The 114836-nt window shown below is 69.0% G+C and carries 104 protein-coding genes and 1 pseudogene (1 of these 105 running past the window's edge); 40 read left to right on the forward strand and 65 right to left on the reverse strand.

The window, feature by feature from the left end; genetic code table 11:
* Window positions 1-144: 144 nt before the first annotated feature.
* On the reverse strand, window positions 145-537 hold the full coding sequence (locus tag ACFVXC_RS32015) for a winged helix-turn-helix transcriptional regulator (RefSeq protein ID WP_389912372.1): 393 nt from the start codon (window positions 535-537) through the stop codon (window positions 145-147).
* A 91-nt stretch (window positions 538-628) separates the two neighbouring features.
* Between ACFVXC_RS32015 and ACFVXC_RS32020 the strand changes: the two genes are divergently transcribed.
* Together ACFVXC_RS32020 and rarD are read left to right on the forward strand one after the other, a co-directional pair.
* Entirely contained in the window at window positions 629-1489 is an 861-nt protein-coding gene (locus tag ACFVXC_RS32020) for an NAD(P)H-binding protein (protein WP_389912375.1), read from the forward strand.
* A gap of 195 nt (window positions 1490-1684) precedes the next feature.
* Window positions 1685-2695 carry an EamA family transporter RarD gene (gene rarD, locus ACFVXC_RS32025; protein WP_389912378.1) on the forward strand — a complete coding sequence of 337 codons (1011 nt, stop codon included), beginning with the start codon at window positions 1685-1687 and terminating at the stop codon, window positions 2693-2695.
* A gap of 124 nt (window positions 2696-2819) precedes the next feature.
* Here rarD and ACFVXC_RS32030 read toward each other — a convergent pair whose 3' ends face one another.
* Entirely contained in the window at window positions 2820-3734 is a 915-nt protein-coding gene (locus ACFVXC_RS32030; RefSeq protein WP_389912381.1) for an NAD(P)H-binding protein, read from the reverse strand.
* Between the two features lie 101 nt (window positions 3735-3835).
* On the opposite strand from ACFVXC_RS32030, the gene ACFVXC_RS32035 reads away from it, so the two are divergent.
* From ACFVXC_RS32035 to ACFVXC_RS32045, 3 genes are all read left to right on the forward strand, one after another.
* Window positions 3836-4714 (forward strand): AraC family transcriptional regulator, encoded by an 879-nt coding sequence (locus ACFVXC_RS32035; RefSeq protein WP_389912383.1) that lies wholly within the window; start codon window positions 3836-3838, stop codon window positions 4712-4714.
* A gap of 284 nt (window positions 4715-4998) precedes the next feature.
* Entirely contained in the window at window positions 4999-5940 is a 942-nt protein-coding gene (locus tag ACFVXC_RS32040) for a M28 family metallopeptidase (RefSeq protein WP_389912385.1), read from the forward strand.
* 145 nt (window positions 5941-6085) lie between these two features.
* The gene (locus tag ACFVXC_RS32045; protein WP_389912388.1) at window positions 6086-6667 is read left to right on the forward strand and encodes a flavodoxin family protein; all 582 of its coding nucleotides are present in this window, start codon (window positions 6086-6088) and stop codon (window positions 6665-6667) included.
* 151 nt (window positions 6668-6818) lie between these two features.
* On the opposite strand, the gene ACFVXC_RS32050 is transcribed toward ACFVXC_RS32045, so the two are convergent.
* The 5 genes from ACFVXC_RS32050 to ACFVXC_RS32070 all read right to left on the reverse strand — a co-directional run bounded on the left by ACFVXC_RS32050 (window position 6819) and on the right by ACFVXC_RS32070 (window position 12719).
* Window positions 6819-7655: an ABC transporter permease gene (locus ACFVXC_RS32050; RefSeq protein WP_389912804.1), complete on the reverse strand. Its 837-nt coding sequence runs from the start codon at window positions 7653-7655 to the stop codon at window positions 6819-6821.
* Between the two features lie 127 nt (window positions 7656-7782).
* Window positions 7783-8781, reverse strand: coding sequence for an ABC transporter ATP-binding protein (locus ACFVXC_RS32055; protein WP_389912391.1), 999 nt, complete (start codon window positions 8779-8781; stop codon window positions 7783-7785).
* A 90-nt stretch (window positions 8782-8871) separates the two neighbouring features.
* Window positions 8872-10191 carry an outer membrane lipoprotein carrier protein LolA gene (locus tag ACFVXC_RS32060; RefSeq protein ID WP_389912394.1) on the reverse strand — a complete coding sequence of 440 codons (1320 nt, stop codon included), beginning with the start codon at window positions 10189-10191 and terminating at the stop codon, window positions 8872-8874.
* 280 nt (window positions 10192-10471) lie between these two features.
* Window positions 10472-11488, reverse strand: coding sequence for a CHRD domain-containing protein (locus tag ACFVXC_RS32065; RefSeq protein ID WP_389912397.1), 1017 nt, complete (start codon window positions 11486-11488; stop codon window positions 10472-10474).
* 220 nt (window positions 11489-11708) lie between these two features.
* The gene (locus ACFVXC_RS32070) at window positions 11709-12719 is read right to left on the reverse strand and encodes a polyprenyl synthetase family protein (RefSeq protein WP_389912400.1); all 1011 of its coding nucleotides are present in this window, start codon (window positions 12717-12719) and stop codon (window positions 11709-11711) included.
* Window positions 12720-13125: 406 nt separating this feature from the next.
* On the opposite strand from ACFVXC_RS32070, the gene ACFVXC_RS32075 reads away from it, so the two are divergent.
* Window positions 13126-14649 (forward strand): peptide MFS transporter, encoded by a 1524-nt coding sequence (locus tag ACFVXC_RS32075; RefSeq protein ID WP_389912402.1) that lies wholly within the window; start codon window positions 13126-13128, stop codon window positions 14647-14649.
* A 19-nt stretch (window positions 14650-14668) separates the two neighbouring features.
* The gene (locus tag ACFVXC_RS32080; protein ID WP_389912405.1) at window positions 14669-16657 is read left to right on the forward strand and encodes a CocE/NonD family hydrolase; all 1989 of its coding nucleotides are present in this window, start codon (window positions 14669-14671) and stop codon (window positions 16655-16657) included.
* Between the two features lie 16 nt (window positions 16658-16673).
* Here the strand turns inward: ACFVXC_RS32080 and ACFVXC_RS32085 are convergent, their stop codons facing one another.
* The 3 genes from ACFVXC_RS32085 to ACFVXC_RS32095 form a co-directional block, all read right to left on the reverse strand.
* Window positions 16674-17549, reverse strand: a complete 876-nt coding sequence (locus ACFVXC_RS32085) for an HAD family hydrolase (protein WP_389912408.1) — start codon at window positions 17547-17549, stop codon at window positions 16674-16676.
* A gap of 332 nt (window positions 17550-17881) precedes the next feature.
* Window positions 17882-19084, reverse strand: a complete 1203-nt coding sequence (locus tag ACFVXC_RS32090) for an FAD-dependent oxidoreductase (protein WP_389912411.1) — start codon at window positions 19082-19084, stop codon at window positions 17882-17884.
* A gap of 177 nt (window positions 19085-19261) precedes the next feature.
* Window positions 19262-20518 carry an ATP-grasp domain-containing protein gene (locus tag ACFVXC_RS32095; protein WP_389912414.1) on the reverse strand — a complete coding sequence of 419 codons (1257 nt, stop codon included), beginning with the start codon at window positions 20516-20518 and terminating at the stop codon, window positions 19262-19264.
* A 193-nt stretch (window positions 20519-20711) separates the two neighbouring features.
* Here ACFVXC_RS32095 and fahA point away from each other — a divergent pair, with 193 nt between their 5' ends.
* Window positions 20712-22055, forward strand: coding sequence for a fumarylacetoacetase (fahA, locus tag ACFVXC_RS32100; RefSeq protein ID WP_389912417.1), 1344 nt, complete (start codon window positions 20712-20714; stop codon window positions 22053-22055).
* 139 nt (window positions 22056-22194) lie between these two features.
* Here fahA and recQ read toward each other — a convergent pair whose 3' ends face one another.
* The 15 genes from recQ to ACFVXC_RS32175 form a co-directional block, all read right to left on the reverse strand.
* A complete protein-coding gene (gene recQ, locus ACFVXC_RS32105; RefSeq protein ID WP_389912420.1) occupies window positions 22195-24204 on the reverse strand; it encodes a DNA helicase RecQ in 2010 nt (669 codons plus the stop codon).
* Window positions 24205-24374: 170 nt separating this feature from the next.
* A complete protein-coding gene (gene nuoN, locus ACFVXC_RS32110) occupies window positions 24375-26039 on the reverse strand; it encodes an NADH-quinone oxidoreductase subunit NuoN (protein ID WP_389912423.1) in 1665 nt (554 codons plus the stop codon).
* Entirely contained in the window at window positions 26036-27607 is a 1572-nt protein-coding gene (locus tag ACFVXC_RS32115; RefSeq protein WP_389912426.1) for an NADH-quinone oxidoreductase subunit M, read from the reverse strand. Before ACFVXC_RS32115 ends, nuoN begins: the two co-directional genes overlap by 4 nt.
* A 5-nt stretch (window positions 27608-27612) precedes the next feature.
* On the reverse strand, window positions 27613-29508 hold the full coding sequence (gene nuoL, locus ACFVXC_RS32120) for an NADH-quinone oxidoreductase subunit L (protein ID WP_389912429.1): 1896 nt from the start codon (window positions 29506-29508) through the stop codon (window positions 27613-27615).
* Window positions 29509-29522: 14 nt separating this feature from the next.
* Window positions 29523-29822 (reverse strand): NADH-quinone oxidoreductase subunit NuoK, encoded by a 300-nt coding sequence (nuoK, locus tag ACFVXC_RS32125; protein ID WP_249588397.1) that lies wholly within the window; start codon window positions 29820-29822, stop codon window positions 29523-29525.
* Window positions 29819-30634 (reverse strand): NADH-quinone oxidoreductase subunit J, encoded by an 816-nt coding sequence (locus ACFVXC_RS32130; protein ID WP_389912432.1) that lies wholly within the window; start codon window positions 30632-30634, stop codon window positions 29819-29821. Before ACFVXC_RS32130 ends, nuoK begins: the two co-directional genes overlap by 4 nt.
* Window positions 30631-31302 carry an NADH-quinone oxidoreductase subunit NuoI gene (gene nuoI, locus ACFVXC_RS32135; RefSeq protein WP_389912434.1) on the reverse strand — a complete coding sequence of 224 codons (672 nt, stop codon included), beginning with the start codon at window positions 31300-31302 and terminating at the stop codon, window positions 30631-30633. Before nuoI ends, ACFVXC_RS32130 begins: the two co-directional genes overlap by 4 nt.
* Window positions 31295-32677: an NADH-quinone oxidoreductase subunit NuoH gene (gene nuoH / locus ACFVXC_RS32140; protein ID WP_389912437.1), complete on the reverse strand. Its 1383-nt coding sequence runs from the start codon at window positions 32675-32677 to the stop codon at window positions 31295-31297. The genes nuoI and nuoH overlap by 8 nt, the downstream gene beginning before the upstream one ends.
* Complete coding sequence (locus tag ACFVXC_RS32145) at window positions 32677-35190, reverse strand: NADH-quinone oxidoreductase subunit G (RefSeq protein WP_389912440.1); 2514 nt, start codon at window positions 35188-35190, stop codon at window positions 32677-32679. The genes nuoH and ACFVXC_RS32145 overlap by 1 nt, the downstream gene beginning before the upstream one ends.
* Window positions 35187-36548, reverse strand: a complete 1362-nt coding sequence (gene nuoF, locus ACFVXC_RS32150; RefSeq protein WP_389912443.1) for an NADH-quinone oxidoreductase subunit NuoF — start codon at window positions 36546-36548, stop codon at window positions 35187-35189. Before nuoF ends, ACFVXC_RS32145 begins: the two co-directional genes overlap by 4 nt.
* Window positions 36548-37354, reverse strand: coding sequence for an NADH-quinone oxidoreductase subunit NuoE (nuoE, locus tag ACFVXC_RS32155; RefSeq protein WP_389912807.1), 807 nt, complete (start codon window positions 37352-37354; stop codon window positions 36548-36550). Before nuoE ends, nuoF begins: the two co-directional genes overlap by 1 nt.
* Before the next feature lie 41 nt (window positions 37355-37395).
* Entirely contained in the window at window positions 37396-38718 is a 1323-nt protein-coding gene (locus tag ACFVXC_RS32160) for an NADH-quinone oxidoreductase subunit D (protein ID WP_389912446.1), read from the reverse strand.
* Entirely contained in the window at window positions 38718-39440 is a 723-nt protein-coding gene (locus ACFVXC_RS32165) for an NADH-quinone oxidoreductase subunit C (RefSeq protein ID WP_389912449.1), read from the reverse strand. The genes ACFVXC_RS32160 and ACFVXC_RS32165 overlap by 1 nt, the downstream gene beginning before the upstream one ends.
* A complete protein-coding gene (locus ACFVXC_RS32170; RefSeq protein ID WP_005313804.1) occupies window positions 39437-39991 on the reverse strand; it encodes an NADH-quinone oxidoreductase subunit B family protein in 555 nt (184 codons plus the stop codon). The genes ACFVXC_RS32165 and ACFVXC_RS32170 overlap by 4 nt, the downstream gene beginning before the upstream one ends.
* Window positions 39992-40011: 20 nt before the next feature.
* On the reverse strand, window positions 40012-40371 hold the full coding sequence (locus ACFVXC_RS32175) for an NADH-quinone oxidoreductase subunit A (RefSeq protein WP_003992243.1): 360 nt from the start codon (window positions 40369-40371) through the stop codon (window positions 40012-40014).
* Window positions 40372-41590: 1219 nt separating this feature from the next.
* Between ACFVXC_RS32175 and ACFVXC_RS32180 the strand changes: the two genes are divergently transcribed.
* Complete coding sequence (locus ACFVXC_RS32180) at window positions 41591-42403, forward strand: C40 family peptidase (protein ID WP_389912452.1); 813 nt, start codon at window positions 41591-41593, stop codon at window positions 42401-42403.
* 84 nt (window positions 42404-42487) lie between these two features.
* Here the strand turns inward: ACFVXC_RS32180 and ACFVXC_RS32185 are convergent, their stop codons facing one another.
* A complete protein-coding gene (locus tag ACFVXC_RS32185) occupies window positions 42488-42814 on the reverse strand; it encodes a putative quinol monooxygenase (RefSeq protein ID WP_383273545.1) in 327 nt (108 codons plus the stop codon).
* 113 nt (window positions 42815-42927) lie between these two features.
* Window positions 42928-44217, reverse strand: coding sequence for a geranylgeranyl reductase family protein (locus ACFVXC_RS32190; RefSeq protein ID WP_389912455.1), 1290 nt, complete (start codon window positions 44215-44217; stop codon window positions 42928-42930).
* 97 nt (window positions 44218-44314) lie between these two features.
* Between ACFVXC_RS32190 and ACFVXC_RS32195 the strand changes: the two genes are divergently transcribed.
* Window positions 44315-44863: a GNAT family N-acetyltransferase gene (locus tag ACFVXC_RS32195; protein WP_389912458.1), complete on the forward strand. Its 549-nt coding sequence runs from the start codon at window positions 44315-44317 to the stop codon at window positions 44861-44863.
* Window positions 44864-44975: 112 nt separating this feature from the next.
* Window positions 44976-45332, forward strand: a complete 357-nt coding sequence (locus ACFVXC_RS32200; protein WP_389912460.1) for a PASTA domain-containing protein — start codon at window positions 44976-44978, stop codon at window positions 45330-45332.
* Window positions 45333-45344: 12 nt separating this feature from the next.
* On the opposite strand, the gene ACFVXC_RS32205 is transcribed toward ACFVXC_RS32200, so the two are convergent.
* Together ACFVXC_RS32205 and ACFVXC_RS32210 are read right to left on the reverse strand one after the other, a co-directional pair.
* Window positions 45345-47945, reverse strand: a complete 2601-nt coding sequence (locus ACFVXC_RS32205; protein ID WP_389912463.1) for a zinc ribbon domain-containing protein — start codon at window positions 47943-47945, stop codon at window positions 45345-45347.
* A 214-nt stretch (window positions 47946-48159) separates the two neighbouring features.
* A complete protein-coding gene (locus tag ACFVXC_RS32210) occupies window positions 48160-48852 on the reverse strand; it encodes a demethylmenaquinone methyltransferase (RefSeq protein ID WP_389912466.1) in 693 nt (230 codons plus the stop codon).
* Between the two features lie 293 nt (window positions 48853-49145).
* On the opposite strand from ACFVXC_RS32210, the gene ACFVXC_RS32215 reads away from it, so the two are divergent.
* The gene (locus tag ACFVXC_RS32215) at window positions 49146-50222 is read left to right on the forward strand and encodes a chitinase (RefSeq protein ID WP_389912469.1); all 1077 of its coding nucleotides are present in this window, start codon (window positions 49146-49148) and stop codon (window positions 50220-50222) included.
* A gap of 72 nt (window positions 50223-50294) precedes the next feature.
* Here ACFVXC_RS32215 and ACFVXC_RS32220 read toward each other — a convergent pair whose 3' ends face one another.
* From ACFVXC_RS32220 to ACFVXC_RS32235, 4 genes are all read right to left on the reverse strand, one after another.
* Entirely contained in the window at window positions 50295-50930 is a 636-nt protein-coding gene (locus ACFVXC_RS32220; RefSeq protein WP_389912472.1) for a hypothetical protein, read from the reverse strand.
* Between the two features lie 15 nt (window positions 50931-50945).
* The gene (gene mqnC, locus ACFVXC_RS32225; RefSeq protein WP_389912475.1) at window positions 50946-52145 is read right to left on the reverse strand and encodes a cyclic dehypoxanthinyl futalosine synthase; all 1200 of its coding nucleotides are present in this window, start codon (window positions 52143-52145) and stop codon (window positions 50946-50948) included.
* A gap of 71 nt (window positions 52146-52216) precedes the next feature.
* Window positions 52217-52942, reverse strand: a complete 726-nt coding sequence (locus ACFVXC_RS32230; RefSeq protein WP_389912478.1) for a prepilin peptidase — start codon at window positions 52940-52942, stop codon at window positions 52217-52219.
* A 98-nt stretch (window positions 52943-53040) separates the two neighbouring features.
* A complete protein-coding gene (locus ACFVXC_RS32235; RefSeq protein WP_389912481.1) occupies window positions 53041-56040 on the reverse strand; it encodes a BTAD domain-containing putative transcriptional regulator in 3000 nt (999 codons plus the stop codon).
* Between the two features lie 545 nt (window positions 56041-56585).
* Here ACFVXC_RS32235 and ACFVXC_RS32240 point away from each other — a divergent pair.
* The 8 genes from ACFVXC_RS32240 (at window position 56586) to ACFVXC_RS32275 (ending at window position 63854) form a co-directional block, all read left to right on the forward strand.
* Window positions 56586-57224 carry a hypothetical protein gene (locus tag ACFVXC_RS32240; protein WP_389912484.1) on the forward strand — a complete coding sequence of 213 codons (639 nt, stop codon included), beginning with the start codon at window positions 56586-56588 and terminating at the stop codon, window positions 57222-57224.
* Window positions 57221-58273, forward strand: a complete 1053-nt coding sequence (locus ACFVXC_RS32245) for a hypothetical protein (protein WP_389912487.1) — start codon at window positions 57221-57223, stop codon at window positions 58271-58273. Before ACFVXC_RS32240 ends, ACFVXC_RS32245 begins: the two co-directional genes overlap by 4 nt.
* A 15-nt stretch (window positions 58274-58288) precedes the next feature.
* On the forward strand, window positions 58289-58876 hold the full coding sequence (locus ACFVXC_RS32250) for a barstar family protein (RefSeq protein ID WP_389912490.1): 588 nt from the start codon (window positions 58289-58291) through the stop codon (window positions 58874-58876).
* A gap of 69 nt (window positions 58877-58945) precedes the next feature.
* Window positions 58946-60520: a putative T7SS-secreted protein gene (locus tag ACFVXC_RS32255; RefSeq protein ID WP_389912493.1), complete on the forward strand. Its 1575-nt coding sequence runs from the start codon at window positions 58946-58948 to the stop codon at window positions 60518-60520.
* A gap of 45 nt (window positions 60521-60565) precedes the next feature.
* Window positions 60566-60961 (forward strand): hypothetical protein, encoded by a 396-nt coding sequence (locus tag ACFVXC_RS32260; protein ID WP_389912496.1) that lies wholly within the window; start codon window positions 60566-60568, stop codon window positions 60959-60961.
* Between the two features lie 70 nt (window positions 60962-61031).
* Entirely contained in the window at window positions 61032-61667 is a 636-nt protein-coding gene (locus ACFVXC_RS32265) for a hypothetical protein (RefSeq protein ID WP_389912499.1), read from the forward strand.
* Window positions 61668-61709: 42 nt separating this feature from the next.
* Window positions 61710-62054 (forward strand): hypothetical protein, encoded by a 345-nt coding sequence (locus tag ACFVXC_RS32270; protein WP_389912502.1) that lies wholly within the window; start codon window positions 61710-61712, stop codon window positions 62052-62054.
* Between the two features lie 222 nt (window positions 62055-62276).
* Window positions 62277-63854, forward strand: a complete 1578-nt coding sequence (locus ACFVXC_RS32275; protein WP_389912505.1) for a PstS family phosphate ABC transporter substrate-binding protein — start codon at window positions 62277-62279, stop codon at window positions 63852-63854.
* A gap of 172 nt (window positions 63855-64026) precedes the next feature.
* On the opposite strand, the pseudogene ACFVXC_RS32280 reads toward ACFVXC_RS32275, so the two are convergent.
* Together ACFVXC_RS32280 and ACFVXC_RS32285 are read right to left on the reverse strand one after the other, a co-directional pair.
* A pseudogene (locus ACFVXC_RS32280) lies at window positions 64027-64452 on the reverse strand (DUF1062 domain-containing protein); the annotation flags it as partial.
* 265 nt (window positions 64453-64717) lie between these two features.
* Entirely contained in the window at window positions 64718-65173 is a 456-nt protein-coding gene (locus tag ACFVXC_RS32285) for a MarR family winged helix-turn-helix transcriptional regulator (protein WP_389912508.1), read from the reverse strand.
* A gap of 57 nt (window positions 65174-65230) precedes the next feature.
* Between ACFVXC_RS32285 and ACFVXC_RS32290 the strand changes: the two genes are divergently transcribed.
* Window positions 65231-65596 carry a VOC family protein gene (locus ACFVXC_RS32290; protein WP_389912510.1) on the forward strand — a complete coding sequence of 122 codons (366 nt, stop codon included), beginning with the start codon at window positions 65231-65233 and terminating at the stop codon, window positions 65594-65596.
* A complete protein-coding gene (locus ACFVXC_RS32295) occupies window positions 65593-66495 on the forward strand; it encodes a DNA-3-methyladenine glycosylase family protein (protein WP_389912513.1) in 903 nt (300 codons plus the stop codon). Before ACFVXC_RS32290 ends, ACFVXC_RS32295 begins: the two co-directional genes overlap by 4 nt.
* Window positions 66496-66718: 223 nt before the next feature.
* Here the strand turns inward: ACFVXC_RS32295 and ACFVXC_RS32300 are convergent, their stop codons facing one another.
* The 10 genes from ACFVXC_RS32300 to ACFVXC_RS32345 all read right to left on the reverse strand — a co-directional run bounded on the left by ACFVXC_RS32300 (window position 66719) and on the right by ACFVXC_RS32345 (window position 74089).
* Window positions 66719-66964, reverse strand: a complete 246-nt coding sequence (locus ACFVXC_RS32300; protein ID WP_389912517.1) for a hypothetical protein — start codon at window positions 66962-66964, stop codon at window positions 66719-66721.
* Between the two features lie 352 nt (window positions 66965-67316).
* Window positions 67317-67775: a pilus assembly protein TadG-related protein gene (locus tag ACFVXC_RS32305; protein WP_389912809.1), complete on the reverse strand. Its 459-nt coding sequence runs from the start codon at window positions 67773-67775 to the stop codon at window positions 67317-67319.
* Between the two features lie 2 nt (window positions 67776-67777).
* Window positions 67778-68206, reverse strand: coding sequence for a TadE/TadG family type IV pilus assembly protein (locus tag ACFVXC_RS32310; protein WP_389912812.1), 429 nt, complete (start codon window positions 68204-68206; stop codon window positions 67778-67780).
* Window positions 68207-68325: 119 nt separating this feature from the next.
* Complete coding sequence (locus tag ACFVXC_RS32315) at window positions 68326-68709, reverse strand: TadE family protein (protein WP_389912520.1); 384 nt, start codon at window positions 68707-68709, stop codon at window positions 68326-68328.
* Between the two features lie 103 nt (window positions 68710-68812).
* Complete coding sequence (locus tag ACFVXC_RS32320; protein WP_389912523.1) at window positions 68813-69064, reverse strand: hypothetical protein; 252 nt, start codon at window positions 69062-69064, stop codon at window positions 68813-68815.
* A gap of 80 nt (window positions 69065-69144) precedes the next feature.
* Window positions 69145-70080 carry a type II secretion system F family protein gene (locus ACFVXC_RS32325; protein WP_389912526.1) on the reverse strand — a complete coding sequence of 312 codons (936 nt, stop codon included), beginning with the start codon at window positions 70078-70080 and terminating at the stop codon, window positions 69145-69147.
* On the reverse strand, window positions 70077-71162 hold the full coding sequence (locus ACFVXC_RS32330) for a type II secretion system F family protein (RefSeq protein WP_389912528.1): 1086 nt from the start codon (window positions 71160-71162) through the stop codon (window positions 70077-70079). The genes ACFVXC_RS32325 and ACFVXC_RS32330 overlap by 4 nt, the downstream gene beginning before the upstream one ends.
* 7 nt (window positions 71163-71169) lie before the next feature.
* Window positions 71170-72480, reverse strand: a complete 1311-nt coding sequence (locus ACFVXC_RS32335) for a CpaF family protein (RefSeq protein ID WP_389912531.1) — start codon at window positions 72478-72480, stop codon at window positions 71170-71172.
* Complete coding sequence (locus ACFVXC_RS32340) at window positions 72477-73343, reverse strand: hypothetical protein (RefSeq protein WP_389912534.1); 867 nt, start codon at window positions 73341-73343, stop codon at window positions 72477-72479. The genes ACFVXC_RS32335 and ACFVXC_RS32340 overlap by 4 nt, the downstream gene beginning before the upstream one ends.
* Before the next feature lie 17 nt (window positions 73344-73360).
* A complete protein-coding gene (locus tag ACFVXC_RS32345) occupies window positions 73361-74089 on the reverse strand; it encodes an RcpC/CpaB family pilus assembly protein (protein WP_389912537.1) in 729 nt (242 codons plus the stop codon).
* A gap of 1023 nt (window positions 74090-75112) precedes the next feature.
* On the opposite strand from ACFVXC_RS32345, the gene ACFVXC_RS32350 reads away from it, so the two are divergent.
* Window positions 75113-75916: a S1 family peptidase gene (locus tag ACFVXC_RS32350; RefSeq protein ID WP_389912539.1), complete on the forward strand. Its 804-nt coding sequence runs from the start codon at window positions 75113-75115 to the stop codon at window positions 75914-75916.
* A gap of 65 nt (window positions 75917-75981) precedes the next feature.
* Here the strand turns inward: ACFVXC_RS32350 and ACFVXC_RS32355 are convergent, their stop codons facing one another.
* The 3 genes from ACFVXC_RS32355 to ACFVXC_RS32365 all read right to left on the reverse strand — a co-directional run bounded on the left by ACFVXC_RS32355 (window position 75982) and on the right by ACFVXC_RS32365 (window position 77724).
* On the reverse strand, window positions 75982-76317 hold the full coding sequence (locus ACFVXC_RS32355; RefSeq protein WP_389912542.1) for a DUF6193 family natural product biosynthesis protein: 336 nt from the start codon (window positions 76315-76317) through the stop codon (window positions 75982-75984).
* 271 nt (window positions 76318-76588) lie between these two features.
* Window positions 76589-76729, reverse strand: a complete 141-nt coding sequence (locus ACFVXC_RS32360) for a hypothetical protein (protein ID WP_389912545.1) — start codon at window positions 76727-76729, stop codon at window positions 76589-76591.
* Between the two features lie 353 nt (window positions 76730-77082).
* Window positions 77083-77724 (reverse strand): hypothetical protein, encoded by a 642-nt coding sequence (locus ACFVXC_RS32365; protein WP_389912548.1) that lies wholly within the window; start codon window positions 77722-77724, stop codon window positions 77083-77085.
* A 422-nt stretch (window positions 77725-78146) separates the two neighbouring features.
* On the opposite strand from ACFVXC_RS32365, the gene ACFVXC_RS32370 reads away from it, so the two are divergent.
* Both ACFVXC_RS32370 and ACFVXC_RS32375 read left to right on the forward strand, forming a co-directional pair.
* Entirely contained in the window at window positions 78147-78833 is a 687-nt protein-coding gene (locus ACFVXC_RS32370; RefSeq protein WP_389912552.1) for a hypothetical protein, read from the forward strand.
* Window positions 78834-78862: 29 nt separating this feature from the next.
* Window positions 78863-79870 carry a hypothetical protein gene (locus tag ACFVXC_RS32375; protein WP_389912555.1) on the forward strand — a complete coding sequence of 336 codons (1008 nt, stop codon included), beginning with the start codon at window positions 78863-78865 and terminating at the stop codon, window positions 79868-79870.
* Here the strand turns inward: ACFVXC_RS32375 and ACFVXC_RS32380 are convergent.
* A complete protein-coding gene (locus ACFVXC_RS32380) occupies window positions 79860-80027 on the reverse strand; it encodes a hypothetical protein (RefSeq protein ID WP_389912558.1) in 168 nt (55 codons plus the stop codon). The genes ACFVXC_RS32375 and ACFVXC_RS32380 overlap by 11 nt on opposite strands.
* Before the next feature lie 340 nt (window positions 80028-80367).
* Complete coding sequence (locus ACFVXC_RS32385; RefSeq protein ID WP_389912561.1) at window positions 80368-80694, reverse strand: hypothetical protein; 327 nt, start codon at window positions 80692-80694, stop codon at window positions 80368-80370.
* A 328-nt stretch (window positions 80695-81022) separates the two neighbouring features.
* Here ACFVXC_RS32385 and ACFVXC_RS32390 point away from each other — a divergent pair, with 328 nt between their 5' ends.
* The 10 genes from ACFVXC_RS32390 to ACFVXC_RS32435 all read left to right on the forward strand — a co-directional run bounded on the left by ACFVXC_RS32390 (window position 81023) and on the right by ACFVXC_RS32435 (window position 91126).
* Window positions 81023-81337 (forward strand): hypothetical protein, encoded by a 315-nt coding sequence (locus ACFVXC_RS32390; RefSeq protein WP_389912563.1) that lies wholly within the window; start codon window positions 81023-81025, stop codon window positions 81335-81337.
* Window position 81338: 1 nt separating this feature from the next.
* Complete coding sequence (locus ACFVXC_RS32395) at window positions 81339-82601, forward strand: enoyl-CoA hydratase/isomerase family protein (protein ID WP_389912566.1); 1263 nt, start codon at window positions 81339-81341, stop codon at window positions 82599-82601.
* A 41-nt stretch (window positions 82602-82642) separates the two neighbouring features.
* Window positions 82643-83533 carry a hypothetical protein gene (locus ACFVXC_RS32400; RefSeq protein WP_389912569.1) on the forward strand — a complete coding sequence of 297 codons (891 nt, stop codon included), beginning with the start codon at window positions 82643-82645 and terminating at the stop codon, window positions 83531-83533.
* A 12-nt stretch (window positions 83534-83545) separates the two neighbouring features.
* Window positions 83546-84238, forward strand: coding sequence for a hypothetical protein (locus tag ACFVXC_RS32405; RefSeq protein WP_389912572.1), 693 nt, complete (start codon window positions 83546-83548; stop codon window positions 84236-84238).
* 6 nt (window positions 84239-84244) lie between these two features.
* Window positions 84245-84682, forward strand: a complete 438-nt coding sequence (locus ACFVXC_RS32410) for a hypothetical protein (RefSeq protein ID WP_389912575.1) — start codon at window positions 84245-84247, stop codon at window positions 84680-84682.
* Window positions 84679-85614 carry a hypothetical protein gene (locus tag ACFVXC_RS32415; protein ID WP_389912578.1) on the forward strand — a complete coding sequence of 312 codons (936 nt, stop codon included), beginning with the start codon at window positions 84679-84681 and terminating at the stop codon, window positions 85612-85614. Before ACFVXC_RS32410 ends, ACFVXC_RS32415 begins: the two co-directional genes overlap by 4 nt.
* A gap of 94 nt (window positions 85615-85708) precedes the next feature.
* Window positions 85709-87901, forward strand: a complete 2193-nt coding sequence (locus tag ACFVXC_RS32420) for a hypothetical protein (protein ID WP_389912581.1) — start codon at window positions 85709-85711, stop codon at window positions 87899-87901.
* Window positions 87891-89231: a hypothetical protein gene (locus tag ACFVXC_RS32425; protein WP_389912584.1), complete on the forward strand. Its 1341-nt coding sequence runs from the start codon at window positions 87891-87893 to the stop codon at window positions 89229-89231. Before ACFVXC_RS32420 ends, ACFVXC_RS32425 begins: the two co-directional genes overlap by 11 nt.
* 207 nt (window positions 89232-89438) lie before the next feature.
* The gene (locus ACFVXC_RS32430; protein WP_389912587.1) at window positions 89439-90098 is read left to right on the forward strand and encodes a hypothetical protein; all 660 of its coding nucleotides are present in this window, start codon (window positions 89439-89441) and stop codon (window positions 90096-90098) included.
* The gene (locus ACFVXC_RS32435; RefSeq protein WP_389912590.1) at window positions 90086-91126 is read left to right on the forward strand and encodes a hypothetical protein; all 1041 of its coding nucleotides are present in this window, start codon (window positions 90086-90088) and stop codon (window positions 91124-91126) included. The genes ACFVXC_RS32430 and ACFVXC_RS32435 overlap by 13 nt, the downstream gene beginning before the upstream one ends.
* Before the next feature lie 58 nt (window positions 91127-91184).
* Here the strand turns inward: ACFVXC_RS32435 and ACFVXC_RS32440 are convergent, their stop codons facing one another.
* The 5 genes from ACFVXC_RS32440 to ACFVXC_RS32460 all read right to left on the reverse strand — a co-directional run bounded on the left by ACFVXC_RS32440 (window position 91185) and on the right by ACFVXC_RS32460 (window position 94719).
* Entirely contained in the window at window positions 91185-91835 is a 651-nt protein-coding gene (locus ACFVXC_RS32440) for a hypothetical protein (protein ID WP_389912592.1), read from the reverse strand.
* Between the two features lie 8 nt (window positions 91836-91843).
* Entirely contained in the window at window positions 91844-92506 is a 663-nt protein-coding gene (locus tag ACFVXC_RS32445; protein ID WP_389912595.1) for a hypothetical protein, read from the reverse strand.
* A gap of 12 nt (window positions 92507-92518) precedes the next feature.
* The gene (locus ACFVXC_RS32450; protein ID WP_389912597.1) at window positions 92519-93913 is read right to left on the reverse strand and encodes a hypothetical protein; all 1395 of its coding nucleotides are present in this window, start codon (window positions 93911-93913) and stop codon (window positions 92519-92521) included.
* 72 nt (window positions 93914-93985) lie between these two features.
* Complete coding sequence (locus tag ACFVXC_RS32455) at window positions 93986-94261, reverse strand: hypothetical protein (RefSeq protein WP_389912600.1); 276 nt, start codon at window positions 94259-94261, stop codon at window positions 93986-93988.
* 152 nt (window positions 94262-94413) lie between these two features.
* Window positions 94414-94719, reverse strand: coding sequence for a WXG100 family type VII secretion target (locus ACFVXC_RS32460; protein ID WP_361836889.1), 306 nt, complete (start codon window positions 94717-94719; stop codon window positions 94414-94416).
* A 309-nt stretch (window positions 94720-95028) separates the two neighbouring features.
* Between ACFVXC_RS32460 and ACFVXC_RS32465 the strand changes: the two genes are divergently transcribed.
* Window positions 95029-99741, forward strand: a complete 4713-nt coding sequence (locus ACFVXC_RS32465; protein WP_389912603.1) for an FtsK/SpoIIIE domain-containing protein — start codon at window positions 95029-95031, stop codon at window positions 99739-99741.
* A gap of 103 nt (window positions 99742-99844) precedes the next feature.
* Here ACFVXC_RS32465 and ACFVXC_RS32470 read toward each other — a convergent pair whose 3' ends face one another.
* Entirely contained in the window at window positions 99845-101485 is a 1641-nt protein-coding gene (locus tag ACFVXC_RS32470; protein WP_389912606.1) for a serine/threonine-protein kinase, read from the reverse strand.
* Window positions 101486-101591: 106 nt separating this feature from the next.
* Window positions 101592-102476 (reverse strand): menaquinone biosynthetic enzyme MqnA/MqnD family protein, encoded by an 885-nt coding sequence (locus ACFVXC_RS32475; RefSeq protein ID WP_389912814.1) that lies wholly within the window; start codon window positions 102474-102476, stop codon window positions 101592-101594.
* 336 nt (window positions 102477-102812) lie between these two features.
* Here ACFVXC_RS32475 and ACFVXC_RS32480 point away from each other — a divergent pair, with 336 nt between their 5' ends.
* Window positions 102813-103016 (forward strand): cold-shock protein, encoded by a 204-nt coding sequence (locus tag ACFVXC_RS32480; RefSeq protein ID WP_018528239.1) that lies wholly within the window; start codon window positions 102813-102815, stop codon window positions 103014-103016.
* A gap of 139 nt (window positions 103017-103155) precedes the next feature.
* On the opposite strand, the gene ACFVXC_RS32485 is transcribed toward ACFVXC_RS32480, so the two are convergent.
* From ACFVXC_RS32485 to ACFVXC_RS32510, 6 genes are read right to left on the reverse strand one after another with little or no spacing between them, the layout of a single operon-like run.
* On the reverse strand, window positions 103156-103971 hold the full coding sequence (locus ACFVXC_RS32485; protein ID WP_389912609.1) for an ABC transporter ATP-binding protein: 816 nt from the start codon (window positions 103969-103971) through the stop codon (window positions 103156-103158).
* Window positions 103971-104942, reverse strand: a complete 972-nt coding sequence (locus ACFVXC_RS32490; RefSeq protein WP_389912612.1) for an ABC transporter ATP-binding protein — start codon at window positions 104940-104942, stop codon at window positions 103971-103973. Before ACFVXC_RS32490 ends, ACFVXC_RS32485 begins: the two co-directional genes overlap by 1 nt.
* 3 nt (window positions 104943-104945) lie before the next feature.
* Window positions 104946-105821 (reverse strand): ABC transporter permease, encoded by an 876-nt coding sequence (locus tag ACFVXC_RS32495; protein WP_389912615.1) that lies wholly within the window; start codon window positions 105819-105821, stop codon window positions 104946-104948.
* Complete coding sequence (locus tag ACFVXC_RS32500) at window positions 105821-106768, reverse strand: ABC transporter permease (RefSeq protein ID WP_389912618.1); 948 nt, start codon at window positions 106766-106768, stop codon at window positions 105821-105823. Before ACFVXC_RS32500 ends, ACFVXC_RS32495 begins: the two co-directional genes overlap by 1 nt.
* Before the next feature lie 12 nt (window positions 106769-106780).
* Window positions 106781-108448 (reverse strand): ABC transporter substrate-binding protein, encoded by a 1668-nt coding sequence (locus ACFVXC_RS32505; RefSeq protein ID WP_389912816.1) that lies wholly within the window; start codon window positions 108446-108448, stop codon window positions 106781-106783.
* Window positions 108449-108468: 20 nt separating this feature from the next.
* A complete protein-coding gene (locus tag ACFVXC_RS32510) occupies window positions 108469-109656 on the reverse strand; it encodes a C45 family autoproteolytic acyltransferase/hydolase (RefSeq protein WP_389912621.1) in 1188 nt (395 codons plus the stop codon).
* Window positions 109657-109777: 121 nt separating this feature from the next.
* Between ACFVXC_RS32510 and ACFVXC_RS32515 the strand changes: the two genes are divergently transcribed.
* Entirely contained in the window at window positions 109778-110695 is a 918-nt protein-coding gene (locus ACFVXC_RS32515) for a MurR/RpiR family transcriptional regulator (RefSeq protein ID WP_389912624.1), read from the forward strand.
* A gap of 183 nt (window positions 110696-110878) precedes the next feature.
* Here ACFVXC_RS32515 and ACFVXC_RS32520 read toward each other — a convergent pair whose 3' ends face one another.
* The gene (locus ACFVXC_RS32520; RefSeq protein WP_389912818.1) at window positions 110879-111394 is read right to left on the reverse strand and encodes a helix-turn-helix domain-containing protein; all 516 of its coding nucleotides are present in this window, start codon (window positions 111392-111394) and stop codon (window positions 110879-110881) included.
* Window positions 111395-111908: 514 nt separating this feature from the next.
* On the opposite strand from ACFVXC_RS32520, the gene ACFVXC_RS32525 reads away from it, so the two are divergent.
* Window positions 111909-112712, forward strand: a complete 804-nt coding sequence (locus tag ACFVXC_RS32525) for an AzlC family ABC transporter permease (protein ID WP_389912627.1) — start codon at window positions 111909-111911, stop codon at window positions 112710-112712.
* Complete coding sequence (locus ACFVXC_RS32530) at window positions 112709-113023, forward strand: AzlD domain-containing protein (protein WP_389912629.1); 315 nt, start codon at window positions 112709-112711, stop codon at window positions 113021-113023. Before ACFVXC_RS32525 ends, ACFVXC_RS32530 begins: the two co-directional genes overlap by 4 nt.
* Here ACFVXC_RS32530 and ACFVXC_RS32535 read toward each other — a convergent pair.
* Window positions 112989-114836 carry the 3' portion of an AMP-dependent synthetase/ligase gene (locus tag ACFVXC_RS32535; protein WP_389912632.1) on the reverse strand. The gene runs 111 nt beyond the window's last position, so the window shows 1848 of its 1959 coding nt (coding positions 112-1959); the start codon falls outside the window, past its right edge; the stop codon is at window positions 112989-112991. The genes ACFVXC_RS32530 and ACFVXC_RS32535 overlap by 35 nt on opposite strands.

Consider the following 114836-nt stretch of genomic DNA (forward strand, 5'->3'; position numbering starts at 1 on the left):
GACACCCTCATGTCCGACCAACTCGACACCGCCATCGAACAGAACGGCAAAGGCGACCTCGCCGCACTCCTCGCCGGAGGCGACACCTGGACCGTCGCCGGCTGACGGCGGCCGGCACTGCCCTCTGAGCCCGGTTCTGACTTTTCAGGACCGGGCTTCGTCATACGCCTGCCTGGCTTCGTCGTACGTCTGCCGCGCTTCCTGTACGTCCGACAGGCGCCGCTCGGTCCACTCGGCGAGCGCCCGCACCTGCTCACCGACCTCGCGCCCGAGGTCGGTGAGTGAGTAGTCGACGCGCGGCGGAATGACCGGCTTGGCGTCGCGGTGCACGAGGCCGTCGCGCTCCAGGGTCTGCAGCGTCTGCGTCAGCATCTTCTCGCTGACCCGGCCGAGGGCCCGGCGCAGCTCACTGAAGCGGTACGAGCGCTCGTCCAGGGCGATCAGGACGAGCACCCCCCAGCGGCTCGTCACATGTTCCAGGACGAGGCGCTGGGGGCACATCCCGTCTTCGCCGAGGTTCCAGGTACTTACTGCCATGCCAGTACCTTACTTCAAAGTGGGTACTTTCCAAAAGTTAGCGCCCGACGTAGGCTCTTCCTCAGAACCACACCAAAGGGAGATTCCAGACATGAGCATCGTCGTCACCGGAGCCACCGGACACCTCGGCCGTCTCGTCATCGACGGGCTGCTCGACGCGCAGGTGCCCGCCGGGCAGATCGCCGCCGTAGTCCGCAACAAGGAGAAGGCCGCCGACCTCGCCGCGCGCGGTGTCGAACTGCGGATCGCGGACTACAGCGCGCCCGAGACCCTCACCGGCGTCTTCGCCGCAGGCGACAGGGTCCTGCTGATCTCCGGCAGCGAGGTCGGGCAGCGCGTGCCGCAGCACGCGGCGGTGATCGACGCCGCCCGCGCGGCGGGCGTGGCGCTGCTCGCGTACACCGGCGTCCTCGGCGGACCCGACGCCGACTTCGACCTCGCGGATGAGCACAAGGAGACCGAGCGGCTCGTCCTCGACTCCGGTCTGCCGCACACGTTCCTGCGCAACGGCTGGTACCACGAGAACTACACGGCCAACCTCGCCCCCGTCCTGGAGCACGGCGCGGTCGTCGCCTCCGCGGGCGAGGGCAGGATCGCCTCCGCCTCGCGCGCCGACTACGCGGCCGCCGCCGTCGCCGTACTCACCGGCGAGGGCCACGAGGGCAAGGCCTATGAGCTGAGCGGCGATGTCGCGTGGAGCGTCGCCGAGTACGCCGCCGAGGTCTCCCGGCAGACCGGCAAGGACATCTCGTACGCGAACGTCCCCGCCGAGCAGAACCTCGCGATCCTGACCGGCGCCGGGCTTCCCGAGCAGTTCGCCGCGATCCTCGTCGACGTGGACTCGGCGATCGAGCGAGGCCTCCTCGCCGGTACGAGCGGCGAGTTGGCCCGTCTCATCGGGCGGCCGACGACGCCTCTCGCGGACGCGATCACGGTGGCGCTCAAGAGCTGAGAGCAATGCCCCTCAAGGGCTGAGAGCGGTGGCCCTCAGGGGATGAGACCGGTGGCGCTCAGGGGCTGAGGGGGGAGCAGATCCGGGGCGAGTCGGACGTCATGAGCGTTTTCGTGAGACGGGCATGACACGGGAGTGTCTGTGCGGCTACCTTCTTGGAGGCAGCGTGGGGCTGTCACGCACCAAGGAGGGGCCGTGGACGCCGCCGCAGCTGAGCAGTCGAAGAGCGAGCAGCGCACAGGACTGCTGAACGGCATCGCGGCCTACGGGATGTGGGGCCTCGTGCCCCTGTTCTGGCCCCTGCTCAAGCCGGCCGGGGCGGGCGAGATCCTCGCGCACCGGATGGCGTGGTCCCTGGTCGTGGTCGGCATCGCCCTGCTTGCCGTGCGGCGCTGGGCCTGGGCGGGCGAACTGATCCGCCAGCCGCGCAAGCTTGGCCTGGTGACGATCGCCGCGGCGGTCATCACGATCAACTGGGGCGTCTACATCTGGGCCGTCAACTCCGGCCACGTCGTGGAGGCCTCCCTCGGCTACTTCATCAACCCCCTGGTCACCATCGCGATGGGCGTCCTGCTCCTCGGCGAACGCCTGCGCCCCGTGCAGTGGACGGCCGTCGCCGTCGGCCTCGCGGCAGTCCTCGTACTCGCCTTCGGGTACGGGCAGCCGCCGTGGATCTCGCTCTGCCTCGCCTTCTCCTTCGCCACGTACGGCCTGACGAAGAAGAAGGTCGGCCTCAGCGGTCTGGAGTCCCTCGCCGCCGAGACCGCGATCCAGTTCCTGCCCGCCGTCGGGTTCCTGGTGTGGCTCGGCGTGCGGGGCGACGCCACGTTCGGCACGGAGGGATTCGGGCACGGGACGCTGCTCGCCGCGACCGGTCTGGTCACCGCCATTCCTCTGGTCTGCTTCGGCGCCGCCGCGATCCGGGTGCCGCTCGCGACGCTTGGGATGCTGCAGTACCTCGCTCCCGTCTTCCAGTTCCTGCTCGGCATCCTGTACTTCCATGAGGCGATGCCGCCCGAGCGGTGGGCCGGGTTCGGGCTTGTGTGGCTGGCGCTGACGTTGCTGACCTGGGATGCGGTGCGCTCCGCGCGGGCCAATGCGGTGCGGTTGGCTGCCGCTAGGGCATCCGTGGCCGGGGTCCCCGTCGCCGGGCGGGAGACTGAACCGATGACTCCCGCTGCCGGGCGGGAGGAGTCCGGGGTCTGACGCCGCGGCCACCGCCTGCCCCCCTGGCACCGCCTGCCCCCCCCTGCCACCGCCTGCCACCGCGGGTGTGCCGTGGCTGTGCCGTGGCTGTGCGCGCCGTTCCCCGCGCCCCTTTGGGGCACTCTCAGCCCCAGGCCCCTGCCTCCGATGCGGCCTTCGCGTAGACGCTGAAATCCTTGGGTTCTCGGCCCAGTACGTCTCGTACGCCGCTCACCGGCGCCGCGTTGTAGCCGTCCGCCAGCCAGGCGAGTACGTCAGCGAGGGCTCGGGCCGGTTCGGCGGGGACGTCTGCCGCGGTCAGTTCCGCCACGTACTCGTCCGACGTGATGTGCTCGAACCGCATCGGGTGCCCCGACGCCTGCGACAGCTCCGCGACCGCTTCGGCGAAGCTCAGCGCGCGCGGCCCGGAGAGTTCGTAGACCCGGCCCGTGTGCCCCTCCTCGGTGAGCAGCGCGGCGGCCACGTCCGCGATGTCGTCCACGTCGATGAACGGCTCCGGCACATCGCCGACGGGGAGTGCGAGGCGGCCCGCCACGAGGGGTGCGTGGAAGATGTCCTCGTCGAAGTTCTGGGTGAAGTTGTTCGGGCGGATCACCGTCCAGTCCACGCCCGCCTCGCGCACCACGCGCTCGGCCTCCGCCATGGACGGCTCGAAGGAGTCGCCGTACACCTCGACGCCCCGCCCCGACAGGACGACGAAGCGGCGTACGCCCGCCGCCACTGCCTGGTCGACGAAGTCGGCGATCGGCTCGGGCTCGGGCGGGCCGACCAGGTAGAGGGCGGACACGCCCTCAAGGACCGGGGCCCAGGTGGAGCGGTCGGTCCAGTCGAAGCGGGTCTCACCGGAGCGGGACGCCGCGCGCACGGCCCGGCCCGCCTCCCGCAGCCGGGAGACCACGCGGCGGCCTGTCTTGCCGGTGGCGCCGAGGACGAGGATGAGGGCGCCGGATGCCGGAGGGTTCTTCGCGTGGCTCTTCGCGTTGCTCTTCGTGTTGTTCTTCGCGTTGTTCTCCGTGTTGCTCTTCGCGTTGTCGGTCATGGGTATAGCCAACTGCCTTGCCGGGCCTTGTCACATGGGCGCCCGTCTCGCCCGCATGGGAGTACGTCCACGCGAGCGGGGCCGCCGTCTACGGTGGGGGCATGGACGCTCTGGGGGATCTGCTGCGAGGGGTACGCGCTGACGGCGCGCTGTTCGGCCGCACGGTGCTGACAGGCCCCTGGGAGGAGAGCCGCAGCGAGGGGGCGGCGCTGACGCTTGTCTCGGTGGTGCGCGGCACGGCGCGGATCACCGCCGCGTCGGGGGAACCGCGCACTCTGGGGGAAGGGGCCGCGGCCGTGGTGTGCACTCCGGCCCCGTTCACGCTCTCCGCCCCGGGCGCGGGCGTGGCCCCCGAGGAGTGTGAACTGGTCACCGGCGCCTACCAGTTGGACAGTGCGGTGGGCAGGCGCCTGGTCAGCATGCTGCCGCCGCTCCTCGTGGTGCCGTCCGGCGACGACTGCACGCCCATCCTGGAGCTGATCGCCGCGGAGGTGGCCGCCGACCGGCCGGGACGCCAGTTCGTGATGGACCGGATGCTCGACTGGCTGCTGGCCTGCACCCTGCGCGAGTGGTTCGACCTGCCGGACGCCTGCCCGCCCGCCTGGTACAGCGCGCTCGGCGACGAGGTGATCGGCCCCGCCCTGCACGCCATGCACGACGAGCCCTCGCGGCCCTGGACGGTGGCCTCGCTCGCCGCACGCGCCCAGGTCTCGCGCGCCGCGTTCGCCCGCAACTTCGCCGAACAGGTCGGCAGGCCCCCGATGGCGTACCTCACCGAGTGGCGGATGACGCTCGCCGCCGAGCTGCTCGCCGAGCCGGGCGCGACGGTGGCGTCCGTGGCCGGGAAGGTCGGGTACGCGGACGGGTTCGGATTCAGCGATGCCTTCAAGCGGATCCGGGGCATCGCGCCGAGCGGCTACCGCGCCTCGCTGACCGCCCGGCGGCCGGACTCCGGCTCGCCGCTCAGGGCCGTGGGCTGACCGGCGCCCGCCCGCCCTTCCGACACCCGCCCGTCCGACGCCCGCTCCCCTGCCGCCCGCTCCCCTGCCGCTCGCCCTCCTGCCGCCCGCTCCCCCGCCGCGCACGACGATCCGACCGCCCTGCGGAACACGGCGACCGATATGCGCTCTTGACGCGCGGTCAACCTCACCCGCACCATCAGGCACGCCAATTCTGTTCGACGTTCGCGGAATTGGCGTACCCCCACGGGCCCCCACGGCCCTCCACAGAACAATCCAACAGAACAGAACACGGAGCCCCCCACATGAAGCTCTCCGTTCCCGGACGCACCACGGCAGCCGCCGTCATAGCCGTCGCCGGACTCCTCACCACCAGCGCGATATCCTCCGCGGCCCCCGCCCCGAAGGCGGCCGCCCCCGACATATCCGTGGCCAACGTCCAGGCCCACCTCTCACAGCTGCAGTCCATAGCCTCGGCCAACGGCGGCAACCGCGCCCACGGCAGCGCGGGCTACAAGGCCTCCATCGACTATGTGAAGGGCAAGCTGGACGAGGCCGGATTCACCACCTCGCTCCAGGAGTTCACCTCCAACGGCAAGACCGGCTACAACCTGATCGCCGACTGGCCCGGCGGCGACGCCGACCAGGTCGTCATGGCGGGCTCGCACCTCGACAGCGTGGACTCGGGCCCCGGCATCAACGACAACGGCTCCGGTTCGGCCGCGATACTGGAGACCGCGCTCACCGTGGCGCACGAGAAGTACAAGCCCACCAAGCACCTGCGGTTCGCCTGGTGGGGCGCCGAGGAGCTGGGGCTCGTCGGCTCCTCGCACTACGTCGACAAACTGCCCGCCGACGAGCGCTCGAAGATCAAGGACTACCTGAACTTCGACATGATCGGCTCCCCGAACCCGGGTTACTTCGTCTACGACGACGATCCCACCATCGAGAAGACCTTCAAGGACTACTACGGCGGCCTCGACCTCGCCACGGAGCCCGACGAGGAGGGCGACGGCCGTTCGGACCACGCCCCGTTCAAGGACGCGGGCGTCCCGGTCGGCGGGCTGTTCAGCGGCGCCGACTACGAGAAGACCGCCGAGCAGGCCCAGAACTGGGGCGGCACGGCCGGTGAGCCGTTCGACAAGTGCTACCACTCCGCGTGCGACACGGAGTCGAACATCGACGGGAAGGCCCTCGACCAGAACAGCGACGCCATCGCGTACGCCGTGTGGGGGCTCGCCTCCTAACCCGCCTGATCCGTTTGTCCCGTGGGCCCCACGCCCCCGGGCAGCCACCCTGGGCGAGCCACCCTGGACGTAATTACCTGCGCGTGCATATAGTGCACGCGCAGGTAATCGGCAGTCGCCTCACTTCCAGTTCCAGGGGGACCTCATGACTCGCAAGTTCCTTTTCGTACTCGGCAGCTCGCGCCCTGACGGCAACACGGAGACCCTGGCCCGCCGGGCCGCCGAGCAGCTCCCTTCGGACGTCGAGCAGCGCTGGCTGAACCTCGCCGACCATCCGCTGCCGGACTTCGAGGACCTCCGTCACGACAGCGACCACGTCCGCCCGTCCGGCAACAACATCGCGACGCTGCTCGACGCGACCGTCGAGGCGACCGACATCGTCATAGCGTCGCCCCTGTACTGGTACTCGGTCTCGGCCACCACCAAGCGCTACCTCGACTACTGGTCGGGCTGGCTGCGCACCCCCGGCGTCGACTTCAAGGCCACGATGGCCGGTCGCACCCTGTGGGGCGTGACGGCGCTGGCCGACGACCAGCCGGTCGTCGCCGATCCACTCGTCGGCACCCTGCGCAACTCCGCCGCGTATCTCGGGATGCGCTTCGGCGGCGTACTGCTCGGCAACGGCAGCAAGCCCGGCGACGTGCTGAAGGACGAGCGGGCGCTCACCGAGGCCAAGTCGTTCTTCGCGCAGGAGCCCGCACCGGCCCGCTTCCCGTTCGAAGTCTGACGCGGAGGAGCCGATGCGGATGAGCCGATGGGGATGAGGCCGATGCGGATGAGCCGATGCGGATGAGGCCGATGCGGATGAGGCCGATGAGGCCGATGAGGCCGATGAGGAGAGCGCTGACGCCGCCTACGCCGTGATGCGCTGACGCCGCCTACGCCGTGATGTCCTTCGCCCCGAACCGCGCCCACGCCGCCGAGCCGAACAGGGCCGCGTACAGGCCCTGCAGGCCGAGGTTCTTGACCAGCTCGTCCCAGTAGACGGGCTCGCGCATCAGGTCCGCGAAGGACAGCCAGTAGTGCGAGAAGAAGTACGGCTGGATGGCGTGCAGTTGGGGGATCTGGTCGAGGATCTGGACCGTGATGAGCAGGCCGACGGTCGTCGCCATCGCCGCGATGCCGCTGCTGGTCAGCGTCGACACGAAGAGGCCGAGCGCCGCCACACCGATCAGTGACGCGGCGACCACGAGGGCGATGAGCAGCGCGCGCAGCAATCCTTCGCCGTAGCTGATCGGGACGCCGGAGATCGTGGTGACCTCGCCGACCGGGAAGAGCAGCGCCCCGACGGCGAGCGCGGAGAGGGCCACTACGAGCGTCGCGACCAGGCAGAACGTCATCGTCGTTGCGTACTTGGCAAGCAGCAGACGCGTACGTCCCGCCGGGGCGACAAGGAGATAGCGCAGCGTCCCGGCGCTGGACTCGCCCGCGATGGAGTCGCCCGCGACGACGCCGACCGCCATGGGCAGGAAGAAGGGGAGCGTCGCGGCGAGCGCGGTGAAGACGAGGAACAGGCCATTGTTCGTGATCTGCGCGATGAACGCGGGGCCCCCGGCCTCGCCGCCCCCGCCGACCGTCGAGCCGTCGCTCGTCTCGATCTTGACGGCGATGCCCACGAGGATCGGCACGGCGGCGAGCACGCCGAGCAGGGCCAGGGTGCGCCAGCGGCGGAAGGTGATGCCCAGCTCGCTGCGGAAGAGCCCGAGGCTCCAGATCCGCCGGACCTCGCGCACGTCACCGCTCTCACGTACGCCGCGTTCATCGTGTTCGGCACGTATGCCATGTTCCGCGTGTTCGCCATGTTCAGCGCGTACGCCATGTCCAGCACGTACGCCGACGGCCTCATCCCGCGACATCGAAGCCCTCCCCCGTCAGTGCCACGAACGCGTCCTCCAGCGAGGCCCGTTCGACGCCGAAGCCCCGTACCCGTACGCCCGCACCGACCAGAGCGGCGTTCAGCTCCGCGAGGTCCGTGCCTGTGCCGGTGCCTGTGCCGGTGCCGGTGTCCGCGTCAGCGCCAGTGCCCGGCGGATCGCCCGTCACGCGGTCCTCCGCCACGACGAGGTCCGTCACGCCGAGCTCCTTCAGGACGCGTACGGCGTCACCCGTGTCCGGGGTCGTCACGACGAGGCGGCCCCGCGCGCCGGCGGCGAGCTCGGCCACCGGCCCCTGGATGAGCAGACGGCCCTGGGCCATCACCCCGGCGTGCGAGCAGACCTGCTCGATCTCGTCCAGGAGGTGTGAGGAGAGGAAGACAGTCGTGCCCTCGGACGCCAACTCCCTGACCAGCGCCCGGATCTCGCGCATGCCCTGCGGATCGAGGCCGTTGGTCGGCTCGTCGAGCACGAGAAGCCTGCGCGGCTGGAGCAGCGCCGCCGCGAGGCCGAGGCGCTGCTTCATGCCCAGGGAGTACGCCTTCGCCTTCTTGCCCGCGGCTGCCGTCAAGCCGACCCGGTCCAGGGCCGCTTCGGCACGGACACGGCGGGTGCGCGGGTCGGCGGTCGGATCCGCGGCGTCGTACCGAAGGAGGTTGTCGCGGCCGGAGAGGAAGCCGTAGAGGGCCGGGCCCTCGATGAGCGCGCCCACATGCGGGAGCACGGTGCGCGTGTCGCGCGGCATCGGGCGGCCGAGGAGCTTGGCCCGGCCGGAAGTCGGCTCGATCAGGCCCATCAGCATCCGAATGGTGGTCGTCTTGCCCGAGCCGTTCGGCCCGAGGAAACCGAACACGCTTCCGGCGGGGACGGTGAGGCTCAGAGCGTCCACGGCCAACTGCTTGCCGTAGCGCTTGGTGAGCGCGTCGGTCTCGATCACGCTCTCCGTCGCCACGCTGGTGCCCGGCACTCAGCCCTCCCCGCTCGAAATCGTGACGGCGGGTCCCAGGTGCCTGCCCGGCACCTGGAACCCGTCGCTCATTCGCCTTGCCGCAGCACGCTACTTCGCCGCGTTCGCCGCCTTGACCAGGGCGTCCTTGGTGACCGCGCCCGCGTAGACCTTGCCGTCCTCGGTGATGAGGGCGTTGATCAGGCGCGTCTTGAAGACCGTGCCCGAGCCGAACTCGCCCGTCACCTTGTCGCCGAGCGAGTCGAGGAGCCGCTGCGCGTCCGGCGACGCGGCGCCGGATCCGCCCGTCGGGAGACCCTGGCCGCCCGGCAGCTTCAGCTCGGCGATGGAGTTCCAGCCCTTGCCGATGACATTCAGACCGTTCAGGTCCTTCTTGCCCTCGAACTCCTTGCCTTCGAACTCCTTGCCCTTGAACTCCTTGCCCTCGAAACTGTGCTTCTTGGCCTCGGACCTGGCCTTGGCGTCGTCGCCCTCCGTGACCTTCGCGCCCTTGGGCGGCGTGAAGTCGAAGGTCGACGCGGCCGGCTTGCCGAAGTCGACCTTCGTGAAGCCCGCGTCGACGACCGCGCTGCCGCCGCTCGCCGGAGTGAGCGTGAACTTCAGCGGCGTACCCGTCTTCGAGTCCACCGCGACCGTGATCTGGCCGACCGTCGAGCCGGACTGCTTGGGCTTGATGACCAGGCGGTAGGCGTCACGGCCCGCGACCTGCGCGGTGCCGTCCACCTTCACCGACGTCGTGCCGTCGACCGCCTTCAGGGCTTCCTGGGCCAGTTCCTTGGGGGTGGAAGGGACGCCCTTGGGGATGTCCTTGGGGATGTCCTTGGGGATGTCCCTACGGCTGTCCTTCTTGCCGGAGTCCCCGGCCGCCTTGCCCGCCGACTCGGAGTGGTACGCCTCGTTCGACTTGCTGTCGTAGGCCCACACGTCGTCGCCGTTGTGGATCAGGCTGTACTCGGCTGCGTCGTCCAGGACGGACAGCTTCTGCTTGTCGGGGCCGTCGGCGGCGACGCGCAGCGTGTGCGTGCCGGACGCCAGCTCCATCAGCTTGGACTGCGGGTCGGCGGCCGAACCCCCGCCGTCCGCGCCCTTGCCGCCCCCGCCGCCCCCGCCGCCCGGGGCGAAGCCGCCGGCCATGTCGCCGCCGAAGGACGGAAGGCCGAGGTCGGTGCTGATCTTCACGTTGCCCGAGAGCTGCTGCGTGTCCGACGCGGCGATCTTCTCGATCAGTTGCTGTGCGGTGACATCGGGCAGGTCGGGGTCGCCCGACGTGGCGAGCGCCGGGACGAGACCGATGGTCGCCGCCGCCACCCCCGCCACCGCGACGGGGACCACGTAACGCGCCGCTTTTCTGCGGCCTACGCGCAGTTCCCCGGTCTCACTGGTGTTCTGCTCCGGTTCGTACGGTGCCATTGTGTGCCCTACCTCCGTGGTCGGCGGCGGCCTTCCCAGTACGTGCGTGCGTCCACCCCGCGCCGCCATTCTCACCCGAATAGGTCAGGAGTGGTTGTTCTTGCTGGACCTTGCTGGTGTCTATACGACCAAATCGGCCAGCGAGAAGCGTCAGACCCCGGGAGCAACTCCACGTACTGCTGTGGGATGACACGGAGCGGTGGCGCCTCCCCCATCCCGTAGGGGAGACACCACCGAGACACCACCGGGGGCGCCACCGAGCCACCACCGACCAGGCGGGTCAGCGCTGCACGAACACGTAGTCAGCCTTGTACGGCACCTTCGCGATGGCGCCCGGCCTGCACTCACCCACCGGTGCGACCCCGCCCACCGTGTTCAGACGCAGGATCTCCGCGGTGCCGGCCAGCAGCCCGTGCCGCTTACCGGTCCGCGTCGCCGCCAGGTCGAGTTCGGGGATGTTCTTGTCGCCGTTCGGGGTCTTGGAGATCAGCTTGCCGGTGACCTGGCTGCGGTCGGGGGCCGTCCAGCGCGGGGTGCCGGAGTTGGGGGCGACGAAGTCGTGCGCGATGCCGCCGCCGAGCCGGGCGCGCACGTCACGCTGCGCGAGGGCGAACTTCCCTGAGCCGTCCTCGGCCTTCCTGCACTCGTAGATCTGCTTGCCCTGGATCACCGAGGCCTGGAAGTTGGCCGCCGCGTTGCGGAAGTCGAAGTTCGTGGTCACCGTGTGGAGCTGGCCGCGGACCGCGCCGCCCGGGAACTCGGCGGTGTGCAGGTTGGCGTAGAAGCTGCCGGGGTCCGCCTTCAACTGCTTGAGCAGCGCCGCGTCGTCGACCCTGACCGTCCCGGAGACGCGGTTGCCCTCGCTCTTACCCTCGCCCTCGCCCTTGCTCTTGCCCTTGTCGAGCAGCTTGGTGAACTCGATCTTGATGCCGCCGTTGGTGCCCTTGGCGCCCTGGTGGAGGTGGAGGGCGGTCGGCCTGCCGGTGCCGCGCCACTTGACGCTGACCGACACCTTGTCGCCCTTGACCTTGACGAACTCGAGCGCCCTGCCGTCCTTGTCGCCCACCGCGGGACCGCCCTGCACCGGCACCTCGTCCGCGCCGTTCATGCTCGCCACGAAGACGGACCCACCGCCGCCGGCGCCGCCGCTGCCGGCGGCACTGCCGCTGTGCGCGACGGCGGGCGGCGCCACGACCGCCATGCCCGCCACACCCACCGCTGCGGCGACGGCCGCACCGACGGCCAGCAGAGCCCGCCGACGGTTCGCAAAAGTCCCGGAGGTCGCAAAATTCTCCATGCCCATGATCTGAATTCCCCCCTGCCTGAGCCGGCGCCCCACAGCGCCGACTTCCGGGCATAGGTACGGAATAGATCTGAACCTGGACTCAATCCAAATGGGACAGAATGTGTGACGTAAGTCACACACGGCAGGACCTCGGACCAGCCCGATCAGCCAGCCCAATCAACCCGCCAGCCCGATCAGCCAGCCCAATCAACCCGCCCGAACGGCCGTCCGATCAACCCGCCCGGTGCACCACAAGATCGCAGAGCTCGACGAGCGACGTCTTCGCGTCGCAGTCCCGCAGCGGCGCGAGCGTCGCCCGTGCCTCCTCCGCGAACCGCACTGTGTCCTTGCGCGCCTGCTCCAGGGCCGGGTGGGCCCGCAGTCGAGTCAACGCCTCGGCGTGCCGCGCGTCGTCCGTCAGGTCCGAGTCGAGGAGCTCGCTCAGGGCGATGTCATCGGCGAGCCCGAGCTTCTCCACCCGCTCGCGCAGGCGCAGGACCGGAAGGGTGGGGATGCCTTCACGGAGGTCAGTGCCGGGCGTCTTGCCGGACTCGTGCGAGTCGGACGCGATGTCCAGTACGTCGTCGGCGAGCTGGAAGGCGACGCCGAGCCGCTCGCCGTACTGGGTCAGGACGTCCACGACGGTCTCGTCGGCGCCCGACATCATGGCGCCGAAACGGCACGCCACGGCGACGAGCGAACCGGTCTTGCCGCCGAGCACGTCGAAGTAGTGGTCGATCGGGTCGCGGCCCTCGGTCGGTCCCGCCGTCTCCAGGATCTGGCCGGTGACCAGGCGTTCGAAGGCCTCCGCCTGGATGCGGACGGCGTCAGGACCGAGGTCGGCCAGGATGTACGAGGCGCGGGCGAACAGGAAGTCACCGGTGAGCACGGCGACGGAGTTGCCCCAGCGCTGATTGGCGCTCTCGACTCCGCGGCGCACGTCCGCCTCGTCCATCACGTCGTCGTGGTAGAGCGTCGCGAGGTGCGTGAGCTCGACGACGACGGCGGAGGGCACGACACCCTGCGCGTACGGATCGCCGAACTGCGAGGAGAGCATCACGAGGAGCGGCCTGAACCGCTTGCCGCCCGCGCGCACCAGATGCTGCGCGGCCTCCGTGATGAAGGGGACCCCGCTTTTGGTGGCGTCGAGCAGACCTTCCTCGACGGCCGCCAATCCGGCCTGGACATCGGCTTCGAGAGCCTGGTCCCGCACGCTGAGGCCGAAGGGCCCGACGACGGTCACGAGGGGTTCTCCTGTCTGCTGACGATCACAAGTCGGTCACTCGGTCGATCATCACTCGGTCGATCTTTGCGCGATGACGGGGTCGATGACACGGTTTGTCGATGTGTCGCTGCCATCACACAAGTCAGCGTATCCGGTCCCCTTTCGATCACAGTGGGCACCCGCCTGTGCAATGCCGCCCAGGCGACGTGCGATCACCACCGGTATGTTCTTGATCAGCTGATACGACACAGAAGACCGCATCACCCCGCAATCCCCGTTATCCGCGTGATCCCAGGGATCCCCCCGATCTCCGTGATCCCCGCAATCCCCGCAATCCCCCCGATCTCCACGATCTCCACGATCTCCACGATCCCCGCAATCCCCGAAAGCCCCATGAACAACGGAACGACCGGGAGCAGAACCTTTGTCCCGCACTGAGGCCGACGCCGAACCGCCCGCGGAGCCGCCGACGAACCCGACGGAGCCACCGCCCGCCGACGACCACGCCTTCTTCGGGCAGCCGCGCGGGCTGCTCACCCTGTCGGGTCTCGAGGTCTGGGAGCGCTTCTCGTTCCTCGGCATGCAGGCCATCCTCGTCCTGTACTTCGCGGACTCCGTCGCGCACGACGGCATGGGCATGGATTCCGGGACAGCCGCCTCGGTTTCGGCGGCGTACGGAACGCTCGTCTATCTGGTGTCGGTGGCGGGCGGCTGGCTCGCCGACCGGATCCTCGGCTCGTACCGCGCGGTCCTGTGGGGCGGCATCCTCATCGCCTGCGGCCACTACTCGATGGCGATCCCGACGGCGACGATGACCTGGGTGGGCCTCGGCCTGATCAGCGCGGGCACCGGCCTCCTGAAGCCGAACGTCGCCTCGATGGTCGGCAAGCTCTACCGCACCGACGACCAGCGGCGCGACGCGGGCTTCGCGCTGTACTACATGGGCATCAACATCGGTGCCTTCGCGGGCCCGCTGATCACCGGCTGGCTCGGCGACCACAAGGGCTGGCACTGGGGCTTCTCGGCGGCCGCGATCGGCATGACCTTCGGGCTCGTCCAGTACGTCCTGGGCCGCCGCCACCTCGCGGGACGCAAGGCATCGGCCGAATTCGCGCTGCCCAGGGAGGCGATGCGCCGCGCGGTCGTCCTGATCGTCGTGGGCGCCGTCGTGTTCGCCGCCCTCGCGGCTCTCCTTGCCGCCGTCGGCTGGCTGACGATGGACCGCTTCGTCGACGTGCTCACCGTCATCTCGGTGATCGCGCCGGCCGTCTACTTCACGGTCATGTTCCGCAGCCCGCGCGTGAGCGCCGAGGAACGCGGCCGTCTGAGGCCATACGTGGTCCTCTTCGTCGCCTCGGTCGTCTTCAACTTCATCCTCTTCCAGGCCTACTCGACGATGATCCTGCTGGCATCGACGAACGCCGAGACGTCGATCCTCGGCTTCACCTTCCCCGCCAGCTGGTACGCCTCCGCCCTCGGCGCCTTCGAGGTCGCGCTCGCCCCCGTCGTCGCCGCGGTCTGGGCCCGGATGGGCCCCCGCCAGCCGCACGCCTCCAACAAGATCGCGTTCGGCGTGATCCTGGGCGGCCTGTCGTTCATCCTGATGGTCCTGCCGACCTCGGGGCACGGCGACGGCTCGTACAAGATGGCGGTCTGGTGGATCGTCGGCTCCTACCTGCTGCTCGGCCTCGGCGACATCCTCGTGGAGACGTCCGGCATGTCGGCCACGACGAAGCTCGCCCCGCAGGCCTTCGCCAGCCAGACCATGGCCCTCTGGTTCCTCTCGCTCGCCCTCGCCAACGGCATTCAGGCACAGGTCGTGAAGGTGTACGGAGAGGTCTCCAACCCGGCGTACTTCGGCGTCAACGGCGCGATCGCGGTCGCCGCCGGCGCCGCCGTCGTCCTGCTCGCCCCGTGGCTCCGCCGCACCATGCACCCCGTCCACTGAGGACACTGAGGTTCCCCCCATGCAGATTCGCCAGTCCTTCCCGTACGAGACCACCCGCGAGGACGTCCAGATCCCCCTCCCGGACGGCACCAGGCTGTACGCGCGCATCTGGCGCCCGGTGACGGACGAACCCGTCCCCGCACTCCTGGAGTACCTCCCCTACCGCCTGAGCGACTGGACGGCGCCACGCGACTTCCAGCGCCATCCCTGGTACGCGGGCCACGGATACGCCTCCGTGCGCGTGGACGTGCGGGGCCACGGCAACTCGGAGGGCATGCCGGGCGACGAGTACTCACCGGTCGAGCTGGCCGACGGGGTCGAGGTCGTCAACTGGCTCGCCGAGCAGCCCTGGTGCTCCGGCAAGGTCGGCATGTTCGGCATCTCCTGGGGCGGCTTCAACTCCCTCCAGATCGCGGCCCTCGCGCCCGAGCCGCTCAAGGCGGTCATCACGGTCTGCTCCGCGGACGACCGTTATGACAACGACGTGCACTACATGGGTGGTTCCGTCCTCGCGGTGGATATGCACGCGTGGGCGGCGACGATGCTCGCCTTCGTCTCCCGTCCCCCGGACCCGCTGTTCGTCGGCGACCGCTGGCGGGACATGTGGCGCAGCCGCCTCGAAGCGGTCGACCCCTTCATCCACACCTGGCTCGACCACCAGACCCGTGACGCCTACTGGCGGCACGGCAGCGTCTGCGAGGACTACTCGGCGATCGACGCGGCGGTGCTCGCGGTGGGCGGCTTCCACGACCCCTACCGGGACACGGTCCTGCGTCTGGTCGAGCACCTGCCGGGCGACGTCCGGGGATTGATCGGCCCGTGGTCGCACCAGTACCCGGACCGGGGCCTGCCGCCGGGCCCGGCGATCGGCTTCCTCCAGGAAACTTTGCGCTGGTGGGACCAGCACCTCAAGGGCATCGACACGGGTGTCATGGCCGAGCCGAAACTCCGCTCCTGGATCAGCGATTCCCACCCCCCGGCGACCGTGTACGCGCAGCTGCCGGGCGGCTGGGTGGGCGACCCCTCCTGGCCGTCCCCGAACGTCACACCGACCCCCTACGCCCTCCAGGGCCAGCCCCTGGTGGTCGACTCCCCCCAGCACACGGGGCTGGACGCGGGCCGCTACTTCCCCTTCGGCAACGACGCGGACCTGCCGCCGGACCAGCGGGACGAGGACGCGAAATCGGCGTGCTTCGAGTTCGAGGTCCCCTCGGCCGTACGCATCCTGGGCCGCCCCAGGGTGACGCTGCGCCTGACGATGGACGTCCCGGCGGGGCAGGCGATCGCGCGGGTGTGTGACGTGGCCCCGGACGGCTCGTCGACCCTGGTCACGCGAGGTGTCCTGAACCTCTCGTCGCGCAACGGCAGGGACCGGGTGGACCCGTGGCCGGTCGGCGGGACGGAGGACGTGACGTTCGAACTGAACGCCATCGGCCACACCTTCCCGCCGGGCCACCGCATCCGGCTCGCGGTGTCGTCCGCGTACTGGCCGTGGATCTGGCCGCAGGCGGACTCGGCGGGCTTCACCCTCGACCCGGCGGGCAGCGCACTGGAACTCCCGGTGCGCGAAGGCGACTTGGACCCGTCGATCACATTCCCTCCGCCCGAGCAGTCGGAGCCGCTGGAAGTGGTGTACCCGGCGACGCTCGACGAGCCGCGCCCCGAGCGCCTGGTCGTACGCGATGTGGCGAAGGGCGAATGGCGCCTGGAGGTGGACCCGCGCTATGGCGGTACACGCGTCTACCCCGACGGCCTCGAATTCACCGAGGACGCCGTGGAGACGTACACGATCAACGAGTCCGATCCCCTCAGCGCCCGCACCCGGTCCGACTGGACGATCCGCCTGCACCGCCCCGAGCTGGCATGGGACGTGTCGATCAACTCCCGCTCGGAGATCACCTGTGACGCGACGGACTTCATCACGTCGAACGAGGTGGTGTGCAGGGACGGGGCCGAGGTGGTGTTCCACAGGACGTGGGAGAAGCGGATCCCGAGGACGGCGGGGTAGACGGCGGGGCAGAGCTCTACTCCGCCACGGATTCCACCCCGGATTCCGTCACGGACTCCGGGGTGGAATCCGTGGCGGACTCCGTGGCGGCGAGCAACCGCTCAAGCACGACGGCCACCCCATCATCCTCATTGGACGAAGTCACCTCATCGGCGGCGGACTTGAGGTCGGGGTGGGCGTTGGCCATGGCGACCCCACGGGCCGCCCACACGAACATCGGCACGTCATTGGGCATGTCCCCGAAGGCGATGGTGTCCTCGGAGCTCAGCCCGAGCCGCTCGGCGGCGAGGGCGAGCCCGGTCGCCTTGGTCACCCCGCGCGGCTGGAGCTCGACGGTGCCCGGCCCGGACATGGTGACGGTGGCGAGGGACCCGACCGCATCGCGCGCGACGGCGGCCAACTCGTCGTCGTTCAGCTCGGGGTGGCGCAGCAGCACCTTGCTGATGGGCTCGGCCCAGAACGCGTCACGCTTGTGGACACGCACCGCGGGCAAGGTGGGGTGCGGCATCAGATACCCCGGCTCGATGAGGGTGAGCCCGTCCACGCCGTCCTGGTCCACGGCGGCGTAGACCTGCCCGATCTCCGCCTCGATCTTCCCGAGCGCGGCCTCGGCGAGCTCACGGTCGAGCGTCACGGACCAGACCATGCGGTCGGCCCCGGCGTCGTACAACTGCGCCCCCTGCCCGCATACGGCCAGGCCACCGCCCCCCAGATCATCGAGGAGCGGCTTCACGCGCGGCGCGGGCCGCCCGGTCACCACCAGGTGACGCGCCCCCGCATCCGCGATCGCCGTCAACGCGGCCAACGACCGGTCGGAGACGGTGTCGTCGCCGCGCAGCAGCGTTCCGTCCAGGTCAGTGGCGATAAGTGAATATGCGAGGGGGGCAGCCATGATCCAGAGAATACGGATCCCCGGCGATGCTGAAAGCAATGTAACGGGAGCTGTGACGCGAGCAGTGCGCTGGTCGCACCACCGGCGCTCACCGGATTCACCGAGACGTGTCTCCCTCAACCGGCCCTACCGTAGTGCTTCCCCCGGAACGGACACCGGAGATGGCATGACGCAGCTGCCGACGCGAGAGCCGACGCACGAGCCGACGCACGGGCCGGCGCACGAGGCCCTCGCACCTCTGAGCGACACCATGTTGGAGTACTACCGCGAGATGGCGGCCGTCATGGTGAAGCTGTTCGGGATGCGTCGGACGGAGGCCGTCGCACCCCGCGTCAGCCGTGCACCCGCGCCACATGCCCCGCCACCCGGGGCGAAGCGAACTCCGTGCCGCACACGAACCGCATCACAGGGCCGTACGACCCCGCCGCCGGGAGGCCGGTGAAGTACAGGCCCGGGGTCGATGAGACATAGCCCGCGCCCAGCTTCGGTGTGCCCCGGCTCGTGGCGAGCCGGGCGCGGAGTGCGGGGCCGAGGAAGTCCATCGCGGCGATGTCGACCCGGTAGCCCGTCGCCGCTATGACGTGGTCGGCGGAGAGTTCGCGGACGCGACCGCCCAGGGTCTCCACCTTCAGGACGGGGTTGCCGTCCTGGACCTCCGCCGATGTGATGCGCCGGACCTCACACGTCTCGACCTTGCGCTCGAAGCGCTCGCGCAGCCACCACGCGCCCAGCGGGCCGAGAATGCGGCGGACCAGGAAGTGGCGTGCCTGCGGGGGCAGATAGCGGAAGGGGTGGGGGTAGTAGCTGAGCGCGTAGAGCGACCAGGCGCGACCGAAGGGCGACTCGGGGCGCAGCTTCGGCTGCTTCCACGGGGGCTCGCCGAAGGCCACCGATCCCTTGCCGCGCGCCACCACCCGTACGTTGGCGCCCGCTTCGGCGGCGAGCGCGGCCGTCTCCAGGGCCGACTGCCCCGCGCCGACCACGATCAGCTCGCGCCCCGCGAACCGCGACAGGTCGCTGTGCTGCGAGCTGTGCGATACGGGCCCCGTGGGGGTCGGCCCGTCCGGCACGGCCGACGCGAGCGCGGGAGGCAGTTGCGCGAGGCCCGAGAGGCCGGTGGCGACGACGACCGCTCGGGCCGTGAACTGCTCGCCGGAGTCCAGCTTCAGGTCGAAGCCCTCCGTGCCCTTGCGGTCGACCGACACCACCCGCACCTGCTCCAGGTCGGGCACGAGCTTCTCCTTGAACCACTCCCCGTAGGCGATGAAGGTCTCGACGGGGATGATGTCCTCGTCGGTGACCAGTGGCGGTATCCCCGCGGCCTTGCAGTAGTCGACAAGCTTGTGGCCGCCCTGAGGCGCGTCGATGTTCGAGGCCACCGGGGTCGATTTCAGGACCATCCCCGCGGGCATGTGCGCGCGCCAACTCACCATCGGGTCACCGAAGACCCGCGCCGGGATGCCCCGGGCCCGTAGATGGGCCGCGGTGGACAGGCCGAACGGCCCCGCCCCGATGACTGCTACTGGATTGATCACGAAGTCCCTCCCCAGGACGTCACTTGTCGCGTGTGCCTACTTCGTGTGGTGCTGGTGCCGGTGCCGGTGCCGGGTTCAGTCGTGGTGGCCGGCCCGTCGTGCTCGCGCTGTAGTGGCCAGCCCGCCGTGCTCGCGCTGTGGTCGTGGTCGTCAGCCGTCGTGTTCGCGCTGTGGTGGTCAGCCCGTCGTGCTTCCGCGTCTCTTGGTTCGCCAGAGCTGATACAGGTGCTTCACCCCCGGTCGTACGAATCTCGCGAGCATCGTGAAGAACGGCTTCATGTCGTCCGCCGCGAGCCAGGCCAGCTCCGTTCCGCTCGCGTGCGGGGGCGCGTGCGGTGTGGTGTATCCGCTGCGGCGGTAGGCCAGGAGTGCGGGCAGGTCGATGTTCTCGACGACATAGCGGTGACCGGCGCGTTGTTCCCCCTTGGGTACGGCGCGCCCTGTCAGATGCAGGTGCATCGCGCGGACGACGTCTATCCCGGACTCGTTCTCGAAGAGCCGGAACTGCGCGCCCATGCGAGGGTTGAAATCGAGCAGTTTGTACTGGCCGTCGCGCCGGTCGAAGCGCAGGTCCAGGTCGATGACGCCGGTGAAGCCGATCTGCTTGATGAAACGGGCGGCGAGGTCCGCGAGTTCCGGATTGTCGACGACGTACGCGTTCGCCGTCATTCCCGCGTGCGGCGGCCAGGAGCGCACCTTGACGCCGGTGAACAGCGCGCGCGGCGTCGAGTCCTCGTCGAAGTACGCGTGCACGATCCAGTCCTCGGCCTGCTCCCGCGGCAGATACTCCTGCAGTATCACTCCGGGCCGCTCGCCCCAGTCACGGGCGAGGCCGAGCAGGCCCCCCGGGGTCTCGATGCGCGTCGTCCCGTTCACCGCGGGCCGGGAGCGGCGCGTGAACGCCTCGCGGTTCTTGGCGACCACCGGGAAGACCGCGGAGGCGGCGAACTCCTCTATGTCCCTGAAGCTTTCGGGGAAGGAGGCGGCCGGCGAGGCGATGCCGTGCTCCACACACAGCTCGTGCAGGCCCTGCTTGCTCGCGAGGCGGCGGGGTAACTCGGGCTCCACGCGCGGGAAGAGGAACCCCGCGCCGCGCAGCGCGTCCTGGTGCTCGGCGATGAGGACGGCCGCTTCCTCGTCGGTCGGGATCAGGACCGTGGGCCTGCCGATCCGGCGGGCGATGCGCAGCATCCCCTCGACGAGCCGCTGCGGATCCTCCGCCCCGGTGGTCGGCCAGGGAAAGGCGCGGGTGAGGTGGCGCGAGGCCGCGGCCGGTGTGTAACGGTCTTCCGTGATCGCGTACATGGGCACGCCGAGCCGCCCCAGACTGCGGATCGCGCCCACTCCGCCGTGGTGCAGCGGATAGTTCCCGAACTTCACGATCAGGCCGGGCACCTCACGGTCGACCGTGAAGGGCACGACGTCGTTCCTCATGGCCACGGGTCCCCCCACGTGTCCCTCCGTCCGACCCGGACCCACCCCGTCCGCGTCCCCCAAAGGACGCTAAGCCGGAACTGACCCCTCCAGCAAGGCTTATTCGGACATTGCGAACTCTTTAGTCACTGCCCCAACCGGGGCTTCCCACGTAACGTGTGGCACACCCATATGGAAAGCGAGGCAGGTACGCATGTCCGAGCACACCCCGCTCGACCCGGCCGGGAGCAACCCTTCCGCCCCCTCCGTAGGCGACCCCTTCGCTCTCGCGGAGGGCGATCCCTTCGGGCCGCACAACCTCCCGTACGGCGTGTTCTCCCTGGCCGGAGCCCCAGCCGAAGCCCCAGCCGGTGACTCGTCCACGCGCTCGGTCACGGGCTCGGTCGGAGCCGCGGAACGCCGTGTCGGTGTACGACTCGGTGATCACGTCCTCGACGCAGGCGCCGCGGCCGCCGCGCTCGGCTCGCCCTACGTGTCGCTGCTCGCCGGGCCCACGCTCAACCCGCTGCTCGCCGCGGGCCGCACGGCGTGGTCCGATGTGCGTCGTGCGCTCACCGCGTGGGTGACGATTCCGGCTCACCGCGAGGTCGTACGCCCCCTGCTGTACCCCCTGTCCGAGGTCACCCTGCACCTCCCCTTCGAGGTCGCGGACTATGTGGACTTCTACGCCTCCGAGCACCACGCGACGCATCTGGGGCAGATCTTCCGCCCGGACTCACCGACTCCGCTGACCCCCAACTGGAAGCACCTGCCGATCGGTTACCACGGCCGGTCCGGCACCGTTGTGGTCTCCGGGACTGAAGTGGTACGTCCCAAGGGGCAGCGCAAGGCTCCCTCGGAGACAGCGCCGGTCTTCGGGCCCTCCGTCCGCCTCGACATCGAGGCCGAGGTCGGCTTCGTCGTGGGTACGCCTTCGGAGCTGGGCACGCCGGTGCCGCTCGCGGACTTCCGGGAGCACGTCTTCGGGCTCAGCCTCCTCAACGACTGGTCGGCGCGCGACATCCAGGCCTGGGAGTACGTTCCGCTCGGACCGTTCCTCGGCAAGTCCTTCTGCACCTCCGTCTCGGCGTGGATCACCCCCCTCGAGGCCCTGGACACGGCGCGGATCGCCCCTCCGGCGCGCACGCACGAACTCCTGCCCTACCTGGACGATTCGGCGGAGTCCGTCGCGGACGAGCCCGCCGGCTACGACCTGCGCATCACCGTGACCCTGAACGGCCACGTCATCTCCGAGCCCCCCTTCTCCACCGTGTACTGGACGGCCGCCCAGCAGCTTGCCCACATGACCGCGAACGGTGCGTCCCTGCGCACGGGCGACCTGTACGGCTCGGGCACGGTGAGCGGCCCCTCCGACGGGCAGTACGGCTCCCTGATCGAGATCACCTGGAACGGCCGCGACCCGCTTGTCCTCCCGGACGGGAAGCGGACGTTCCTCGAGGACGGCGACGAGGTCACGCTCACGGCATGGGCCCCCGGCCCGGACGGCACCCGGGTCGGCCTCGGCGAAGTCTCCGGCAGGGTCGCCTCGGCCCACTGAGACGCCTGCCGGGATCCTTGGGGCCGGGGGGGCCGGGTCAGGGACCCGGCCCCCTTCTCGGACTCCCTCTGACGTCAGTGCCCTGAAGGGGCGCGGAGAACTGCGCGACCAGCCACCACGGTGCCGCCGACGAGGCTGCTCAGAAGTCCTCCGGCGGCTCCGGCCACTCCTCCTCCGGGGCGTCATCCGGGTACTCCGGGGCTCGGGCGGCGGCCTGCGGGGCCGGGGCGGGCCGCGGGACCCGCGCCGGCTCCGCACCGACCGGCCCGGAGGGCTCCACGCCCCCGGGCAGCCCCGCGAGGACCTCGAGCACGCCCTCCCCGTACGTAGCCAGCTTCTTCTCGCCCAGGCCACTGATGCCGCCCAGTTCCGCCAGGGACGAGGGTCGCAGTGTGGCGATCTCCCGGAGCGTGGCGTCGTGGAAGATCACGTACGCCGGGAGGCCTAGCTCCTTGGCCTGCGCGCCGCGCCACGCGCGCAGCGCCTCGAACACCGGCACCGCCTCCTGGGGCAGCTCGGCGACGGCCGCCGCTGCCTTCGCCTTGCGCTCCCCCTTCGCGGCCTTCGCCGCGGCGGGCCGCTTCGCCTCCTTGCGCAACCGCACCTCCCGCTCCCGGCCGAGGACTGAACCGCTCTCCTCGGTCAGGACCAGCGTCCCGTACTCCCCCTCGACCGCGAGCAGGCCCTGCGCCAGCAACTGCCGCACCACGCCGCGCCAATCGGCCTCCGCGAGCTCCTCGCCGATGCCGAAGACCGAGAGCTGGTCGTGGTCGAACTGGATGACCTTGGCGGTCTTCTTGCCGAGCAGGATGTCGATGATCTGGCCCGCGCCGAACTTCTGACCGCGCTCGCGCTGGAGGCGCACGATCGTGGACAGGGCCTTCTGGGCCGCGACCGTGCCGTCCCAGGTCTCCGGCGGGGTGAGGCAGGTGTCGCAGTTGCCGCAGGACTGTCCGTCCGCGTCCTGGCCGAAGTACGTGAGGAGCTGGGCCCTGCGGCACTGGGCCGTCTCGCACAGCGCCAGCATCGAGTCCAGGTGCGCCGCCGCCCGGCGGCGGAACGCCTCGCCCCCCTCGCTGCTCTGGATCATCTTCCGCTGCTGGACCACGTCCTGCAGGCCGTACGCCATCCAGGCCGTGGAGGGCTGTCCGTCACGGCCCGCACGGCCCGTCTCCTGGTAGTAGCCCTCGACCGACTTCGGCAGGTCGAGGTGGGCGACGAACCGGACGTCCGGCTTGTCGATGCCCATGCCGAAGGCGATGGTGGCGCAGACGACCAGGCCCTCCTCCCTCAGGAAGCGGGACTGGTGCGCGGCGCGCGTCCCACCGTCCAGGCCCGCGTGGTACGGAACGGCCTCGATGCCGTTCTTGCTCAGGAACTCGGCGGTCTTCTCGACCGAATTGCGCGAGAGGCAGTAGACGATGCCCGCGTCGCCCGCGTGCTCCTCCTTGAGGAAGGACAGGAGCTGCTTCTTCGGCTCGGCCTTCGGCACGACGCGGTACTGGATGTTGGGCCGGTCGAAGCTCGCCACGAAGTGCTTCGCGTCCGGCATGCCGAGCCGCTCGGTGATCTCGCGGTGCGTGGCGTGTGTCGCGGTGGCCGTCAGGGCGATGCGGGGCACGTCCGGCCAGCGCTCGCCGAGCAGGGAGAGCGCCAGATAGTCCGGGCGGAAGTCGTGGCCCCACTGCGCCACGCAGTGCGCCTCGTCGATCGCGAAGACGGAGATCTTGCCGCGGGAGAGCAGATCGAGCGTCCCGTCGAGGCGCAGCCGCTCCGGCGCCAGATACAGCACGTCGAGCTCCCCCGCGAGGAACTCGGCCTCCATCACACGCCGCTCGTCGAAGTCCTGCGTGGAGTTGATGAACCCTGCCCGCACGCCCAGTGCCCGCAGCGCGTCCACCTGGTCCTGCATGAGCGCGATGAGGGGGGAGACGACCACGCCCGTGCCGGGCCTGACCAGGGCGGGGATCTGATAGCAGAGCGACTTGCCGCCGCCGGTGGGCATCAGCACGACGGAGTCACCGCCCGCGACCACGTGGTCGATGATCGCTTCCTGCTCACCGCGGAACGCGTCGTACCCGAAGACGCGGTGCAGCGTCCGCAGTGCGTCGCTCTCCGCCACCGCGACCGGTGCGGTCACCTCGCTCATGCCATCGATCCCATCCATCGCCCTGCCCCCGTACGTCGCGCTTCGACCACTGCCTCCACGATAGGGCTCCGCACCGACACCTCCGGAAGTTATCCACAGGCCGCCGCCCGGCACCCTTGTCGGACAGGGTGCCGGGCGGCGGCCAAGCAAAGGCGAGTAGAACAGGTGGACTACCGGACGAAGACCCCCGCCTGGTTCGCCAGATCCAGGAAGTACTGCGGGGCCACGCCCAGGACCAGCGTCACCGCGACGCCCACCCCGATCGCCGTCATCGTCAGCGGCGAGGGCACGGCCACGGTCGGGCCGTCCGCCTTCGGCTCGCTGAAGAACATGAGCACGATCACACGGATGTAGAAGAACGCCGCGATCGCGGACGAGATCACACCGACCACGACCAGCACACCGGCGCCGCCCTCCGCCGCCGCCTTGAACACCGCGAACTTCCCGGAGAACCCGGAGGTCAGCGGAATACCGGCGAAGGCGAGCAGGAAGACCGCGAAGACGGCCGCGACGAGCGGCGAGCGGCGGCCGAGCCCCGCCCACTTGGACAGGTGCGTGGCCTCGCCACCCGCGTCCCGCACCAGCGTGACCACCGCGAAAGCACCGATCGTCACGAAGGAGTAGGCCACCAGGTAGAAGAGCACGGACGAGATGCCGTCCGGCGTCATGGCGATGACACCGGCGAGGATGAAGCCCGCGTGGGCGATCGAGGAGTACGCGAGCAGCCGCTTGATGTCGGTCTGGGTGATCGCGACGATCGCGCCGCCCAGCATCGTGAGGATCACGACGCCCCACATGACCGGACGCCAGTCCCAGCGCAGCCCCGGCAGGACCACGTAGAGGAGCCGGAGCAGCGCGCCGAAGGCGGCCACCTTCGTCGCCGCGGCCATGAAGCCGGTGACCGGAGTGGGCGCGCCTTGGTACACATCGGGCGTCCACATGTGGAAAGGCACCGCGCCGACCTTGAAGAGCAGTCCCATGACGATCATCGCGGCGCCGATCAGAAGCAGCGCGTCGTTGCCCATGGTGTCGGCGAGCGCCGGGTTGACGCTCTGGATGGTGCCGTCGACGACCTTCGCGATCGTGCCGTACGAAACCGAGCCCGCGTACCCGTAGAGGAGGGCGATCCCGAAGAGCAGGAACGCCGATGAGAACGAGCCGAGCAGGAAGTACTTGACGGCGGCTTCCTGCGACATCAGGCGCTTGCGGCGGGCGAGCGCGCAGAGCAGGTAGAGCGGCAGCGAGAAGACCTCAAGGGCGATGAAGAGCGTCAGGAGGTCGTTCGCCGACGGGAAGACGAGCATTCCGCCGATCGCGAAGAGCGCGAGGGGGAACACCTCGGTGGTGGTGAACCCGGCCTTCGTCGCGGCCTTCTCGCCCTCGCTGCCCGGCGTCGCTCCGGCCTGCGCGGCGAAGGAGTCGACGTGATTGCCGTGCGCCACGGGGTCGAGCCGCCGCTCCGCGAAGGTGAAGATCGCGACGAGCCCCGCGAGGAGGATCGTGCCCTGCAAAAAGAGCGCGGGCCCGTCGACCGCGATCGCGCCCATGGCGGCGATGTGCGCCTTCGTCGAGCCGTACCCGGTGGCGGCGAGTCCGACGACCGCGGCGAAGGCCGCGGTGATGGCGACGACGGCCACGAACAGCTGGGCGTAGTAACGGGACTTGCGAGGCAGGAAGGCCTCGATGAGGATCCCGAGGACCGCCGCAGCGATGACGATCAGCGTCGGTGACAGCTGCGCGTACTCGATGGTGGGAGTGTCGATCTTGTCGATCTGATCCTGCGGCGCCGCGGCCGACGCCATTGTCCACAGGCTGTGGACAGCTGATGCGCTCACTTGGCCGCCTCCACGTCGGGCTTCGGGTCCTTCTGCTGTACGTCGGACATGGTGTGCTTGACCGCCGGGTTCACCAGCTCGGTGAGCGGCTTCGGGTAGACGCCGAGGCCGATCAGGAGCGCGATCAGCGGAGCGACGACCACGAGTTCACGCACTCGCAGGTCCGGCATGGCCGAGACCTCCGGCTTCACCGGACCCGTCATCGTCCGCTGGTAGAGGACGAGGGTGTAGAGCGCGGCGAGCACGATGCCGATCGTGGCGATGATCCCGACCACCGGATAGCGCGCGAACGCGCCGACCAGGACCAGGAATTCACTCACGAACGGCGCGAGCCCCGGCAGCGAGAGCGTCGCGAGACCACCGATCAGGAAGGTGCCCGCGAGTACCGGCGCCACCTTCTGCACCCCTCCGTAGTCCGCGATGAGCCGCGAACCGCGCCGCGAGATCAGGAAGCCGGCCACCAGCATCAGCGCGGCCGTCGAGATCCCGTGGTTGACCATGTACAGCGTCGCGCCGGACTGCCCCTGGGAGGTCATCGCGAAGATGCCGAGAATGATGAACCCGAAGTGCGAGATCGACGCGTACGCCACAAGGCGCTTGATGTCGCGCTGGCCGACCGCGAGCAGAGCGCCGTAGATGATGCTGATCAGCGCGAGCACGAGGATGACCGGTGTCGCCCACTTGCTCGCCTCGGGGAAGAGCCCGAGGCAGAACCGCAGCATCGCGAAGGTGCCGACCTTGTCGACCACCGCCGTGATCAGCACGGCGACCGGGGCCGTGGACTCGCCCATCGCGTTCGGCAGCCAGGTGTGCAGCGGCCACAGCGGCGCCTTCACCGCGAAGGCGAAGAAGAAGCCGAGGAAGAGCCAGCGCTCGGTGCTGGTCGCCATGTCCAGCGTGCCGTTGGCCCGCGCCTCGGCGATCTCCTGGAGCGAGAAGTTCCCCGCCACCACGTAGAGCCCGATCACGGCGGCCAGCATGATGAGGCCGCCGACCAGGTTGTAGAGGAGGAACTTCACGGCCGCGTACGAGCGTTGCGCCGACGCGTTCTCGTCGCTGCCCGCGTGAGCGCGGTCTCCGAAGCCGCCGATGAGGAAGTACATCGGGATGAGCATGGCTTCGAAGAAGATGTAGAAGAGGAAGACGTCCGTGGCCGCGAAGGAGATGATCACCATCGCCTCGACGGCCAGGATCAGGGCGAAGAAGCCCTGGGTCGGGCGCCACCGCGAGGACTTCGTTTCCAGGGGATCGGCGTCGTGCCATCCGGCCAGGATGATGAAGGGCATCAGGAGCGCGGTGAGCGCGAGGAGGGCGACACCGATGCCGTCCACCCCGAGTTCGTACCGCACCCCGAACTCCGCGATCCAGGCGCGGGACTCGGTGAGTTGATAACGGGACCCGTCGGGGTCGAATCGCACGAGCACGGTCACGGCGAGCGCGAGCGTGGCGAGCGACACGAGCAGCGCGAGCCACTTGGCGGCGGTCCGCCGGGCGGCCGGGACGGCTGCCGTGGCGATCGCGCCGACCGCGGGCAGGGCCGCCGTCGCTGTCAGCAGAGGAAAGGACATCGGTATCAGACCGCCCTCATCAGCAGGGTCGCGGCGATGAGTACCGCAACGCCGCCGAACATCGAGACCGCGTAGGAGCGGGCATAGCCGTTCTGCATCTTGCGCAGCCGTCCGGAGAGCCCGCCGACCGAGGCCGCCGTGCCGTTGACGACTCCGTCGACCAGGGTGTGGTCGACGTACACCAGGGAGCGGGTGAGGTGCTCTCCGCCGCGGACCAGGACGACGTGGTTGAAGTCGTCCTGGAGGAGATCGCGCCGGGCCGCCCGGGTGAGCAGCGAGCCGCGCGGGGCGGTGACCGGGACGGACTTGCGGCCGTACTGGACGTAGGCGAGGGCCACACCGATGACCAGGACCACCATGGTGGCGGCCGTGACCGTGGTGGCGCTCAGCGGCGAGTCACCGTGGTCGTGGTGGGTGACCGGCTCAAGCCAGTGCATGAAGCGGTCGCCGATGCTGAAGAAGCCACCCGCGAAGACCGACCCGAAGGCGAGCACGATCATCGGGATCGTCATCGACTTGGGCGACTCGTGCGGGTGCGGTTCATGGCCTTCCGCATCGGGCTGCCAGCGCTTCTCACCGAAGAAGGTCATGATCATCACGCGCGTCATGTAGAACGCGGTGATCGCGGCGCCGAGCAGCGCGACCGAGCCGAGGATCCAGCCCTCCGTGCCGCCCTTGGCGAACGCCGCCTCGATGATCTTGTCCTTGGAGAAGAACCCGGAAAGACCGGGGAAGCCGATGATCGCCAGATAGCCGAGACCGAAGGTCACGAAGGTGACCGGCATGTACTTCCTGAGGCCGCCGTACTTCCTCATGTCGACCTCGTCGTTCATGCCGTGCATGACCGAACCGGCCCCGAGGAAGAGCCCGGCCTTGAAGAAGCCGTGCGTCACCAGGTGCATGATCGCGAAGACGTAGCCGATGGGGCCGAGGCCCGCGGCCAGGATCATGTACCCGATCTGGGACATCGTCGACCCGGCGAGGGCCTTCTTGATGTCGTCCTTCGCGCAACCGACGATCGCACCGAAGAGGAGCGTGACCGCACCGACGACGGTGACGACGAGCTGAGCGTCCGGCGCGCCGTTGAAGATCGCGCCGGAGCGGACGATCAAGTACACGCCCGCGGTCACCATCGTCGCCGCGTGGATCAGGGCCGAGACCGGGGTCGGGCCCTCCATCGCGTCGCCGAGCCAGGACTGCAGCGGCACCTGGGCCGACTTGCCGCACGCCGCGAGCAGCAGCATCAGGCCGATGGCCGTCAGCTTGCCCTCCGACGTCTGGCCGGTGGCCTCCAGGACAGGGCCGAAGGCGAAGGTCCCGAAGGTGGTGAACATCAGCATGATGGCGATCGAGAGGCCCATGTCGCCGACCCTGTTGACCAGGAACGCCTTCTTCGCGGCGGTGGCCGCGCTGGGCTTGTGCTGCCAGAAGCCGATCAGGAGGTACGAGGCGAGGCCGACGCCCTCCCATCCGACGTACAGGAGGAGGTAGTTGTCGGCGAGGACCAGGATGAGCATCGCCGCGAGGAACAGGTTCAGATAGCCGAAGAAGCGGCGGCGCCGCTCGTCGTGCTCCATGTACCCGATGGAGTAGATGTGGATCAGGGTGCCCACACCGGTGATCAGCAGGACGAACGTCATCGACAGCTGGTCGAGCTGGAAGGCGACGTCCGCCTGGAAACCCTCCACGGGGATCCAACTGAACAGGTGCTGGGAAAGGGAGCGCTCCTCGGCGCCCTTGCCCAGCATGTCGACGAAGAGCACCGCACCGACGACGAAGGACGCGGCGGCGAGCAGCGTGCCGAGCCAGTGGCCGACACGGTCCAACCGCCGCCCGCCGCACAGCAGTACGGCCGCTCCGAGCAGAGGCGCTGCCACGAGCAGCGCGATCAGGTTCTCCACTTTTCAGCGACCCCTTACAGCTTCATCAGGCTGGCGTCGTCGACCGAGGCCGAGTGACGGGAGCGGAACAGCGACACGATGATCGCGAGGCCGACCACGACTTCCGCCGCGGCGACGACCATCGTGAAGAAGGCGATGATCTGGCCGTCGAGGTTGCCGTGCAGTCGCGAGAAGGCGACGAAGGCCAAGTTGCACGCGTTGAGCATCAGCTCGATACACATGAAGACCACGATCGCGTTCCGCCTGATCAGGACGCCGGTGGCGCCGATCGAGAACAACAGCGCCGCGAGATACAGGTAGTTGACCGGATTCACTTCGACGCCTCCTCGCCCTTGGACGACCGCTCGAGACGGTCCTCGGAACGCTGTTCGAGGGCCCGCAGATCATCCAGCGCCTCGTTCGAGACGTCGCGGATCTGGCCGCGCTCACGCAGCGTCTTGTTGACCGTCAGCTCCGACGGGGTGCCGTCGGGGAGCAGCCCTGCGACGTCCACGGCGTTGTGCCGGGCGTAGACACCGGGGGCGGGCAGCGGCGGCAGGTGGTTGGAGCGCACGCGCTCCTCGGACATCTCGCGCTGCGTCTTGGCGCGCTCCGTGCGCTCGCGGTGGGTGAGCACCATCGCGCCGACGGTGGCGGTGATGAGCAGCGCGCCGGTGATCTCGAAGGCGAAGACGTACTTCGTGAAGATGCTCTCGGCGAGGCCCTGTACGTTGCCGCCGGCGTTCGCCTTGCCGAGTCCGGCGAATTCGCTCACCGAGGCGTTCCCGATGCCCGCGAAGAGCAGGATGGCGAAGCCGAAGCCACAGAGACCGGCCAGCCAGCGCTGCCCCTTGATGGTCTCCTTCAGGGAGTCGGCGGCGGTGACGCCGACGAGCATGACCACGAAGAGGAAGAGCATCATGATCGCGCCGGTGTAGACGACGACCTGGACGATGCCCAGGAAGTACGCGCCGTTGGCGAGGTAGAAGACCGCCAGGATGATCATGGTCCCGGCGAGACAGAGCGCGCTGTGCACGGCCTTCTTCATGAGGATCGTGCACAGGGCGCCGATCACGGCGACCGTGCCGAGCACCCAGAACTGGACGGCCTCACCGGTGGAGGTGGTGTAGGCGGCGAGCTGCGTCATCGGTTGATCACCTCCCCCGACGCGGGTTCGTCGTCACCGAAGGTGGAGGCGGCCTCCTGGGGCGTCTCGCCCTTGGAGAGGGCCACTTGGGGCACCGTGCCGGGAGCGGCCTCCGTCACCAGACCGCGGTAGTAGTCCTGCTCGTCCGTGCCCGGGAAGATCGAGTGCGGCGACTCGACCATGCCTTCCTCCAGGCCGGCGAGCAGCTGCTCCTTGGTGAAGATGAGCTTCTCGCGGCTGCTGTCGGCCAGCTCGAACTCGTTCGTCATCGTCAGCGCGCGCGTGGGGCACGCCTCGATGCACAGGCCGCACAGGATGCAGCGGGCGTAGTTGATCTGGTAGACGCGGCCGTACCGCTCGCCCGGGGAGTAGCGCTCCTCCTCGGTGTTGTCCGCGCCCTCCACATAGATCGCGTCCGCGGGGCAGGCCCAGGCGCAGAGCTCGCAGCCGATGCACTTCTCCAGGCCGTCCGGATGGCGATTGAGCTGGTGCCTGCCGTGGAAGCGGGGAGCGGTGGTCTTCTCCTGCTCCGGATACTGCTCGGTCAGCCGCTTCTTGAACATGGCCTTGAAGGTCACGCCGAAGCCCGCGACGGGGTTCTGGAACCCCTGCTTCGATTGGTTCGACTCGTGTGGTGACTGGTGTGGCTCTTTCTTCGACTCAGCCATCGGACGCCTCCTTTCCGTCACTACGGGTTCCGTCACTTTGAGTATCCGGCCCACCACTGACAATCAACTCCCGCTCCTGGCGCGAGGGTCGGCGTGGCACGGGCGGCAGGCTCTGTCCGGGCAGCGGCGGGACCGGGAATCCGCCCGCCATCGGGTCGAAGGCCACCGGCTCCTCGCTCTCGGATCGTGCTGCCGCTTCCTTCTCGCGCTTGTCGCGGAAGATGTCGACGACGACGGAGAGCAACAGGAGCGCGATGACCCCGCCGCCCACATAGAGCGCGATCGAGGTGAAGTCGTAGTTCTCGTTCCGCATCGCCCTGACCGTCGCCACGAGCATCAGCCAGACGACCGAGACCGGAATCAGGACCTTCCAGCCGAGCTTCATCAGCTGGTCGTAGCGGACGCGTGGCAGCGTGCCGCGCAGCCAGATGAAGAAGAACAGCAACAGCTGGACCTTGATCACGAACCAGAGCATCGGCCACCAGCCGTGGTTCGCGCCCTCCCAGAAGGTGCTGACCGGATACGGGGCCCGCCAGCCGCCCAGGAAGAGGGTGACCGAGACCGCCGAGACGGTGACCATGTTGACGTACTCGGCGAGCATGAACAGCGCGAACTTGATCGACGAGTACTCGGTGTTGAAGCCGCCGACGAGGTCGCCCTCGGACTCCGGCATGTCGAACGGAGCGCGGTTGGTCTCACCGATCATCGTCACGATGTAGATCAGGAACGAGACGGGAAGCAGCAGTACGTACCAGCGGTCCGCCTGCGCCTCCACGATCGCCGAGGTCGACATCGACCCGGAGTAGAGGAACACCGAGGCGAACGCGGCGCCCATCGCGATCTCGTACGAGATCATCTGCGCGCAGGAGCGCAGACCGCCCAGGAGCGGATAGGTGGATCCGGAGCTCCAACCGGCGAGCACGATGCCGTAGATGCCGACCGAGGCGACCGCGAGGATGTAGAGCATCGCGATCGGCAGGTCGGTGAGCTGCATCGTCGTGCGCTGGCCGAAGATCGAGATTTCGTTGCCCGCGGGCCCGAAGGGGATCACCGCGATCGCCATGAAGGCCGGGATGGCCGCGACGATCGGCGCGAGGATGTACACCACCTTGTCCGCGCGCTTGACGATCAGGTCTTCCTTGAGCATCAGCTTGATGCCGTCCGCGAGGGACTGCAGCATGCCCCAGGGGCCGTGCCGGTTCGGGCCGATGCGCAGCTGCATCCAGGCGACGACCTTGCGCTCCCAGACGATGGAGAAGAGCACCGTCACCATCAGGAACGCGAAGCAGAAGACCGCCTTGACGGCGACCAGCCACCACGGGTCACGGCCGAACATGGACAGGTCTTCCGCCGCAAGCGGCACCACGGTGTGCATCACGACGTCACCTCCGGGGCCTCAGGGGGCTCCGGCAGGAGCGCCGGGCCGATGCGGACGAGATCGCCGGGGCGCGCTCCGGTGTCGGAAGTGACGCCTCCCCCGGTCGAGTTCAGCGGCAGCCACACCACGCGGTCGGGCATCTCGGTGACCTGGAGCGGCAGCTCGGTCGCCCCGGCGGAGCCGGTGACGGCCAGGACGTCGCCGTCCTTGACGCCCGCCTCGGCCGCGGTGGCCGCCGAGAGCCGGGCGACCGCGTCGTGCCGAGTACCGGCAAGCGCCTCGTCGCCCTCCTGGAGGCGGCCCTGGTCGAGCAGCAGCCGGTGGCCCGCGAGAACGGCCTCTCCGGAGGAGGGCCTCGGCGGCTGAGCGGCTGTCTCCAGGGGCTCGGTGGCGTGCGTGCCCTCCCAGCCGCCGAGCCGGTCGAGCTCGCGCCGGGCCGTGGCCAGGTCGGGAAGACCCAGGTGTACGTCCCCGGCGTCGGCCAGCATGTGCAGCACACGCGCGTCCGTCGGGGCCAGCGTGCGCGTCATGTGGTCGGGCTTGAGTGCGGCGTCGAACATCCGCGCCCTGCCCTCCCAGTTGAGGAAGGTGCCGGGCTTCTCCGCGACCGCGGCCACGGGGAACACGACGTCGGCGTGGTCGGTGACCTCACTGGGCCGCAGTTCGAGGGAGACCAGGAACCCGACCTCGGAGAGTGCTTCACGCGCGCGCTGCGGGTCGGGAAGGTCGGCGACCTCCACGCCCGCCACCAGGAGCGCGCCCAGTTCGCCGGTCGCCGCCGCCTCGACGATCTGGCCGGTGTCGCGGCCGTGGCGGTGCGGGAGTTCGGCCACGCGCCAGGCGGCGGCGACCTCGTCCCGTGCGCGCGGGTCGGTGGAAGGACGCCCACCGGGCAGCAGCGAAGGCAGCGCGCCCGCCTCAAGGGCGCCGCGCTCCCCCGCCCGGCGGGGAACCCACACCAGCCGCGCACCGGTCGCGGACGCGGCCCGTACGGCGGCGGTGAGCCCGCCCGCCACGGCGGCGAGACGCTCGCCGACCACGATCACCGCTCCCGGGGCGCGCAGCGACTCGGCCGCCTTGGCGCCCTCGCCCTCCAGGCCGACTCCGCCGGCCAGGGCGTCGAGCCACTCCGTCTCGGTGCCGGGAGCCGCGGGCAGCAGCGTGCCGCCCGCCTTCTCCAGACCGCGCGTCTGATGCGTCGCGAGGGAGAACGTCCGCTGGCCGTGCTTGCGCCAGGCCTTGCGCAGGCGCAGGAAGATCCCGGGCGCCTCCTCCTCGGACTCAAGGCCGACGAGCAGGACGGCGGGTGCCTTCTCCACTTCCGCGTACGTGACTCCGGTGCCGTCGAGATCCCGGCCACGGCCCGCCACGCGCGCGGCGAGGAAGTCGGCCTCCTCGGCGCTGTGCACGCGCGCGCGGAAGTCGATGTCGTTCGTGTCGAGCGCCACGCGCGCGTACTTGCTGTACGCGTAGGCGTCCTCCACAGTGAGGCGCCCGCCGGTCAGCACGCCGGCCCGGCCGCGCGCGGCGGCGAGCCCGGTGGCCGCGGCCTCCAGCGCCTCGGGCCAGCTGGCCGTCTCCAGCTCACCGGTCTCGGAGTTGCGCACCAGCGGCGTGGTGAGCCGGTCCGGCTTCTGCGCGTAACGGAAGCCGAAGCGCCCCTTGTCGCAGAGCCACTCCTCGTTGACCTCGGGATCGTCCGCGGCGAGCCGCCGCATGACCTTGCCGCGCCGGTGGTCGGTGCGCGTCGCGCAGCCGCCCGCGCAGTGCTCGCAGACCGACGGCGACGACACCAGGTCGAAGGGGCGGGAGCGGAATCGGTACGCCGCCGAGGTCAGCGCGCCGACCGGACAGATCTGGATGGTGTTCCCGGAGAAGTACGACTCGAAGGGGTCGCCCTCGCCCGTACCGACCTGCTGGAGCGCGCCGCGCTCGAGCAGCTCGATCATCGGGTCGCCCGCGATCTGGTTGGAGAACCGGGTGCAGCGAGCGCAGAGCACACACCGCTCGCGGTCGAGAAGGACCTGCGTCGAGATCGGCACCGGCTTCTCGAAAGTCCGCTTCTTGCCCTCGAAGCGGGTGTCCGTGTCGCCGACCTGCATCGCCTGGTTCTGCAGCGGGCACTCGCCGCCCTTGTCGCATACCGGGCAGTCGAGCGGGTGGTTGATGAGGAGCAGCTCCATCACACCGCGCTGGGCCTTCTCGGCGACCGGCGAGGAGAGCTGCGACTTCACGACCATGCCGTCGGTGCAGGTGATGGTGCAGGAGGCCATCGGCTTGCGCTGGCCCTCCACCTCGACGATGCACTGGCGGCAGGCGCCCGCGGGATCGAGCAGCGGGTGGTCGCAGAACCGGGGGATCTCGATGCCCAGGAGCTCGGCGGCCCGGATGACCAGCGTCCCCTTCGGGACGCTGATCTCGATGCCGTCGATCGTCAGCGACACGAGGTCTTCCGGCGGAACCGCCGCCTCGCCCCCTCCGGAGGGAGCGCTGTTGGTGGTCACTGTCATGCGTTCACCTCCGAATGTGCGGCGGGCCTGTCGGCCCAGAGAGTCGACTTGGCCGGGTCGAAGGGGCAGCCCTTGCCGGTGATGTGCTGCTCGTACTCCTCACGGAAGTACTTGAGCGAGGAGAAGATCGGCGACGCGGCGCCGTCACCGAGGGCGCAGAACGACTTGCCGTTGATGTTGTCGGCGATGTCGTTCAGCTTGTCGAGGTCGGACATGACGCCCTTGCCGGCCTCGATGTCACGGAGCAACTGCACCAGCCAGTACGTTCCTTCGCGGCAGGGCGTGCACTTGCCGCAGGACTCGTGGGCGTAGAACTCGGTCCAGCGCGTGACCGCCCGCACGACGCAGGTCGTCTCGTCGAAGCACTGGAGCGCCTTCGTGCCGAGCATCGACCCGGCGGCGCCCACGCCCTCGTAGTCCAGGGGGACGTCGAGGTGCTCGTCGGTGAACATCGGCGTCGAGGAGCCGCCCGGCGTCCAGAACTTGAGCCGGTGGCCCGCCCTGATCCCGCCGCTCATGTCGAGCAGCTGGCGCAGGGTGATGCCGAGCGGGGCCTCGTACTGTCCGGGGCTCGTGACGTGGCCGCTCAGCGAATAGAGCGTGAAGCCCGGGGACTTCTCGCTCCCCATCGATTTGAACCAGTCTTTTCCGCGATTCAGGATCGCGGGAACCGACGCGATGGATTCGACGTTGTTGACAACAGTGGGGCATGCGTAGAGGCCCGCGACGGCCGGGAAAGGGGGACGCAGTCGCGGCTGGCCACGGCGGCCTTCGAGCGAGTCGAGCAGCGCGGTCTCCTCACCACAGATGTACGCGCCGGCGCCCGCGTGCACGGTGAGTTCGAGATCGAGTCCGCTGCCCAGGATGTCCTCGCCCAGGAACCCCGCCTCTTTCGCCTCACGCACGGCCTCGTGCAACCGCCGGAGCACGGGGACGACTTCACCACGCAGGTAGATGAAGGCATGCGAAGAACGGATCGCGTAGCACGCGATCACAATCCCCTCGATGAGGGAATGCGGGTTCGCGAAGAGAAGCGGGATGTCCTTGCAGGTCCCCGGCTCCGATTCGTCGGCGTTGACAACTAGATAGTGCGGCTTTCCATCTCCCTGCGGAATGAACTGCCATTTCATTCCGGTGGGGAATCCCGCGCCGCCCCTGCCCCGCAGACCGGAGTCCTTCACGTACGCGATGAGGTCGTCCGGCGCCATGGCCAGGGCCTTGCGCAGACCCTCGTACCCCTCGTGCCGCCGGTAGGTGTCGAGCGTCCAGGACTTCTCCGCGTCCCAGAACGCCGAAAGCACCGGCGCGAGCAGTTTCTCGGGGCTCGTCTCGTTGTCGATCTCGGCTGCCAAGGTCATCACTCCCCCTCCTCGGCGGTCGGTCCGGCCGGGTGGGCCGGGTCGGATGCCGAGGTCTCCTGCGGTGCGTCGTGCGAGCTGAGGTGCTCGGCGGGTGCCTCGTCCTGCGGGCCGCCCGTGCGCGGGTGGACCACACGCGGCTGGGGCAACTCACCCTTGGCCAGGCGCAGTCCGATCAGCGAGGCCGGACCCGCGCCGCCGCTCGCCTCGACGGCGCCGGCCCGCTCGTCCGGGAAGCCCGCCAGGATCCGGGCCGTCTCCTTGTACGTGCACAAGGGGGCGCCGCGGGTCGGCTCGACCTGCTCGCCCGCGCGCAGGTCGTCGACGAGCCGCTTGGCACTCTCGGGAGTCTGGTTGTCGAAGAACTCCCAGTTGACCATCACGACGGGAGCGAAGTCACAGGCCGCGTTGCACTCGATGTGCTCCAGCGTGACCTTGCCGTCGTCCGTGGTCCCCTCGTTGCCGACGCCCAGGTGCTCCTGCAGCGACTCGAAGATCGCGTCACCACCCATGACGGCGCACAACGTGTTCGTGCAGACGCCGACTTGGTAGTCACCGGAGGGCTTGCGCCGGTACATCGTGTAGAAGGTCGCGACCGCGGTGACCTCGGCGGTGGTCAGGCCGAGCACCTCCGCGCAGAAGGCCATGCCCGTGCGCGTGACGTGACCCTCCTCGGACTGCACCAGGTGCAGCAGCGGGAGCAGCGCGGACCGGGAGTCCGGGTAGCGGGAGATGACCTCCTTGGCGTCCGCGTCGAGCCTGGCCCGCACGTCGGCCGGGAAGTCGGGGGCGGGGAGTTGGGGCATGCCCAGGCTGACGCCCGCACCCTGCTGGGAAGGAGTGGTGGTCACCGGTCGACGCCTCCCATCACGGGGTCGATGGAGGCGACGGCGACGATGACGTCGGCGACCTGGCCGCCCTCGCACATCGCCGCCATGGCCTGCAGGTTGGTGAAGGACGGGTCACGGAAGTGGACCCGGTAGGGGCGGGTGCCGCCGTCGGAGACGACATGCACGCCGAGCTCGCCCTTGGGCGACTCGACCGCGGTGTACGCCTGTCCGGCCGGGACCCTGAAGCCCTCGGTCACCAGCTTGAAGTGGTGGATCAGGGACTCCATGGAGGTGCCCATGATCTTCTTGATGTGGTCGAGCGAGTTGCCGAGGCCGTCCGGTCCGAGGGCCAGTTGCGCGGGCCAGGCGATCTTCTTGTCGCCGACCATGACCGGTCCCGGCTCAAGGCGGTCCAGGCACTGCTCGACGATGCGCAGTGACTGGCGCATCTCCTCAAGGCGGATCAAAAAGCGCCCGTAGGAGTCGCAGGTGTCGGCGGTCGGCACGTCGAACTCGTAGTTCTCGTAGCCGCAGTAGGGGTCCGACTTGCGCAGGTCGTGCGGCAGGCCCGCCGAGCGCAGGACCGGGCCCGTGGCGCCGAGGGCCATGCAGCCCGCGAGGTCGAGGTAGCCGACGTCCTGCATGCGGGCCTTGAAGATGGGGTTCCCGGTGGCGAGCTTGTCGTACTCGCCGAGGTTCTTCCGCATCTTCTTCACGAACTCGCGCATCTGGTCCACCGCGCCCGGCGGCAGGTCCTGGGCGAGCCCGCCGGGCCGCACGTACGCGTGGTTCATGCGCAGGCCGGTGATCAACTCGAAGATGTCGAGAACGAGTTCACGATCTCGGAAGCCGTAGATCATGATCGTCGTCGCGCCCAGCTCCATGCCGCCGGTGGCGATGCACACCAGGTGCGAGGAGAGCCGGTTGAGCTCCATCAGGAGCACGCGGATGATCGAGGCGCGGTCCGGGATCTGGTCCTCGATGCCGAGGAGCTTCTCGACCCCGAGGCAGTACGCCGTCTCGTTGAAGAACGGCGTCAGGTAGTCCATGCGCGTGACGAACGTCGTGCCCTGCGTCCACGTGCGGTATTCGAGGTTCTTCTCGATGCCCGTGTGCAGATAGCCGATGCCGCAGCGGGCCTCGGAGACGGTCTCGCCCTCGATCTCCAGGATGAGCCGGAGCACACCATGGGTGGAGGGGTGCTGCGGACCCATGTTGACGATGATGCGCTCGTCGTCGGACCGGGCCGCGGACTGGACGACCTCGTCCCAGTCGCCGCCGGTGACTGTATATACAGTCCCCTCGGTCGTCTCGCGCGCGGATGCATGTGACGTGCTCATCAGCTGTACGACCTCCGCTGGTCCGGAGCCGGGATCTGGGCGCCCTTGTACTCGACGGCGATGCCGCCGAGGGGGTAGTCCTTGCGCTGCGGGAAGCCCTGCCAGTCGTCCGGCATCATGATCCGCGTCAGCGCCGGGTGACCGTCGAAGATCAGGCCGAAGAAGTCGTACGCCTCGCGCTCGTGCCAGTCGTTCGTCGGATAGACCGCGACCAGCGAGGGGACGTGCGGATCGGCGTCAGGGGCACTGACTTCGAGCCGGATCAGGCGGTTGTGGGTGATCGAGCGCAGGTGGTAGACGGCGTGCAGCTCGCGGCCCTTGTCCTCGAGGAAGTGCACCCCCGAGACGCCCGTACAGAGCTCGAAGCGCAGGGCCGGGTCGTCGCGCAGGGTCTGGGCGACCCGGACGAGGTGCTCGCGCGCGATGTGGAAGGTGAGCTCGTCGCGGTCGACGACCGTCTTCTCGATCGCGTTCTCCGGGAGAAGCCCCTGCTCTTCCAGGGCGCCTTCCAGCTCGTCCGCCACTTCGTCGAACCAGCCTCCGTAGGGACGCGCGGTGGCGCCCGGCAGGGTGACCGTCCGCACCAGGCCGCCGTAACCGGACGTGTCGCCGCCGTTATCGGCGCCGAACATGCCCTTGCGTACGCCGATGACCTTGCCGCCCTCTTCACGGGGGGCCGGAACGCCGTTTCCGTTCAGGTGCTCTTCATGCGCGTCGCTCACCGCAGCAGCCCCTTCATCTCGATGGTGGGGAGCGCCTTGAGGGCCGCCTCCTCCGCCTCGCGGGCCGCTTCCTCGGCGTTGACCCCGAGCTTGGAGCCCTGGATCTTCTGGTGCAGCTTGAGGATGGCGTCCATCAGCATCTCGGGCCGTGGCGGACAGCCGGGCAAATAGATGTCAACAGGGACAATGTGGTCCACACCCTGCACAATCGCGTAATTGTTGAACATCCCGCCCGATGAAGCGCAAACCCCCATGGAAATGACCCACTTGGGGTTGGGCATCTGGTCATAGACCTGCCGCAGGACCGGCGCCATCTTCTGGCTCACGCGTCCGGCCACGATCATCAGATCGGCCTGGCGCGGCGAACCGCGGAAGACCTCCATGCCGAAGCGAGCCAGGTCATAGCGCCCGGCTCCCGTCGTCATCATCTCGATGGCGCAGCACGCGAGGCCGAAGGTCGCGGGGAAGACGGATGACTTGCGCACCCACCCCGCGGCCTGTTCGACGGTGGTCAGCAGAAATCCGCTCGGCAGTTTCTCTTCGAGTCCCATGCTCTTTGCCCCTCAGACCCTTAGTCCCATTCCAGGCCGCCACGCCGCCATACGTACGCGTAGGCGACGAAGACGGTGAGCACGAAGAGCAGCATCTCCACGAGCCCGAAAATCCCCAGCGCGTCGAAGGTGACGGCCCAGGGGTAAAGGAAGACGATCTCGATGTCGAAGACGATGAAGAGCATCGCCGTCAGGTAGTACTTGATCGGGAATCGCCCGCCGCCGGCCGGAGTCGGCGTCGGCTCGATACCGCACTCATACGCCTCTAGCTTGGCTCGGTTGTACCGCTTTGGACCGATAAGCGTGGCCATGACCACGGAGAAGATCGCAAAGCCTGCCCCGAGGGCTCCCAGCACGAGGATGGGCGCATAGGCATTCACGCTCCTCGCTCCTCTCAGTCGGCACTGACTGTTGGCGGTTGCATTGGACCGCGCCCCGCCCCCACGAAGATCGCGCACATGTGAAGCAGGTCACAAGCCCAACTGCCCCGCATCTTATGCCCGCCGGTCTGTGATCTGCGACACGGGGTGCGACAACGGCTTTGTGATCTCCACCACCTGACGAAGGATCATGAAGTCGGATGAGCGGTGATCTTCATACGCGAAGCGCCTGAGTGATCACCAGAGGTGACATCTCATCGAGTTACCCCTGGTCGGGAGGGGGTCGCCCTATCAAGCCATGGCCGTAACAAGCAAATTGGCGCTGGACACGGCGGCTTGATAGTGGCGGCGCGTTCACACTTTGGCGGGAGCGGTGTGGACGTAAGTGGACGGCCGGGCACGCGTGCACAGATTCACGAGCGGGCGCAGAGGGGTCGCCGCGAGGGCGGCGCGGATCCGGTACAGGTCCGACGCGGGGGCGGTGCGGGGGCGGTGCAGGGTCGGCGTGAGGTCCGTACGCGCGCGATGCGCGGGCGGCGGTGATACGCGAGGGCCGCATGGTCGGCACGCACTCGGGTACGCGAACGACGCACGACCGGGGTACGCGGACGACGCGGCGACGCACGACCGGGGTACGCGGACGACGCGATGACGCACGACCAGGGTGCGCGGTGGAGTGAAGTCGTCACGAGAGCCGCCACACACGCGAGCCGCCAGCAAGGGACGAAGACCAACAAGGGACGAAGACCAACAAGGGACGAAGACCAGCAAGGGGCGAAGAGATGTCACCACAAGAGAGGATCGACACCGGCCCCACACCGCCCCGGCACCGGCCGACCGCCGTTCCGTCGTCGATTCGGCGTCGATCCGTCACCGGTCCCCCACACCGGCAACACCCCTGAATTCTTCGGGATATCTCAGAAAGGTCTCGGCCGGATCTCAGGGAGATCCCCTAGGGCCACACCTGTGACCTGCGCCACACGGCACCCCGCGGCGAATAAACCGGGCTTGGCCAACCGACTCAACCGGTGGTAGTCCACGGGCAATTCGGACGTATCGCAGAAAGCCCATGATCACAGGCGTGATCACCGCTGTCCGCATTGCCCGTTACGGCGTCAATAAGAAGTGACACGCCCGGGATTCAAGGCCGCCAGAGGTAACTGTGGCGCAGCCCACGTTTCTTGATGGGAACCCTGACTCCCTGATAGCGGTTGTTCTCATGTCCCACACCGCTCACATACCCAGCCACCGGAAGCCCCGTCGTAGCGCCTCGAAGATGGCCCTGCGCGCCGGAGTTGCCGGTGGCGTCCTCAGCACCCTGGCAGTGGCCGCGGCAGCTGGCACGGCGACCGCAGCCGAGCCGGTGACCGAGACCATCGAAATGCCGACGCTCACCACGGACCTCTCCACGCAGATCGCGCAGTCCGCGGATGCCACCCAGCAGACCGCCGACAGCTACGAGCTCCGCGCCGAGCAGGACGCGGCCGCCGTGAAGGCCGCCAAGCAGGCCAAGGAAGACCAGGCCACCGCCAAGAAGAAGGCGGAGGCCAAGGCGAAGGCCGAGGCCGCCGCCAAGAAGAAGGCGGAGGAGGAGCGCGCCTCGCGTTCCACCGAGCGCACGACGCTCAGCGCGTCGAGCTCCGGGTCGAGCGCCGACGCCGATGTGCCGCCGGCCAGCGGCAACGTCGGTTCGGTCATCAGCTTCCTCAAGGCCCAGCTCGGTGACGCGTACGTCATGGGTGCCTCAGGACCCAACGCCTGGGACTGCTCCAGCCTCGTCCAGGCCGCGTTCAAGCAGGCGGGCGTGGACCTCCCGCGCGTCTCGCAGGACCAGTCGGTCGCCGGTACGCCGGTCTCGCTCTCCAACGTCCAGGTGGGCGACATCCTTTACTGGGGTGGCGCGGGCTCCGCGTACCACGTGGGTGTGTACATCGGTAACGGTCAGTACCTCGACGCCGCCAACCCCGGCAAGGGCGTTGTCGTCCAGGACCTGTCGGGCTACCCCGCCGACGGTGCCGTGCGCGTCCTCTGAGGCTCCTCACAGCCACGTAGAAGGGCCGGGAACCCCCAGTGGGGTTCCCGGCCCTTCTGTGTGCGCCTCAGCCCTTCCTGCGCCTCAGCCCTTCGGCGAGAGCTCACCCATCTCGGACCAGCTGCTGCCCGGAATCTCGGTGTGGATGATTTCCGGGGTCGAAGCGATCGCCTCGGACATCGTCTCCATGCCGGCCTTGAAGTGGTCGGAGCCGACGTGCGCGGCGCCCGCCTCCTGCGAGGCGAAGCCCTCCAGGAGGACGAACTGGTTCGGGTCGTCCACGCTGCGGGACCAGTCGTAGAAGAGGTTGCCTTCCTCCGCGCGCGTGGCACGGGTGAACTCGGCGGTGCGCTCCAGCCAGCTGTCGCTGTACTCGGGGCGGACGGTGAACTTGACGGCGATGAAGATCATGCGACCAGCGTCCTGCCGTCCACCCCGTGAGGGCAAATCGGATACGCCCTGTTTTCTGAGAGCCGAAGTTTTCCGGGAGCCGAACCGGGCCGCGGGCTACCGGGTCACCGGGCTCACGCCTTCGGCGCCACCTTGCTCAGCCCGTTGATGATGCGGTCCATCGCGTCGCCGCCCGTCGGGTCGGTGAGGTTGGCCAGCATCTTCAGTGTGAAGCGCATCAGCATCGGGTGGGTCAGGCCGCGCTGCGTGGCCATCTTCATGACCTTCGGGTTGCCGATGAGCTTCACGAAGGCACGGCCCAGCGTGTAGTAGCCGCCGTACGTGTCCTTGAGGATCTTCGGGTAGTTGTGCAGCGCCAATTCGCGCTGGCCGGGTGTCGAGCGGGCGTGCGCCTGGACGATGACGTCCGCGGCGATCTGCCCGGACTCCATGGCGTACGCGATGCCCTCGCCGTTGAAGGGGTTCACCATGCCGCCCGCGTCGCCGACCAGGAGCAGGCCCTTGGTGTAGTGCGGCTGGCGGTTGAAGGCCATCGGCAGGGCCGCGCCGCGGATCGGCATCGTCATGTTGTCCGGGGTGTAGCCCCAGTCCTCCGGCATCGAGGCGCACCAGGCCTTCAACACCTCGCGCCAGTCGAGCTCCTTGTAGGCGGCGGAGGAGTCGAGGATGCCGAGCCCGACGTTCGACGTGCCGTCACCCATGCCGAAGATCCAGCCGTAGCCGGGAAGGAGCCGGTCCTGGGCGCCGCGGCGGTCCCACAGCTCGAGCCAGGACTCCAGGTAGTCGTCGTCGTGGCGCGGCGACGTGAAGTACGTACGGACGGCGACGCCCATCGGGCGGTCCTCGCGGCGGTGCAGCCCCATCGCGAGGGAGAGCCGCGTCGAGTTGCCGTCGGCGGCGACCACAAGGGGCGCGTGGAAGGTGACCGGGGTCTTCTCCTCGCCCATCTTGGCGTGCACGCCGGTGATACGGCCCGTGCGGTCGTCGATGATCGGGGCGCCGACATTGCAGCGCTCGTACACGCGGGCGCCCGCCTTCTGCGCCTGGCGCGCGAGCTGCTCGTCGAAGTCGTCGCGCTTACGGACCAGGCCGTAGTTCGGGTAGGCGGCGAGATCCGGCCAATCGAGCTGGAGCCGTACGCCGCCCCCGATGATGCGCAGGCCCTTGTTCCGCAGCCAGCCCGCCTCCTCGGAGATGTCGATCCCCATGGACACCAGCTGTTTGGTGGCGCGCGGCGTCAGACCGTCGCCACAGACCTTCTCCCTCGGGAACGCGGTCTTCTCCAGAAGGAGTACGTCGAGTCCGGCCTTCGCCAGGTAATAGGCGGTCGTGGAACCGGCTGGCCCGGCCCCGACGACGATCACATCAGCGGTGTGTTCGGTGAGGGGCTGGGGCTCGGTCACGGCGGGTTCTCCCCAAAGCTCGAAATCTGTGTGCCGACGGGCACGGGTTATGGGCAGTCTATGCAGCGGTACTGATCAGCCAGCCGAAGGGCCACCCGTGACAAAGCAGGCGACAGAGCAAGCGACAGAGCAGACACCGCCGACCAGGCCCCTGCCCGCCGTACAGCTGCGCGTCCCGACCCACGAGGACGCTCTGGTCTGGCACCGCCTCTTCGACGACCCGGACGTCATGAGGTTCCTGGGCGGCCGGTCCGCCGAACTCTCCATGTACGAGGAGCTGACCGCCCGGCAGCGCAGACACGACGCCGAACTCGGCTACTGCCTCTGGACGTTGCTCGACGCGGACGGTGAACCGATCGGCTTCGCCGGAGCACAGCCCTGGCCGCGCGACTGGGGACCCACGGGAGAGATCGAGATCGGCTGGCGGCTCGGCCGCGCCGCCTGGGGGAAGGGGTACGCGACGGCCGCCGCGCTGGCGGCCGTGGAACGGGTACGCGCGGCGGGCGTACGGGACGTGGTGGCCGTGGTCGACGCCGGCAACGAACGGTCGGCGGCGGTGACGCGGCGGCTCGGCATGGCACAGGCCGAGACCTACACGTCGCCGGTGTCGAACCGGGAGGTGCACGGCTTCCGGCTCGCGCTGTAACGGGCGAACGGACGCACGGACGCACGGGCCTTCGGCAGAGCTTCGGCGGGGGTGACGGACCGCTTCCTGCCGACGCCCGGCGGGTCTACCCTTCCGGTACCGCTGGGGGGGGGTGACATCTGTGCCGAAGGCGCCCAGGACGGACGCGGCGGGCGACGTGCGCGTGCCGCGGTTGACGGGTCTCATGGCCGTGGACGCGCGCGAGTCGGCGGTGCAGCACGGCGTGCTGCTCGCGGCGCCGGACCGCCCCGAGTTCCACCTGGTCGTCGTCGAGTACGTGGTCCGGCAGTACCCCCTCCCCGGCGTGTGGATCCCGCGCGATGCCGTCGTCACCGTCTGGTTCGACCTCGGCCCCGCCGAGGGCGACGGCGGCGCGGGGGTGCGCGAACCGCGCCGCCCCGGGCCGCCGGACGGCGGCCTGCGCCGCGAGCTCGACGAGCCGGGGCCCGAGGTCGGCGCCGTCTGGTGAACGCGCCGGTACTCAGCCGTTGAGCCGCCAGTTCTCCAGCGCGATCCGGTGGACCTTCGCGCCCTCGCTCGTGGGCCAGACGTCCGCGCGCCAGGAGAGCTGGATGGCGTACTCGGTGCCGTTGTCAGCGACGTAACTCTGGTCGAGGGCGTGGATCTGGCGGCCCGCGGTGTCGGTGAAGGTGTACTCCCAGATCGCGCCACTGCGTCCCTCGAAGGTGTTCGGCTCCAGGCGGATCCGCTGGTAGTCCGACTTCTTCGGGTCCTTCTTGGCGTCCTTCTCGATGGTCGTGAAGTTCTCGTACGAGGTGTACGGCGCGTACGGCACCACGCCGACCAGGAACTCCTCCAGGCCGGTCGAACCCGCGTACACGATCTGTCCGGGACGCTCCTCGCCCTGCCGGGTCCAGCCGTCCGGCACGGCGAACTCGAAGCCGCTCACGTCGGACACCAGGTCGGAGCCCGCGGGCACTTGGGGGGTGTCGTCCACGGTGTCCCGGCTCGCGCTCGGCTCCGCCGTGGGTGTGAACGTGGGCGACGCGGTGGGCGAGGCGTTCGGTGCCGGCGGCTCGGTCTGGTCCTCGGTCCGGCTGATGGCGGGCTTGTCGTCCTTGCCTCCGGCCCTGTCCGCCTTGCCGTCGTCGTTGTTCTGCCAGAGCAGGACACCGGCCGCGATACCGCTGCCGATGATGAAGGCGCCGACGAGCGTGCCGACCCAGAGGGCGGTGGGGCGGGGCCGGGGTGGGGCGGTGGGGGGCTGCTGGAAGGAATGCGGGGCGTAGGCGAAGGAGGGGGCTCCGGTCGGGACATACGTGGGCTGGTCGTACGTGGGCAGGTCGTGGACGCCCTGAGGTGCGGGGGCAACCGGGTTCGCCGGAGCGTCTGTCGTGACGGGTCCTACGGCGCCCACGGGGGCCGCGGCCTCGGGTGCCGCGCCCACGGGACCGCCCGGCATCGGCGGGCCCCAGGGAACCGGCCCCGCGACGAGCCCCGCCCGCTGCCCCGCCACCCGCAGCAGGAACGGCGCGATGAGCACCGCGACGACGACCCAGAGCAGCCCGAAGAGCAGCACGTCCGGCACACTCACGCCCGCCTCGAAGGTGCCGTTGCCCGAGCCGCCCGAACTGCCTCCTCCGAACTGCGCCGAGGCGCTTCCGGTGGCGTCGACACCGACCCCGCCGAGCCCGGCGAGAAGCAGGAAGAGCCCGAAGAAGACACCGGCGGCGAGCAGTTGCTCACCACGGTGCGCGGAACGGCGGGCGGCGAGGACGCCGATGACCAGCGCGCAGACGAGCCCGAGTGTCAACGCCCCCACGATCGCCCACGCGTTGGTGACGTCCCCCAGCTCGGAGAGCCCGAAGGACTCGCTCTCGTGGCCGCCCCCGTACGACGAACTGCTCCCCTGCACCGAAGCGTCGAGCGGCGCGCCCCACCCGAGACCGAGGGCGGCGACGCCCAGGTTCGGCAGCAGCAGAAGGGCGATGACCAGCGGGGACACATCGGCGCCGTCGAGGTCGGCGGCGCGTTCGAGGTCGTCGATCTGAGTGAGGCTGACGAACGCGACGACCGAGCAGAGCACAAGGACGACGGCGAGCGCGCGCAGCGCCGTGCCGGTGGCACGGAACGTCGCCTGCCACACCGGCCGTTGGGCCAGCCAGTGGGCCAGGTCGTGGCGGTGCAGTACGCCACCGGAGACGGCGAGTGCGAGTACGAACGCACCGAGCGCGGCGAGCACGGGCGACGAGGAGAGCCCGACGCCATCGATCTCGGGCTGCGCGAAGAGGCTGAGCACGAGGGTGCCCGTGGTCACCAACAGGGTGACGCGCACGGCCGCTTCGAGCCCCGCAGTGCCCCCGCCCTGGCCTTCGGCGCGTACGAGAAGACGGTTGCGCAGGATGTGTACGCCGATGAAGAGGGCCCCGATCCACAGCGCGGTGACGGTGAGCGGAATGAGGTGCAGCACGGCGCTGCCGTCGAAGGCGGTGCTCACGTCGGAGCTGTCACCGCCGAAGACCGACGCCGACTGCCGCCGCTCGCTCCCGGAGACCTCGAAGCCGCCGCCCACGGCCTGGAGCAGAGTCGCGAGAGCGATCCGCATCCGATCGCCGAACCCGACGACGACGTCACCGCCACCGCCCCCCTCGCCCTGCCCGTAGGAGGGAATGGCGATCGCGACCGCCGCGACGAGCACCAACCCCACGGGCCACAGCGCGGCTTGAGCGGCCCCGGCCCAGTCGCCCCGAAACGCCCGCCCGAGGAAGGCGCCGAGGGGCGAAGGTGCGGAGGGTGGCCCGGGAACGTATGCGGGCGGGGGTGGGGGCGGAGGCGGGGATACGGGGGCGGCAGCCGGAAGTGCGGGCGCGGGGAGGGAAGTTGCGGTGAACCCGGGCCCGGCGGGCGTCTCGCTGACGGGCGCGTCCGGATCGGGTTCGGCCGCAGCGGCATTCTGCTCACCGGTGTCCCCCACAGCGGTCGGAGCGCCGATCTCCGCCGCGGGCAGATCCGCGAGCCCCGCATCCACGGACGTGCCACGCGGGCGCTCTCGCCCGCACTTCATGCAGAAGCGGGCCTCTTCAGGGGTGGATGCCCCGCAGTGAGGACAGTTCGACGCCATAGGGACGCTCCGTCATTGGGGAGATGACCAGAAAGACCGACCCATGCCGAGCGACGCAGCAGCGGCTGATGCGAAAGAGCGGTCTCGCATCGACGCCGTCGCGTCGGCGGAGTCGTATCACAACGGACACATCTTGCCCTGCGGCTGGTTCCCGTCAACTCGGTTCACAGCGGAATATTTCGCGCGTTTCCGCTTCGGGCGTCCCGCGGCAGGTCTACGCCTTAAATCCCCGGTGCAGCGCCACGACCCCACCCGTCAGATTCCGCCACGCCACCTTCGACCAGCCCGCGTCCTGCAACAGCGCGGCCAGCGTCGGCTGGTCCGGCCAGGAGCGGATGGACTCCGCGAGATAGACGTACGCGTCGGGGTTGGAGGAGACCGTGCGCGCCACCGGCGGCAGCGCCCGCATCAGGTACTCCTCGTAGACCGTGCGGAACGGCGCCCACGTCGCGTGCGAGAACTCGCAGATGACGACCCGGCCGCCGGGCTTCGTCACGCGGTACATCTCCCGCAGCGCCTCGTCCGTCTCCTGGACGTTGCGCAGCCCGAAGGAGATCGTGACGGCGTCGAACGTGTCGTCCTTGAACGGCAGCTTCGTCGCGTCCCCGGCCGTGAACGGCATCCAGGGGTGACGTGCCTTGCCGACCTGCAGCATGCCGAGCGAGAAATCGCAGGGCACGACGTACGCGCCGGCCTGCGCGAAGGGCTGCGACGAGGTGGCGGTCCCGGCGGCGAGGTCGAGGACCTTCTGCGCGGGCCGCGCGTCGACGGCCTTGGCGACCGCCTTGCGCCACAGCCGGGCCTGCCCGAGGGACATCACGTCGTTCGTGATGTCGTACCGTTCCGCCACGTCGTCGAACATCGAGGCGACTTCGTGCGGCTGCTTGTCCAGAGATGCGCGGGTCACCGGACCATTGTGGCAGTACGGACAGCCACACGAGGAGGCGGCTCACGGCAGCAGCCGGGGCCCGCGCCGCGCCGCGACGTCCTCACCCCGGGGAGCATGAGAATCGGGGAATCCGGGTCAACCGGTCAACAGGGCCAACCGGGCCAACCGGGTCAACCGGGTCAACCGGGTCAACATGTGATCGGGCTGGGAGAGTTGCCGAGCATTCGTCCGCACAGCTCGTTCCGCGTACGTTGCAAAGGTCAGCCCTTTCCCGAGCAAGTGAGCGAGTGAACGTGCGGAACATACGAGGCGTGCGGAAGACACGAAGCGTGCGCGATACCCGGCGCTCGCTGAAACCGACCGCCGGCCTCGTGTGTCTGGTCGCGCTGCTGTGCACCGGGTGCTCGGCGGGCGACGGCACGTCCGATGACACGGCCGACGACACGGCCGACGGCACATCGGACGCGGCCCCGCCCTCGTCGAGCACGTCGTCCCCCTCCGGGACGCCGGAGACCACCACGGCGTACGCCCCCTACGTCAGCGCCACGACCGCCGGGGACACGGACAGCTCGGGCGCCCCTTCGACGTACAACCTGGCCTTCGTCGTCGCGGACGGCAGCGACTGCACGCCGGTGTGGGGCGGGACCACGGACATCGACAGCGAAGCGGTGGCATCCCGGATCGCGAAGCTGAAGAAGACCGGCGGCGCCGTCCGCGTCTCCTTCGGCGGCGCGGCGGGCAAGGAACTGGCGCTCACCTGCGACAGCGCGTCCCGACTCGCCGCCGCCTACGCCAAGGTCCTCGACGCCACCGGCGCGACCGAGGCCGACTTCGACATGGAGGGCGACGCGCTCACGGATTCCGCGTCCGTCGCCCGCCGCTCCGACGCGATCGCGCTGCTGCAGAAGGAGCGTGGCCTCAAGGCCACGTTCACGCTCCCGGCGATGCCGTCGGGCCTGACCGCCGACAGCGTGGCGCTGCTCGACTCCGCCAACGACCACGACGCGCGGGTCTCGACCGTGAACATCATGGCGATGAACTACGGCACGTCCTACACCGGCGACATGGGCGACTACGCGATCACGTCGGCCACCAAGGCGCACGCCCAGATCAAGAAGGCCTTCCGCCTCTCGGACAGGAACGCCTGGCAGGGGCTCGCCGTCACCGCGATGATCGGCGTGAACGACGTGAAGGGCGAGACGTTCACGCTCGCGGACGCGGCTCGGCTACGGGCGTACGGCGAGCAGAAGGGCCTCGCCTGGCTCTCGGCGTGGGCGTCGTCCCGCGACAAGCAGTGCGCGGACGGCACGTCGACGGCCAAGGCCCGGAATTCGTGCAGCGGGGTGGAGCAGAAGGCGGGGGCTTTCGCGAAGACGCTGTCGGGCTGAAACGCGCCCCTTGAGGGGCGCGGGAAACCGCGCGCCCGGCCCCCACCGGGCCCTCGGCGAAACACGAGACACCTACCGCCGCCGGTACACCAACCGCCCCCCGAGCACCGTAGCGACGCAAGTCACCCCGCCCCGCTCGACCAGCGCGGCCTCATCGGGCACGTCGAAGGCGGCGAGATCGGCACGCCCGCCGACGGCCAACGGCCCGTGAACCGTCCCCGCGAGGTCGCCCCCTTCGACAAAGGGGTCGAGGCCAGGCCCCACCGTCAACGGCGGCGCAAGCCGCCACGCGTCCGCCACCTCACGCAGCCCCGCCCGCACCACCGACTGCCGCACCCCATCCGGGAACCCCCCGCCGACATGCGTCGTGCCGTGCGCCAGCATCCGCTGAAGACCGCGCCGCACACTCCCCGCCCAGCGGGCGTCGTCGTCGGACGCGAAGTCGGCGATCGGCTCGGTGCCGAGCTCGTCGGCCTCGCGCGGATCGGGGTGGTAGACGCGGGTGAGCAGCCACCGGCCGTGCCACTGCCGGAGTCCCGGTGTGATCACGCCGGGCCACTGCCGGACGCGTGCGCGCGGATGCTCCGCCACGACGTCCTCGTACGGCCCGACGGCGGCGATCCGGTCCCCGTCGACGAGCACCGCGCCCCCTGAAACCGGCGCCGCGCCGACCGGCAGGACCAGCGGCGCGGCGTGAATCGTCAGCACAGCGGCCTGAGCTCCTCAGTTGGAGGCGAGGAGCTTGAGCTCGGGGTGGGCCGTGCCGCCCTCGATCGCCGTGGAGGAGATGTGCGAGGCGACGCGGTCGTCGGTCGGGTCGTTCGCCGGGTCGTCGTGCACGACGAGGTGCTCGTACGTCGTGGCGCGCTGAGCCGGGACGCGGTCCGCGGTGCGGATCATGTCGATCATGTCGCGCAGGTTGTTGCGGTGCTTGGCGCCGGCGGAGGAGACGACGTTCTCCTCCAGCATCACGGAGCCGAGGTCGTCCGCGCCGTAGTGCAGGGTGAGCTGGCCGGCCTCCTTGCCGGTGGTCAGCCAGGAACCCTGGATGTGGGCCACGTTGTCGAGGAAGATCCGCGAGATCGCGATCATGCGGATGTACTCGAAGATGGTCGCCTGGGTCCGGCCCTTGAGGTGGTTGTTCTCGGGCTGGTACGTGTACGGGATGAAGGCCCGGAAGCCACCGGTCCGGTCCTGCAGATCGCGGATCATCCGCAGGTGCTCGATGCGCTCGGCGTTGGTCTCGCCCGTGCCCATGAGCATCGTGGACGTCGACTCGACGCCGAGATTGTGGGCGATCTCCATGATCTCGAGCCAGCGCTCGCCGCTCTCCTTGAGCGGGGCGATGGCCTTGCGCGGGCGGGCCGGGAGCAGCTCGGCGCCTGCACCGGCGAAGGAGTCGAGCCCGGCGGCGTGGATCCGCTGGATCGCCTCTTCGGCGGAGACCTTCGAGATGCGGGCCATGTGCTCGACCTCGGAGGCGCCGAGGGAGTGGATGACCAGCTGCGGGAAGGCCTTCTTGATCGCGGAGAAGTGCTCTTCGTAGTACTCGACACCGAAGTCCGGGTGGTGCCCGCCCTGGAACATCACCTGCGTGCCACCGAGCTCGACGGTCTCGGCGCAGCGCCGCAGGATGTCGTCGAGGTCGCGCGTCCAGCCCTTCTTGGTGTCCTTCGGGGCGGCGTAGAAGGCGCAGAACTTGCAGGCCGTCACACACACGTTGGTGTAGTTGATGTTCCGCTCGATGATGTACGTCGCGATGTGCTCGGTCCCGGCGTACCGGCGGCGGCGGATGGCGTCCGCGGCGGCGCCGAGCGCGTGCAGCGGGGCATCGCGGTAGAGGTCGAGCGCCTCTTCTTCGCTGATCCGCCCACCTGCGGCGGCACGGTCGAGGACGGACTGAAGTTCGGCCTTCTCGGTCACCGGGGCGTCCCTTTCGTAAGGGTTCTGGACGGACTGATTCAGCGTACGCCAGCTGTTTGCGGAGCCCGACGTCAGGCGGCGTACGCCCCGACGAGCAGCCCGAGGAACGCCCCGCCGATCAGGAAGGGCCCGAACGGGATCGCCGTCTTGCGCCCGGCGCGGCGGGCGACGACGAGCCACCCCCCGTACAGGGCGGCGAGCAGGAACCCGGCGAAGGTGCCGAGCAGCACCGCGCCCCACCCGTACCAGCCGAGGACGGCACCCAGGCTCAGCGCCAGCTTCACGTCGCCGAAGCCCATGCCGTTCGGGCTGATGAGGAAGAGCACGAAGTACGCGCCGCCGAGCCCGAGCCCCCCGTACAGCGCGTGCACCAAGGACCCGGCGTGCTCGGGAAGCAGCGCGGCGCCCCCGAGGAGGACGAGCGCGGCGACGGCCAGCGGCAGGGTGAGCACGTCGGGCAGCCGGTGCACACCGAAGTCCACGACGGCGAGCAGCACGCCGAAGGGCGCGAGCAGCAGCCAGACGGCGAGCTCGGGGCGCGGGCCTGTCGCGGCGGCGAGGGCGGCGCAGACGAGGGCGGTGGCGAGGGAGACGGTGAGGGTGCGCGGCCCGATGTGGGTCCCCTCCGCGCACCGCGGAAGCCCGACCCAGCCGCCGACGGGATGCCCGTCGGGGCAGCTGTCCCGCCACGCCTCGTCGGGCGCCACGGACAGCCGGTACACGGCACGGGGCACGAGGAGCCCGGCGATGGCGCCCCAGAGGGCGCCGCCGACGACGACGTACAGGAACGGGTCCAACGGTCACCCTCTAGACGCGGGGATACGGACAGGTGGGAGGGAGGGATCCGCCGCGAAGCGGCGGCCCGGAAACCGCCCCCACCCCCGCGGCGGCAGAACTACCCGACAGCGGAAAGCCCACTGCGCCAAGCAGGAAGCAGCTCGTCCAGCAGGGCCTCGGTCCGAGGCGGCACGCCCCGGGCCCCACTCCGGGAGACGAGATCAGCCGCAACCTGCTGAAGCCGCGCCGGATCACCGACCGCATGCGTGGCCCGCAGCAGCTCGTTCCAGAGCCGCTCGTCCCCCGGCGCGGAATTCAGCGAGGCGTTCAGCGCCTCGATGGCCTTCTCCGAGCGCCCCTTCTCCAGGTGGAACTCGGACAGGGCGAGGCCGATGTCGGCGACGAGCAGCGGCAGCTGCGCGTCGATGATCTCGTGCGTGAGCCACGCGTACCGCCCCTGCGGCCGGTCCGAGAGCAGCGGCCCGCGTACGAGCACCAGGGCGTCGGTGAGCATCCGCCCCCGCACGGCCCGGCTGTTGGCCCCGCGGCCCTGGGTCGCCTCGTGGTAGAGCGACCGCAGGACATCGAGGTCGGACACGACGGACTTGGCGAGCGTGAGCCGCCCGCTCCGGTCGGCCCGCAGCCGGGCCTCGCCGTCAGGCTCGGTGCCGAGCCAGTCCCGCAGCCGGTCGACGAGCGCGTCGCGTACGTCCTCGGTGACACCGCGCGGCCACAGCGCGGAGGAGAGCACCCGCGGGTGCACACCCTCGCGGTGCAGCAGGAGCAGCGCGAGCGCCTCGTGCATCAGCGGGCTGCGCTCGCCGTCCGGAGTGTCGAGACCGATGATCTCGTACGTACCGACGAGGCGCGCGTACACCGCGGGCCGCCCCTGCTCGGTGACGTCGACGAGGAACGGCGGGGTGGCGGCGCCGCGACCTGAACCGGTGCGTCCCTCGCCCTCGCCCTCGCCCGGATCGGCGTCGACGAAGAGCTCCACGACGGCCCTCTGCTGGGCCTCGGGCAGCGCCTGCGCCTCCAGCTCCAGCCCGAGCAGCGGGGCGAGCAGCTTGCCGTCGGGGGTGATCTCCATCTCCCAGGCGGCACCCGGCAGATCCCCGGACTCCGTGCCGACGAGGTATCCGATGCCCAGCCGGCTCGCGTCGGAGGCCAGTTCGGCGAGCTTCACGGCGTCTTCCCCGGTGGGCTCGGCGGCGAGCAGCACCAGGTGCGGCGCCCAGCGGGTGTGCTGGGCAGGCCCCGTACGACCAGTAAGTACTGAGTCGTGCCCGGCGGCCCCCAGCGCCCCGCGCCGCTGCCGCGTCTCGGCCTCCATCGTCTCGATCAGCGCCTCGATGTCGTCGAGGTGCCGCAGCCGGTTGGGCGCGAGCGGCGTCAGGTCCTGCCCGAAGCCGACGAGGGTGATGGTCATGCGGTCGGACCACCCGTTGGTGGCGAGCTCGGCGGCGACGGAGGCGAAGACGGCGGCACGGTCGGACTCGCGCCCGCTCAGCGAGACGACACCGGGTACGGCTTCGAGATTGAGGAGCAGCCGCGAGTCGTCGAGCGTTCCCAGACTCACGAGCCCCGGATAGGGAGCGGCGGTATCCATGTCCTCGTACCGCTCGGCGTCGGTCCGTGCCAGCATCCAGAACGTCTGGTCCTGCCCCAACTGCCAGGGAGCGGGCGGCCGTCCGGCGGGCTGGGCGAGCTGGAGGTGCAGATCGCCGTTGCTGAGCCAGGCGGCGTAGACGGTCGGCAGAGCGCGCGATTCCTCGGCGAGGGAGGCGGCGAGCCCCCGCAACGACAGATCGAGAAGCCGTACGCCCTCGGGGTCGGCCCCGACGAGCAGCGCGTCCTGCGCATCGGCGGCGCCACCGGTCGGCGTGGGCGGCTCCATGCCACGGCGTCCGCCGACGGCGCCCATGGCGGACTGCCACAGCGCGTGCCGCCGACGGCGCCCGAGCGCGCCGAGGAGCCCGGCGGCGAGAAGGGGCGCGCCGATGAGGGCCTCCGGCAGCCCGAAGGAGAACCCTTCCGACTCGCTCCCACCGCTGGCGACGGGCGCTTCCTGCTGCCCATGCCCGGCACCCTCGGAGGGCCGCTGCTCGGGAATGCTGATGTGCGCGGTGTCGCGATCGACGGATCCGCCACCTCGCTGACCGCCACCCTGCTCCTTGGCCCCGCCCCCCTGCTCCTGGGCGTGCCCCCCGGACTTCGCGTAGTCGGAGATCTGCTCCTTCACGTCCTGCGAGACCTTGGGCGCCTCGTCGGGCATCTCGACGAGCTCGCCGCCGTGCGCGTCCGCGGGCATTTCCATGATCCAGCCGGGCCGGATGAGGCTGGCCTCGGAGAGCTTGGACCCGTCGGGCTGCTCGCGGTCCTTGTTGAGCTGGTAGATCTCCTTGTAGCGGCGACCGTCTCCCAGGTGCCGCTCGGCGATCTCCCACATCGAATCGTGGTGACGCCCTTCGGGCGGCTGGATCCGGTAGTACTTGGTGTCCCCGTCCTTGGCGTTGCTGCCGCCGGCATGGGCGGCGGCCTGCTCGGCCTGCTCGGCGACGGCGCCGGCGGCGCTCCCGGCCTGCTCCTGCCCGAAGAGACCCCCGGGCGTCTGCTGGGCGGAAGCGGCGGAGGCGGGCTTCTGGTTCCCCTCCAGCGACTGCCCGAACTGCGAGAGCCCCGGCGCGAAGCTGGCGGCGGTGGCGCCCACCAGGAGGAGGGCGGCGACGAGTTGACGGGCGAGGAGCTGACTTCCGCCGGCGCCGGGAATGCGGCCCGGCATGCCGACACCCGAGAGCGCGGCCTTGACCTCCACCAGCACACAGGCGGTGAACTGGGCCCAGGCGAGCCAGACGACGACAGTCAGTACGTTGATGAACGTCCCGACCGTGATCTCCTGCTGCAACCAGTCAAGGGAGGGCGCACCGCCCGGAAGCGGCCACCCCACGGCGTACGCGAGGGCGCCAGGCACGCCGAAGACCAGCGCGGCCAGCGCGACAAAGGCGAGGAACGCCTTGAAGAAGTCCCCGAACGAACGTCGACGCCGGGGCAGCGGCTGCGGCGTCCGATTCCGTGGAGCCGACGGGCCGCCTGTCGAACTTGAAGAGGTGCGCGCCATGGCGGGTGTCCTGTTGTCCTCTGAGAGGGAGCGGATAGAGATACAGCGGTTTCAGCGGTATCAGCGGTCTGTCTGTGCTGTGGGCTGAGCGTACCGAGGCGATGGTACGGAAGGGGCCGGAGGTCAGACAGAGCCAACGGCGCCCAAGGGCCGCGAGGGGCTTTCTCCGGGTGACCGTTAACGCCCGAGTTGCACGGTAAGCGCAGCTCTTCCCGCGCGGTTTCGGCCCGATTCCCCCCCCTGTCGCCCGCCCCTGTCGCCCGCCCCGGACAGTCATTCACGGGCATTCACCCCCGCATTCACAGGCATTCGCCCCCGCGAGTCACAGTTCCGGCACGGAATCGCTGCGCCCGCGTAGCGCTTGAGACCCGTTCGCGGCCGCTAGCTTCCGTCACCGCACAGAACACGAGAACCTTCACAAGGCCCACCAGTACGGGTAACCCACGCCTGGTAGCGTCGTTCAGCTTCATTCTCGCCTGCACACATACGGAACTCTGCCGAACTCGGCCGAACCCTGGGGGACTGCAATCGTGGCCCGTCGCACTATGCCCATCGTTGCCACGCTGGTGGCGAGCGCGACCCTGCTGTTGACCGCGTGTGGGGGCGGCGGGAGTGATGACTCCTCGGACAAGATCGAGGGGGCGGGACAGGGGTCGAGCAAGCCGTCGCCGTCGAAGACCGAATCGAAGTCGCCTGCCGTCGACCGTCCGGAGATCAAGCTCCCGAAGAGCTTCGATCTGCCCTTCGAAGAGTGGACGAGCAGCGAGCCCGACAAGCAGGCCGTCCTCGACGACGGCAAGGAGCATCTCCGGGCGGGGTACGCCGCGATCATCGCAAAGGATCTCGACGCCGAGTCGCTCGCGTTCTACGACACCACGGCCGGCCTCTCGCAGGACCAGCAGTGGATCAAGACGTACACGGGTAAGGACCTCACCGTCATCGGCAAGCTGCCGGTCTTCGACCCCAAGGTCACGTTCCTGGGCGAGAAGAAGGCGAAGGCGTCCCTCACCTACTGCACGGACGAGAGCAAGGCGTACTCGAAGGAACGCAAGTCGGGTAAGACCGAGGGGAATCCCGCGGGCACGGCCCCCGAGGTCTTCTACACCCTCACCCTGCACAAGAACGCCCAGGGTGTCTGGCAGACCGTGTCCACCCAGTCAAAGAGGGGCGGCTGCTCACGATGAAGCCACGGCACACGTTGTCGGCACTGACCACCGCATCACTCACCGTGGTAGTTCTCGCGTCCGCGCCTGCCCATGCCGTGGGCGGCGGGGGCACGGCCGGTGAGGTCGACGAGCGCACTCTCGCGTCCACCGCGCACTCCCAGATCGAGGTGAAGTACGTCAAGGGCGGTGACGGCAAGGGCAAGAAGGGCAACCTCGCGCCGATCGACCCCAACTGGAAGCCCCCGGCCTGCTGGTACGAACCGCTCTTTACGCCCGAGCAGCTCAAGGCCTTCGTCGAGAAGACGGACGGCGCGGGAATGGTCGGCATTCACCAGGGCTGGTACGGCAGATCGCTCTGGGAGGACCACTACGCCAAGGGCGAGGACGAACCCAACCTCGACGACGAGAACACCACTGCCGAGGGGTACGACAACTACAACATCGGCAAGAAGGGGTACTTCTGGCGCAGCGTCGCCCCCGACGACGCCGACCCCCGGTCCTCCGAATGCGACAAGGTCATGTTCTGGCAGGACCAGGGTGAGATACCGAATGTCCCGCACACCCCGACTCCCAAGACCCTGGCCGAGTACGCCTACGACAAGGTCGAGATCCCCGAGACCGAGATCGAACTGAAGCCGCAGACCAAGTCGACGGTGAACATGCCCACTTGGGTGTGGCTGGACAAGGGCACCTTCAAGGACGTCAAGGTCCGCGCGGAGCTCCCCAAGACGGGCATCTGGGCGGAGACCACGGCCAAGCCGAAGAGCCTCCACCTGGAGCCGGGCACGGGCGACGCGGAGACCTTCCCCGCATCCGGCGAGTGCGAGATCAACGACGACGGCAGCATCGGCACGCCCTACGCCAAGGGCAAGTCGGAGCAGGACCCGCCGTGCGGCATCAAGTACCTCCGAGCGACCGACGGAAAGCCGTACCAGCTGAAGGCATCGGTCACCTGGGAGATCTCTTGGGAGGGCTCGGACAACGACGGCAAGCACATGCTGCCGAACGGCACCTTCGAGACGACCCAGGACATGGACGTCCAGGAAATCCAGTCGATCAACCGCTGATCCAGGAACTCCACCGTGGGCACCACCATCACCCGGCGCCGTTCGCCATGGGTCGTCTTCACGCGCCACGACGACCCATGGCTGAGCATCGAGACTTCCAAACTCCAGGAACAGGGCGGACGCGTAATCCGCCTGGACGGCAGGGAGTTGCGAGAGCCGGACATCCTGTTCGCCGCCTTTACCCGGAAGCTCCGCTTCCCGGGCTACTTCGGCCACAACTGGGACGCGCTCGTGGACTGCCTCCATGACTGGCACGGCCACGGGGGCAAGACGAAGGACATCGCAGTCCTGATCGACAACGCCGACTCACTGCTCGGTGCCGAATTTCTCGGGCTCTTCGTCTCGGTCCTCTGCCAAGCAGCCTGGAAGGCCAACCTTCAGCTCGACGCCGACGGAGTACCCGACCAACACAGGGCGCCGTTCGCCTCGCACTTCGTTTTCGTCCTCGACAGCACTTCGCCCGCCGCCTTCGCTGTGGCAGCTGCGAGCGGCATGGACGTCGGCGTGGAACTCAAGGAGGGGCGCCTGACGGCGACACTGACCGGCGACGACTGGCCCGGCGGCGGCTCGGAACCGGGTGGATCACCACCAGCGTCCCAGTAGAAGCGCGGGGGCGGTAGCTTCGTATGTGCTTTCGGGCGCAAGCATTTCAGGTTCTACGGGGGTTGCGGCATGGCGGGGAATCGTCCGGCGGATTGGCATGTCCTGGACCTGGACAAGGATCCGACGCCGGGTGATCCGGACCGGGTACGGAACCTGGCGAAGAACCTGCACGACTTCGCTGACGACGTCTCGAAAGTCCTCCGTGACATCAAGGGGATGGCGGGTGAGGACGCGATCCTGACCTGGGCGGGCAAGACCGCCGACACCTTCATCGCGGAGTTCGAGGACGCCCCCGGCAAGCTGAAGAAGCTGAAGAAGAGCTACAACCTCGCGGGCGACGCCCTTGCCTCCTTCTGGCCCGACCTTGAAGACGCCCAGACCAAGGCGGACAAGGCCCTGCGAGACGGCCGCGCAGCCCGCGAGCAACTCTCCACCGCTCAGACCGCGTTGACCGGCGCCAACGACTGGGTGAAGACAGCCACCAAGAAGGCCGACTCCTACGACCAGGACAAGAACCCCGGCAAGGACGTCCCGAAGCCCGACGAGACCGAGGTCCGGCAGGCCTCGCGAAACGCCACCCACGCCAAGGAGAAGCAAGAGTCCGCCCAAGGCAACGTCGACGCTGCCCAGAGTGCGCTTGACGCCGCGAAGAAGCTCGCAAACCAGGCCAAGGGCATACGCGACGAGGCCGCTCACCGCACGGTGAAAAAGCTGGAGGAGGCCTCGGACGCTGGCATCCCCAACCGTCACTGGTGGGAGGAGGCCACCGACTGGGTCGCCGACCACTGGGACGAGATCGTCACCGTCTGCAAGGTCATCGTGGCCGTTGTCGGCATCATCGTGATGATCGTCGGTGGACCTCTCGGATGGCTGGTCTTCGCCGCGGCTTTGGTGGTGATGGCAGACACCATAATAAAAGTCGCCAATGGTGAAGCGGGCTGGGGTGACCTCATATGGGCCGCCCTCGATTGCATACCCGCAACGAAGGGCATCACCAGCCTGGCCAAGCTCGGCAAGCTCTGGAAAGCAGGCGGGCTGAAAGCTCTCGGCACCGGAGCCCTGAAAGGTATCGGCGGCGGTCTCAAGAATACTGCGAACAGCGTCCGTGACCTCAAGAACATACGGTCGGTCGCTTTCGACTTCATGGGTAAGAGCAAGGACGGCAGAATTGCTCCGCCCGGCAGAACCCCTGACGATTTTCTACCATCAGGCATGCCCATTTACCACAAGGATGGCGCTACCGCCATCGGCTATGACCCGTCGACCATGCGTAACTTCGATGTCTCAAAACGACTTCCAGGACATCAGGACGTCATTATCCACGGCACCGAAAGCGGGGATATGATTGCCGGCCAGATGAACCGCATCGGAGAAAGCGCAGGCGGACATGTAGTTCACCCTAACCACGTCCTCGACACCATTAATCGCATACCTGGCTACAATGGTGAGCCCATCAGAATGCTGACGTGCCATTCAGGAGTAGCCCAGCCTCACGTCATCCAAGACATGGCCAACCAACTGGGAGTTACGGTGAAGGCCCCGACAAACGCGGTAGGAGTACCCAGGGAAGTGTTTGGTGACGGCCCATTCGCTCCATTCATCAAGGATAACGGTTCGTGGCTGACTTTCCTCCCCATGGCCTGAGTACCCTTACTTCGTAATCCACATTCCACGCACTAACGAGGAACAATGATTAAAGTCGCAGGATTCTTCGAAGAACTTTCGCCAGGATGGGGGCTCCAGACATCCGGCCCCATCAGGGAATTCACCAACCCGATAGGAGTTCCGGACGAAGATCGCATCATCTCCTACCTGCGCAGTGGTACGGGTATCTGGAGTGAGATGAGCGCGGGCCCCGACGTCCTGGATCCTCATGCACCCATGCTCTCCGGTATCGGCTCTCTGTACACCGATGGCGAGTGGCTATGGCGCGAGGACCTCGCTTACTACGTCGAGACATATCACATCACCTTGCCCGCCGACTTTGTCTCACGCATCAGGCATTTCACCTACAGCGCACCGGAAATCGAGAAGAGCAGGCTCCTCTCCATCATGACCGACGATCTGCGCATCCCTATGGCGTGATCTTCCACCAGCCGGCAGGTATCTTCGTCGGCCCAGCGCCCTGCCCCACACCAAGAAGAGAACGGTCACCATGAGTAGTCCGACTCCCCGGCCCCCAGCGCCTGTGGGTCTCTCCCTCTCCGTGCCGGAGTCCTGGTGGGAGTTCGACATCCGCCCCGAAGGCCGCGAAGCCACCATCCGGGCCCTCATCGACGAGCGAGTCCGGGAAATCCCTGACCTCGGTCCTTACCGTGCCGACTTGACGAACATCCTTCGCAAGATGGCGAAGGAAGCCCACGACTCCGGCGCCCTCTACATGGGCTGCATGGCCGAGAATTTCGACGGACTCCCGCTCACCGCAACCGTCACTGTCTCGGTCATCGGAGCCAAGAACAAGCAGGGTGTGGCCCTTTCGACCGACCCCAGGGCGATCGCCGACAGTCTGCGCACCATGACGCCCCGCCGCGAGGGCGACGCCTGGCGGAACGTGACCACGGTCGACATCCCGGATGTCGGGCCGGCCGCCCGCACCGTCGGCGTAGAGGACGTCCCCGTCGCCCAGGGCGACACCCGTACCCTGCGCATGGCGCTGACCCAGACGTATATCCCCGTCCCCGGAACCACGGAGCAGGTCATAATCGTCTCCGGAGCCAGCCCCGTCCTCGACTTGGCCGAGGCGTTCCACGACATCTTCGATGCGGTGACCGGTACGTTCCGCTTCGTATAGAGGCAGAGCGAACGCGACAGACAGAGCCGAGAGGGAACTGGCATGGGTGGTAAAGGCAAGAGCGACCTCGCACTCCCGCTCAGCGACCTGGAGGACTACGGAAGCCGGTTGCGGTCCGTCAAGGACCGGATGAACCGCACGAAGAAGATCTTCGAGTCCTACAAGGACGACATCGGCGACGGCGGCGTGTACGACGCGCTCGACGACTTCGAGTCCAACTGGGAGGACGGCCGCGAGGACATCACCCAGCAGTTGGACGCGCTGGCCGACATGTCCGACGCGGTCGTACGCGAGTTCAAGAAGCTGGACGACAAGCTCGCCAAGGACGTCTCCGAGGGTGTGAAGGAGAAGGGCGGCAAGGGGAAAGGCAAGGGCGAGGGCGACTAGCCACTCACCCGCCCGCCACCAGCCAAGACCGGCCGCGTTCGTCTCCGGAGGAGCCCGCACGGCGACGCACGCCCCAACGCCCGGTGAACAACGCCCGACCCCGAGCGGCGGCCCGGTGAACTCTGCCTGAGACACCGCCCGTTGACTCGGAACCCCACCCCTCCCCTCGTAATTTGGCCACACCCGCACAACTGGGTTCGGACAACGGGGGTCGGTTCGGTGTTGAGTGGTCTTTCCTGGGAGTCGATGGTCGCCGCCCTCGGGCTCGCGATACCCGTCGGCGCCGCCCTGTGGGAGTTCGGTTTCGCCGGTCGCAAACGGCTCGGCTACCGCGTGCAGATGGACACCACCGCGAAGAACGCGGACACCCACCCGCACGCCGGAGTCCTCCGGCAGATGCAGCAGAACGGCACCTCGCTCGCCGACCCCTCCTTCGTCCTGCTCCGCATCCAGAACAGCGGCTGGACCCACATCGACGCCACCGACTACGTCGTACGCGACGACGACCAGGTCGGCATCCGGATCAACTTCCCCGGCCGCCGCGTCGACGGCATGGTCGTCACCGAGCTCAGCCACGACTACCTGCGCCCGTGCTTCGACGACGCCGCAGGGCTGCGCATGGACGACGGCCACATCGAACTGCCCCGCGTCCCCCTCAACCGCGGCACCCACTACAAGGTCCTCGCCGTCCTCGAACGCGACCCGGATTTCCCGGTCGGCCAGGCCTTCCCCGACCCTGTCGTCGTCGCGGGCATAAAGGGCGGCGTACGCGGCGGGCGGATCAAGAAGACCGAGAGCCACACCTTCGCGTCGAGGCCCGTCATGGTCTTCATCGCGCTCCTGGTACTCATCGCCGCCACCCAGTCCTTCACCTCGTTCACCAGGGACGACGCCCCCACCCAGGCCGCACCGGTGGACTGCGCCGAGGGCACACTGACCCTCTCGGGCTCCACCGCCTTCAAGAGCGCCGTCACCGACGCGGCGAAGCGGTACGTCAAGAAGTGCACGGGCGCCCGCATCCCCGTCACGGACGACACGTTCAAGGGCAGTGTCGAGGGCCTCGACACATTGGAAGCGGCGGGCAAGAAGAGACCCGAGACGGCCAGGACGGCGGAGACGGGGCCCGGTCTGCCCGATCGTCTCGCCTTCACGGATGGGGCAAAGGGCGACGGCCGCCCCCAACTCCTCCCCCGCCCCGTCGCGCTGTCCCTCTTCACCCTCGCCGTCAACAAGGACGCCGGCGTCCAGGACCTCTCCCTCAAGCAGCTACGCCAGATCTACTCCGGCGACATCACCAACTGGCGCCAGGTGAACGGAAACAACGTCCCCATCCACCTCGTGAGCCGACACCCCGGTTCCGGCACGCGCTCCACGCTCGTCCACCAAGTCCTTGCCGACAGAGAGCTGTTGGAGGTCACATCAGCGGACTGCGCCGGCATGGACCGCGGCAAGCCGGGCCGTTGCGAGGTCGGCGACACCGACATCCTCTTGGACAACGTGGCGTCGATCCCGGGAGCCCTCGGTCACAGCGAGGCGGGCGCCGCGCTCACCCACGAGGGCATCCAGCAGGTCCGTATCGCCGGTTACCCGGCCACGGTGGAGGGGGCCGACGCGGGCGCATATCCCTACTGGCAGACGGAGTTCGCCTACACCTACGGCGAACCGCCCGCCGACTCCGTCGCCGCGGGCTTCCTCCGCTACCTCACGGAAGGCGCGGGCAAGGACAGCCTCCCGGTCCACGGCCACCGCCCCTGCTCGGAACTGGAGAAGCCGCTGCTCTGCCGTCCGGTGGGTCAGTAGCGCTCCGTAGGTACTCCGTAGGTGCTCCGCAGGAACTCCGCAGGTACTCCGTTGATGCTGCACGCTCCCCGCCGGGAACGTCTGGCGTCAGCCCATGGAGCGCCTCTGATCCCCGGCCTCTGATCCCTGAGCTCTGGCCCCTTGTCCAGGGACCTGAGCTCAGGGACCAGGGTCGTACCGGCCGGACAGGAATCCGCGCCGCGGAGCGGACCGAGACGTCGATCACCTCGCGGTCCAGATGGTCCGATCCGCCGGTGTCGAGACGCCAGGCGCCGTCCCAGTCGAGGGCTACGCGATCGCGGCGCCGCACGACCACGACCGGTTCCTGGAGCAACTCGGCGGCCAGAGCAGGGTCGTTGTCGTGCAGCCGGTCCAGCAGCTCAGGCCGTACGGAGCGCACGTTCATCCGCTCGAAGACCGTGAGCTTGGCGGTCTCCCCGCACCCGGTGCAGAGCACGAGGAGCCAGGCGTCTATGAGCTTGTGATGGGCGTTGACGTGAAATTTGCCGTTGGCCCGGAAGCGCTCGGAGGCGCAGGTGTGGCAACGGCGGCGAACGAGTGGCAGGCGCGTGGGCATGACAACCCAGCTATTGAGCACAGAAGTACACCCGTTCCCGTTCCAGTGAGAAATCCGCAGCAAAAAGGAGCGCGGCGCACAGGTGCGACGCGCGACAGATCAGCGCTCGGGAGGTCTCACACGGTGTACAACGGGACGCCCTTGGCTAGACGACGAGGCTCGGCAGCACGGTAGTGGCGCACAACGGCGCCGCTCCACCGGTTTTACGGTGCCCTACCGGCTTCAACAGCGCCCTACGGGCCTTTGCAGTGTCCTACGGCATTGCAGCGCCCCACCACCGCCGCTCTCACTCGCCGGAGTCCGCCGACGGCGACGCCTCAAGCGCTTCGGCGGCACGGGTGAGCCAGACATGAATCTCCCGCCATTGCTCCGGTGAGTCGAGTCGGGCGCGCAGGGTGCCCTCGATGCCTTCGATCTCGCTGGACGCCTTGGCAAGCGTGGCGGTGCCGTGTTCGGTGAGCGACAGGGTGCGGTGGCGGCCGGTCATGTCGGCACGGTGGACGAGCCGTGCGCGCACCAGGGCGTCGATGACGCGCAGCATGGTGGGCGCGGTGACGAAGGCCCGCCCCGCCAGTTCCGCGTTGCTCATGCCGGGGCTCTTGGCCAGCAGATTCAACGCCGTGTACTGGGGCCCGGTGAGCCCGTGTGCGGCCAGCTTGGTGTCCATCTCGCGACGCATGGCCTGTTGCAGGCGCTTGACGGCGAATCCGAGCGAGGCGGAGGGATCAAAGTGCGCGTCCATGATCTGCATGCTACGTTGAAAACGATTAGTCCCCTAATTGATTTGGAGAAACCCGGCATGAGTACGACCAACCCCACCGGCCCTGACTTCGTATCCCTCCAGGTCAGCGACATGGACCGGTCCCGCACGTTCTACTGCGACACGCTGGGCCTGCCCGCCGCGCCGTCCAGCCCGCCCGGAGTCCAGGTCATCGCCACCCAGCCGGTCTCCATGGGCCTGCGCAGCGACGCCACCCCCCAGCCCGGAACCGCCGGACACGGCGTGACGCTGTGGATCGGCGTGGACGACGTCGACACCCTCCACAAGACGGTGACGGCGAGCGGCGCGAAGGCGGAGGGGGAACCGGTGGACGGCCCCTTCGGGCGCATGTTCACCGTCGCCGACCCCGACGGCTACCGCCTCACCCTGCACAACGCCGGATGACAGCCACGCATCAGGCCCAGTTGACGGTGCGCGGCAGGTACGACCTGCGCCAAGCCAAGAACTTCCTGGAAGCGTGGCCCCCTGGAGACCCAGGGCCCCTTGAGGAAGGGCTGCAGTTCACCTACTGCGCACCGCCCGACTGGACCCCCACCACGGTGCGGGTCACCCAGCAGCAGGGCAGCACCGCGCTGACGCTGAAGGCATCGGCACCCGTCACGCCAACCCTGCGCGATGACGTGGCGCGCATCCTGTCGGTCGACGTCGACGGAAGCGCCCTTGACGACATCGCCGCCCGCGACCCGGTGGTCGCCACACTGATCCGTACGTCGCCGGGCCTCCGGCCTGTGTGCTTCTGGAGTCCCTGGGAGGCCGCGTGCTGGGCGGTACTCAGCCAGCGCACCTCACGGCACGTCGCGTCCGCGCTCAAGCAGCGCATCACCCAACTCCTTGGCCCACGCGTGGACTTCGGCGAGCTTGCCGGTGATTACGTCGGTGAGTACGTCGGCGCGGCTTTCCCCCCGCCCCGGACCGTGGCGGAAGCCGACTCCCTGCCAGGGGTCAACCCCGTCAAGCTCGAACGCATCCAGGCCATCGCACGCGCGGCGGACGACGGCGCCCTGGACGCGGCGGCCCTGCGCGCCATGCCCACCGGCCAGGCCCTGGACCACCTTCAGCAGCTGCCCGGCATCGGACCGTTCTCCGCCCACCTGATCCTGATCCGCGCCGTCGGCGCACCGGACGTCTTCCCGGCCACCGAACCCCGCCTGCTCAACGGCATGCGCGCCGCCTACCGGCTCCCCGACGCGGACGACCATGAGCTCACCCAGATCGCCGACAACTGGAAGCCCCTGCGCTCCTGGATCTCTTTCCTGATCCGCGCCGCCCCTGCGGCACAGTGAGCTAGGGGGTACGTACGTCAGCCACGAAGGCGCCCCATGCGGCCGGGGCGAAGGCCAGGCGGGGGCTCTGGGAACTCGGGGTGTTCTTGGAGCCGCCCCCCGCCACGGCTGCGGTGTAGGGGCGGGGCCTGTGACGGACGAAGGCGGCCCCTCCGCCCCCCCGTGCAGGAGGTGGAGGAGCCGCCTTCGTCCGTCACAGGGCCGTAGGTGACCCGCCTCGGAGTCAGCCCCGGTAGAAGACAAACATGCTGCCCGGGTTCTGGGGGTCGCGTTCGCAGTGGACGATCGTGACGTGGTGGCCCGCTCCCATGTCCATCTCCCGCTGGTTCTCCGCCGTGAAGCAGTCCGTCGCGGGGTCGCCCGGCGTCATTACGTAGGGGAGTTCGGCGGCCTGGGCGGCTCCGATACCGAGGCCGGAGATGGCCAGGACGCCTGCGGCGGCGACTGCTGCGCGCTTGAACTTGCGCATATTTACGCTCCTTTACGTGCTACGTGCATTGGTGCGTGCGCGCCTTTGCGGCGCGCGGGCCCGCTACTCGCGGAGCGCGGCTGATCAGACCAGCCCCGCGCTCGGCCGGAGTCGTGTCCGACCGAGACAAAGCGTCGCGTTGCGCTTCGAGTTCCTCTCGGGCACTAATGAGTCGATCACACGAGCGGGTGGGACTCCAAGTGCTCACGGTCCCTGTTACAGGGCTAAAACAGACCCGTCGAAGACGATTCCGGAGCGGACAGGCCGGGTCACCGTTCGCCCACAGGCCCGCGACTCCGGTGCGAGGAGGCCCTCGTGGCGCACCGACTTCGCCACCCGCCCGCCTCCGCGCTCAGCCGACCTCGTTCTCCGCGATCGCGCTGCCCCGCACCGTCACGTCACCGCCGTAGAACAGACCGGTGAAGACCGGGCTGTAGGTCAGCTGGACCTCGACCTCGACCTGATTCGCGTTCGCCGTCACGCAGTGCGTCGCCGCGACGTCGGCGCCGGTCATGTCCGTCGAGCGGGCGTAGGCCTGGGCTCGCGCGCCGCAGTTCTCGTAGTTGATGGGCGCGCCTTTGACACCTTCGTATATGCCCTCGCGGTCGACGTCCTGCGCCGCGTAACGCGCTGCCTGCTCGGCGATGTCAGCCGCCCGCTCCCGCTTGGAGATGGACAGGCCGCCGTCGATGACGAAGGCCGAGAGCGAGAGGAAGACGAGGGCGAAGATGATGACGGCGCCCGCGCCCGAGCCACGGTCGTCGAGGCGTTCGCGGCGGGCGGCGACCCAGTCCCGTACGACAGGAGCGATACTCACACCGACCTCCGGTACGGGTCGAGCGAGGAGCTGAAGCTGGCCGTCAGTGTGGTCGGCACATCGAGACCGAGCATGTCCAAGCCCCTCACCTCGCAGCTCACTTCGACCGTGAAGAACGGGTCGACCTCGGCGCTGAAGCCCGCGCTCGTCTTGCGGACGTCGACCGGACCGGAGCACACGTCGGCTAGGTCCGCCGCCGCTGCCGCCTCCGCCTCCGCCATCGCCGTCCCCTGGTCCTTCTGGATCGAGCCCGCGCGCGCCGCGTCCCGTGCCGCTCCGTCGACGGCCCCTCGGCCGTCCACGAGCTGGCCGAAGGCCACCAGGACCAGGATGAAGAGGATCATCACGGGAGCGAGAATGACCACTTCGACGGTCGACAGGCCCCGATCGTCCGCCCTGAAGTCGTCCGCCCTGAGGTCGTCCACCCTGAGGTCGTCCGCCCTGAGGTCGCCCACCCTGAGGTTCTCCGCCCTGAGGTCCTCCGCCCCGAAGCCGAGCGCGCGGCGCCGACGCATGGCACGTGCACGTGCCCGTACGTTCCTCATCAGCCGCCCTCACCCTCCTCGACGAACCGCTCCACCGGACCGGAGGACTGCGCGTGCACCGTCAGGTCGAGGCCGGGGAAGACAGAGGGCACGTTCGCGGTGATCTCCACCCCGACCGTGTTCGCCTTCGGCTGGATCGTCTTCACATCGGGGCCGAGCACCAACTGCGGCCCCAGCTGCTGGATATAGGCGTCGACCACGTCGCGCGAGTTGCCCCGCCAGCCGCCCGGGTTCTCGTCGGCCGTGGCACGGGCCTTGCGCGCGCCCGCCTGGGCCGCCGCCTGGGCGACGTGATCCGCGAAGAAGTACAGCGCGAACTGCACCGTCGCGAAGATCATGAAGAAGAGGACCGGAGTGAGCAGCACGAACTCGATCGCGGTCATGCCGGATTCACCGCGGGTGGAGGCTGCCTCCACCCTGCGGCGTACCCATCGCTTCACGCATCCGCGCACTCGTCCCCGCCTTCGCTCCCCGGTAACCGATTGATCAGCAGGTCTTGCCGGCGTCCGCACCCTCGATGCAGTTGCCGACCTTGTCGGCGCCGCCCTTGAGCGCGGTGTTGATGATCGCGGCCACTACGCCGACGATCGCCACGACCACCGCCGAGATGATGACCCACTCGACCGCGGACGCACCACGGTCGAGCTCGCCGGAGCGGGCACGCTGCACGCGGCCCTGCAGGAAGGTGATCACGAGGTCCAGACCCGGGTTGCCGGTGCTGAAATTCCGTCCGTTCATGGTGAGTTGTCCTTTCAGGAGTGGGGGGAAGGGTCCCGGGCCGCCGCCGTCCGCCGGCCCGTCCATCGCCGTGGAGATCGCTAGACCTGGAACACGCGCATGGCCGCCGGGAAGATGAGGAAGACCAGGAAGCCGGCACAGAGAAGGAGCTGGGCGACGAGCATCGACTGGGACTTCTCGCCCGCACTGCCCTCGATCTCGGCCATCTCGCGGTGCCGCATCGTCTCGGCACGGGATGCGAGCGACTCGCGCACCTTCGCGCCGTCGTCCGCCACCAGGGCGAGCGAGGCCGACAGGTCCTTGAGCTCTTCGATGCCCAGTTCCTCGCCCAGGGTGCCAAGCGCCTGCCACTGGCTGATGCCGGTGATCCGGGCGTCGGCCAGAGCGTTTCGGATACGTTGCGTCGCCCACCCGTCCGAGATCTCCGCCGCCGCCATCAGCGCCTCGGGAAGACCCCGGCCGCCCGCCAGGCTCATCGACACGAGGTCCAGATAGGCGCCGATGACGCGGCGCAGGTCGCGTCGCTTCTCAGCGGCGTCGCGGCGCACCTCGAGGTCGGGCAGGAAGAAGAACAGTGCGCCGAACATGAGCGCCAGCCAGACCGGGATGATCGGGCTGCTGCCGACCCCCAGCGTCCAGATGACGGCGAACAGGAACGGTCCGAAGAAGACGCCCGCGGCCGCGAGCAGTGTCTTCGTCGCCAGGAACTTCTCCCAGCTGCGATCGAGCACCGCCAGGTCGGCCCGCAGCGAACGCTGTTCCCAGCCCTGCTGCAGGTAGAAGTCGGCGACCCGCGTGCCGACGCGGGCGCGAGCCGAACCGAGCCGCCCCTTATCGCCCTTGGTGTCTTCGGAGGAGGCGCGGTGCGACTCGTACGCCGCACCCCGCGCCCGCATCGCGTCGATCCGCGCGACCGTGGCGACGGCACTCCGCTTGGAGGGCATCAGGGCACGGATGAGGGCGTAGATGCCCAGGCCCATGATGGCGCCGATCACTATCGGCATCGTCAGGCTCATCGACGTACCCCCTCAGGATTCGAATAGCCCGGCTGACCAGGCTGACCCGGACCCGAACCCGGCTGCGGCTGCGGCTGCGGCTGCGGCTGCGGCTGGCCGTACGGACCCGCCGGGCCCGTCAGCGGCGCCTGCTCACCCGAACCGGCAGCCGCGGGCCCCGCCCCCGGACCCCGCGGACGCACGAACTGCACGCCCGGCTCGTCCCTGACCAGGAAGCGGTCCGGGGTCTCGACCGTCGAGAGCTTGCGCAGCCACCAGAAGCCGAGTGCGAACAGGCCGCAGACGCAGGCGAGTACGAGCTGCCCGACCGCCGTGCCATAGGGCGAGACGAAGTCGCGGTTGAAGATGGAGAGGCCGAGTACGAACGCGATCGACACCGCGACCACGATCTGCACCGAACGCCGCGTCGACGCACGCTGCGACATCACGCGCTGGCGCATGTCGACCTCTTCGCGGGCCGATTTGGCGAGAGCGCCGAGCACCTGCCGCAGACCAGGACCGCGCAGCTTCGCGTTCAGGATCAGCGCGGCCACGATGATGTCGGCCGACGCGTCGTCGATCTCATCGGCAAGGACCTGGAGTGCGTCGGGAAGCGGCGTACGCGCACGCAGCCGGTCCACCAGAGCGTCCAGGTGCGGACGGAGCACCGGCGCCGCGGCCCGTGCCGAAGCGGGGATCGCCTGCTCAAGGCCGACCGCTCCCGCGATGGTGTCGCGCAGGGACTCCGTCCAGGCGGCGAGGGCCTCGACGCGCTTCATCTGCGCGCGCTCCTCCTTCGCGCCGCCGAACAGCTTGTCCCAGAAGAAGATGAGGATGCCGGACGCGATACCCGCGACCGCCCATCGCGTCAGAAGCAGCACCACCAGGCCTACGCCGATGGCGAGCGAGCCGCGCTGGCCCGCGAACCGGATGAGTTCGCTCATCCGCTCGCTGGCCCGCTGCTTCTCGTGCTCGGGCTTCACCGGCAGACCGCGCAGCGCGATCGCGAGGACCGCGAGGCCACCGCCGACCGCGATGCCGCAGCCCAGTGCGTACAGGACGGGCAGCGAGAAGAGGCCGCCCATCGAGCCGAGTGAGTTCATGTCGTGCTCACCCCCATTGCCCGGCGGGGCGGTAGCCGAAGACGGCCAGGTCGTCCATGCAGGCGATCGGCGCGTGCGCGACGATCTGCCCGTTCGAGGCCTCCGCGAAGACCTCACTGGACAGGACACGTCCGTCGACGCCGTTGACCTCGCGGACCGAGGTCACCATGCGCTGGAGCTTGCCGCCGGTCTGGTAGTTGTTGCGCCGCTGGATGAAGACGACGAAGTTGACGGCTCCGGCCACGAGCATCTGGCTCGCCTCGATGGGCAGCCGCTCGGTGGCCTGGAGGGCGTACGTCGAGATGCGGTTGAAGACCTCACTCGAACTATTGGCGTGGATCGTGGAGAGCGAGCCGTCGTTGCCCTGCGACATCGCGTTCAGCATCGTCACGATCTCATCGCCGAGCACCTCACCGACGATGACGCGGGAGGGGTTCATACGGAGCGAACGGCGCACGAGCTCCGCCATCGAAATGGTGCCCTGCCCCTCGGAGTTGGGCAGCCGCTCCTCGAACGCCACCACATTGGGGTGCAGATCGGCGTACTGATCGAGGCCGAGCTCCAGGGCTCGCTCGACGGTCACCAGGCGCTCGTGCGGCGGGATCTCGTTCGCGAGCGCACGCAGCAAGGTGGTCTTTCCTGCGTTCGTCGCGCCCGCGATCATGATGTTCTTGCGGGCCCGCACCGCGCACGCCATGAAGTGCGCGACCTCGGGCGTCACCGTGCCGTTGCCCACCAGGTCCGACATGAAGACCTTGCCCATGCGGGCACGTCGGATGGAGAGCGCGGGGCGCCGCGTGACGTCCATGACGGCCGACAGACGCGAGCCGTCAGGGAGCCGGAGGTCGAGCTGCGGGTTGGCGGAGTCGAAGGGGCGCGAGGAGAGACCGGAGTAGGCGCCGAGGATCTGGATGAGCTCGATGAGCTCCTCGTCGGTCTCGGCGACGGGGTCGCCCTTGGCCTCACGCCCGTCGGCGTATCCGACGAAGACCTGGTCGTACCCGTTGATGTCGATGTTCTCGACTTCGGGGTCGTCGAGCAGCGGCTGGAGCCGTCCGACGCCGAAGAGAGCGGCGTGCACGGCAGCCGCGTACTTCTCCTCGGTGTCCGCGTCCAGCGGGGTGCGCCCGGCGTTGATCTCTATCCGGGCGTACTCCTCCAGTATCTGGGCGATGACGGCGCGGGCGTACTGCCGCTCGTCCTCGCCCGACATGGGGGTGACGCCGGAGACCTGGTCCAGGCGGCGCTGCTCGGCGATGCGGTCACCGGCGTCCTGCCGGAACCGCTTCACGAGCTGGTGATCGACGGGAACGCTCATCGGCCTGCCCCGTGCGCGCCGGCTCCGTGCGCGCCCGATCCGCGCGTGCCCGCGTTCGGGTTGGCCCAGGCGGCGCCGTACTGCTGGTACAGGTCGACGGTGACCTTGCGGGCCGAGCGGATCAGCATCGACTTGTCGAGACGGCCACGCTTGCGGCCCGCCAACTGCTCGGCGCCCGCCGGGTCCTCGGCGAGCGTGCCGACGACGCGGGCGCCGGTCTGCGCGGCCATCAGCATGTCGTTGACCTGGTGGACGAGCTTGGCGGACGTCGAGGGGTCGGCGATCAGGAGTACGCCGATGAGCGGGGTCGCGAGCGAGGCGGCCCCACGCGATCCGCCGTGCAGCTTGGTGGCGAGGGCGGCGGCACGGTCGCGTACGCGGGCGATGGCCTCGGGCTCGGTCCGCGAGACGAGCAGCACGAGGGCCGCCTGCGGGAAGAGCTCGACGGCAGGGGTGTCCCCACTGATACGACCGCAGTCGGCGATGACGTCGGCAGGCGCGTGCGGGGAGTCGGCGAGCTGCGAGAAGGCACGGCCGAGGGTCGGCCAGAGCCCGGCGAGCCCGGCGGCCTGCTCGGCGACCCCGAGACCCACGAGCACTTCGAGTCCACCGGACAACGGCTGTGTGTGGTCCCAGAGTTGATCGGGCACGAGGCCGCGACGCGCGGTGGCCGCGATGCTGAGCATCCCGGTGTTGGGGTTGAGCGGCCCGCCGTGCGCGGCGGCACTGCGGTAGACCAGGTCGCCGCCCGCGGGGTCGGTCTCCGCGACCAGCACGCGCCGCGGCCAGACGGCTGCGAGCGCGACGGCGGCGGTGGTGACTCCGGGAGACCCCTTGTCAGCGGCGAGAGCAATGAGCGCCATGTCTCTTCTACTCGCCTCTAGTTGCTGTTGGGAGACACTTGGACGAGAGCTACGGCGCCCGCGGACGCGGCCCTGGCGACGGCGGCCGCGTCGGCGCTGTCCACCTGGAGAGTGACGCCGAGGGCGCCGGTGCTCACGGTGGCGTCGCTCTTGTTGGCGACGGTGCTGACTCGGGCGGCCGAGACGATGGGCGAGTCACCCGCGCTCGATCCGGTGGAGCCACCGCTCTCCTTGGACCCCGAGGACGCGGAGTCGCCGACCTGGTAGACGTCCACGGTGTCGCCGGACTTCAGACCGTCCGCGGGGTACTGCCCCTCCTTGAGGGAGACACCCACGGCGGACTTGCCGGCGGGCAGGCCGCCCTTGCTGGAGAACATCTCGCCGACGACCACGGCACCCTTGGGGATGGTGTTGGTGGCCGTGAGCTTCTTCAGGTTCCCGAGCTGTGACCACTTGACGTAGTTGATGCTCGCGTCGTCGGCGACCATGACGGAGGTGACGTTGTCCTTGGTCACCGCCCCGCCCGCCGAGATCTCCTCCTTCACCTTCACGACCTCCACGCGCTCTCCCGCGCGCAGCACGAGGACGGTGGCTCCGAGAGCGCCGACAAGGATGAGCAGAACGGCCAGGGCGGCGAGTGCCGGTTTGCGCTCGCGAGGCGGCGCGGGAAGGCGCTCACCGACCGCTGGCTGAACCGGCGCGGCGGAACGGCTGTTGCCCGCCCCCGTACGCTCTTGGATCTTCACGCAACTGCTCCCCGCACGCCCAAGAAGATTCGGTCATTTTCAGACACTCGCGACTCTCTTCGCCCGCCTCGGGCGGGCTATTCAGCCCCAGGCACAGTGTCAAGTCATCGCACCGTATCAGCAGCACATAAGCCCCTCAAGGCGCGTTAAGGCTGCCGCAGCTCGCACCCCTCATCGTTATCCACGCGCAATCCGTACTCCATGGTTCCCACGCATTCCCGCATCCCGGAAGGAGAAGGGTGATGTGCGTTCGCGAATATTCACCGTTTGCGCAACGGGCTCCGCGGGATGCGGTGATGAGGAACACGGGCTGCTCGGTGGCTGATGAACAGCTGATCCATCAGCCGCACGGATGACGCCGGGAGGGGCGGGAGTGGTTCCCGGTTGGGCGTACTTCGGCCATGTGTGGCTGTGCGCCTTCTTCTGTTCCTCCGACGTCGGGCGCAGTTCGACGTCAACTGGCTCCGGAGCGCCTCGTTCCTGACGTCAACTCCAGCGCACCTCGGCTGCCTGGACGACAACTCCGGCGCTCCTCCGCCTGGACGACAACTCCGGCGCGTCTCGTCCTCGACGTACGCGAGGAAGCGCTGCACGCTCGCGGCCAGGACTTGGACGACTGGCGGCTGACGGGTCACGGGTCACGGGTCACGGGTCACGGGTCACGGGTCACGGGTCACGGGTCACGGCTGACGGCTGACGGCTGACGGCTGACGGCTGACGGCTGACGGCTGACGGCTGACGGCGTCCAGATACTCCCGCACACGGGAAATCCAGTGGTCAATCCACACCCCGGTCAGTGGCATCTCTCTGGACATCCCACCGCACCCGATGAACCCCCGCGCACGCTCCCCCGTCTCACCATCCGATCAATCCCTGCCCTGCTCAATACGGAAGAGAAATTCACCCCCCATGAGACTTCCCTTTCCCTCGCTTTCCTCGCTTTCCTCGTACGCCCGACACACCTCACCAGCATCGTCACGCAAAACCATGGCGGCAGCCGGAGTAGCAACAGCGGCGCTTGCCATGCTGGCCACAAGCACCCCCGCCGCGCACGCGATCATCGGCGGCACCGAAGTCTCCAACGACGCCTACCCGTTCATGGCGGCCGTGATGGACAAGGGCTCAGGCAGCCCGCTGGATCGCCAGTTCTGCGGCGGCAGCCTCGTCGCCGCAGACACCGTGATGACGGCGGCACACTGCCTGGTGGACGACGCGGGCAAGCCCCTGAAGCCGAAGAAGCTGCAGGTGGCGGTCGGCCGCACGGTCCTCTCCGCCTCCGGCCAGGGCCAGATACGCAACGTGGCAAAGGGCGGAGTGGTCGTACACCCCCGGTACCTCAAGGGCCAGGAGGCGTACGACGTGGCGTTCATACAACTCAGCAAGCCGGTAAAGGGCATCTCCCCGATCGCCCTTCCCACCCAAGGCACGGATGCTCTGATCCGCCCCGGCCAGAAGGCCACGGTCGCAGGTTGGGGAAACACGGACGCGGAGATCCCGAACACCCCGGACCGCCTGCGCCAGGTAAAGGTCCCCATCCTCTCGCACGCGGAATGCGGCACGAGCTACGCGGAGTACAACTCAAAGGTCAACTTCTGCGCGGGAGTCGAGTCGAAGGACTCCTGCCAGGGCGACAGCGGCGGCCCCATTTTCCGCAACGTCCCCGGCCGCAGGGCACCCATCCAGATAGGCGTCGTCTCGTACGGGGACGGCTGCGGGGCGCAAGGAGCTCCCGGCGTGTATACGTCGCTGAGCTCGTCGAAGCTGTGGAAGACGCTGGATGAGTCGGCGGCGGGGAAGAGGGCCAAGCGGGGGATGGGCCACCGCTAGGGCGACATTGAGCTCGGCCCGGTCGCAGTGCCGGGCCGAGCTTTCGCTTTCGCAGCGGGGCTCTCCTACAAGGCATCCAGGAAGGCGACCGCCGCCTCGGCGATGCGGTCCATGCTCTCCACGCGTGTCCCACTGCCGGAGACGGTGGACTCGACCCGGTAGCCGCCGCTGCGCAGGGGAGAGATCCTTATCTCTCCTGCCTGGCGACTGGTGTGGTCCGTGGAGAGACGGAGCATCCCCATGCTGTAGAAGGGGAACAGGGCACGCAGTCGCTCATTGGCGTAGATCTCGCGTGTCAGCGACCCATGCCCAGCGAACACGCCGTCGTGCACGAGGATGCCCCACTGGGCCGCGATGGGGTCGCCGTCCTCGTGCGCCTGCGCGAGTTCGTTGTACTCCATGAAAGGGAACCGGGACTTCAGGAACCGGGACTTCAATTCCCCGAGCGTCACCCCGTTTCGCCAGGATTCGGCCACCTCGGCAGTTGCGAGCAGGCTGTCAGTATCGCCGACCGCCCACTGGTGCTGAGCATCTGAAATATTGATCGCGAAAGATCACTTGTGCGCCACAAGGGAGATTCCGATCAGCCCTCTGCCGGAAGTCACGGATCTTCTGCGGACCGGATCTTGCGATGCCGTTCCGGCGCAGGCCGACTATCGCGTACTCGACCGTCTACCCTTCCGCCCGGTGGCGCCCCAGCACGGGGGTACCGGAGAGCGCATGGTCGACTTCGTGCTGGTAGTCCTTGTAGTAAGCGTCATAGAAGCAGTGCTGTTTCAGGAGATCGTCCGGTGTCAGTTCCGCAGGCTTCACCGTTCGGAAATACCCCTTGGACCAGACCCAGCCCATGGTGAAGAAGGGCGGCATGAGCAGCCGGTCAGGCGTGAGCTGCGCTACCTCAGAGCTGAATTGGAGTACGACCGCCTCAGCGATACGCCATCGCGGATGCGTTGGCCCCGGTAACAACGGTGAACCGCCCCCGCTGGGCAACGTAGTGATCCTGAACCTGACCGCCAGGCGTCGGACCTCCCGCACCTCCTGGCCTCCCGGGCCGCCCCTCCCTCCGGGCCATCGTTTCCTCCCGGACCGCCCCGCGATCCCACTGACGCCTCGTTCTCACCGGCCCGTCACACCAGTGAAGTGCGCCGCCCCGTCTACGTGCCCACCTACTCCGCGAAGCGGAACGTCGAAGTCACCGCGTCGAAGATGTCGAAGAACGACTCCGCCAGGTCCAGGACCTGGCTGCTCCCCGCCACCAGCGCGACCTTGCCCTCCTGGCCCGGCACCGGAATGAACGTCTGCATCAGTACGACGCGGATCGTGCGGTCGTCGCCGGGAACCGAGACGTCCTCGATGCCGAACGTGCGGGCCGCCATCCCCACACCCGGGATGTCGACCGTCGTCACCTTGCGGTACGTGTCGCCCTCGCGCTTGGCCTCCCGTACGCCGAGCTGGGCGACGATCGCCGCGGGGTCGGTCGGCATGACGTCGCCGTTCGATGTGCGGGCGCCGACCAGGGAGACCGTGACCGAGCCGGTGATCGGCACATCGCCGCCGAAGCTCTCCGCCATGCACCCGCAGTACAGGGCGCCGGACTGCCACGCCTCCTTGGACGCCTTGCGCAGGAAGCCCTCGAAGGTGTTCCGGTGCGGCTCGAGCTCGGGGCGTTCGCGTATGCGGTCGTTGATCATCTGCCGGATGCTGGCGTCGCGCGACTCCGGGCGGACGTCGAACTCCCACCAGGTCTCCGGCACCTTGATGCTGAATCCGCCGCGGGCGATGGTCTGCGCTTCGGTGTAGCGGGCCATGCTGTTGTCCCCGTCCCCTTTTTCTCGGCTCTGGCTGGTCAGCCTACGAGGCGGCATTCGGGTCCTGCACTCCGACCACGTTCCGGGTTCCGGCACGCGCTCACCCGGGGGCAGGCCTGCGGTCTGCGGATGCCATTGCAGGAAAGTCCCACAGTCAGGCCAGTATCTCCCGTACGCCAGTGAGACTTTTCTGCAACCCACCGCTCGGGCCTGGAGAGGCGAAGGTCCACGCCAGTATTTCGTTTCGGTGGTGTTTGGGGGCGGGGGGTATTCGTCCGTGCTGCGGCCGAACTGGGGCGGTTTGTGCAGGAATTCGCCTCACGAGACATTCACTACTCGGCAAAGTGAAACCCGGCGAAGGCATTGACCAATTCAGTACCTTCAGATGGCTTGAAGAACTGTCGCCCCACCGGGAGTCACACGTGAACCGCAGTCGCACCCTGCCCGTCGCCGTCGTCTCGCTGACGGCTGCCACTGCTCTGCTCCTGACCGGATGCGGGGGTGGCGGTGACGACAAGGACTCGGGCAAGGACAAGATCGCCGGGGCTGATGAGGGCGGTGCGAAGAAGAGCGCGTCGCCGGGCCCTGATGCGAGTGCGGAAGCGAAGATCGATCGGCCCGAGATGAAGTTCCCGTCCGATGTGGATCTCGCCTTCGACAAGGTCAACCTGTCGGACGCGGAACAGGTGGCGGCATGGAACGACGCGCAGAGTTATGCGCGGGCCATCGAGTACGGAATCGTCAAGCAGGACGCGGGAGATGCCGCGTACAAGTTCTACTCGGAGATCGGCAGCCCGGCGCAGTCTTACGCGAAGAAGCAGATCAAGGACCACATCGACGCCGGCTACACCGTCACAGGCGAACGCCGCTACACCGATGTGAAGGTGCAGACCGTCACGAAAAAGAAGACCATCGCCGTCACCTTCTGCACCAACGACAACAAGCTCTTCGGCAAGGACGTCAAGAGCGAGAAGGTCCTCCGCACCAAGCCGAGCATCAAGGACTACTCCTCCTGGCAGATCTCGATGACTGCCTCAAAGGAGACCAAGGGACTGTGGCGAGCCGACCTCATCAAGGTGGAGGGCGAATCTCAGCAGTGCATGGGATAACCAGGATGACGGGGATAACGGGGATAAGCATGCGTAAGTCACTCATAGTGTCGGCCGTCTGCGGCTCGCTGCTCCTGCTGGCGGGCAGTCCCACGATGGCGGCGGACCCGGTCAAGATCGACAGTCAGGGCTCCAAGGGACCGGAACGCACGGTCGGCGCCCAAGCCAAGATCACTTACACGCGTTCCGGCGGCTCTCCGGGAAGCGGCCCCGTCACCTCGGTCGACCCCAACTGGACTCCACCGCCTTGCTGGTATGCACCCGAGTGGAAGGCGAGCGAGTTCGGGGAGTACCGCGATCGGCTGTACTTCGGGGCCAGGCACGACCCCGACGCCCCCCGTGACGCCCTGAAAGAGATGTCGGACGAGAACCAGGACTACCGCAAGGACAACTACAACATCGACAAGGAGAAGGACGGGATGTGGTGGGGCGCCCAATTCAGCCCCGATGCCACTGTTGCCGAGCAGGCGAAGTGCAGCGATCCCCCCTTCTGGGTCGACAACGGCGAGACCCCTGACGTCCCGAACGCCATCAGCCCCGAGATCCTCGCGGAACTCGCCTACAACCAGATCCAGGTCCCCGGCACCAAGGTCAGCCTCGCCCCCGGCGGCCCCTCCAAGGTGAACATGCCCACCTGGGCCTGGCTCGACAAGGGGGACTTCAAGCCCGTGTCCGTCACCGCCTCGCTCGACGTACCCGGCCTGCACATCGAGGCCACCACGACCGCGAAGCCCACCGCGCTCAGCATCAAGCCGGGCACCGAGGACGCCGTGCGCATTCCCGCGTCCGGCAAGTGCGAGCTCAACGACGACGGTTCCATCGGTGAGCCGTACGCCAAGGGCAAGTCCAAGGAGACGCCGCCCTGCGGCGTCACCTACCGGCGCTCATCCGGCGACGGAACGTTCAATCTTCAGGCGACCGCCACCTGGGACATCGCCTGGACCGGAAGCGGCGGCACTCAGGGTGATCTCCCTGACGGCGAGTACGGGAACGATCAGCCGGTCACCGTCGAGGAGATTCAGTCCGTCAACCGGTGACGTCAGATGGCTGGGCCCGCAGCCGAGCCGCGGTGAAGTCGAGCAGTTCCGCCAGTTCGATCTCCCGCGGCCCGGCCGCGTCACGGGCCTCCGGGGACGGAGGCCCGTCCGCCGTCCCCCACTGCGCGATGAGCCACGGGCCGTCGTGCCACTCCACCCGCCACACCGCGCCGTGCCGTGCCGGTTCTCGAACTCCACGAAGCTGCCGGGGGCGTTCTCCAGCTGGCGCAGCTCCTGTTCGAGGATCTGCTCCTTGGTGAAGGCCCGCCCCCTGTTGGTGCTCCGTCCCCGGGCGCGGGTGTTGGCGTAACGCATCTTGAGGTACGGGAGCGGGTCCCGGCGGTCGAACTCGTGCAGCCGCAGCACGCGGTAGCGGGTGATCGCCTCGTCGAGCGTTTCCGTACCGGAGAACTCATGGGCGTACGCGGGGAACACCAGGCGCACGTGCGGCGTCAGGTCGGGGTTCTCCACGCGGTAGAAGCCGTGCGTCTCGGGGGCTACTCCGACGACCACGTCGAAGGAGCGTGGCTCGCCCCCAGGTGTCCGACGCGGCGGGGTGAAGCCCTCCGCCGTGCCGAGGTGGGGATGAGGTGGGGATTACGGGCGAAGATCTCCGGCTCCCGCTCCCTCGCGAACTCCAGGGTGGCGATGGCCAGTTCCTCGTCGAACCACTCCCGGCCGCTCAGCTGTAGCAGGCGGCGGCCGTCGGCGGACAGGGCGCCGGCGAAGTTCAGGGTGCGCACCGGCGACCAGCGCCAGGCGTCGGGCAGGCCGGGGAGCGGGGTCACGTTCTTGAAGCCGGTCACTACTGCTCGGATGTCCATGTAGCCGTCCAGTTATGAGAATTCCCAGCGATAGGGATCCGGGTCCCGCAAATCCGTAAGTAAGTGGAAGCAAAGGCATAAGTAAAGAGAACGGAAACAGGCGGGGTGGCCGCCCAGCCCTTGCTTTACAGCACGGAGCCCTCCCTTCACTCCCCCTTCACATTCACCCCCCTATCACTCCCCTTACCGCCGAGTTCGCCCTAGCAAGTGCCCGGCCCACCGAATAGCGTTGAACCACTTGGCGATACCCTCGCCAAACGGAACTCGAGTGTGGCCAGCCGCCGGGCTCCGGTACAACGACCGCCCAGAGGGACCCGGGGGACACCACGTGAGCGATCTACGCCTCGACGACACGATCTTCGAAAACCTGCGAGAGACGTTCTCCACGGTCAGCGATCGCATGGATGCCGCCCGCCGCACCCTCCGCGGCGCCGACGGCTCGGTCGTCGGCGCGGGCAAGCTCGTAGAGGACGTGCACGAGTTCGCCGACGAGTGGGGTTACGGCGTCAAGCAGCTCGGCAAGCACACGCACGGTGCCGTCAAGATGATCGACAAGATCGGCGAGAAGTTCAGCGAGCTGGACCAGGACCTTGCCGAGTCGCTCAAGTCGGCGAAGGCGGACTCCAAGAAGAAGGACAAGTGACGTGGGGAAGCGGCCTGCCTTCCCGCACATCGGCTGGGACCCGACCCCCGGGGACGTGACGGACACCCGTGAGCTCGCGAAGAAGCTGGGCGGGCTCGCGACGGAACTCGGCGATGCCGTAAGGGACTTGGAGCGGATCGAGTGCGGGGCCTGGAAGGGCAAGACCGCCCTCGCCTTCACCGAGTACATCGGGCAGGACGTCACGCCCCTCGTACGCAAGAGTCACGAGTCGTTCGACAAGGCCTCCCGTGCGCTGCACAAGTGGGCCGGTGAGCTCCAGGACTTCCAGGACGAGGCGGACCGGCTGGAGAAGTCGGCCGGACGGAAGCTGGAGGCCCGGGAAGAGGCGAAGCCCGACAGCGAGGAAGCCGCCAAAACGTCGGGAGATGTCGACGGGGTCGCGCAGCAGGTCTATGAGCTGGAGGAACGCTACAAGCGGGCGGCCGGCGGCATCAGCAAGGAGCTCGACAAGGCGGGCGATATCGCTCCGGACGAGCCCGGCTTCTGGGACAAGCTGGGCAAGGGCATCTCGGATGCCTGGGACGCGACAGGCGAGTGGCTCAAGGACCACGCCGATCTGATCAAGACGATCGGTGACCTCCTCAGCGACCTCAGCGGCATTCTCGCCTTCCTCGCCATCATCACTCTGCCCTTCGAGCCGCTCGGCGCCATCTTCGGCGGGGCAGCTCTGCTCACCAGTGGCCTGGCCCTCCTGAGCCATGGCATCGCGATGGCCGCCGGTGCCGATGTCAGCTGGATGTCCATCGGATTCGACGCACTGGGGCTGCTGCCGGGCATCGGCGCGTTCGGTAAGGAGGGCGTCGCGATCGCCAAGGGCGCCAACGCCGCCCGCGAAGCCAAGGTCTTTGGGGCAGGCTTCAGGAGTCTCGCCCCCAAGCAAGCCCGCAACCTGATCTCGTTCGGCGAGGGCGCCGGGGTGACTGGGGGGAAGGAACTCTCCCGGTTCGGGAGAACGGTGACTCTGTGGGGGAAGAAAGAGGTCGAGATGGTCGGCCATGAGAGCACGAAACTCAACCGCCTTGCCGGTGTCATGAACGCGGGCTACCGGCCGGGGCAGCTCATGGGCACCAAGGGCTGGAACCTCCTGGCTCCCGAACGGCTCGCCGCCGATCCTCTGGGCAAGATGGGCCGAGGCATCGATGCGACGATCAAGATCGCTCCCAAGCTCTGGTCCATCCCTCAGCACGTTGGCGAGGCGGTTCACCTCGGCGACCGCCTGGACCAGTCCGCCGCCTCGCACTGAAGCACCTCCCACTGAACCGGCACTCATCGAAGGCCCTGCTCATGACCGCATGGCACCCGAAACCGGGTGAAGTCCAACTCGCCCGCGAGCTAGTGGTGTTCGCCACCGGCATCGCCCCACCGGTCTCCGGAATGCGCTGGTTCCGGGACCCGGACCGGCTTGACATTCAGGATCAACTACCCGGTTGGCCGGAAGGGCGGCAGTACTCCCCTCGTACGATGCCCGAACAACGCACCCGGTCAGCGGCGCGATTCGGTCTGCGTGGCCTCTACGCCGTCGTCGCGGGTGCGCTGGAGACACTGGCCGGCTCAGGCAGCATCACCAAGGTCCCTCGGGCGATCGGGCACCCGCCCGAAGATCCCGCGAACGAGGTCGAGGACTTCCCCGTCATGTGGGCTGCCCCCGGCACCCTCGCCCGCACCCTGCCCTGGCAGCTCGACACGAGCCGACGCCCCGCCGGCTACCTCACCTGGGCCATCGTCACCGACCGCCGTGTCGTGGTCCTCGGCCGTGCCGACGGGGGACGCGGGGAACCAGAGATCCTATGGGAGTGCGCCCGTACGGACATCGCCGGTACCGAGCGACGGAACTTCAGCAAGGAGAACTCGGACGCGGTCATCCGGTTCGCCGACGGCTCGTGGTGCCGACTGCACGTGTCGTTGCCGTACGGGCTGCTCCGCTATCTGGCCACGCCGCACGAGTTGCTCAGCGACGATGCGCTCAGCGCAGGTCAACGCCAGGCCGTGGCGGCCTTCACTGCCCGACACGCGCTCGACGATCGCCCCGCGGTGAGCCGTCGCCCCAGCGGCCACGTCCTCATCGAGTACCGCGCGGGAGACGGGCCTCCGGGGCCCGTAGGAGCCTTCACCGGGGCGCACCAGATGATGGGCCCGGACGGCGAGGACGTCGAAGAACAGCCCGACGACTACTGATCAGGACCGCCCATGGCCACCCCGACTGACGTCATCCCACCCTCCCGGGACGGCGGCGCGCCCCTGCCACCGATGACGTTCACCGCGCCGGAAGGCTTCTTCGCCCTCCCCCTGGCGGGCACTACCGAGGAACGTGCCGCCCTCGCCGACACTTTCGTACGAGAGCTCTACTCTCGCGGCGACGAGTCCATCTGGACCCCCGCAGCGCCCTACTACGCCGCGATCGCCGAGTTCATGGCGGAGAGCGGGCTCGCCTACTCCGCCATGGGCCTCTTCTCCACGGACGAAGGCGGCGTGGCGCAGTGTGCGTTCACGGTGGCCGCCGTCGAGACCGACAAGACGGAACCTGACATCGCCGCTCAGGGCATCCTGTCCGTCCTCGGCAACGACCCGCTCAACGACGCCCGCTGGATGAACCTGCCGTGCGGCCCTGCCGTCTCGTGCGTCACCCTGCGGGAGATCAGACTCGCACCGGACGTGTCGGCCACGGGTACGGAGACCGGACTTCAGACAGGGCAGATCCAAGTCCATGTGCCGTTCCCCAACGGCCCTTACACGGCTGTCTTCACTCTCTTCACGGCATCCCTGGACTACTGGGGCGAGTTCTGCGACATGGTCGTGACGATTCTGGGGACTGTGAACTTCGCCGATCCCGATGAGGTGACTACGGGCGAAGCCGAGAGTGAAGAGCCGGGGAGGGTCTGATCGACGATGGACTGGTATCCCGCCCCCGGCAAGGACTTGCTCCTGCGCACAGCAGCCAAGTTCGCCACCGGCATGGCCCCAGACGTCGCCGGATCCCGCTGGTTCCGCGACCCCGAGCGCAAGGACGTTCCCGCGGAGTTGCGGGGGTGGTCCCCTGGCCCTTCCTACGAGCTGAACTCCACCGGCGACACAGCGGCCCGCCGCGCAGGCCGTGCTCTCCTCATCGGCACCCGCTGGGGCACACTCGACAAGGCCAAGGTGCCGGGCGAGTTTCCGCAGAAATCCATCGCCAAGGCGCAGCAGATGAAATTTAGCGAGATCAACACGGACGTCCGCATCACGTTCACGGACGGCTCCTGGATCCGGCTGTTCACAGGCACCCCGAGCGGCGCGGAGCGACTCGACCAAATGAGCGCAGCAGCCCAGCAGAGGATCGCGGAATGACGCCTTGGAAGCCCGCCCCCGGCGAGACCCTCCTCGCCCGCATCCCCATCACCTTCGCGACCGGCGCAGCCACCCCCGTCTCCGGCATGCGCTGGTTCCGCGACGAGGAAAGACGGGACATCCAGGACGAGTTGCCCGGCTGGCCCGAAGGGCCCGCCTACACCGTCCGCTCCCAGGTATCACGTCTCGCCCGCAACAGTGTGAAGGCGGGCCTCGCGATCGCCCTCATCGCTGTCGCCGGCGCCCTCGGTGGCACCGGAGTCGGTGACGTCAGCACGCTCGGCCGCTCCGACGACCCGGCGGACGAGGTCGGGGACTTCCCTGTGCTGTGGGCCGCGCCCGGCACACTCGCACGGACCCTGCCCTGGCAGCTCGACCCCGCGCGGCGTCCCGACACCGACCGCACCCACGCGATCATCACCGATCAACGCCTCGTCATCGTCGGGCTGCTGGACGACAGCGAGACCATCTGGGACGACGTCCTGTGGGAAGCACCCCGTTCCGCCGTCGGTCGCGTGGAGGCTCGTGACTTCAACGCGGCGGCCGGGGGCGACGTCAAGGTCGTCTTCAGGGACGGTTCGTGGTGCAGGCTGAGCGCCAGATGGCGTGACGAGTTCGTGGATCACCTCGGCGAGCTCCGCGAAATCGTCGGCCTCCAATTCTTGTCCACCGCTCAGCGGATGACGGTCATGACATTCGCCGCCGCACATTCGGCCGCCGGTACGCCCCTCGTCACCCGGCGCCCCGACGGGGATTTCGTCATCGAGGTCCGGTCGTCGGACAGAGTCAGCCCCTCTCACGGCCTCTGCGATGGCTTGCGCGGCATGGTCATGGGCCCGGACGGCGGGGAGATCAAGGATCCGCTGATGGCCGACTCCCTCACTCCACCCCGTAACAGCACCGCCATGGAAACGCCTCCGTCGCGACAGTAAAGTGCGCCCAATGAGTTACGGGGTGGGACGGGTGAGCGTGACGGGGAACAGGGCGGTCTACGAAGGGGCAGCTGCCACCGGGGACATACCGCGCGTGAGTCCCCGCGGATGGGGCCGCGTCGCGCCCCTCGCCACCCGCCTTGCCACCCTTTGCTCTCTTCTCCTGTTCACCATCGGTGCGGCCTTCGCCTCTTCCGCACCGGCCTTCGCCTCAGCCGCACCGACCTCCGCCGCGCCCGGAACCCCGAGTGCCACCGAGCGCGCCCAGGCGAATGACGCCCCCACCCAACCCGCTGCCCTGGCCGCCATCCTCCGCTCCGACCCCGTATACGTGACCGACCAGCTCCCCCGCGACATCCCCCGCTCCACCGCACCCGACTTCGCGAAGCTCGCCAAGCGCACCGGCGTGCCCACCTACGTCCTCGTACTGCCCGAACAGGGCGTCGACGGCGACCGGCTGCTCGGGGCCGTGCACGATCGGCTCGGGCGGGACGGGCTCTATGTGCTCGTCGACGACATGGGTGTCGCCGACGCCGCCGCCTTCGGGGTGCGGGCGCCGGCCAGCGACGCGTCCACCGTGTCGCTCTATGAACTTCCTTACGACGCAGGCCCCTTGCTCAGCTTCGAGCGGTTCACCGACGTCATCGCCCAGGGCCCCGAGAAGGCCGCCGAGCGTGCGGAAGCAGCCCGCGAGAAATCCGAAGCCGCCGACGGCGAAGGCATCGAGAAGATGCACATCGACCCCGTCGACCGTGACAACCAGTCCTTCGTCACCGGGATAGCCCTCACCGGCGTACCGCTGCTGATCATCGGTCTCAGTCCGTACGTACGTCGCTGGTGGCGGCGGCGCGTGAAGGGTGCCGATGCCAGCACGGGCGTGCGGGATGCCACCAGTACCGGTGTGGAGGATGCCGACAGCATCAAGGGATCGGCGGCCCCGCGCCGCCTCACCGCCCGTCGCGTCGAGGCCTCTCTGGCCGTTCTCACCGCCGGGGCGATCGCAGGCGGTGCGGCCCTCCTCTTCGGCCAGAACACGTCGGGTGCCGCGCCACCGCCCACCGCCTCCGACCTCTCCAGCCGCATCCAGCGCGTCGCTGACGGGCTGAGCAAGAGCGGGCCTGTCTACAGCGACCCCGAGAGTCCACGTCCGCTGGACGCCGAACAGCGCCGCGAACTCGTCGACCGGATCAAGGAATTCGACCGTGGGCCCGTGCACGTCGCCCTCGTCCCGCAGCTCTCCGAGGACGAGTCCGGTGGCGAGCCCGAGATCTTCGTGGAGGCCGTGCGCCAGAAGATGGGCGCGAAGGGCGATCGCGGCGTGTACGTCGTCGCCGACCCCCTCGGCGGCTCCATCGACGTCGTCACCTACGACGTACGCATCGACGCCAATCACATCGCCTTCGATCTCCCCGACTCCATCCGCCACGGCGATGACGACGACCGCTCCACCGACCATGAGCTCGGCGAGCGGCTCGACGATCTGATGACGTTCCTCGACAAGGCGCCGCGAGCCGAGCGCGCGGAGACCTCCTCGCTCGGCATGGACGACAAACCCGAGCCCATCGAGGACAACGCCCTCTCGCCGCTCTTCTCCGGCGACTTCTGGCCGGGTCTGATGGTCGGCGCGATCGCGGCCGGACTGCTCTTCGGGATCGTCGCCGCGCTGCTCGGCATCCTGCGCCTCGCGGTGCCGGCCCTGCGCCGGCCTCGTACGCCGTCGACCGTCTCGGCCACCACCTCCTTCGAGGCTCCCCCGGACCCTTCCCACGACTATCTGCGGCGCACCGCCCGCGACGAACTCCGCGCGCTGGCCGCCGCGTTCGACCCGGACGCCACGCTCAGTTCCACCGTCCGCACCCGCGTCTGGGACTGCCTCGACGCCGCCACGCTCCTCGCCGACCGTGACCCGGACGGGCACGTCGACGACGACACGACACCCGCCGATCTCGCCGCGGCGATCGTCCTCGCGCGGGTCGGGCGGAGCACGCTCGTAGGCGTCGACAAGCCCTGTTGCGCGCTCAACCCGCTGCACGGCCCGGCCACGGGGTGGCGCGACGCCCAGTACGCGGCGGAGGATCAGCGCCTGCGCACCATCCCGGTGTGCGCGGAGTGCCGCGTCCTGGTCGGCGTGCAGCCGCGCCTCGCCTACACGCTCCGGCTGACTCTGCCGGGGACGGGCCGCGGCGAGCGTGTGCCGTACGAGGAGGCGCCGGGGCCGCTGCCCGCCCTGGCCAACGGAGTCCCTCAACTCATCCGCCAGGTACGGGAGTACGCCGGTGTTCAGTAACCTGAAGCGTCTCGCCACGACGGCGGCCGTCGCACTCACGACCCTCACCACCCTCGCCGCCCTGCTGGCCGCGGCCCCGCCCTCCGCGGCCCAGGCCCCCAACTCCCCCGCCCCCAGCCCCGGCCAGAAGATCGCCGACGCCCTGCGCACGTCACCGGTGTACGTCGACGCCGCGTACGCGGACTCCATACCCCCCGCCCGCCAGAAGCGGTTGGCGCGGCAGATCGAGAAGACCGGCCTCCCCATCAAGGTCGCCCTGGTGCCGGTGGTCCAGGGCGACGCGTACGACGGCGAGTCCGGAGTGTTCGCGGAGGTCGTACACGACCGCCTCGACCAGCACGACCTCATCCTCGTCACCGGCGGCGACAAGTGGACCGACTCTCTGCACGGTTTCGAGTGGCCGGGCGAGAAGCAGCAGGCCCAGGACGCGGTGGCCACGGTCACCCACCTGGAGGAGATGAAGGACGCGGGGCTCTCCGAGCGGACGGCCAAGGCGATCGAGCTGATCGCGCGCGGCGACGGCACGAAGGCGTACGAGAAGGCCACGGCCGATCTGCGGGACGGTAGCGGCCCCGGCAGCGGGAACGCGGACCGCCCGTCGGCCGCGGACAAGGAGGGCGGCCCCACCTGGCTGCTGCCGGTCGCCATCGCCATCGCGCTCACCCTTGCCGCGGCGGGACTCTTCCTCTTCGTACGCCGCCGGGGGCGCGGCCGCTCGAACCGGCACCCGGGCGCGACCGGTTCGCCCTTCGCCTTCCCCCAGGCGGTGTTCGCGGCGGCGCGCACCGCGGACGAGGCGGCGCTGCGCCGCCAGGCCGAGGCGGAAGTCCTCGCACTCGGCGAGGCAGCGGCCCAGTCCACGCCCGCCTCAACGCCACGCCTCCAACGCGCACTTGACGCCTACGCCGCCGCGGGCAAGGTCCTCGACTCCGCGCGCGGCCTGCCTGACCTGGCGGGCGTACTGGCCCTGGTGGCAGAGGGCCGGGACGCACTGAACCCCGACAGCGGTGCCACACCGCCACTCCCCCTCTGCTTCTTCAACCCCCTGCACGGCCGCGCCGACCTCCGCATCCGTTGGCGTCCACTGGGCCGACGCGATCAACTCCACATCGCGGCCTGCGAGGAGTGCCGGGCGGCGGTCCGCGCCCGCCGAGCGCCGGAGGTACTCACTGACGAGGAACCCGGGGGACGCCGGGTGCCGTACTTCGAGGTCCCGGCCGAGCAGAGCGTGTGGGCGGCTACGGGGTACGGGTCGCTGCTGCGAGGTGCGGAGGACGAAGGGCTTGCGGATCGGGTGGGGCGGGGTGACTTCTCGCGGGGGCGGGGCTGAGGGTGAGGGCAGGGGCCGGGCGGGAGTGAGGGCGGGCGGGCTGCGGGCCCCGGCTCTAGCGCGCCCTCAACACGTCCTACACGTCACGACACGATGACAGTCCGCCGAAGTGGGACATCTTGTCCAGCTATAAACCCTGGTGAAACCAACAACCCCACAGGTAGCGTCAGCCCGTTGGAAACGCCTTCGCCCCACCGGGAGCCGACCGTGAACCGCCGCACCATGCCTGTCGCCACCGCGCTCGCCGCCACCACAGCCCTGCTCCTCACGGCCTGTGGCAGTGGGGACGACGACAAGCCCAAGGGCAACGACAAGATCGCGGGTGCTGACCAGGGCGACGCGAAGAAGTCCGCATCACCGAGCACGTCGGCTGAGGACAGCGCCGACCGCCCGAAGGTGACACTGCCCAAGGACGACGTACTCGTCTTTGAGGGCGGCAAGACGGGTGACGCGAAGAAGGATGCGGTCCTGACGGACAACGCAGAGAGGCTGCGCGCCGTCGACGCCGCCATCATCAAGGGCGACCCGGAGTACGCACCGGTGTACTTCTACTCCTCCGGCGACGCGGCCGAGTCCGCAGCCAAGTCCATCAAGAGCTACACCGACGACGGTCTCTCAGTCACCGGCACAGTGCGCTACTTCGACCGCACCGTCACCTTCCGTAAGGATGGGTCGGCCCGCCTCACGTATTGCAGCGATGAGTCGAAGGGCTTCGCCAAGGAGCGCAAGACCGACAAGACGCTCAAGACTAAGGTCGACGAGACCTCGTACGTCTTCTACGACACGCGCCTCGACCACAACGCGAAGGGCGTATGGCAGACGACCGGAGTGTCGTCCAACAGGGGAGCCGCACAATGCCAACCGTAGAGACCGCGAGAGCCGCAGTCTGGCGAGCATCGGCGCTCGCCGCCATCACCTGCCTGGCACTCGCCCCGGCAGACGCCTTCGCCACTCGCCCCGGAGACAAGGACGAGGGGAAAGTCGAACAGTCCGGCGACAGAAGCGGCGAAGAGATCGAGTCCGTCGTCCGCTTCGACCTGTCCCGCAACGGCACCGGCAAGTCCAGCGGGCCCCTGACGGTGTCGTCCTCCAACTGGACCCCGCCCCCCTGCTGGTACGAGCCCAAATACACGCCGGATCAGCTCAAGGCGGACCACCAGAAGACGAAGAACCTCCCCCACGCCAGTGGACTCGGCGAAGCGGTCGCCGCCTTCGAGGAGCACTACGTCAAAGGCCACCCCTACAAGAACTACAACATGGACAAGAAGGGCAAGGGCATGTTCTGGGACCGTGCCGCCCTTCCCTACGAAGAGGGCGGCGACATCTTCGCCTGCAAGAAGCCGCCCTTCTGGGTCGACAACGGGGAGCCCCCGAAGGTTGAGAACGCGGTGACACCGGAGGTCCTCGCCGAACTCGCCTACGCGAAGATCAAGATCCCCGGTACCAAGGTCACTCTCGCCCCCGAGAACGTCACGAAGGTGAACCTCCACACCTGGGCCTGGCTGGACAAAGCGGAGTTCAAGCCCGTCTCGGTGACCGCCTCGCTCAACGCCGGTGGCCAGAACATCGAGGCCACGACCACCGCCGAACCGCGGTCCCTCCGGATCGAGCCCGGCACGAAGGATGCCCAGAGCCACCCCGCGTCCGGGGAATGCGCCATCAACAAGGACGGCAGCATCGGCTCCCCGTACGTCAGGGGCAACGCCGAGAAGATCCCGCCGTGCGGAGTGACCTACCTCCGTTCGTCCGGCGACGGGACGTACGAACTCAAGGCCACCATCACGTGGAAGGTCACGTGGAAGGGCACTGGCGTCCCCGGCGGAACTCTCCCTGCGGGCACCTTCGGCACCACACAGAACATCACCGTCGAGGAAATCCAGTCCATCAACCGCTGACACGCACGGGCTGCCTCGGCTGCGGGCACATCGCCTTGCCGTGGCCAGGGTGTCAGCCTCAGCCCCAGTGCAGCGTTCCGGCCACCACGTCGAACAGCTCCACCATCTTGTCCGCCAGCGGGTCCATGGGCGTGGAGAAGTTCATGAGGAGCCAGGACGTGGTCGCCGGGATCGAGACGTAGTAGGAGAGCGTGGTCGTAGGCAGTTCGTTGCCCAGTTGATGCTCGGGGTCCGGTGCTTCGCGACAGCGCCGGCGGACAGCCTTGCCCACTGCTTCGAGGTCCACGACTTCCACGACGCTCAGTTCACTCGCCAAGCAGCCCGTCCTCTCCCTTGCTTCCGCCTTCTGTGCGTCCAGGACAAGCAGGTGCTCCGCGAGAGCCTCCACGTCCAGGTTCTGCGGCCACGCGTCGGGTGACAGCATGCTAATCAGGAGTGAGGAGGCCAGCGGGATGGGGCCGATGGTGAGGGTCGAGAGGTAGAGCTCCATGCCGCCTGCCCGGTACGCCTCCCTGGCTTTCCGCTGCAGCTCCCGCATGAACTGCTCCTTGAGACGCGGAGCGTTGTCGATGCCACGGAACTGACGTTCCGCCAGGGCCACGATGGCACGGTCCCGATCATCGGGGTCAAGCAGAAGCTGAAACCAGCCATCCGGAACGATGACGTTGTAGTCGGACGGTGGCGAGGCGAATTCGTCTGCCTTCTTCATGTATTCCGTCAGCTCGGGAGTTCATGCGGGATTTCGTTCCCGTCGGCGTCAACATGCACGATCGTCATCGTTGACACCAGTTCATCCGCCAACTGCGCGATCTCGTCGGACCGTTCCATGTTCTCCCAGCTCACCGCGATCACATCGAGCGTGTTGAATCCGGGCGGGAAAACGGCGTACTTGATGAACTCGCCCAGACGGCTGCCGAATCCGAGCATGCGCTTGACCTTCAGCACCGAACGCACCCGGACCGCGGCGGCCCCGGTCGCGAGGTCCATGTATGCGATGTCCGGATCTCCGACGATCTCCGCATTCGACCAGTCGAGGAGGAGCGGGGTGACCTCGGCAGGTGCGGGCCGTGGAGTGCTCTCTTCGCCGTACGAGTCGACCAGCAGGTCGGCGAGCCGGATGCCTCCTGCGGTGTAGTAGGAGGCTGCGAAATTCGGCTCGCCCTTGTTCAAGTACATCGCACGGTCGGCCAGCTCATCGACCAGTTCCCGGCCACCCACGGTCAGCTCGATCGGGTTGAAGCGGTCGACGGCCTGGCCCGCGAGCCCCAGCGCCTCCGCCTTTGTTCCACCTTCGAGGCTCAGGTCCACCCAGCCGTCCTGAAGGCTGAACCGGCACTTGTAGTCATCCGCGACTGGCGGGCCGCCATCTGGCATGTTCATGCTGGATCCACTTCAGTCCAAGAGCGGGTTGAGGTTGCTGTCCAGGGCAAGGCCGCCCAGAGTAACCCCGGAGCCGACGAGAGAAACTCCCGTGGCCGCGTTCGAAATTCTGTTGACCGTCGGAGAGCTGCCGAGTCCTTGCGCGGCGAATTTGATGTCCTTGAGGCGAGAGGCGACACCGGGGTCCGCCATGGAGAAGGAGCGCCCGATGCCGAGAACAGCATTCCCGTCTCCGCGAACCGCCAGTGAATCCCCCGCATCTTGGAAGTTACCGGGCCTGAGACCTCTCAGGTTCTGCTTCCAGGCCGCCCCCGAGAAGGGTTCCATGAATGGCTCCTTCATTGACTTCCAGCCATCACCCTTCTCAAGCTTGAAGTTCCGCATCTTCCCCGCGACGGACTCCTTGAGCGAGCCCCAGGGCCTCGTCATATCCACCTTGAATCCGTCCCCGGCAAGCTTGTTCAAACCCTTGGCGGCCCGCTTCGACTGCTTCGCAGTGTTAGCGACTCCCGACTTCCCCATTCGTTCCAGAGCGACCTTCGCGTACTTACCGGCCACCTTGGAGAAGGCCTTGCCGACGCCCATCATCAGGAAGCCGAGGGCTGACATCCCGAGGTCCATCAGGGTCGCGTCGCCTCGTATGAATTGGACGAGTGTGACCAGCGTGCCGAGGAGAGTCACCAGCATGGCCAACGACCCGAGAAGCCCGGCCAGCGCCTGACCGATCACTGGGATCCAGCCGACCAGGAGCGATACGACCCCAAGTACCGTCGCGATATTCGCGGTCCACGTGGCGATCGTGTCGAGAACCTCGTCGAACCTGTCCCAGAATCCATCCTTCAGCGAATCATCGCTGATGACCTCATCGATGGCCTCCCGGGCCCGCTTGGCCGCGTCGTCACGAATCCGCTTGGCTCCGCCGATCTTCTCCCGGGCCGCCTCGATCTCACCCCCGGCCGCGTCACGCTGGGATTCGATTTTCTTTCGTCCGGCCTTCTGGTCGCCCTTGTCAGCAGCGTCGCTCTGCCCCGCACCCCGTCGGGGCAGGCCGTCGAGACTCCGCTGAGCCGCTCCCTTGCGGTTGTCCGCATCCTTGGCGTCCTTGAGCGCGGCGTCCGCGATTTCCTGCGCGCGGTTCAGGTCGGAGGCGTAATCCCGGGATTTGGCATGCAATTTGTCCTGATAGTCGCCGCCTACCGCCACGACCTCGCCGCCAATGGCGTCGGCAGCCGTGTCGTACCTCTTGAAGGCCGCTTCGAGCTTGCCTACGTTGCCCTTGGCCTTCTCACGGAACTCCTTGCCCGCCTTGCTGTCCCAGGCGTCGACGTCGGCGATCGCCTTGAGGTTTCGGATCTGGCGGCTCAGCTCGTCGGCAGTTTTGCGCAACTGCCTGCCCAGCGCGGCCATTTGGTCAGGATCGCCCGGAATGGGGTCGCTGTCCGCGACCGGGTGCCAGTCGCGCGGTCGTCCGGCCACAGGCTACTTGCCCTTCTTGTGCGCCTTGGGGACCTGGGCTCCCCGGATCGCTTGGGCCAGCTGATGGTCGATGTCCTCGTATGCCTTACCCGCCGCCTTGGCGATCTTGGCGAGGGCATCGACTTCCTGTGTCAATTCCTTGCGCTTGATTTCCCAGTTCTTGGCGAAGTCCTCGAATTTGTCCGCTAGGTCTCCGTCGCCGAAATCGTCCCCGTACTTGCCACTCAGCTTGTTCAGGCCCTCGAAGGCCTTCTTCACATGGTTGAGACCGGTTCCCATGCCCTTGATCACGTCAAGGTCCAGCTGGGTCCGGCCGCCGTCTCCGCCCACGGCGCCTCCAAGGTCGCGCTACGGAGACACAACAGTGCGGTGGGCCGCCGGGAACCGGGCGGCCCACCGCACTGGGGTACTTCAGCAGGTCGAGGGCGTGATCAGCCCTTGCCCTTGACGCCCCTCGCGAGGTCGTCGTCCAGGTCCTCGTACGCCTTCGCGGCGCTGGTCAGGAACTTGCCCATGCCCGTGAGGCCTTCGATGGTGTCCTTGGCGCCCTTCTTGAACTCCTTGAAGGAGTCCTCGAAGGCCTGCGAACCCTTGCGAGTCGTGTAGCCGTTCTTCACCAGGTTCTCGATGAAGCGCTCAAGAGCGTCGAGCTTCTCATCGATCTTGTCCTTGGCGTCGTTCAGCTTGCCCGCCGCGGTCCGCATCTCCTCATAGGTGATATCGGCGTCTTTGGCCATGTGGCTTCACATCCAATCCAACTCGCCGCAGGGCCATCCCCCTTGGCTCCTCAGTGCGGGCCGCTCGAAGGCTGTGCAGCCGCTCGTACGATCTTCCGCTCTTGGGTCAGCAGCTTACGGGTGGGGCAGAAGTGAGCACACCCCGGTTGAGTCACAGGTCTGCTATGAGCTCGTGCACAGCCCGTTGCCTGTGGGAAGGGTGGAGCGGCTATCGTCACAGGCACTGTGGACAGCCTCACAGGCACTGTGAACCAGCCACTGTGACCGCGTTCCGGAAGCGGTCGCAGCGGGCTGAACGGGAGGACGATCGTGCGCCTGACTCTGACCGTCGTCGATCCGCTCGGCGGCGCCAACGCCGACGTCGTGCTCGACGCCGATCCTGAGTCCTCCGTGGGGGACATCGCAAAGGAGCTGGCGTCGCACGTCGGGTACGGCGGCGGTGATGCCCAGATCATTCCGATCGGGGGGCATCAACTCCAGCCGGGCACCGGCCAGGGCGGGGCACCGATCGTCTTCGTCGACGGGTATCCCCTCGATGCCGCCGCCACCATCGGTACCTCCCCGCTGCGTGAGGGCGCCGTCGTCAGCCTGCACGATCCCGCGGGCTGCCTGCCCGGCGAGCCCACCGGACTCGTCGAGTTGCGCGTCGCGGGCGGGCCCGTGGCCGGCGCCGTGCACCGGCTCGGCATCGGGCGCTACGACATCGGCAGCGGGCCCGCCTCGTACATCCGCATCGATGATCCGGAGCTTCCCGCACGCGCCCTGACGTTGTCAGTTGCAACCGATGGCACCTGCCAAGTCGCCGTACATGGTGACATAGACGGCGTGACCCTTGAGGGCAAGCCCTTCGGTGAGGTCGAGGAGACCGAGAAGACCGAGAAGGGCGCCGCTAAGAACGGTGAGAGCGGTAAGAGCGGTAAGAAGAATAAGGGGGAGAGGGGGGCGAAGTCGCGCGGCAAGGGGGAAAAGCGCGATAAGGGCGAATGGCCCCTCGGTGCTCAGATCGCCCTCGGCAATACCCTTCTCGAACTCGACCGCTATACCCCGCCCAATGCCGCTCTGAAGTGGTCCGAGGACGGTTCCGGACTCGATTACAACCGACCGCCCCGACTGCGTCCGCCCGAGCGGCAGACCAAATTCAAACTGCCCAATACGGTACGTGATTTCGAGGCCCGGCCACTGCCCTGGCTGATGGCGCTCACGCCGCTGGTCGGTGCGGTCGTATCGGCGATGATCTTCCAGCGCTGGTACTACCTGATCATGGCGGGGCTCAGCCCGCTGATCCTGTTCGGCAACTACTTCATGGACAAGAAGCACGGGCGCAAATCCCACGCCAAACAGCTCAAGGAGTACAACGAGCACAAGGAGCGGATCGAGAAGGACGCCCAGGAAGCCCTCGTCGCCGAGCGGCTCGACAAGCGGCTGGCCATCCTCAGCCCGGCCGGGATTCTCTCGCTGAGCACCGGCCCCCGTACGCGGCTGTGGGAGCGGCGGCGTACCGACGAGGATCATCTGCTCCTGCGCGTCGGCACGGGACGGCTCGACTCCGAGGTCGTGCTCGACGACCCCGAGCAGGACGACCACAAGCGCGAGGTCACCTGGAAGATCGAGGACGCCCCCGTCGCGCTCTCGCTGCGCAAGCTCGGCGTCATCGGCATAGCCGGGCCCGGCGACTCCGCGCAGGCGCTCGGCCGCTGGGCGGTCGCGCAGGCCTCGGTCCTGCACAGCCCGCTCGACGTCCAGTTCTACGTACTGACCGAGAACTCCGCACGGCAGACCTGGGACTGGACGCGCTGGCTGCCGCACTCGCGGCCCTCCGGGGCGCAGGACGCCAACGTACTGATCGGGACGGACGCCGAGACCGTCGGCTCCCGCATCGGTGAACTCACCCAGATCCTCGCCGCCCGCCAGAAAGCCGCCAAGGAGAACAACAACCGGCAGGGCGGGGCCTCCTTCGGCGACCCCGACATCGTGGTCGTCTGGGACGGCTCGCGGCGCCTTCGGTCCATGCCCGGTGTGGTGAAGCTGCTGCGCGAAGGACCCGCCGTGTCCATGTTCGCGCTCTGCCTCGACGCCGAGGAGCGGTTCCTGCCCGGCGAGTGCCAGGCCATCGTGATCGCCGAGCCGAAGCCCGAGGAGATCAGCCTGCCGACCCGGCCCACGCCCGGCGGCCAGGCACCCACCCCGCCCGCCCCCGGCGGCTTCCCCTCCTTCCAGGCCTGGCACTCCACCGAGGCCGAGAGCAGCGAGCAGGACGCCGAGAAGCCCCTCGAACTGCGGCTGCGCGTCGAGCAGACGGGCGCCGCCCGCATCCGTTCCGTACGCCCCGACTTCGTGTCCCCCGCGTGGTGCGGACGCCTCGCCCGCGCGCTGTCCCCACTGCGCGACATCAGTGGGGAGACCGAGGACTCGGCGCTGCCCGGCTCCAGCCGACTGCTCGACGTGCTCCAGCTCGAACCGCCGACGGCCGACCAGATCACCGCGCGCTGGCGGATGGGCGGCCAGTCGACGATGGCCGTCATCGGCGAGTCGTACGACGGTCCCTTCGGCATCGACATGCGGCGCGACGGGCCGCACGGCCTGATCGCCGGTACGACCGGTTCCGGTAAGTCGGAGCTGCTTCAGACCATCGTGGCCGCGCTCGCCGTGGCCAACACCCCCGAGAACATGACCTTCGTCCTCGTGGACTACAAGGGTGGGTCCGCCTTCAAGGACTGTGTGAAGCTGCCGCACACCGTCGGCATGGTCACCGACCTCGACGCCCACCTCGTCGAGCGCGCCCTGGAGTCGCTCGGCGCCGAGTTGAAGCGGCGCGAGCACATTCTCGCCGCCGCCGACGCCAAGGACATCGAGGACTACCAGGACCTGGTGCGCCGCGATCCCTCGTACCCGCACGTGCCCCGGCTCCTCATCGTCATCGACGAGTTCGCCTCGATGGTGCGTGACCTGCCCGACTTCGTGACGGGACTCGTGAACATCGCCCAGCGTGGCCGTTCCCTCGGTATCCACCTGCTCCTCGCCACGCAGCGCCCGAGTGGTGTCGTGTCTCCCGAGATCCGCGCCAACACCAACCTCCGTATCGCCCTGCGCGTGACGGACGGCGCGGAGTCCAGCGACGTCATCGACTCCCCCGAGGCCGGGCACATCTCCAAGAGCACACCGGGCCGCGCCTACGTCCGCCTCGGTCACGCCTCGCTCGTCCCCTTCCAGTCGGGGCGTGTCGGTGGCCGCAGGCCCGGCGCCACCGACCCCGCGCTGCTCGCGCCGTGGGCGGGGCCGCTCGGGTGGGAGGACCTCGGCCGTGCCGCGCTCGTGAAGCCCAAGGCCGAGGCGCGCGAGGAGGAGGAGATCACCGACCTCAAGGTCCTCGTGGACGCCGTGCGCGACGCGAACGCGACGATGGGCATCCCCGCCCAGCACAGCCCGTGGCTGCCCGCTCTCTCCGAATCGCTCCAGCTCGACGAGATCCCGCTGCCCGCCGCGAGCGACAAGCCCGGCTCCCTCGCCCCCGCTCCGTACGGTCTTGAGGACATCCCCTCCGACCAGGCGCGGCGCCCGGTCGTCGTCAACTTCGAGACCTTCGGGCACCTGCTCATCGGCGGCGCCCCGCGCAGTGGCCGCTCGCAGATCCTGCGTACGCTCGCGGGCTCCATCGCCCGTACGCACTCCTCGGCCGACGTGCACCTCTACGGCATCGACTGCGGCAACGGCGCGCTCAACGCGCTGACCCGGCTCCCGCACTGCGGCGCCGTCGTCAGCCGTAACCAGACCGAGCGTGCGGTGCGCCTGGTCACCCGCCTCAAGGGTGAACTCACCCGCCGCCAGGACCTCCTCGCCGACAAGGGCTACGCCGACATCGGCGAGCAGCGGGCCGCGGCGCCCGAGGAGGAGCGGCTCGCGCACATCGTCGTGCTCCTCGACCGCTGGGAGGGCTGGCTGCCGACGCTCGGCGAGTACGACCACGGTGAGCTGACCGACGAGCTGCAGGCGATGATGCGCGAAGGCGCGAGCGTCGGCATCCACCTGGTCATCACCGGTGACCGCCAGGTCCTCATCGGCCGCATGGCCTCGCTCACCGAGGACAAGTACGGCCTGCGGCTCGCCGACCGCTCCGACTTCTCGATGCTCGGCATGAACGCGCGCAAGGTGCCGGAGGAGATCCCGCCGGGCCGCGGCTTCAAGAACGAGCACGGTACGGAGACGCAGTTCGCGCTGCTCGCCGAGGACTCCACGGGTCAGGGCCAGGCCGCGGCGATCTCCGGGATCGGCGAGGCGGCGGCCGCGCGGGACGCGGACGTGCCGCGCTCGCGCAAGCCGTTCCGCGTGGACAGCCTGCCGAGCCGGATCAACTTCACCGACGCCTGGGAGATGCGGGACCCCGATGCCTCGCGCTCCAAGCTCTGGGCGCTCGCCGGCATCGGCGGCGACGACATCATGGGCTTCGGCCCCGACCTCGCACAGGGCGTGCCCACGTTCGTCGTCGCGGGGCCGGCGAAGTCGGGTCGCAGTACGACACTGATGAACCTGGCGCGGTCCTATCTGACCCAGGGCGTACGTCTCGTCATCGCCGCGCCTCGGCCCTCGCCGCTCCGTGAACTGGACGGCCAGGAAGGCGTGCTGAAGGTCTTCACGGACGACGACATCGAGAGCGACGACTTCAAGGAGGTCGTCGAGTCGGCGACGCCCGAGGAGCCGATCGTGTGGATCATCGACGACGGTGAGGTCCTGGAGGACTGCGACGCCGAGCGCGAGTTCAAGCGGCTCGTGCAGCGGGGCTCCGAGCGTGGCCTCGGGCTCGTCATCGGTGGCGACGAGGAGGAGGTGTGCGGTGGCTTCTCCGGCTGGCAGGTCGAGGCGAAGAAGGGGCGGCGCGGCATCCTGCTCTCCCCGCAGGACTCTTCCAGCGGCGAACTGATCGGCATCCGTACGACCCGGAGCATGGTCGGCGGCCCGATCGCACCGGGCAAGGGCCTGCTGTACACGGGCAGCGGGGAGCCGGTCACCGTCACGACGCCGATGTGACGCGGGGACAGAGGACGGGGAACGGAGGGCGGGGGGAACGGGAAGCTGACGGCCGGTTCGGCGAGGGGGGACCCGTTCAAGCCTCACTCACGTGGTTCAAGCCTCACGCACGTGAAAGCCGCGCTTCCGGGTTCCCCGACTCCGCGTTCTCCGACAGGTAGAGCAGGTCGTCGCCCTTCGGGCGCAACCGCACCGTGTGCGTGTTCTTCGTGCACTGGGCGGCGCTCTCCGCCTGCCCCTTGCCCCGTGCGACGATCTCCTTCCCCGACACCGACTTCAGGACCAGGTCCACCGCGCAGACGCCGCCCAGCTGGTCCGTCTGCGTCATGACCGCGAAGCGTTCGCCGACCTTGGCCTGCTCGACCTTGAGGCTGAACGTGCCCATCGGGACCGCGCCGTTGGCTGCTGTCGCCTGGCCTTCCCACGTGCCGAGGTAGGAGTCCGGGACCTTGCCGTCGCCCTGCTGGCCGCTTGCCGTCGCCTGTGGGGGCCGGGCCGTGTCGCTGCTCCTGTCGTTCTCCCCCGGGAGCAGCCCGAACACGAAAGCGGAGCCGATGGTCGCCGCGGCGAGCGCGCCCGCGATGCCGAGTACCAGCGTGCAACTGACCTTGCGGCCCCGCTGCCCGTCGGCCCCACCCGGCGTGGACGTCGCGGCGACCGAGACGCTCATGCGGCCGGGCGGGCCCGATGGCGGGGCTGACGACGGAGGGGAGGTCTGCGTGGGGACGTACACGGCAGGCGCCGACGCGTACGAAGCGTACGAAGCGTCCGGTGGGCCGAAGGATCCGCCCACCACCGAACTGCCGAACGGCACCGGCCCCGACGGCTGTTCCGCGAGCCCGGCCGCGTCCGTCTCCAGGTCGAGGATCCGCACCGCGCTCCGGCTGACCCGCTCCACCAGCGGCCCCGGCAGCCACCCGGCCGCCACGAGCCCGCCCACACCCGAGGGCGCGAGCCGCCGCGCGATCTCCCGCGGAGTCGGGCGCGCGTCCGGGTCCTTGGTCAGGCACTCCCGTGCCAGGTCGCGCAGATCGCCGTCCAGCGCGCCGAGTTCCGGCTCCTCGTGTACGACCTTGTAGAGCAGCGACGCGGAGGAGTCACCCGGGAACGGGGATGCCCCCGTGGCCGCGTACACGAGGACGGCACCCAGTGAGAAGACGTCCGCCGCCCCCGCGACTCCCCTGCCGAGGATCTGCTCCGGCGACATGTAGCCGGGCGAGCCGACGGAGACGCCGGTCGACGTGAGCGAGGCCGTGCCGTCCGTCGCGCGTGCGATGCCGAAGTCGATGAGGCGCGGACCGTCCATCGTGAGCATGACGTTCGACGGCTTGACGTCGCGGTGCACGAGTCCGAGGCCGTGGACGTGCGTCAGCGCCTCGGCCAGGCCCGCCACCAGTACGCGTACGGAATGGGCGGGGAGCGGCGACAGGTCACGTACCGCCTCCGCGAGTGAAGGTCCCGCCGCGTAGCCCGTGGCCACCCACGGCACCGGCGCCTCCGGGTCCGCGTCGAGCACCGGCGCCGTCCAGTCGCCGCCCACCCGCCGCGCCGCGTCCACCTCGCGCCGGAAGCGGGCGCGGAACTCCTCGTCGAGCGCGAAGTGCGGGTGGACGACCTTCACCGCGACCGTACGGCCGCCCGAGCTGCGCCCCAGATAGACCCGGCCCATGCCGCCCGAGCCCAGTCTGCCGAGCAGGCGGTAGGGGCCGACGGCGGTCGGTTCGCCGGGATCGAGCGGGTGCATGACGAAGGCCTCCCCCGGACGCGCCGCACGCCCGCGGCCACCCGGGCCGCGGGCACTGTCTCCAGATGCCGCTCAGGGTAGTCCGCAGCCCGCAGTGGTCCGCGTACTAAGGCTGCTTACCCCACAACTCCACCCGCACATCCGCGGGGAAGCCCGTCGTCTCCCCCACCCGGCGCGCGAACTCCGCCACGCCCTCCAACTGCGCGCTCCCGAACCGGAAGTCGAGCGTCGTGAAGTACTGCTCCAGGATCTGGGCGTCGAAGGCCTCCCAGCGCGCGGCCTGCTCGGAGACCTTGCCGACCTCCTCCAGGGAGAGGTCGCGCGAGGCCAGGAACGCCTTGTGCACCGCGTCCACGACGGCGGGCTCGCGCCCCGCGTAGTCCCGCCGGGCCGCCCAGACCGCGAAGACGAACGGCAGACCCGTCCACTCCTTCCACATCTGACCAAGGTCGTACACGTCAAGACCCAGGCGCGGCCCGTCGATCAGGTTGGCCCGCAGCGCCGCGTCCCCGATGAGCACGGCGGCGTCCGCCTCCTGCATCATCACGCCGAGGTCGGGCGGACACGTGTAGTAGTCGGGCTGCACGCCGAAGCGCTCGGCGAGCAGCAGCTGCGCCAGGCGCACGGAGGTGCGCGAGGTCGAGCCGAGCGCGACCCTGGCGCCGTCCAGCTGGTCGAGGGGGACCTGCGAGACGATCACGCAGGACATCACCGGGCCGTCGCAGCCGACCGCGAGATCGGGGAAAGCGACGAGATCGTCGGCGTTCCTGAGGAACTCGACGAGAGTGACGGGCGCGATATCGAGATCGCCCCGCACCAACTGCTCACTGAGCTTCTCCGGGGTGTCCTTCGTGAGCTCGAAGTCGAGCAGGGTTCCGGTCCGCGCGAGACCCCAGTACAGGGGCATGCAGTTCAAGAACTGAATGTGACCGACGCGCGGCCTGGGGGTGCGGTGATGGCCGGGGAGCTGATCTGAGCCCTCCCCGGTGATGGTGTCAACGGGAGAATTGTCCACATCGGGGAGGCTAGCCCCCTTGCGGTACGGTGCAGAAAGCGGGGCCCCGATCCCGCCCTTGTCAACCCCTCCGGACCTGGTCCGTCAACCCCTCCAGGGGGTCCGTCAAACATCCGGGTGACGTGATCTTGCCCCCTATTGCTTTCAGCTGCCTGCGTGCTAAGCTCACCGCAAGTTGCAGTTTGGTTTCCCTTGCAGTACAGAGCCTGCGGAGCATGTGACCCGCGGGCTCTCGTCGTTTTCAGACTTATGCAGTTGTTTCAACAATCGCAGGTTCTGGAGCAGGGCAACCCTTTGGCCCAAGGAGGGCTTATGGCTACCGGAACCGTGAAGTGGTTCAACGCCGAAAAGGGCTTTGGATTCATCGCCCAGGAAGGCGGAGGCCCCGACGTCTTCGTCCACTACTCCGCGATCAACGCGAACGGCTTCCGCTCCCTTGAGGAGAACCAGGCCGTGAGCTTCGATGTCACGCAGGGCCCGAAGGGTCCGCAGGCGGAGAACGTCACCCCCCAGTAGTGGGGCGTCCCATGCGAATGGGATGTGTGAGAGTTCCGGTGACTTGATCCGGACACGGATAGCAGTACCCAAGGAGCCCTGTCTCCGCGCGCAAGCGCGGAGACAGGGCTCCTGCCTTTGTTGTGCAGGGCCCCCGCCTTTATGCCGAGCTCAGTGCCGCCCTCGCCGACGTCACATCCTGTGGGTTCCAGCCCTCGCCCGGGACCGAGGCGAGCAGCAGGTTCGTATACGGGTCCTCCGGTGCCGTCAGCACCCGGTCCGTAGGCCCCTGTTCCACCACCCTGCCCCGGCGCATCACCAGGACCTCGTCGGTGACGTGCTGGACGACGGCCAGGTCGTGGCTGACGAAGACCAGGGCCACCCCGGTGTCCCGGCGGATCTCGCCGAGCAGTTGCAGGATCTGGGCCTGGATCGACACGTCCAGTGCCGCCACCGCCTCATCGAGGACAAGAACTTGGGGGTCCACCGCCAGCGCCCTCGCGATGGCCAGGCGCTGGCGCTGGCCGCCGGAGAGTTCGCGGGGGCGGGCGCCGGCCTCGCGTGAGCCCAGGCCCACCTGGTCCAGGAGCGCTGCCGCCGGCTTCTCGTCCCTGCCGTGCAGGTGCAGGGCCGTGCGGAGGCACTGGGCCGAGGTGAGGCGGGGGTCCAGGGAGAGGTAGGGGTCCTGGAAGACCATCTGGATCTCCCTCGCTCTGGCCAGACGTGCGGTGCGCTTTCGGGGCGTACGGGCCTCGCGGGGGCGGTCTCTTACGGTCACCGTGCCGGAGTCCTGGCGGACCAGGCCCACCAGCATGCGGGCGACTGTCGTCTTGCCCGAGCCCGATTCGCCCACGATGCCTACGGAGCCGCCCGGTCGGACCGTGAACGTCACGCCGTCGGCCGCCTGGTGGCGACCGCCGCCGGGCAGGGGGTAGCTCTTGCTCAGGCCTTCTACCGCCAGCAGGTCGGGGGACATCAGTGGCTCACCTCGGTCGTCTCCGTGTTCCGCGGTCGCGGATCGGGGTGCCTGCCCACGACAGCGCACGCCGCTGTTCCGCCGTCGTCCAGCTTCAGCCGCTGCGGGGTCCACGTCCGACAGGACTCCTCCGCCTCCCCGCACCGCGACACGAACGGACAGCCCTCGAACGTGTCCGACAGGGACGGCGGGCGGCCCGGGATGGGGCGCAGGGTGTGGGTCGTGTCGCCCAAGGTGGGCGAGCAGGAGAGCAGGCCCCGCGTATAGGGGTGGGCCGGTGTCGCGAACAGGGCCTCGGCCGAGCGTTCCTCCACCACGCGGCCCGCGTACATGACGTACACGCGATCGCAGTACGCCGCCGCGAGGTGCAGGTCGTGGGTGATGAAGAGGAGGCCGAGGTCCCGGGTGGAGCGCAGTTGGCGCAGGAGGGCCAGGATCTCCGCCTGCGTCGTGACGTCGAGCGCGCTGGTCGCCTCGTCCGCAAGCAGCAGGCTCGGCTCCGCCGCGAGCGCGCCCGCGATGACCACGCGTTGCAGCATGCCGCCCGAGAGCTCGTGCGGGCGTTGGCGTACACGGTGTTCGGGGTCGGAAAGGCCTACGGCGTCCAGGAGTTCCACGGCACGTTCGCGCGCCGCGCCCCTTTCGACCAGGAAGTCGCCGATGCGGCGCACCGGGTTGAGGGCGGCGCGCGGGTCCTGGTGGACGATGGCAACCGTCCGCGCGCGATGCGTGCGCAGGGCCTCGCCCGTGAGGGTCAGTACTTCGGCGCCGTTCACACGGACGGAGCCCGATGTCCTGGCCCCGCCCGGGAGGAGGCCGAGCGCCGCCTTCGCCGTGGTCGACTTCCCCGAGCCCGACTCGCCCACCAGGCCCACGACTTCGCCGGGCCGCACGGTGAGGGACACCGACTGGAGGAGCGGCCGGGCCGCGCCGGGTACCCGCAGAGTGAGGTCTTCGATTTCGAGCAGCATGGGTCACTGCCTCCCTAGCCGGTCGGCGGCCCAGACCCCGACCACGTTGAAGGACACGACGACCAGCGCGATGGCCGTGCCGGGGACGAGGGCCGGGAGCAACGCGCCCTGGACCACGGCAGCCTGGCCCTCCTGCACCATCAGGCCCCAGTCGGATGAGGGTGGTTGGGCTCCGAATCCGAGGTACGAGAGCGTCGCGAGGGACATCAGTGCCTCCCCGAACAGCACCACCAAGTAGCCCAGGATCGCCCGGCCCAGGTTCGGCACCAGGTGCGCGACGCAGATCCGCGCGCCGCCCATGCCCTGCACCCGGTAGGCGTCGACGTACGGCTTGCGTGCTTCCGAAAGGGCCAGCGAGCGTACGTACTTGGCGATCGTCGGTGTGAAGGCGAGGCCGAGGGCAAGTACCGACGTCGTCATTCCCGCGCCGAAGACCGCGATGATCAGGACGGTGAACAGCAGGCCGGGGAACGCGTACATCACGTCCGTGATCCGCGAGACCAGCGCGTCCACCCATCCCCCGCGCCATGCCGCGAGCACTCCGAGCGTGACGCCGAGTACGGCCGCGACGGCGAGGAGCAGGATCGGCGCGATCAGGCTCGTACGGGTTCCGTACAGGGCGCGCGACAGCAGGTCCTGGCCTGACGAGTCCGTGCCAAGGAGGTGGTCGCCCGACGTCCCGACCAGTGATGCCGAGAGGTCGATGGCGTCGGGGGCGTAGGGCGCGAGGAGCGGTGCGAGAACCGCTGCCAGTACGACGAGGCCGAGCAGCCCCGCGGCCACCATCACCCCGATGGGGCGTCGACGACGGCGTACGGCCAAGGGCGCGAGCGCCACGGCGGAGGTAGCGGAAGTAGCGGAAGTAGGGGTGGAAGCCATCAGGAACGTGCCTCCTTCACTCGCGGGTCGAGCAGCGGATGCACCACGTCCACAAGGGTCGTCACGACGATGTAGCCGGTGACCATGAGCAGCAGGACCGCCTGCGCCACCGGGAAGTCGTGCGTATTGATCGCGCCCACGAGGAGCGAACCGATCCCGCTGATGCCGAACGCCGTCTCCACGACCACCGTGCCCGCCAGCATTCCCGCCATGACGAGTCCGCACATCGTGATGATCGGCCCGAGCGCGTTGCGCAGGACGTGCCGTCGGATGATGTCCCTTTCCGGGACGCCCGAGGCGCGCGCCGCCTCCACGTGGTCGGACGCGGCGGCGTCCGCCATCGCCTGGCGGGTGACCCGGCTGATGATGGCGAGGGCGCCGAGCGCCAACGACAGTGCGGGCAGGGTCAGATGGTGCAGTGTGCCCCCGAAGCCCTCCCCGGAGCCCGAGACCGGGAACCAGCCCAGCCGCACCCCGAACAGGGAGACCAGCGCGATCGCCGCCACGAACGAAGGCACCGAGGCCGCGAGCGTCGTGCCCCCGACCACCGCCGAGTCCACCCACGTGGACCGCTTGACCGCGGCCAGGATCCCGGCGCCGACTCCGAGGACGACGAACAGCACGGTGGAGTACGCGACGAGTTGGAGTGTCGTCGGGAAGCGGGCCGTCACCAGGTCGGCCACCTGGTCGCTGTATTTGAAGGAGCGTCCCAGGTCGAAGTGGACGCAGTCCCACAGCCAACGGCCGTACTGGACCACCAGCGGTTCGTCCAGGTGGTACTGGGAGCGCACCTGGGCGAGGCGCTCCGGCGTCAGTTTGTCCCGGCCGCCCGCGAGGAACACCGCCGGGTCACCGGGGGCCGCGTACACGGCGGCGAAGATGACGAAGGAGGCGGCGAAGAGGGTGGCGACGAGTCCGGCGAGCCGCCGTGAGATCCGAGCGAGCATGGTCCCTCTCACCTAGCCCTTCTTCGTCTTGAGGCCCAGTTCGGCCGCCCACGGGTAGTAGAGGTAGGCCTGTGACGCGGGCGGGCCCGTCAGCTTTCCGCTGATGACCAGGGCCGAGGGGACCTGCGCGAGCGGGATCCACACCCCCGCGTCCACGAACCGCTTCTGTACGTCGATGGCGAGCTCGGCCCGCTTCGCGTCGTCCAGGGTGCTCAGGGCCCGCCGGACCAGCTTGTCGTACGTCGCGTCCTTGAAACCGACCCAGTTGTTGGACGAGTCGGAGAGGCCGTTGTCGTAGAAGCCCATCGGGTCGGCCTTGGAGATGTACCAGTCGCCGACCAGCACATCGATGTCGGCCCGCGCGGCCGGGTCGCTGTAGAACTCCTCGAACTGGGCGGTGGGAACCGTCTTGATCTGCCCCTTGAGCCCGATCCGCTGGAGCGCGGAACGCACCGCGTTCGCGACGACCGTCCGCCCCTGGCTGCTGTCCGTGCCGATCACGATGGGATCGGCCGGCGCGCCCGCCTCCTTCACGAGCTCCTTGGCCTTGGCCAGGTCGTCGGCGGTCGGGGTGTCGGGCGCGGACGCGGACAACTCCGCCTGTGCCGCCTTGAATTCATCCTTCTCGTATCCCCAGGCGCCCGAGCCGACCGGTGTGGCCCACGGCTGGATGAGCCCGCCGTATCCCGACTTGGCGATGCCCGTCCGGTCGATCGCGAGGGACAGTGCCCGCCGGATCTGCGGGTCCTTCAGGCCGCCGCGGGCCGTCGGGATGAGCACGAGCGACGCCGTGGACGGGCCGTAGTGCTCGTCGAGCCCCTTGCTGGTGCGCAGGGCGGAGGCGGTGTTCGGGGATTCCGCGTACGTTCCGTCGGCCGCGCCCGTCTTCAGGGCGTTGACCAGCGCGCTGTCCGATGCCCAGCGGAAGACGACCTGCCGGGTCAGCGGCTTCTTGCCCCAGTAGCCGTCGTACGCCTCGATGGTGATCGAGTCGCCGGACTTCCAGCCCTTCAGCTCGTACGGGCCGCTGCACGCGTCGCCCTGGCCGGGCGTTCCGAAGTCCTCTCCGGAACCGGTCACCCGCTTCTTGTTCCAGACGATGCCCGCGTCACCGGCGAGCGCCTTCGTGAAGAGCGCGTCGGGCGACTTGAAGCGGACGGTGATCTCGCGGTCGCCGGTCTTCTTCATGGACTTGACGTTGACGAACTCGTCGGCCTGCTCCATGTCCGGATCGGCGTGCCGCTTCAGGGACCAGAGCACGTCGTCGGCGGTCAGCTTCGACCCGTCGTGGAAGGTGACGCCGTCCCGGACGGTCAGGACGAGGGTCTTGTCGTCGGGTGCGTGGGCCTTCTCGGCGAGGAAGGGCTTCGTCGTCATGTCGGGCTGGAGCTGGTAGAGCCGCTCGCAGACGTTCGTGAGGACGACGCGGCCCGCGCTCGATCCCTGGGTGTCGAGGTCGAGCGAGTCGGGCTCGTCCTCAAGGAGCCAGTTCGCCTTGTCCAGGGCGCCCTTGGCGGGGGCGGTCGTCGCGCTCAGCTTCAGCTTCGCGGCGTCGGCGGGCGTTCCGCCGGTGGCGGCGGTGTCGGCGCCGCTGCATCCGGCCACGGCGGTGAGGAGCGTGGCCGCGGCGAGCCCCGTGACCGTCGCCCGTCGCCCCCGGCCCCTCGTCGTACAGGTCATGTCGGTCCTCTTGGTCCTCGTCATCTGTTGTCTCCGTACGGCCCGTCGTAGAGGTTCCAGGGCATGTGCTGGTAGTCGCGGTCGCAGGGGGTACCCGCGGTGACGTGGTAATCGCCGCTGGTCAGGTCCACGCAGGAGGAGACGAGCGTGGCCCAGTGCTTGACCTCGGGCTGTCGCGGGTCCGGGTGCGTGCAGAGCGACTCGGGGTGGCCGAGGTGGTCGGACATGGCCTGCTTGATGAGCTTGCGCGTCTCGTCGGCGCCGGTGGAGGAGCGCAGGGCCTTCAGCCCCTGCTCGGCGCGCGGGACGCGGACGAGCGAGTCCGACGACATGGGGCGGTAGTTGGCGGCGATCGCGGCCGGGATGCCCGCCTGGTAGTGGTTGCCGTGCACGAGGAGGCCGTCGGTGGGGTACATCCAGCCGTGCCCGGCGGGAGTCGTCTCCAGGTCGACGGCGAAGCCCTCGCGGCAGGTCAGCAGGGCGTTGGAGGCGATGTGCGCGCGGGTGCGGCAGAGCACGTCCAGGGCGTCGGTGATGGCGTGCTGGTCCAGGACACTGCGGCGTACGACGGTCTGCGGGAGGCCGATCGCGTCGTCGAAGCGCCCGCCCAGGCCGTTCGCGTTGAGCGCGATGCCCGCCGAGTTGGCGCCCTGGCGTCCGACCTGGCCCGCCTCGACCTGCATGATCAGGGTCGGGTGCGGGGGCTGGACGATGCGCAGCATGACGACGGTGTCGGCGACCCCGGCCCGCCAGTCCCAGTTCTGCCCGGCCCAGACGTGGCCGTCGCCGCTGGCCTCTCCGTAGGCGGCGAAGGAGGTGCAGCCGTCGGCGGCCTCCTCCTTCGTCTCCGCTGCCTTCTCGGCCTCCATGGTGGCGAACGAGCGGTCGTAGATGACCTCGCCGCGGGCGTTGAGGGCCAGCACGTCGAGCAGGTCGACCCCGGCGCCCTCCGCGATGCCGCGCATCTCGTCGACGAGGTGGGGGGCGTAGTCGCGGACGGGCGCCAGCCAGCGGGCGGCGCGCGTGGTGACCTGGTCCCAGGTCAGGCCGGACGACTGGCCGAACGCCTCCTCGTAATAGGCGAGGGCGGCGTGCAGTTGGGGGCGGACGGCTTCGCCGTACTGGCGGCCGCGCTCGACGGGCGTGCCGGATATCTCGACGAGCGGAAGGGAGCGTTCGGGGGCATCGGGGGCGGTGCGGGGTGCCATTCTTCTCCTCGCGACGGAGAGCTTCCGGTGACCGTGTTGTAACGTTGATTACGGGAAGCTCTCCTGCTGGAATGCGTTGCCCAGGAGAGTAACGGCCATCACACGAGAGTCAATAGCTGTAATGGAAATTTCAGAGGATGGTACGGGGGCCGGGATCTCCGGCGGGGCGGGGCTCGCGCGACTGCGGGCCGCGGTGCGCGATCAGTGGGAGTCGCTGTCGACGTCCGAGCGGGCCGTCGCCCAGTACGTGGTCAGCGCCCCCGCCGAGTCGCTGCTCTTCGCCAGCGCCCAGGAGCTGGGCACGGCGAGCGGCACCAGCAACGCGACGGTGGTCCGCGCCATGCAGCGCCTCGGTTACGCGGGACTGCCCGCGCTCAAGCGGGAGCTGGCGTCGGACTTCACGTCGGCGGTGCCGCCCGAGGTGCGGCTCCAGCAGCGCATCGCGCATGTGGGGCGGGACCTCGACGGCATCTGGGGCGAGGTGTTCGACGAGGCCCAGGAGCGCATCGAGCACGCGCGGCGCCTGACGCCGGGCGAGGCGCTGCGGGACGCGGTGGGCTTCCTCGCAGAGGCTACCGAGATCCACTGCTACGGCATCGCGGCATCCGAACTCGCCGCGCGCCACCTGGCGTTGGCCCTTGGCAGGATCGGCCGCCGGGCCCGCTACTTCGGGGACACCGGTTTCGCCCTCGCCGACCACCTGCTCGCCGTGCGGCAGGGCGACGCGGTGGTCATCTTCCAGCCGGGGCGAGCGCTGACCGAGCTGACGGTCGTGATCGAGCGGGCGCGGGCGGTGGGGGCACGGGTCGTCCTTGTCACGGACGAACTGGCGGAGTTGTACGGGCCACGGGTGGACGCGGTCCTGACAGCACCGCACACGCCGACCGGCATCACGACGGAGGCGCTGACCGCGCTGGTGGTGGCGGACGCGCTGCTGCTCGCGCTTGCGACGCTCGACGAGGGGCGGGCGGTGGAGACGTCACACCAACTCACCGCACTGCGGGAGCAGTTGCTGTCGCCGAGGGCGCGGAAGGGGTAGCGCCCGAAGGGGCGCGGAAGGGTAGCGCCCGAAGGGGCGCGGGGAACTGCGCGACAAGCCACGACGCGCCCGCGGAGGCTCGGCGCTTCCTGGCGTTTCCTGGCGCTTCCCGGCGCGTCGGGAAGCGTCCTGGCGCGTCCTGGCGCGTCCCGACGTATCTCTGCGAGGCGCCTAGCTGCGCGCCTAGCTGTGCTGCATGACCAGCACGAAGGTCGTGCCCGGCTCCAGCGCCTCGTACAGGTGCGCGACGTCTCCGCGGTACGACATGTAGTCACCGGCGGAGAGCTCCACCGTCTCGTCGCGCGGGCCTGCGAGCAGTCGGCCCGTGGAGACGACCAAGTGCTCCATCGACCCCGGGATGTGCGGTTCGGACTCCCGCACCGAGCCGGGCTCCAACGCGCCGTGGTAGATGTCGCGACGGACGCCGGAAGGCCCGGCGGAGAGCAACGTCCCCGCGTACGAGGCCTGTTCGGCGTGCATGGTCGGCCCCTCACCCGCCCGGATCACCGTCACGGCGGGCGCGGGCGACTCCACGAGCACGCTGAACGGCACCCCGAGCGCCACGGCGAGCGCCCACAGCGTCTCGATCCCGGGATTACCGGTGGCCGCCTCCAACTGCGAGAGCGTCGACTTCGCGATCCCGGCCCGCTTGGCCAGCTCGGAGAGCGAGATCCCCGCCTTGGCCCGCTCGCGCCGCAGAGCGGCGGCGACCCATTCGCGGGGGAGGCGGGAGGGGGTCGCGCGGGGGGTGGGAGGTGCCGGGGCCGCCGGGGCGGAGGCGGGCGGGGCGCCGGTCACGCCGGAGGGCGCCGGGTCCGCACCGCCGGTCACGCCGGAGGGCGCTGCGGCGCCCGCATCAGGTTGGGTGCCCGGGTCGGGATCGGCGCCCGCGTCAGGTTGGGCCCCCGAACCCGACGCCGCGCTGGAAGCGGAAGGGCCACCGCCACCGGGCGAACCGGAGGCCGCCGGAACACCGCCCGCCGGATCGCCGCCGCCCGTCACCCCTGGGCCCACCGCGGCGCCCGCGTCAGGCCGTGCGCCCGTCGCCTCGTCGGTGCCCGCGCCCGACCCCTCGTCCGCCCTGCCCCGCACCCTGCCCCGCACCCTGCCCCGCACCATGTCCCGCGCTCCCTCGCCTCTCACCGGCCGTTCGTCATAGCGGACCGCTCGTTCGGCTTGACGAACGCGCCTCGCTCCACCCATCCTACGATGCATGCGTTCGTCAGACCGAACATACAGCCCGCCAGAGCGAACGAATGACGGATTCGTGCGTCTCTCCCACCTTCCCCGTGGCGTCCTGCGCGACATCGCCCTCGTCTGGGTCGCCGACGCCGTCGTCGGTGTCTCCTTCGGTGCGATCGCCGTCGCGGGCGGCCTGCCGGTCTGGGTGCCTGTCCTGATGTCCCTGCTCGTGTACGCGGGCTCCGCCCAGTTCAGCGCGGTCGGCATCCTCGCCGCGGGCGGCGGCCCGGTGGCAGCGGCGGCGACCGGGCTGCTGCTCAACTCCCGCACGGGTGCGTTCAGCCTGGCCGTCGCCGACAGCCTGGGCCGGTCCTGGACCGCGCGGCTCCTGGGCGCGCATCTGATCACCGACGAGACGGCGGCCTTCGTCCTCGCGCAGCCCGACCAGAAGCAGCGCAAGGCCGCGTTCTGGATATCCGGGCTCGGCCTGTTCGCCGTATGGAACGTCAGTGTCCTCGGGGGCGCGCTCGCCGGTTCCGCCCTCGGCGACACCGACCGCTTCGGGCTCGACGCCGCGTTCCCCGCGGTGCTCCTCGCCCTGGTGCTGCCCGCCCTGCGCGCCGACAGCGCGACGCGGCGGGCCGCGGCCGCCGGTGCGGTGATCGCCGTTGTCGCCGCTCCCGTACTGCCCGCCGGGGTACCGGTGCTGCTCGCCCTGCTGGGGCTGCTCGCGGCACGGCGCGGACCGGGCCGCCCCATGCGCCCCGCCGATTCCGCCACCCCTTGCGCCCCCTCCGACCCCGCCGACCCCGCCGCCCAGAGGAGCGACTCGTGAACGCCTACCTCGCCTGCATCCTCGCCCTCGCCGCGGGAACGTACGCTTTCCGCCTCGCCGGACCCCTGCTGCACGGACGCGTCGAACTGCCCGCGCGCATGCAGGAGTTGCTGACCGTCGGGGCCACCGTCCTCCTGGTAGCCCTGCTCGCCACCGGCGCGCTCACGGAGGGGCACGGTTTCGCCGGGTGGGCGCGGCCCATCGGCGTCCTGGCGGGCGGGGTGCTCGCCTGGCGGAAAGCGCCCTTCGCCGTGGTCGTGGTCGGCGCGGCGGCGACTACGGCGCTGTTGCGCCTTGCGGGAGTGTCGTAGACCGCGCCCCGCCCTCCTCGTACGTCCCCTCCTCGTACGTCCCCTCTTCGTGAGTCCCCACCCCGTACGGACCCTTCTCGTACGTCCCCTTCTCGTACAGTCCCTCGATCAGCCCCGCGTACCGCTCCGCCACCGCCCGCCTCCGCACCTTCAGGCTCGGCGTGAGCAGCCCGCCCTCCACCGTGAAGTCCTCGTCCAGTACGGCGAAGTCGCGGATCCGCGCCGGGCGCGAGACCGTCTCGTTGGCCGCGTCCACCGCCTCCTGGACGAGCGCGCGGACGCGGGGGTCCCGCGAGAGGGCCGACCAAGTCAGCTCCTCGCCCTCCCTCTCCGCCCAGCCGCTGATCTCCTGCGCGTCCAGCGTGATCAGGGCGACGGGGTAGGGCCGCTTGTCGCCCACCATTACCGCCCGGGACACGAAACGCGAGCGCTGGACGGCCAGTTCACTGAGCGACGGAGTGAGGTTCTTGCCGCCGGAGGTGATGATCAGGTCCTTCTTACGTCCGGTGATGCTGAGATAGCCCTCGGCGTCGACCGCACCCAGGTCGCCCGTGTGCAGCCAGCCCTCGCCGTCCAGGGCATCGCGGGTGGCGGCAGGGTTCGCGTGGTAGCCGGGGAAGACCATCTCGCCCCGGGCGAGCACCTCTCCGTCCTCGGCGATACGGACCTCGCACCCCTCGATGGGCCGGCCGACCGTGCCGTACCGGACCGCCCCCGGGTGGTTGAGGCTGATCACCCCGGCCGACTCGGTCATCCCGTACCCCTCGTACACCGCGATCCCGCACGCCCGCAGGAAGTCGACGACGTGCGGCGGGATCGGGGCGCCGCCGGTCAGCGCCCACCGCACCCGCCCTCCGAGTGCCTGCCGGACCAGGCCGTAGAGGGCCTTGTCGGCAGCCTCGTACGCCTCCTGGAGATCGGGCGGCAGGACGCCGTCCGCCGCGAGGACCCCGATGCGCACCGCCTCCTCGAAGCGTGCGCGACCCCCGTCCTGTGACTCCGCGAGGGAGAGCACCACGGAGTACACCTTCTCGAACAGGCGCGGCACGGACGGCAGGTGCGTAGGCCGCGCCTCCGCCAGTTCGGCGACCACATTCTCGATCTTCCCGCCGAAGAAGCAGAGTTCGCCGCCCTCGATCAGGGTCGTGAACTCGATGAGCTGGGCGAGGAGGTGGGCGAGCGGGAGGTAGAGGTACGTGGAGTCGCCGGGGCCGCCCTGGATCAGGGGGAGGGTGGCGGACTGGACGGCGCCGAGGTTGCCGTGGGTGAGGAGGCAGCCCTTGGGCAGACCGGTGGTGCCGGAGGTGTAGATGATGGTGGCCAGGTCGCCGGGGGCGCGGGTCCGGGCACGCTCCAACAGGGCGTCGCGCTCGCCCGGTTCGGTGCGCCGCCCACGTTCGCGTGCGCCTTCACGTGCGCGTTCGCGCCCGCGTTCACCTTCACCTTCACCTTCACCTTCACGTTCGCCTTCACCTTCGCGTTCCGTCATGAGCAGCACGTGCCGTACGCCGGGCAGCCGTGGCCGCAGGCGCTCGATCTTCGCCGCCTGCGTGGCGTTCTCGCAGATCACCACCGAGGCGTCGGAGTCACCGATGACCCATTCGACCTCCTCGTCGCCCGCCGTCGGATACACGGGAACGACCACCGCGCCCGCCGCGAACGTGGCGAAGTGGGCGTAGGTCCACTCCGGGCGGGTCTCGGCGAGGATCGCCACGCGGTCATCAGGGCGGACGCCCAGGGAGAGCAGCTCCCCACCGAAATCCCTTACACGGTCGCGTAGTTGCTCGTACGAAACCTCCTCCCACGCCCCTCC

This window comes from Streptomyces sp. NPDC058257, from assembly GCF_042881845.1.
GTDB lineage: Bacteria > Actinomycetota > Actinomycetes > Streptomycetales > Streptomycetaceae > Streptomyces.

What these genes read in the sequence shown, in the direction of transcription:
- ACFVXC_RS32330 (WP_389912528.1), bottom strand. Translation starts at nt 71,162, where the DNA reads ATGAACTCACTCGGCTCGATGGGCGGCCTCTTCTCGCTGCCCGTCCTG.
- ACFVXC_RS32290 (WP_389912510.1), top strand. Translation starts at nt 65,231, where the DNA reads ATGAGTACGACCAACCCCACCGGCCCTGACTTCGTATCCCTCCAGGTC.
- ACFVXC_RS32505 (WP_389912816.1), bottom strand. Translation starts at nt 108,448, where the DNA reads ATGACCTGTACGACGAGGGGCCGGGGGCGACGGGCGACGGTCACGGGG.
- ACFVXC_RS32515 (WP_389912624.1), top strand. Translation starts at nt 109,778, where the DNA reads ATGGAAATTTCAGAGGATGGTACGGGGGCCGGGATCTCCGGCGGGGCG.
- ACFVXC_RS32245 (WP_389912487.1), top strand. Translation starts at nt 57,221, where the DNA reads ATGAAGCCACGGCACACGTTGTCGGCACTGACCACCGCATCACTCACC.
- ACFVXC_RS32130 (WP_389912432.1), bottom strand. Translation starts at nt 30,634, where the DNA reads ATGACGCAGCTCGCCGCCTACACCACCTCCACCGGTGAGGCCGTCCAG.
- ACFVXC_RS32145 (WP_389912440.1), bottom strand. Translation starts at nt 35,190, where the DNA reads ATGACAGTGACCACCAACAGCGCTCCCTCCGGAGGGGGCGAGGCGGCG.
- ACFVXC_RS32470 (WP_389912606.1), bottom strand. Translation starts at nt 101,485, where the DNA reads ATGCACCCGCTCGATCCCGGCGAACCGACCGCCGTCGGCCCCTACCGC.
- ACFVXC_RS32300 (WP_389912517.1), bottom strand. Translation starts at nt 66,964, where the DNA reads ATGCGCAAGTTCAAGCGCGCAGCAGTCGCCGCCGCAGGCGTCCTGGCC.
- ACFVXC_RS32365 (WP_389912548.1), bottom strand. Translation starts at nt 77,724, where the DNA reads ATGGCCCGCTACACCGAAGCGCAGACCATCGCCCGCGGCGGATTCAGC.
- ACFVXC_RS32495 (WP_389912615.1), bottom strand. Translation starts at nt 105,821, where the DNA reads ATGGCTTCCACCCCTACTTCCGCTACTTCCGCTACCTCCGCCGTGGCG.
- ACFVXC_RS32285 (WP_389912508.1), bottom strand. Translation starts at nt 65,173, where the DNA reads ATGGACGCGCACTTTGATCCCTCCGCCTCGCTCGGATTCGCCGTCAAG.
- ACFVXC_RS32240 (WP_389912484.1), top strand. Translation starts at nt 56,586, where the DNA reads ATGCCCATCGTTGCCACGCTGGTGGCGAGCGCGACCCTGCTGTTGACC.
- ACFVXC_RS32355 (WP_389912542.1), bottom strand. Translation starts at nt 76,317, where the DNA reads ATGGAGTACAACGAACTCGCGCAGGCGCACGAGGACGGCGACCCCATC.
- ACFVXC_RS32385 (WP_389912561.1), bottom strand. Translation starts at nt 80,694, where the DNA reads ATGGACATCCGAGCAGTAGTGACCGGCTTCAAGAACGTGACCCCGCTC.
- ACFVXC_RS32445 (WP_389912595.1), bottom strand. Translation starts at nt 92,506, where the DNA reads ATGAACATGCCAGATGGCGGCCCGCCAGTCGCGGATGACTACAAGTGC.
- ACFVXC_RS32185 (WP_383273545.1), bottom strand. Translation starts at nt 42,814, where the DNA reads ATGATCTTCATCGCCGTCAAGTTCACCGTCCGCCCCGAGTACAGCGAC.
- ACFVXC_RS32335 (WP_389912531.1), bottom strand. Translation starts at nt 72,480, where the DNA reads ATGAGCGTTCCCGTCGATCACCAGCTCGTGAAGCGGTTCCGGCAGGAC.
- ACFVXC_RS32295 (WP_389912513.1), top strand. Translation starts at nt 65,593, where the DNA reads ATGACAGCCACGCATCAGGCCCAGTTGACGGTGCGCGGCAGGTACGAC.
- ACFVXC_RS32060 (WP_389912394.1), bottom strand. Translation starts at nt 10,191, where the DNA reads ATGGCACCGTACGAACCGGAGCAGAACACCAGTGAGACCGGGGAACTG.
- ACFVXC_RS32265 (WP_389912499.1), top strand. Translation starts at nt 61,032, where the DNA reads ATGAGTAGTCCGACTCCCCGGCCCCCAGCGCCTGTGGGTCTCTCCCTC.
- fahA (WP_389912417.1), top strand. Translation starts at nt 20,712, where the DNA reads ATGTCCGAGCACACCCCGCTCGACCCGGCCGGGAGCAACCCTTCCGCC.
- ACFVXC_RS32205 (WP_389912463.1), bottom strand. Translation starts at nt 47,945, where the DNA reads ATGGCGTCGAACTGTCCTCACTGCGGGGCATCCACCCCTGAAGAGGCC.
- ACFVXC_RS32080 (WP_389912405.1), top strand. Translation starts at nt 14,669, where the DNA reads ATGCAGATTCGCCAGTCCTTCCCGTACGAGACCACCCGCGAGGACGTC.
- ACFVXC_RS32045 (WP_389912388.1), top strand. Translation starts at nt 6,086, where the DNA reads ATGACTCGCAAGTTCCTTTTCGTACTCGGCAGCTCGCGCCCTGACGGC.
- ACFVXC_RS32525 (WP_389912627.1), top strand. Translation starts at nt 111,909, where the DNA reads ATGCGTTCGTCAGACCGAACATACAGCCCGCCAGAGCGAACGAATGAC.
- ACFVXC_RS32450 (WP_389912597.1), bottom strand. Translation starts at nt 93,913, where the DNA reads ATGGCCGCGCTGGGCAGGCAGTTGCGCAAAACTGCCGACGAGCTGAGC.
- ACFVXC_RS32260 (WP_389912496.1), top strand. Translation starts at nt 60,566, where the DNA reads ATGATTAAAGTCGCAGGATTCTTCGAAGAACTTTCGCCAGGATGGGGG.
- ACFVXC_RS32455 (WP_389912600.1), bottom strand. Translation starts at nt 94,261, where the DNA reads ATGGGAACCGGTCTCAACCATGTGAAGAAGGCCTTCGAGGGCCTGAAC.
- ACFVXC_RS32485 (WP_389912609.1), bottom strand. Translation starts at nt 103,971, where the DNA reads ATGTCCCCCGACCTGCTGGCGGTAGAAGGCCTGAGCAAGAGCTACCCC.
- ACFVXC_RS32325 (WP_389912526.1), bottom strand. Translation starts at nt 70,080, where the DNA reads ATGAGCCTGACGATGCCGATAGTGATCGGCGCCATCATGGGCCTGGGC.
- ACFVXC_RS32040 (WP_389912385.1), top strand. Translation starts at nt 4,999, where the DNA reads ATGAAGCTCTCCGTTCCCGGACGCACCACGGCAGCCGCCGTCATAGCC.
- ACFVXC_RS32490 (WP_389912612.1), bottom strand. Translation starts at nt 104,942, where the DNA reads ATGCTGCTCGAAATCGAAGACCTCACTCTGCGGGTACCCGGCGCGGCC.
- ACFVXC_RS32400 (WP_389912569.1), top strand. Translation starts at nt 82,643, where the DNA reads ATGACCGCATGGCACCCGAAACCGGGTGAAGTCCAACTCGCCCGCGAG.
- ACFVXC_RS32030 (WP_389912381.1), bottom strand. Translation starts at nt 3,734, where the DNA reads ATGACCGACAACGCGAAGAGCAACACGGAGAACAACGCGAAGAACAAC.
- ACFVXC_RS32160 (WP_389912446.1), bottom strand. Translation starts at nt 38,718, where the DNA reads ATGAGCACGTCACATGCATCCGCGCGCGAGACGACCGAGGGGACTGTA.
- ACFVXC_RS32035 (WP_389912383.1), top strand. Translation starts at nt 3,836, where the DNA reads ATGGACGCTCTGGGGGATCTGCTGCGAGGGGTACGCGCTGACGGCGCG.
- ACFVXC_RS32180 (WP_389912452.1), top strand. Translation starts at nt 41,591, where the DNA reads ATGTCCCACACCGCTCACATACCCAGCCACCGGAAGCCCCGTCGTAGC.
- ACFVXC_RS32480 (WP_018528239.1), top strand. Translation starts at nt 102,813, where the DNA reads ATGGCTACCGGAACCGTGAAGTGGTTCAACGCCGAAAAGGGCTTTGGA.
- ACFVXC_RS32375 (WP_389912555.1), top strand. Translation starts at nt 78,863, where the DNA reads ATGCGTAAGTCACTCATAGTGTCGGCCGTCTGCGGCTCGCTGCTCCTG.
- ACFVXC_RS32255 (WP_389912493.1), top strand. Translation starts at nt 58,946, where the DNA reads ATGGCGGGGAATCGTCCGGCGGATTGGCATGTCCTGGACCTGGACAAG.
- nuoF (WP_389912443.1), bottom strand. Translation starts at nt 36,548, where the DNA reads ATGACCTTGGCAGCCGAGATCGACAACGAGACGAGCCCCGAGAAACTG.
- ACFVXC_RS32405 (WP_389912572.1), top strand. Translation starts at nt 83,546, where the DNA reads ATGGCCACCCCGACTGACGTCATCCCACCCTCCCGGGACGGCGGCGCG.
- ACFVXC_RS32350 (WP_389912539.1), top strand. Translation starts at nt 75,113, where the DNA reads ATGCTGGCCACAAGCACCCCCGCCGCGCACGCGATCATCGGCGGCACC.
- ACFVXC_RS32270 (WP_389912502.1), top strand. Translation starts at nt 61,710, where the DNA reads ATGGGTGGTAAAGGCAAGAGCGACCTCGCACTCCCGCTCAGCGACCTG.
- ACFVXC_RS32460 (WP_361836889.1), bottom strand. Translation starts at nt 94,719, where the DNA reads ATGGCCAAAGACGCCGATATCACCTATGAGGAGATGCGGACCGCGGCG.
- recQ (WP_389912420.1), bottom strand. Translation starts at nt 24,204, where the DNA reads ATGAGCGAGGTGACCGCACCGGTCGCGGTGGCGGAGAGCGACGCACTG.
- ACFVXC_RS32015 (WP_389912372.1), bottom strand. Translation starts at nt 537, where the DNA reads ATGGCAGTAAGTACCTGGAACCTCGGCGAAGACGGGATGTGCCCCCAG.
- ACFVXC_RS32410 (WP_389912575.1), top strand. Translation starts at nt 84,245, where the DNA reads ATGGACTGGTATCCCGCCCCCGGCAAGGACTTGCTCCTGCGCACAGCA.
- nuoI (WP_389912434.1), bottom strand. Translation starts at nt 31,302, where the DNA reads ATGGCTGAGTCGAAGAAAGAGCCACACCAGTCACCACACGAGTCGAAC.
- ACFVXC_RS32115 (WP_389912426.1), bottom strand. Translation starts at nt 27,607, where the DNA reads ATGTCCTTTCCTCTGCTGACAGCGACGGCGGCCCTGCCCGCGGTCGGC.
- ACFVXC_RS32340 (WP_389912534.1), bottom strand. Translation starts at nt 73,343, where the DNA reads ATGGCGCTCATTGCTCTCGCCGCTGACAAGGGGTCTCCCGGAGTCACC.
- ACFVXC_RS32170 (WP_005313804.1), bottom strand. Translation starts at nt 39,991, where the DNA reads ATGGGACTCGAAGAGAAACTGCCGAGCGGATTTCTGCTGACCACCGTC.
- ACFVXC_RS32315 (WP_389912520.1), bottom strand. Translation starts at nt 68,709, where the DNA reads ATGACCGCGATCGAGTTCGTGCTGCTCACTCCGGTCCTCTTCTTCATG.
- ACFVXC_RS32320 (WP_389912523.1), bottom strand. Translation starts at nt 69,064, where the DNA reads ATGAACGGACGGAATTTCAGCACCGGCAACCCGGGTCTGGACCTCGTG.
- ACFVXC_RS32065 (WP_389912397.1), bottom strand. Translation starts at nt 11,488, where the DNA reads ATGGAGAATTTTGCGACCTCCGGGACTTTTGCGAACCGTCGGCGGGCT.
- nuoE (WP_389912807.1), bottom strand. Translation starts at nt 37,354, where the DNA reads ATGCCCCAACTCCCCGCCCCCGACTTCCCGGCCGACGTGCGGGCCAGG.
- ACFVXC_RS32500 (WP_389912618.1), bottom strand. Translation starts at nt 106,768, where the DNA reads ATGCTCGCTCGGATCTCACGGCGGCTCGCCGGACTCGTCGCCACCCTC.
- ACFVXC_RS32235 (WP_389912481.1), bottom strand. Translation starts at nt 56,040, where the DNA reads ATGGCGCGCACCTCTTCAAGTTCGACAGGCGGCCCGTCGGCTCCACGG.
- ACFVXC_RS32095 (WP_389912414.1), bottom strand. Translation starts at nt 20,518, where the DNA reads ATGAGGAACGACGTCGTGCCCTTCACGGTCGACCGTGAGGTGCCCGGC.
- ACFVXC_RS32415 (WP_389912578.1), top strand. Translation starts at nt 84,679, where the DNA reads ATGACGCCTTGGAAGCCCGCCCCCGGCGAGACCCTCCTCGCCCGCATC.
- ACFVXC_RS32020 (WP_389912375.1), top strand. Translation starts at nt 629, where the DNA reads ATGAGCATCGTCGTCACCGGAGCCACCGGACACCTCGGCCGTCTCGTC.
- ACFVXC_RS32440 (WP_389912592.1), bottom strand. Translation starts at nt 91,835, where the DNA reads ATGAAGAAGGCAGACGAATTCGCCTCGCCACCGTCCGACTACAACGTC.
- ACFVXC_RS32435 (WP_389912590.1), top strand. Translation starts at nt 90,086, where the DNA reads ATGCCAACCGTAGAGACCGCGAGAGCCGCAGTCTGGCGAGCATCGGCG.
- nuoH (WP_389912437.1), bottom strand. Translation starts at nt 32,677, where the DNA reads ATGCACACCGTGGTGCCGCTTGCGGCGGAAGACCTGTCCATGTTCGGC.
- ACFVXC_RS32085 (WP_389912408.1), bottom strand. Translation starts at nt 17,549, where the DNA reads ATGGCTGCCCCCCTCGCATATTCACTTATCGCCACTGACCTGGACGGA.
- ACFVXC_RS32510 (WP_389912621.1), bottom strand. Translation starts at nt 109,656, where the DNA reads ATGGCACCCCGCACCGCCCCCGATGCCCCCGAACGCTCCCTTCCGCTC.